Raw genomic sequence first — 113,681 nt, 5'->3', positions numbered from 1 at the left:
CGCCCGCAGCAGCAGCCCGAGGATCAGCAGCACGACGGCGAGGATCATCGGGATCAGCAGCTTGTTGTCGTGCGAGGTCGCGCGGTTGGCGTCCTGGATCACGGCCGTGCCGCCGCCGACCTTGGCGTGGGCGCCCGGCACCGCGTGCAGCGCGGCCCGGGCCCGGTCGACGGTCTGCTTCGCCTGCGGGCTGTCCGCCGCCGAGGCCAGGGTCGCCTCCAGGTAGACCCGGCCGTTCTTCTCGGCGGGCACGCCCAGCGGGGTGGTGACGGAGCCCGGCGCGACGCCCTGGACCGAGCCGAGGGTGCTGCGCACCCGGCCCGCCGCCCCCGCGTCGGCGATGACGACGAGCGGCTGCCCGGCGCCCGCCGGGAAGTAGCGGCCCGCGACCTCCTGGCCGACCACCGAGTCGGGGGTGCCGGTGAAGCTCTGGGCGGTCGTCAGGCCGTCCGCCTTGAGGCCGACCACCCCGAGCGAGAGCGCCCCGAGGACCACCGCGGTGGCCACCCAGACCGAGCGCGGCCGCTGCGCGATCCGCCCGCCCAGCCGGGCCCAGACCCCGCTGCGGGTGGGCTCCTCGGACCCCACGTGCGGCACGGCGGGCCAGAACACCCAGCGGCTGACGATGACGAGCAGCGCGGGGAAGAGCGTGGTCATCGCCAGCAGGGCGATGGCCACCCCGATGGCGGCGACCGGTCCGAGACCGGAGGTCGAGTTCATCTCGGCGGCCATCAGGCACAGCATGCTGACCGCGACCGTCGAGGCGCTGGCGAGCACGGCGGGCCCGGCCCGGTGCAGGGCGAGGGCCATCGCCTCGTGCCGGTCCTCGTGGCGGCGCAGCTCCTCGCGGTAGCGGGCGACCAGCAGCAGCGCGTAGTCGGTGCCGGCGCCGAAGACGAGGACGGTGAGGATGCCCGCGCTCTGCGCGTTGACCACCAGCCCGGCGTGCCGGGAGAGCAGGTAGATCACCGCCTGGGCGGTGAACAGCGCGCCGACGACGGAGATGATCGGCAGGAAGAGCAGGCTCACGCTGCGGTAGGTGAGCAGCAGGATCACCACGACGACCGCGAGCGCGGCGAACAGCAGGGTGCCGTCGAGCCCCTCGAACGCGTCGGCGGAGTCGGCGGCGTAGCCGCCGGGCCCGGTGATGTGCACCTCCAGGCCGCCCGCGTTCGCCTCGGCGGTGGCCCGGATGTCCTGCACGGCGTCGGCCAGGCCGTTCCAGCCGCCCGCGTCCACGCTGACGGGGACGATGATCTGGGCCGCGCGCGGCGTGCCGGACCGCTCCAGCACCGGCCCGACGGTACGGGCGCCGAGGATGCCGTGCCCCGTCATGGCCCTCAGGGACGCCGCGTCCTTGGTGACCTTGGCGCGGTCGGTCTCGGTGAGGCCGTCGGAGCGGGCGTACACGACGACCGCGGGGGCGGTGTCGGGGATGAAGTCCTTCTGCAGGTTGAGGACCTGGGTGGACTCGGCGCTGCCCGGGAGCCACGTCGAGGAATCGTTCTTCTGCTCGCCGGTCAGCTTCTGCGCCAGCGGCGAGACCGCCACCAGCAGCACCAGCCACAGGACCAGCACGACCCACTTGCTGCGACGGCCGCACACCAGGTGCGCCCATCGTCCGGTTCCGCTCACGGTTCCGCTCACGACGAGTCTCCCCGTTCCCCGTTGCGTACAGTGCGGGCGGCCCTTCCCAACCCCGCGGGGAGGGCGGTCCGTGATCCAGCATGGCACCGGTGTTCGAGATCGTTCCGCCATTTTTCGGATCGGGCGCGTTCCCTGCGCGGGCAGTGGTCAGGGAGTTCGCGGGATCTGGTTTGCTGGGCCCATGAGCGTGCAGATCAGCCCCAGTATCCTTTCCGCCGATTTCGCCCGGCTCGCCGACGAGGCGAAGGCCGTGGAAGGCGCCGACTGGCTCCATGTCGACGTCATGGACAACCACTTCGTGCCGAACCTGACGCTCGGTGTGCCGATCGTGGAGTCGCTGAGCCGGGCGACCGACATCCCGCTCGACTGCCACCTGATGATCCAGGACCCGGACCGCTGGGCCCCGGCCTACGTGGAGGCGGGCGCCGGCTCCGTCACCTTCCACGTCGAGGCGGCGGCGGCGCCGGTGCGGCTGGCGCGCGAGATCCGGGCGAAGGGCGCGCGGGCGTCGATGGCGCTGCGGCCCGCGACGCCGATCGAGCCCTACGAGGACCTGCTGCCCGAGCTGGACATGCTGCTGATCATGACGGTCGAGCCCGGCTTCGGCGGCCAGGCGTTCCTCGACATCATGCTGCCCAAGATCCGCCGTACCCGCCGGCTCATCGACAAGCACGGACTGGAGCTGTGGCTGCAGATCGACGGCGGGGTGTCCGCCCAGACCATCGAACGGTGTGCCGAGGCGGGCGCGGACGTCTTCGTCGCCGGTTCCGCGGTCTACGGCGCGGACGACCCGGCGGCGGCCGTGCGGGGGCTGCGTGAGCTGGCCTCGGCCGCCTGTGCCCATTGACGCTCCGGCTACGCGTCCGTAACACCGTTCCATCTGCGAGGATGAGCGCGGAGCCGATCAGATGGGCAACTGGGGAGAGCAACGTGACCACAGGCCGCACACAGGTGCGCATGGGCCCCGGCGAGATGGTCCAGGCCGCAGCGATGGCGCGCCGTTTCTACCTCGAGGGGAAGTCCAAGATCCAGATCGCCGAGGAGTTCGGCGTGAGCCGCTTCAAGGTGGCCCGGGTCCTGGAGACCGCCCTCGAACGTGATCTGGTCCGGATCGAGATCCGGGTCCCGGCCGAGCTGGACGCCGAGCGCTCGGACGCGCTGCGCGCCCGCTACGGCCTGCGGCACGCGGTCGTCGTCGAGACGCCGCCCGAGCAGTCCGACGCGCCCGACCCGGAGAACCTGGGCAAGGTCGCCGCCGACCTGCTCGGCGAGCTGGTCACCGAGGGCGACGTGCTCGGCCTGGCCTGGGGCCGCTCCATCATCACCATGGCCAACGCCCTGGACCGGCTGCCGCCGTGCACCGTCGTCCAGCTCACCGGCGTGTACGACGTGGGCACCGCCGAGCGCGGCTCCGTCGAGGCGGTGCGGACCGCCGCCGCGGTCTCCGGCGGCGAGGCGCACCCGCTGTACGCGCCGATGGTGCTGCCCGACCCGGCGACGGCCGCCACGCTGCGCGCCCAGAGCGGCATCGCCGCCGCCATGGGGTACTTCGACAAGGTCACCGTCGCGGTGGTCTCCATCGGCTCCTGGGCGGCCGGCATCTCCACCGTCCACGACGCGCTGACCGACGCGGAGCGCGAGCACTACGCGGGGCTCGGCGTCGCCGCCGAGATGTCCTCGCACCTGTTCGACGCCGCCGGGCGCCGGGTCGGCCGCGACCTGGGCGAGCGCTGCATCACCATCGAGGCCGACCGGCTCCGCCGGATCCCCGAGGTGCTGGCCATCGCGGGCGGGCTGCGCAAGGCCGCCGCGATCGACGCCGTGCTGCGCTCCGGGCTGGTCACCAGCCTGGTGACGGACACCGCAGCCGCCGACCACCTGCTGTACGCGACCGGCGCCGCCCCCCGCCCCGCCCTGGACCGCGCGGACCCCGACGGACCGTGACGGGCACGGTCCGCCGGGGCCGGTCTCTCAGCGGGTGAACCAGAGATTCCCGCCGAGGGACCAGACCGAGACCTTGGTGACGCCGAGGCCGGTGAGGACCTGGAGCTTGCGGTCCATCGCCGTCCGGTCGACGTAGTCGTAGAGCCTGCCGCCCGAGGTCCAGCGGATCTCGCCGGAACCGCTGTCGCGGCGCTGCTCGACGGTGGCGGCGCTGCCCGACCAGCCGGGCTTGCCGCGCATCACGCTGAACGGGATGTTGCCCTCGATGCCCGCGGTGTCGCAGGCCGCGGGGGCGCTGTAGCCGTACGAGGGCAGCCCGATCACCAGCTTGTCGCGGTTCGGCACCTTGCCCTGGGCGTACCCGACGACCTCCCGGAGCCAGGCGTACGGGGTGATCGCCTTGCACTTCCCGCCCGGCTCGGAGTCGTACTCCGCGTCGTAGGCCATGATCGCCAGCTCGTCGACACCCGTCGCGACCACGGCCGCGTAGTCGTAGTAGGGCGCGTCCTCGGTCATCGCGGGGGCGTCGACCTGCAGCCGCTTGCCGGCGGCGTGCAGCGACGTGGCGAGCTGGGTGAGGAAGGTGCGGTAGTTCGCGAAGTCGCCGGTGGACCAGGACCAGTAGTCCTCCATGTCGACATCGACCCCGGTCAGGCCGGCGCCGACCACCAGCGAGGTGAGCTGCTGGACGGCCTGCCCGCGGCGGGTCGAACTGCCCACCAGGGCGCGGACGGTGGGCGTGTCCATGGCCGACACGGTCGGGTACTGGTAGGCCGAGTGCGCCTTGAGGTCGGCGACGTTCGCCGCGCTGTAGGCGTTGCACAGGCCCTGCGCCGCGGTCTCCAGCAGCAGCGTGCCGTTGGGCTGGACCGCCCAGTACTCCGGCTTGAGCGCCCCGCCCTTCAGCCGGTCGTCGGCGTACTCGGCCTGCCCGGCGCACTGCGGCTCACCGGCGGAGCCGGGGTAGAGCCAGCCCTGCAGCTGCACCCCTGGAGCGGCGGCGGGGGCGGGGGCGGCGTGGGCGGGGGCGGGGGTGGGCGAGCCCAGGGCGGAGCCCGCGGTGAGAGCCGCGACCGTACAGGCGGCGGCCGCCGCGGCGGCGGTGAGGAGTCGGCGATTGCGCATGGTGCTGGCCTCCGGGGAGTTTGCCAGAATCTTGACCAGTGGGGGTGGCGCTGGGGCTGATGGTGGACCAGAAGGCGTCAAGTGGTCAAGAAGTGGTCACTTTTTTAGCGTGAAGCAGCCAGTGGTCCTAAACTGGCGCCACGAAGCCGGCCCCTGCGGGCCACTGCGCGGAGGCGGCGTACCCGATGACTGCCGGACTGAGAAAGCGCGACCTGATCCGCGAGCACCTGATCTCGCTGATCGAGGCCCGCGCGGTGGGACAGGCCATCCCGGCCGAGCGACGGCTCTGCGTCGAGCTGGAGACGTCCCGGCCGACGCTGCGTGCCGTGGTGGACGAGCTGGTCAGGGACGGCTGGCTGGTCCGCCGGCACGGGCAGGGGGTGTTCGTCGGAGCCCCCAAGATCTCCCAGCGGATCGTGACGGCACCGGCCGCCGACCGGTCCGGCTACCCCGCGGCGCCGGGGACGTGGACCAGCCGCGTCCTCGACCACTCGGTGATCCCGGCCGGCATGGGCATCGGGAGCAGGCTGCGGGTCGAGGCCGCCACCCCCGTGCTGCGGGTGGCCCGGCAGCGGCTGGTCGACGACGAGCCGATGGCCCTGGAGACCATCCACGTGCTCGGCGAGCTGGTGCCCGGCGCCACCGCGGACGACGTGGAGGGCGGCTCCTTCTACTCGCTGCTGCGCGACCGCTACGGCATCGAGCCGTCCACCGCGGAGCAGGTCCACGAGGCGCTGTCCGCCGACACCGTGCAGGCGTCGCTGCTCGGCATCAGCCCGGGGGCGGCGGTGCTGTCCAGCGAGCGCGTCACCCGCGACCAGCACGGCCGGCTCTTCGAGTACACCCACGCCGTCTACCGGGGCGACCGCTACCGGCTCGTCTCCCAGCTGGCCCTCGGCGGGCCGCCCGACGCCGCGAGCCCGCGGGTCACCCCGACCGTCTGACCGCGCGCCACCGCGTTCCGGCCACGGGCGTGTGGCAGCATCGGCCGCATGCTGCTGCGGTCCGCCACGCGCGCGGTCCCCGCCGCGCTTCTGATGTGCCTCGTCCTGCTCCTCGCCGGCTGTTCCTCGCACGCCGGCCGGACGCGGGCGGGGGACACGACCGGCTCCCCGGCGTCCTCGGGCACCGCCTCCGCCCCCGCCGCCTCCGGCCCGACCGCCTCCGTGCCGCGCTGGGCCGCGGGGCGGGCGCAGGTCGGCGCGGGACGGCTGCCCGCCGAGGCGCGGGACACCCTGGCGCTGATCGACCGGGGCGGCCCGTACCCCTACGCGAAGGACGGGGCGGTGTTCGGCAACCACGAGAGGGAACTGCCCGCCCACAAGTCCGGTTATTACCACGAGTACACCGTCACGACCCCGGGCTCGCGCGACCGCGGCGCCCGCCGGATCATCACCGGCGACGGCGGGGAGTACTACTACACCGACGACCACTACCAGACCTTCAAGGCGGTGCTGCGGTGACGGCCACCGTGCTCGACCTCGCCGGGGTCACCACCCGGCCCCAGTTCATGGACCGCTGCGCCACGTCGCTCTCCCTCCCGGAGTACTTCGGCCGCAACTGGGACGCCCTCGCGGACTGCCTCACCGACCTGTCCTGGTGCCCGGCCGCGGCCCCGCGCCGGCTGCGGGTCACCGGTTGGCAGGAGTACGCCGCCGCGTCGCCCCGCGAGTGGCGCATCGTCACGCAGATCCTGCGCGACGCCTCCGACTTCTGGCAGCACACCGACACCCCCCTGCACGTGACCGTGGAGGAAGCCACAAACGAGCGGTGAGTGCGCTGGTGGAAGGCACAGAACGAGGGGCTCCGGTTCGCCAGAACTCGGTCGCGTCGGCGATGATGGCGTAGGAGCCGCAGCCTGGACGGTGCTGGTTCGGTGCTGACTCCCCACCCGCCCCAGACGTACAACAGCAGGTGAGAGAGCCAGTATGAGATTCCTCAACGACGTGAAGCCCCCCTACGACCTGACGTACGACGACGTCTTCATGGTGCCCAGCCGCTCCGCGGTCGGCTCCCGGCAGGCGGTGGACCTCGCGTCCCCCGACGGCACCGGCACCACCATCCCGCTGGTCGTCGCGAACATGACCGCCATCGCCGGCCGCCGGATGGCCGAGACGGTCGCCCGCCGCGGCGGCCTCGTCGTCATCCCGCAGGACATCCCGATCGACGTGGTCGCGGACGTCGTCGCGTACGTCAAGAGCTGCCACCTGGTCCTCGACACCCCCATCACGCTGGCCCCCTCGCAGACCGTCGCGGACGCGCTGTCGCTGCTGCCCAAGCGGGCGCACGGCGCCGGCGTCGTCGTCGAGGACGGCCGCCCGGTCGGCGTCGTCACCGACCACGACCTGACCGGCGTGGACCGCTTCACCCAGCTCTCCGAGGTGATGACGCGCGACCTGCTGCTGGTGGACGCGGACATCGACCCGCGCGAGGCCTTCAACCGGCTGGACGCCGCCAACCGCAAGCTGGCCCCGGCCGTGGACGCGGACGGCCGGCTGGTCGGCATCCTGACCCGCAAGGCCGCGCTGCGCGCGACCCTGTACACGCCCGCCACCGACGCGAACGGCAAGCTGCGCATCGCCGCGGCCGTCGGCATCAACGGCGACGTCGCCGTCAAGGCCAAGCAGCTGCTCGACGCGGGGGTCGACACCCTCGTCGTCGACACCGCCCACGGCCACCAGGAGTCGATGCTCGCCGCGGTGAAGGCCGTGCGCGCGCTGGACCCGCGGGTGCCGATCGTGGCGGGCAACATCGTCGCCGCCGAGGGCGTGCGCGACCTCATCGAGGCCGGCGCGGACATCATCAAGGTCGGGGTGGGCCCCGGCGCGATGTGCACCACCCGCATGATGACCGGCGTGGGCCGCCCGCAGTTCTCCGCGGTCCTGGAGTGCGCCGCCGAGGCGAAGAAGTACGGCAAGCACGTCTGGGCCGACGGCGGCGTCCGGCACCCGCGCGACGTCGCGATGGCGCTGGCCGCGGGCGCGTCCAACGTCATGGTCGGCTCCTGGTTCGCCGGTACCTACGAGTCCCCCGGCGACCTCCAGCAGAGCGCCGACGGGCGCTTCTACAAGGAGAGCTTCGGCATGGCCTCGGCCCGCGCGGTGCGCAACCGCACGAGCGAGGAGTCGGCGTACGACCGGGCCCGCAAGGCGCTCTTCGAGGAGGGCATCTCCACCTCGCGGATGTTCCTCGACCCGACCCGCCCGGGCGTCGAGGACCTGATCGACTCGATCATCGCGGGGGTGCGCAGCTCGTGCACCTACGCGGGCGCGGGCTCGCTCGCCGAGTTCGAGGAGAAGGCCATCGTCGGCATCCAGAGCGCCGCCGGCTACGCCGAGGGCAAGGCCCTGCACGCCAGCTGGAGCTGATCGCACCACCCGCTGAGCGCCGGACCGGGGGAGACCGCGGTCCGGCGCTCCCGCGTTCCGGCCCCCCGCAAACCGGACAACGCAACGACCCGCCCCCACGGGGGCAACGATTCGGCGCGGCACGCCGCTTTCGCGCAACGATCATCCGCGGATGCGCAATGGACCCGCATTACGGGCATCCGTCATACCTCGTAGGGTCATGCCCTGTACGTGGAGCGGTGGCGACCCCAGCTCGGCGGTTCCCACCGGTAGTGCGCCGGGACGCGCACTCCCGTACGGTGCCGCCGCGACCTCGCCGCCGCCGTCCGACCGGCACGACCAAGGAGCCCCCGCAGTGGCACGATCCGGCGCAGCGCCGTCCACCCCCGACCCGACCCGGGCGGACCGCCCGGGCGGGCCCCCCGCCGGCGGCTTCGGCGGCAGGCTGATGCGGCGCAAGCCCGTCGACCGGCTGGTCGCCGAGGGCGGCCACGGCGACGGCGGGGAGCTCAAGCGCTCGCTGGGCATGTGGCAGCTGACGATGATCAGCATCGGGGCGACCCTGGGCACCGGCATCTTCGTGGTGCTGGGCGAGGCCGTCCCCGAGGCCGGGCCCGCGGTCGTGATCTCGTTCGTCATCGCCGGGTTCACCGCGCTGTTCTCCGCGCTCTCCTACGCCGAACTGGCCGGCAGCATCCCGGTCTCCGGCTCCTCGTACTCCTACACCTACGCCACGATGGGCGAGTTCGTCGCCTGGCTCTGCGGCTGGTGCCTGATCCTGGAGTACGGGGTGTCGGTGGCCGCCGTCGCGGTCGGCTGGGGCCAGTACCTCAACGAACTGCTGCAGGGCACGATCGGGCACACCATCCCGGACGCGCTGGCCAAGCCGCCGGGCGAGGGCGGCGTCGTCAACGTCTGCGCCCTGGCGGTCGTGCTGCTCGCCATGGCGTTCCTGCTGCGCGGCGCCCGGGAGAGCGCCCGCGTCAACACCGTCATGGTCGTCGTGAAGATCGCCGCGCTGGTGCTGTTCTGCGCGGTCGCCTTCACCGGTATCCGGGCCGGCAACTTCCGTCCGCTGATGCCGCTGGGCATGGCGGGCGTCAGCGCGGCGGGCGCCACGCTGTTCTTCTCGTACATCGGCTTCGACGCCGCCTCCACCGCCGGTGAGGAGGCCAGAAACCCCAAGCGCGACATGCCGCGGGCGATCATCCTGTCACTGCTCATCGTCACGGTGCTGTACTGCCTGGTGGCGCTGGTCGCCGTCGGCGCCATGCCGTGGCAGGAGTTCGGCGACGCCGACGCCGCCCTCGCGCTGATCCTGCGCCAGGTCACCGGGCAGAGCTTCTGGGCGGTGCTGCTCGCCGCCGGCGCCGTCATCGCGATCGCCAGCGTGGTGCTGACGGTGCTGTACGGCCAGACCCGCATCCTGTTCTCGATGTCCCGCGACGGCCTGGTGCCGAAGGTCTTCTCGAAGGTCGACCGGAAGACCGGCACCCCGCGCGCCAACACCGTGATCGTCTCGCTCTTCTGCGGCGTCCTGGCGGCGCTGGTGCCGCTCGGCGAGCTCGCCAACGCCACCAGCATCGGCACGCTCTTCGCCTTCGCCCTGGTCAACGTCGCGGTGATCATCCTGCGCCGCACCCGGCCCGACCTGCCGCGCACCTTCCGCGTCGCGTTCTCCCCGGTCACCCCCGCCATCGGGTTCCTGCTCTGCGGATGGATGATGACCAGCCTCGGGGCCGAGACCTGGAAGTGGTTCGGAATCTGGATGGCCGGCGGACTCGTGCTGTACTTCACGTACGGCATGCGCCGCTCCCAGCTCGCCCGAGAAGAAGTGTGAACCACCCGCTGTGCGCCTGAATGATCTCGACGAACGCATCGTCCATGCCCTTGCCGAGGACGCCCGGCGCTCCTACGCCGACATCGGCACCCAGGTCGGGCTCTCCGCCCCCGCCGTCAAACGGCGGGTGGACCGGCTGCTCGCCTCCGGCGCCATCACCGGCTTCACGGTGCGGGTGGACCCGGCGGCGCTCGGCTGGGAGACCGAGGCGTTCGTCGAGATCTACTGCCGGCGCAACACCGGCCCCGGCGACATCCTGCGGGGCCTGGCCCGCTACTCCGAGGTCGCGACCGTCTCGACCGTCACCGGCGAGGCGGACGCCCTCGTCCAGGTCTTCGCCTCCGACGTGCGGCACTTCGAGCGGGTCCTGGAGCGGATCGCCGGGGAGCCGTTCGTCGAGCGGACCAAGTCCGTCCTGGTGCTCTCACCGCTGCTGCGGCGCTACACCTCGGGCTCGCCCGCCTGATCCGTCCGGCCCGCGCAACAGATCGCCGCCCAGTGGCTCCCGGACGCAACGAATCGCTGGTGGGTGCGCAATGGACAGATCTTGTCGCCCAGGTGGCCGGAAACGTACCGTCTAGGAGACCCCGAACAGACTCCCGAGCGACGAACGAGGATCCATGCCGCCGCTGCGCATCGCGCTGTACCAAGGCCCCGGCGGCGTTCCGGAGTCCACCGGCGCCAGCCTGGCCGCGCTGGACGGCGCCGCCCGCCGCGCGGCGGCCTCCGGCGCCCGGCTGCTCGCCACCCCCGAGATGTACCTGACCGGGTACGCGCTCGGCGACCGCACCCCGGAGCTGGCCGAGGCCGCCGACGGCCCCGGCGCCCGGCGCGTCGCGGAGATCGCCGCCGAGCACGGCATCGCCATCGTGTACGGCTACCCCGAGCGGGCGGGCACCGCGGTCTTCAACTCCGCGCAGCTCATCGGCCCGGACGGCGCCGCGCTGGCGAACTACCGCAAGACCCATCTGTTCGGCGGCTTCGAGCGCGAGCACTTCGCTCCCGGCGACACCGCCGTGGTCCAGGCGGAGCTGGACGGCACCCGGATCGGGCTGCTGGTCTGCTACGACGTCGAATTCCCGGAGAACGTCCGGGCACACGCCCTGGCCGGCACCGAGCTGCTCGTCGTCCCCACGGCGCTGATGCGCCCGTACGAGTTCGTCGCCCGGACCCTCGTCCCGGCCCGCGCGTACGAGAACGGGCTGCACCTGGCCTACGCGAACCGCAGCGGGGCCGAGGGCGAGTTCCACTTCACCGGGCTCAGCTGCCTGGCCGGCCCCGACGGCACCGTCCGCGCCCGCGCCGGAGCCGGCGAGGAGCTGGTGATCGCCGACGCCGACCCCGGGGTGCTGCGGGCCGCGCGCGACGAGACCCCGTATCTGGCCGACCGGCGGCCCGAGCTGTACCGCACGCTCGTCTGACGCGACGTCCGGCCGACCACTTTTCCGTTGTTTCGCGAGGAGACCCCCCGATGACGTCCGTGCCCACCGCTGTCCACGACGAGCAGCACGTCCAGGCGCAGGCCGAGCCCCCGATCACCATGTTCGGGCCGGACTTCCCGTACGCCTACGACGACTTCCTGGCGCACCCGGCCGGGCTCGGCTCCATACCCGCGACCGAGCACGGCACGGAGGTCGCGGTCATCGGCGGCGGCCTGTCCGGCATCATCACGGCCTACGAGCTGATGAAGATGGGCCTCAAGCCGGTCGTCTACGAGGCCGACAAGATCGGCGGCCGGCTGCGCACCGTCGGCTTCGAGGGCTGCGACGCCGGGCTGACGGCGGAGATGGGCGCGATGCGCTTCCCGCCGTCGTCCACCGCCTTCCAGTACTACGTGGACCTGGTGGGGCTGCGGACCCGGCCGTTCCCCAACCCGCTGGCGCCCGGCACCCCCTCCACCGTCGTGGACCTCAAGGGCCAGTCGCACTACGCCACGTCCGTCGAGGACCTGCCCGAGGTCTACCACCAGGTGATGCACGCCTGGAACGCGTGCCTGGAGGACGGCGCGGACTTCTCCTCGATGCAGCGCGCGCTGCGCGAGCGGGACATCCCCACCATCCGCAGGATCTGGTCCGCGCTGGTCGAGAAGCTCGACAACCAGACCTTCTACGGCTTCCTCTGCGACTCCCCGGCCTTCAAGTCCTTCCGGCACCGGGAGATCTTCGGCCAGGTCGGGTTCGGCACCGGCGGCTGGGACACCGACTTCCCCAACTCCATCCTGGAGATCCTGCGGGTCGTCTACACCGGCGCCGACGACGACCACCACGGCATCGTCGGCGGCAGCCAGCAGCTGCCGCTGCGGCTGTGGGACCGCGAGCCGGACAAGCTCGTGCACTGGGAGCGGGGCACCTCGCTGGCCTCGCTGCACGGCGGTGACCCGCGCCCGGCCGTCACCCGGCTGCACCGCACCGCCGGCAACCGCATCACGGTCACCGACGCGGCGGGCGACATCCGGACGTACCCGGCGGCGGTCTTCACCGCGCAGTCCTGGATGCTGCTGTCCAAGATCGCCTGTGACGACTCGCTCTTCCCGATCGACCACTGGACGGCGATCGAGCGCACCCACTACATGGAGTCGTCGAAGCTCTTCGTGCCCGTCGACCGCCCGTTCTGGCTCGACAAGGACGAGGAGACCGGCCGGGACGTGATGAGCATGACGCTCACCGACCGGATGACCCGCGGCACGTACCTGCTGGACGACGGCCCGGACCGGCCCGCGACCATCTGCCTGTCGTACACCTGGTGCGACGACAGCCTCAAGTGGCTTCCGCTGAGCGCCAACGAGCGCATGGAGGTCATGCTGACCTCGCTCGGGGAGATCTACCCCAAGGTCGACATCCGCTCGCACATCATCGGCAACCCGGTGACCGTCTCGTGGGAGAACGAGCCCTACTTCATGGGCGCGTTCAAGGCGAACCTGCCCGGCCACTACCGCTACCAGCGGCGGCTGTTCACTCACTTCATGCAGGACACGCTGCCGCAGGACAAGCGCGGCATCTTCCTCGCGGGCGACGACATCTCCTGGACGGCGGGGTGGGCCGAGGGCGCGGTGCAGACGGCGCTCAACGCGGTGTGGGGCGTCATGCACCACTTCGGCGGCGGGACCGACGCGACCAACCCCGGTCCCGGCGACGTCTACGAGGACATCGCGCCGGTCTTCCTCGACGAGGACTGAGCCGGCGTCAGGGCGTCGTCCTGCGGTGTTCCGCGCTTAAGGAGTCGTATAGCGGGACGCCAGCGCCGTGGAGTGCAATCCTCCGAGTAAGCGGTCCGCCCCACGCGGGCCGCCGCAACCCGGAGGTAGCGCATGAGCCGTCGCCTGCCCGTACTCCTGGCCGTTCCGGCCGCCGCCCTGATCGCCGTCGCCGGAGCCGCCGCTCCGGCGTCCGCGGCACCCGCCGACAAACCCCAGGTCCTCTCCAGCTGGACCCAGACCAGCGCCTCCAGCTACAACGCCTTCATCTCGGCGCGCAACAACCAGGGCGCCTGGTCCGCCTACGGCTTCGACTGGTCCACGGACTACTGCTCGTCGTCGCCCGACAACCCGCTGGGCTTCCCGTTCAACCTGTCCTGTGCCCACCACGACTTCGGCTACCGCAACTACAAGGCGGCCGGGCAGTTCAGCGCCAACAAGCCCCGGCTGGACAGCATGCTCTACGAGGACCTGAAGCGGGTCTGCGGTTCGCACGGCTACAACACCGTGAAGAAGGCCGCCTGCAACAGCCTCGCCTGGACGTACTACCAGGCGGTCAAGCAGTTCGGCTGACCCTCCGGCCCCCGCCCCGCGTCAGCGACCGGCCAGCGGGGTGAGCAGGAACCGGCCGACGAGCCCCACGCCCGCGTCGAGCCGGTCGGCACACTCCCGGTACATCTCTCCGGTGTGCCGCAAGGACCAGAGCAGGCGGGACGCGGCCCAGGCCGCGTCCCGCGCCCGTTCCAGGCTCCAGGCGCCGACCAGGTGGGTCAGCGGGTCGGCGATGTCCAGCAGGTCGGGGCCCGGCATGAGGTCCTCGCGCACCCGCTCCTCGATGGCCACCAGCACGTCCCCGATCCGCTCGAAGTCCCGTTCCATCGTCGCGGGTTCCCGCTCCAGGGCCCGGCAGGTGTCGACCAGTGCGAGCGCCAGGTCGTGGCCGATGTGCGCGTTGATCCCGGCGAGCGCGAACTGCAGCGGGCGCACCCCGCGGTGCCCGCGCAGCTGCAGCAGCGGGCGCCAGCAGGCCGGGGCGCCGCTCCGGGGCGTGTCCGGGCAGACCGCCGCCAGGTAGCGGCCGGCGAAGCGCACGTCCAGCTCGGCGGCGGCGTGCGCGTCGTCGAAGAAGCCGGTGGAGATCAGCCGCCGCACCTCCTCGGTGACGGAGAGGTAGACGCGGTTGAAGACCGCGACGCCGTCGTGCGGTGGGAGCGAGGCGCCCACCGCGCGCATCCGCGCCACCACTTCGTCCACGTCACCGGGGAGCGCCCGCCGCACCGTCGTCATGGACCCAGCGTCCCAGCCGGCCGGCACGGGGCACGGCCGCTCGCCGGTGCTTCCCTGGAACGGGTGACGCCGCGGGACAGGGGTCCGTCGATCAGGGGATCAGCACTGCCTGGATACCGTTCCGCGGCGGCCGCATGCTGGTGGGGTGGACAGCACCGAGCTCGCCGACTTCCTGCGCCGCCGGCGCGCGCGCCTCAGCCCCGCGGACGTGGGCCTGACCGGAGGCGTCCGACGGCGCACCCCGGGGCTGCGCCGCGAGGAGGTCGCGCGGCTGGCGGGGATGTCCGCCGACTACTACGCACGCCTGGAGCAGGCCCGCGGCCCGCGGCCGTCCCGGCAGATGCTGGGCGCGCTGGCCCGCGCGCTGCGGCTGGCCGGGGACGAGCGCGAGGAGCTGTTCCGGCTGGCGGGGGAGGGGCTGTCGCCGCCGCACCGGAGGGGTGCGGCGGCCGACCCTGCCGGATCCGCCCACGTCAGGCCCGCGCTGTTGCTGATCCTCGACCGGCTGGACGACACCCCGGCGCAGGTGGTGAACGGCGCGGGCGACGTCCTGGCGCGGAACCCGCTCGCGGCGGCGCTGCTCGGCGGCGCGTCCGCGGGACCCGGGCCGAGCGAGGCGGCCGGCCGCTCCCGCCCGTGGCACTTCCGGCATCCCGTGGTGGGGCCGCTGGAGCTGGAGTGCGACGTCCTGCTGAGCGACGAGGACGACCAGCGGCTGGTCGTCCACACTGCGCGGCCGGGCAGCGACTCCGCCGAGCGGCTGCGGCTGCTGCGGGTGGTCGGGCTGCAGGACCTCACGCCGAGCGGTCACGGCTGACCGCCGCCGCGTTCCGGTCCCGCGCCCGCCGCGCCCGCGTCAGCGCGCCAGCCGCTTGCGGACCCGGCGCTTGACCATCCCGGCGACGCCGCGCCAGTTGGTGACGATGACCTCCGCCTGGCTCTCCTTGTCGCGGGAGAGCCAGACCAGCATCGGACGCACCCCGGAGAAGAACTTCCTGCGGCCCCTCGCGCCCGCCGGGAGCTTCGTGCCGGGGAAGCGGACCGGGAAGTCCCTGGACTGCTCGCCGTAGGACAGCCGGAGCAGTATCTTCCACGCTCCCGGCCGGCGGACCTCCGCGCCGAGGTGGCGCACGTCGAAGACGGTCTCGAACGTCAGCTCCGTGTCCTCGCCGCCCGGTTCCCCGGCGGGCACCACGATCTCGTGCCCGTCGCCCACCCGCCGCAGCACGAAGTGGCACTCCAGCTTCGCCGGGCGGCCGTCGGCCCGCAGCCGGGTGCGCAGACTGGCGGTGAACCGCCGGTTGTCGGGCAGCCAGGCGACGTCGGTCAGGTCCGCCCAGTCGGAGTGCTCGAAGCGGGCGAGGGCGATCAGTTCATCCATCTGACCGCTGCGGAGCAACTGCCCGCGCGCCTGGTCGAGCGGGGAGAGCGGCGCGAGGACCTCCTCCGGGATGAAGTCGTGGAGGAGTTCCGACGCGAGCCGCACGTACGCCTTCTGCTGCTTCTCGGGCCAGCGCGGGAAATTGCGGCCGAACTTGCCGAGGATCTCGACCTGGCCCCAGCGCAGGAGCAGGCTGTTGCGCTGGGCGCCGGGTTCGGTGTTCTCGACCACCTTCTCCAGGACCTTGCGGATGCCCCCGTAGAACACCTCGGGATCGGGCCCCTGCTGGGTGAGATGGGGGAATCCCTCGCGCATCATGAGGTAGTAGCAGTCGTAGTCCGCGACCACCGAGATCGCCTTGGCGGCGAAATAGGCGGGCACGATGAAGATCTGCTCCTCGGCGAGCCGGACACCCTCCGCGAAGCGCAGTCCGTGCTCGGCCACCAGCGACCGGCGGAACAGCTTGTGGGCGGTCAGGCTCCACACCGCCTTGGTGCTGTAGATGTCGCCCCGCTCGACGTTCCGCTTGAACGGTCCTGCCGCTGCCGTGCGGCCGACTCCGCGGATGCGTCCGAGCACGACGTCGGAGTCGTCGCGGCGGGCCGCTGCGAGCATCCGCTCGAAGGCCTCGGTGCCCAAGTAGTCGTCGGGATCGGCGAAGAAGAGGAATTCCCCGGTGGCCACGTCGATGGCGCGGTTGCGCGGGCCGCCGGGAGCACCGGAGTTCTCCTGGTGCAGGACCAGGATCTGCGGGTGCTTCGCCGCCCAGCGGTCGAGCAGTTCACCGCTGCCGTCGGTCGATCCGTCATCGACGGCCACGACCTCGATGCGGTCGATACCGATGGTCTGCTGGACGACGGATTCCAGGCATTCGTCCAGAAAGTCGACGGCGTTGTAGACCGGAATGATGACGCTTACCCATTTCTCGGGCACGGTCGCGGTCGCCTCCTTGGTATGGGCCGCAGCGAAGAGAGAGAGGGGGAAATCCAGATCCGGTCGACGAGGTGGGGCTCGCGGTGCCGAGGAAGGGCAATCTAGCGCAAGCGCGAGTGGAGGGCCTCGGTCCGCCCGGGGCGTTGTCAGGCGGCAGTGGCTGCCCTACGCTCACACGGTCGTCAATATGAACACCATTCATGTATGTGATTGGAGTGTTTGATGAGCGGAAGACGTAGGGGCCGCCGAGCGCTGCTCGCCACGGTGGCCGGGCTCGCCGCCCTGCTCGTGCCCCTGGCATCGCCGGCGTCCGCGGCCCCCGATCGCGCACCGGTGGCCGCACCGGCCGCCGAAGCCGCATCGGCCGCTGTGGCCGCGGCGAAGGCGCCGCGGACCGTCGTGCTGGACGGCGAGCGGCTGCGGCGGACCAGGGCGCGGCTGGCGAAGGGCGACCCGGCGCTGCGGCGGGCCGTCGCCGCCCTGCGGGCGCAGGCCGACGGCTGGCTCGGCCAGGGGCCGTGGACCGTCACCGACAAGGACCGCACGCCGCCCCGCGGCGACAAGCACGACTACCTCAGCCAGGCCCCGTACTGGTGGGCGAGCCAACCGAAGACGGCGGACAACCCGATGGGCTGCCCGTACGTGCAGAAGGACGGGCAGCGCAACCCCGAGGTCGACGAACTCACCGACCACGACGAGCGCGGCGACGTCTTCGCCTCCGCCTACACCCTCAGCCTCGCCTGGTACTACACCGGCGACGCGGCCTACTCGCGGCACGCCGCCGAGATCCTGCGTACCTGGTTCACCGACCCGGCCACCCGCATGAACCCGAACCTGGACCACGCGCAGATCATCCCCTGCAAGTACGACGGCCGGGCGATCGGCATCATCGACTTCTCCCAGGGCTTCACCAGCGTCCTGGACGCGACCGCCATCCTCGACACCGGGGCCCCCGGCTGGACGAGCGGCGACCGCGGCGGGATGCGCACCTGGTACGAGGGGTTCCGCGACTGGCTGGGCGGTGCCTTCGGCACGCAGGAGGCCGCGGCCGCCAACAACCACGGCACCTTCTTCGACATGCAGCTGGCCGCGCTGCAGCTCGCCACCGGGCAGCGCTCGCTCGCCGCGCGGACGGTGTCGAAGGCGCGCACCGCGCGGATCGACCCGCAGATCGCCGCCGACGGCAGCCAGCCCGGCGAGATCTCCCGCACCCGCAGCTGGCACTACTCCACCTTCAACCTGGTGGCGTTCACCCGGCTCGCGGCGATCGGCGAGCACGTCGGCGTCGACCTGTGGTCCCACCGCGGTCCGGCCGGGCAGCGGCTCTCCGCCGCGGTCGACTACCTGCTGCCCGCCGCGACCGGCGAGGCGCCCTGGCCGCACCCGGAACTGGACTTCCGGGCCTACGCGGCGAGCGACCTCGTGCACGCCGCCGCCGACGCGGGCGACGCGCGCGCCCGCGCGGCGCTGCCCGCGCTCCAGGCCCCGCCGGGCGGCGACCTGTGGGCGCTGCGCCCGGCGGCCGAGCAGCTGGACTCGATCACCGGCTGAGCCCACCGCTCACCCGCCGGACGGGTCGGAGGCGGCCCGTCCGGCGGCCGGGCGCAGCACCCCGGCGCCCACCACGAGCCCCGCCGCGAGCAGCGTCACGAGCCCGAACGACACCGTCAGGGACGTGGCGTTGGCGATGACCCCGATGGCGGCCGGGGCCACCAGGCCCGAGGTGTACGTCACGGTCGCGACACCGGCGATCGCCTGGCTGGGTACCGGGCCGGCGTGCCCGGCGGCGGCGAAGCAGAGCGGCACGACGACCGCGATGCCCACACCGAGCAGCGCGAAGCCGGTGATGGCCAGCGGCTGCGCGTCCGCCGCGACCACCAGCAGCCCGCCCACGACGGCGAGCATGCCGCCGCCCCGCACCGTCCGCACCGGGCCCAGCCGCCGGACCACCGCGTCCCCGGCGAGCCGGGTCAGGGCCATGGTGCAGGCGAAGGCGGTGTAGCTGGCCGCGGCGACGCCCGCCGAGGCGCCGGTGACCTCGCGGAGGTAGACCGCGCACCAGTCCATGCTGGCGCCCTCCGCGAAGACCGCGCAGAAGCCGATGGCCCCGATGACCAGGGCGGCGCGCGGCGGCAGGGCGAACCGGGGCGGTGCCTCCGCGTCCAGTTCCGGGTGCAGGTCGGGGGCGCCCGCGCAGGCGAGGTAGCCGAGCGGGATCAGCAGCGCGGCCACGACCCCCAGGTGCAGCCGGGCGTCGACGTTCCCGTGCGCGGCGGCGACGCCGACCGCGGAGCCCACCAGGGTGCCCGCGCTCCACATGCCGTGCAGCCCCGACATGATCGACTTGCCCTTGCGCTGCTCGACGTCGACGCCGAGCGCGTTCATCACCACGTCGGCCATGCCGGACGTGGCACCGAAGACGAAGAGCAGACCGCAGAGCGCGACCAGGTTCGGTGCCGCGGCGGGCAGTGCCAGCGCCGCGCACCACAGGGCCAGCAGGCCGCGCAGCGCCGCCCGTGAACCGAACCGGTGCATGATCCGGCCGGCCAGCGGCATCGCCAGGGACGCTCCGAGGGCCGGGAAGACCAGCGCCAGGCCGAGCTGCCCCGCGCTGAGGTCCAGGTGGTCCTTGATCCACGGGATCCGGGTGGCGAAGTTGCCCGTCACCGACCCGTGCACGGCGAAGACCGTCGCGATGGCTAGGTGGGCGCGGCGGAGCCCCGGCTCGGCCTTCTGCGTCGCTGCACTTGTCATGTCGCGTAAACTATCAGGGAGCCTGCCTGATAGAAACAGCACTGCGGATGCCCGTCCGGCGTCCGGTCTCTGGAAGGATTCCGGCATGACCGCCACCCGCGCGCACGCAGGTCCCCAGCTCGCCGGCCCCACCGCCTCGCCGCGCACGGCCCGCGTCATCAACGACCGGCTGGCGCTGGGGCTGCTGCAGAGCGAGGGGCCGCTGACCGCGGCCCAGCTGAAGACCCTCACCGGGCTGTCCCGGCCCAGCGTCGCGGACCTTGTCGAGCGGCTCCAGGACGCCGGACTGATCAAGGTCGTCGGCACCGCGGGGGAGGACCGCCGCGGCCCCAACGCCCGGCTGTACGCGATCGTCGCCGACCGCGCCTTCATCGCCGGCGTGGACGTCCGCACCTCCGGCATCGCCATCACCGTCGCCGACCTGCTGGGCCGCACCGTCGGCACCGCGGTCATGCCCGTCGGCGCGTCCGACGCCCCCGACGAGATCACCCGGCGCGGGACCGCACTGCTGGAGAGCACGGCGCGCGAGGCGGGCGCGAAGGCGCTGCACACCGTCGCCTTCGGGGCGCCGGGCCTGGTCGACCCCGCCACCGGCCAGCTGCGCGCCACCGGAGCCCTGCCCGCCTGGCACGGCGACCTGGTGACCGAGGTGCGCGGCCGGCTCGGGATCCCGGTGCTGCTGGAGAACGAGTGCAACCTGGCCGCGGTCGCCGAGCAGCGGGTCGGCGCCGCCCTCGGCCAGCACACCTTCGTCCTGCTGTGGCTCGGCGCCGGCGTCGGGGCGGCCGTCGTGCTCGACGGGCAGCTGCGGCGCGGCGCCTCGGGCGGCGCGGGCGAGATCGGCTTCCTTCCGGTGCCCGGCACCTCGCGGCTGCCGTCCGTCACCGACTGCGAGGGCGGCTTCCACTCGCTGGCCGGCTCCGCCGCGGTCTGTGCGCTCGCCCGCCGGCACGGCTTCACCGAGCCCGGCGACGGCATCGACACCGCGGAGGCCGCCGTCCGCTGGGCCCGCGGCCCCGGCCAGGAGGAGCGCGTCCCGGCGTTCCTGGACGAGCTGGCCGACCGGATCTCCATCGGCACGGCGGCCGTCTGCGCCGTCCTGGACCCCGGCTGCGTGGTGCTGGCGGGCGAGATCGGCCGGGCCGGCGGCGACGCGCTGGCGGGCCGGGTCGCGGCGCGGCTGCCGCTGATGACACCGCTCAGCACCGACGTGCGGGCCGGCACGGTCGCCGGCAGCGCGGTCCTGCGCGGCGCCGTGCTCTCCGCGATGGACGCGGCCCAGGAGGATCTGTTCGTCCCGGCGCCGTGAACCGCCCGTGAACCACGGTGAACCGGCGAGAACACCCTGCGAACGGGCCCGCACCGCCCGGGGGGCCGGTACCCCCCTCAGAACCCCGTGGCGCAGCGTATTCCGGCCACTTCCGTGAGTCAGAGCACAGCCACCTCTCTACCGTTGCTGTGATCCGACGTGGCAGACTGGCGCATGTATCAGTGACGTTTGCGCACTCCGGGGTCGGTGCAATTCCGAACCGGCGGTTACAGTCCGCGACCCGTCCGCAGCCAGCGGCCGGTTGACCAGGTGAAACTCCTGGACCGACGGTTAAAGTCCGGATGGGAGGCAGTGCGCGGCGGGCTATCACCGGTACGCCGCTGCTGTCGGCTCGTCCCCTGGGCGAACCGTTTCCCGGCCTCGGCGTCTCCTGGTGCGTCGTCCGCTTCCTGTCCTTCGTGACAGCCCCGGAGTCCGTGCCCCATGAGGCAGGAGGACCCGGTGGCCACAGCAGTTCCGGCCCACATCGCGGCAATGCGCCGAGCCATCGAGCTCGCCGCCCGCGGGCTCGGCTCCACCAGCCCCAACCCCGTCGTCGGCTGCGTCGTCCTGGACGCCGCGGGCCGCACCGCCGGTGAGGGCTGGCACCAGCGGGCCGGCGGCCCGCACGCCGAGGTCCACGCGCTGCGCGCGGCCGGTGAGGCCGCCCGCGGCGGCACCGCGCTGGTCACCCTGGAGCCCTGCGACCACACCGGCCGGACCGGCCCCTGCTCCCAGGCCCTCATCGAGGCGGGCGTCGCCCGCGTCGTCTACGCGGTCGCCGACCCGAACCCCGACGCCACCGGCGGCGCCGAAACGCTGCGCGCCGCCGGGATCGACGTCGAGGGCGGGCTGCTCGCCGCCGAGGCCGCCCGCGGCAACGAGGTCTGGCTGACCACCCTCGCCCGCCGCCGCCCCTTCGTGGTGTGGAAGTACGCGAGCACCCTGGACGGCCGGATCGCCGCCGCCGACGGCACCAGCCGCTGGATCACCTCCGAACCGGCCCGCGCCGACGTCCACCGGCTGCGCGCCGAGGCGGACGCCGTCGTCGCGGGCTCCGGCACCCTGCGCGCCGACGACCCGCACCTCGCGGTGCGCGGCCTGGACGGCGCCACCCAGCCGCTGCGGGTCGTCGTCGACACCGCCGCGACCGTCAAGCCCGGCGCCCGGGTGCTGGACGGCGCCGCGCCCACGCTGATCGCCGTCGCCCAGGACACCGCGACCGCGCACCTGGACGGCCTCGCCGAGACCGTCCGGCTGCCCCGCGCGGCCGACGGCCCCGGACTGGACATCCCCGCCCTGCTCACCGCCCTGTACGAGCGCGGAGTCCGCTCCGTGCTCCTGGAGGGCGGCCCGACCCTGGCCGGCGCCTTCGTGGCCGCGGGCGCCGTCGACAAGGTCGTCGGCTACCTCGCGCCCGTCCTGCTCGGCGCCGGTCCTGCCGCGATGGCGGACGCCGGAATCACCACCATCACGCAGGCGTTGCGGCTCGATGTGACCGAAGCGGTCCGCATCGGCCCCGACCTCCGCATCACCGCATACCCGCACGCCGAGGAGAACTGAGTGTTCACCGGAATCGTCGAAGAACTGGGCGAGATCACCGCAGTCGAGGAGCTGGCCGATGCCTCCCGCTTCCGGGTGCGCGGCCCCGTCGTCACCGAAGGCGCCAAGCACGGCGACTCGATCGCCGTCAACGGCGTCTGTCTGACCGTCGTGGACTTCGGGGACGGCGAGTTCACCGCCGACGTGATGGCCGAGACCCTCAAGCGCTCCAGCCTCGGCGCGCTGGCCGCCGGATCCCGCGTCAACCTGGAGCGCCCGATGGCGCTCGGCGGCCGCCTCGGCGGCCACCTCGTCCAGGGCCACGTGGACGGCACCGGGACCATCGTCGAGCGCACGCCCGCCGAGCACTGGGAGCTCGTCAAGGTCTCGCTGCCCGCCGAGCTGACCCGCTACGTCGTGGAGAAGGGCTCGATCACCGTCGACGGCATCAGCCTCACCGTCGTCGACGCGGGCCCCGACTACTTCACCATCAGCCTCATCCCGACCACCCTCGCGCTCACCACGCTCGGCTTCAAGCAGCCCGGCGACCCGGTCAACCTCGAGGTGGACGTACTCGCCAAGTACGTCGAGCGGCTGCTCGGCGCGAACCGGACGGAGACCACGCCATGAGTGCGCTCGACTGGCTCAACAGCGAGGCGTTCACCGCTTTCGACCAGCACATCCTCTGGTCGGACATGGCCGGCAACCTGCTCGGCCTCGGCGCCCTCGCGCTCGGCTGGCGCCGCTCCATGCTGACCTGGCCGGTCCAGCTGCTCTCCGGCCTGGTGCTGGTCGCCGCCTACGCCTCCGCGCACCTCAGCGGCGGCATCGGCAAGCAGCTCGTGGTCATCACCGTCGCGGTGTGGGGCTGGGCCCAGTGGCGGCGCGGCGGGGCGACCAAGGGCCGCCTCGCCATCCGCTTCGCCACCTGGACCGAGCGGGCCTGGCTGGTGGCCGGCACCGCCGCGGGCACCGTCGCCCTGGCGCTGCTCTTCACCGCCTTCCCGAAGCTGTCCTGGGACCCGTGGCCCGACGCGTACATCTTCGTCGGCACGCTGACCGCCATGGTCGCCCAGGCCCGCGGCTGGGTGGAGTTCTGGTTCGCCTGGCTCGCCGTCGACGTGGTCGGCGTCCCCCTCGCCTTCAACAACGGGCTGGCCTTCTCGGGCCTGGTCTATGTCATCTACTTCGTCCTGGTCCTCCTCGGTCTGCGCGCCTGGTGGCTGCAGACCCGGACCGACAGGGCGCCGAGCGGGACCGTCCCGGATGGAGTCACGGCATGAGTGCGCTGCAGACCTGGTACACCGACCACGACGGTGACCTCACGCTCGACCCGGTCGAGCGGGCCATCGCCGACATCGCCGCAGGCCGCCCCGTCGTCGTGGTCGACGACGAGGACCGCGAGAACGAGGGCGACCTCATCATCGCCGCCGAGAAGGCCACCCCCGAGCTGGTCGCCTTCATGATGACCGAGTGCCGCGGGCTGATCTGCGTGCCGATGGAGGTCCCTGAGCTCGACCGGCTGGAACTGCCGCAGATGGTCGAGGCGAACACCGAGTCGATGAAGACCGCGTTCACCGTCTCCGTCGACGCGAGCGCCGCGCACGGGGTCTCCACCGGCATCTCCGCCGCCGACCGGGCCACCACCATCCGGATGCTGGCCGACCCCGCCTCCGTCGCGGGCGACTTCGTGCGCCCCGGCCACGTCTTCCCGCTGCGCGCCCGGCCGGGCGGCGTCCTGGTCCGCAACGGCCACACCGAGGCCGGCGTCGACCTGGCGCGGCTGGCGGGGCTGCGGCCGGCCGCGGCGATCGTGGAGATCGCCCGTGAGGACGGCACGATGGCCCGGCTCCCCGAGCTGGTGCCGTTCGCCCGCAAGCACGGCCTGGCGATCATCTCCATCGAGGACCTGATCGCCTACCGCCGCGCGGCCGAGCCCACCGTGCGCCGCGAGGCCGCGACCCGGCTGCCCACCGCCTTCGGCGACTTCCGGGCGTACGGCTACCGCAGCACCACCGACGGCATCGAGCACATCGCGCTCATCGCCGGCGACCTGGACGCGGACGGCGCGCTCGCCGACGGCGACGACGTGCTGGTGCGGGTGCACTCCGAGTGCCTGACCGGCGACGTGTTCGGCTCGCAGCGCTGCGACTGCGGACCGCAGCTGCAGGCGTCGCTCGAAAGGGTGGCTTCCGCGGGCCGGGGCGTCGTCGTCTACCTGCGCGGCCACGAGGGCCGCGGCATCGGCCTGCTGTCGAAGCTGCGCGCGTACGAGCTGCAGGAGCTCGGCCGCGACACCCTGGACGCCAACCTGGAACTGGGCCTGCCCGCCGACGCCCGCGACTACGGGGCCGCGGCCCAGATGCTCGCCGACCTCGGCGTGCGGTCGGTGCGGCTGCTGACGAACAACCCCGAGAAGGTCGACGCGCTCACCCGCCACGGCCTGAAGGTCCTCTCCCGCGAGCCGATGGCCGTCGCGGCGGGGGAGCACAATCTGCGGTACCTGCGGACGAAGCGGGACCGGATGGGCCACGACCTGCCGTGGCTCGACCCGGTCGTGACCAGCCCGTGCGGCAACCAGTAGCCGCCGCACCACCCGGCACGACCCCGCAGCACCCCGCACGAAACCGCACCACCCCGTACGACGAACACCGAACTGAGGAGAGACGTGAGCGGTAAGGGCGCCCCCGAGCTGACCGTGAAGAACTGCGGCGACCTGCGCGTGGCAGTGATCGCGGCCCAGTGGCACACCCAGGTCATGGACGGCCTGGTCGAGGGCGCCCTGCGCGCCCTGGCCGAGCTGGGCATCGACGAGCCGACCGTCCTGCGGGTGCCCGGCAGCTTCGAGCTGCCGGTCGTCGCCAAGGTGCTGGCCGGCCGCGGCTACGACGCGATCGTCGCCCTCGGCGTGATCATCCGCGGCGGCACCCCGCACTTCGAGTACGTCAGCCACGGCGTCACCGCCGGCCTCACCCAGGTCAGCGTGGACACCGGGGTTCCCGTCGGCTTCGGGGTACTGACCTGCGACACCGAGGAGCAGGCGCTCGACCGGGCCGGGCTGCCCGGATCGAACGAGGACAAGGGACACGAAGCGGTCACCGCCGCGGTGGCCACCGCGACCATCCTGCGTTCAGTATCCGAACCCTGGCGCTGAGCGTCCGGCACTTCCGCGTAGGGTGTGAGCCACCATGGCCAAGAAGACATTCGAGGAGCTCTTCACCGAGCTTCAGCACAAGGCCGCCACCGGCGACCCCAGTACCTCCCGCACCGCCGAACTGGTGGGCAGCGGGGTGCACGCGATCGGCAAGAAGGTGGTCGAGGAGGCCGCCGAGGTGTGGATGGCCGCCGAGTACGAGGGCGCCGACCGCACCGCCGAGGAGATCTCGCAGTTGCTCTACCACCTGCAGGTGATGATGGTCGCCCGGGGAATCTCCCTGGACGACGTCTACGCCCACCTCTGAGCGGGCACACGAACCCACGCCCGTCCCCGCTCCCGAACGACCTCCCGCACGCCCCGAACCGCAAAGGAAGCCGTCCTCATGCTGCGCATCGCCGTTCCCAACAAGGGTTCACTCTCCGGGCCTGCGTCGGCGATGCTCCATGAGGCCGGCTACCGGCAGCGCAAGGAGTCCAAGGAGCTCGTGCTCGTCGACGCCGACAACGAGGTGGAGTTCTTCTACCTGCGGCCGCGCGACATCGCGATCTACGTCAGCTCCGGCCGGCTCGACATCGGCGTCACCGGCCGCGACCTGCTGCTGGACTCGGGCGCGGACGCCGAGGAGATCCTGCAGCTCGGCTTCGCCCGCTCCACGTTCCGCTACGCCGCGGAGCCGGGCACGGCGCAGTCGGTCAAGGACCTCGCGGGCATGACGGTCGCCACCTCCTACGAGGGCGTCGTCGAGAAGCACCTCGCCGACCACGGCGTCGACGCCTCCGTCGTGCACCTGGACGGCGCCGTGGAGACCGCGATCCAGTTGGGCGTCGCCCAGGTGATCGCGGACGTCGTGGAGACCGGCACCTCGCTGCGCAACGCGGGGCTGGAGGTCTTCGGCGAGCCGATCATGGAGTCCGAGGCGGTCGTCATCCGGCGTACCGGCGCGGACGCCGAGGACCCCAAGGTCGCGCAGTTCCTGCGCCGGCTGCAGGGCGTCCTGGTCGCCCGCCGCTACGTGATGATGGACTACGACATCCGTGTGGAGCAGGTCGAGCGGGCCGTGGCCCTGACCCCGGGCCTGGAGTCGCCGACCGTCTCGCCGCTGCACCACGAGGGCTGGGTGGCCGTCCGCGCGATGGTCCCGAGCCGCGACGCCCAGCGGATCATGGACGAGCTGTACGACCTCGGCGCCCGGGCGATCCTCACCACCGGCATCCACGCCGCCCGCCTGTGATGCCCGGCAGTCCCGACGCCGCCGCGGCCCCGCCCGAGCTGCCCGTCACCTTCCGTCCGGTCCGCACCCGTGTGGTGCTGCTGGCGGTCGGGGCGGGGCTGCTCACCGTGCTCACCGTCGTCGCGCTGATGATGCCCAGTGACGGGGCGCAGCCCTGGGGCCCGGGGGACCGGGCCACCATGATCATCACGGGCGTGCTGGTCTTCGCCCTGCTGGCGGTGCTCAGCCGTCCCAAGGTGGTCGCGGACGACACCGGGGTCACCGTGGTGAACCTGGTCGTCCGGCGCCATCTGGAATGGGCCGAGATCGTCAGGATCAATCTGCGCACCGGCGACCCGTGGGCCTATCTCGACCTCACCGACGGCACCAGCCTGGCCGCCATGGGCATCCAGCCCGGCGGCGGCCGGGACCAGGCGATCCGCGCCGCCCGCCGGCTGCGGGCGCTGGCCGAAGCGCGCGGCAGCGGGCAGCCCGGCACCGGGTAGGGCTGCCGACCGTGCCCCGCCCCTGACTACTCTGGTAGCCGGGCAGTGCTTGTGGAGACTGCCGTGCGGGGCCCCACCGACCCAAGGAGTGACACCCAAACGACGATGTCCGAATCGTCTGGTAGTACCTGCGCCGCCCCTCCCTCCAGCGGAGTTCGCGTAACTCCCGGAGCGGCGGCATGAGCACCTCGTTGCTGCTGCTGTGCGCGGCATTCGTCCTGATCCTCGCCAACGGCTTCTTCGTCGCCGCCGAGTTCGGTCTCGTGACCGTCGACCGGCCGGCCGCGGAACGCGCCGCCGCCGGGGGCGACCGCCGGGCCCGCAGCGTGGTGGCCGCGCTGCGGAAGCTGTCGTTCCAGCTCTCCGGCACCCAACTGGGCATCACGATCACCTCGCTGGTGGTCGGCATGCTCGCCGAACCGGCCCTGGCCCAGCTGCTCACCGGCCCGCTCGTCGCGGTCGGACTGCCCGAGGGCGCGGCCCCCGGGGTCGGCGTCGTCATCGGCATGATGCTCGCCTCGGCCGTGCAGATGGTCGTCGGCGAGCTCGTCCCCAAGAACTGGGCGGTCTCCCGCCCGCTGCAGGTGGCCCGGTTCGTGGCCGGCCCGCAGCGGGTGTTCTCCACCGCGTTCCGACCGGTCATCGAAGTGCTCAACACGATCGCCAACCGGCTCGTGCGGATGCTCGGTGTGGAGCCGGCCGACGAACTGGCCTCGGCGCGCACCCCCAGCGAACTGGTCTCGCTCGCGCGGCACTCCGCGCAGGCCGGCACCCTGGAGCAGGACACCGCCGACCTGTTCGTCCGCACCCTGTCGCTCGGCGACCTGACGGCCGCCAACGTGATGACGCCGCGGGTGCGGGTCAGCGCGTTGGAGGACACCGCCACCGCCGCCGACGTCCTGAACCTCACCCGGGCCACCGGGCTGTCGCGCTTCCCGGTCTACCGCGAGCGGCTGGACGACATCATCGGCATGGTCCACCTCAAGAACGCCCTGGCCGTCGCGGCCCCGCTGCGCGACCGCACCCCGGTGGGCCGCATCGCGGTCTCGCCGCTGCTGGTCCCCGAGACGCTGGCCGGACGGCAGCTGCTGCAGCTGCTGCGCAGCCAGCAGCCGATCGCCGTCGTCGTCGACGAGTACGGCGGCACGGCCGGGGTCGTGACCCTGGAGGACATCGTCGAGGAACTCGTCGGCGAGGTGCGCGACGAGCACGACGCCGTGGACCTGCCGGAACTGGCGCAGGCCCCGGCCGAGGACGGCCTGCCGGCCTGGGACGCCGACGGAGGCTGCCGCGTCGACACGCTCGCCCGGATCGGACTGCAGGCCCCCGAGGGCCCGTACGAGACGGTCGCCGGGCTCGTCGCGGACCTGCTGGCCCGCATCCCCGAGCCGGGTGACACCGCGGAGCTGCCCGGCTGGGAGCTGCGGGTGCGGGAGGTCGCGCACCACCGGGCGGAACGGGTGCGCATCGTGCGCACCGGAAGCGACACCGACACCGAGGACGAGCAGGGGGACGCCCGATGAGCTTCCTCCAACTGATCTTCGCCGTGCTGCTGGTCCTCGCCAACGGCTTCTTCGTCGGGGCGGAGTTCGCGCTGGTCTCGGTCCGCCGCAGCCAGATCGAACCGCTCGCGGCCGAGCAGCGCCGGGCCCGTACCGTCCTGTACGGGCTGGAGAACCTGCCGCGCATGATGGCGGCGGCCCAGTTCGGCATCACCGTCTGCTCGCTCACCCTGGGCGCGGTCGCCGAGCCGACCATCGCCCACCTGCTGGAGCCGCTCTTCGAGGCCGTGCGGATGCCCGAAGGGCTGGTGCATCCGGTCGGGTACGTGCTGGCGCTCGCCATCGTGGTCTCGCTGCACCTGGTGATCGGCGAGATGGTGCCGAAGAACCTGGCGATGGCCGCCCCGGAGAAGACCGCCCTGTGGCTCAGCCCGGGACTGGTGGCCTTCGCCCGGCTGTTCCGTCCGGTGATCTCGGTGCTGGGCAGCTGCGCGCGGGTCATCCTCAAGCTGTTCCGGGTCGAGCCGAAGGACGAGGTCGACTCCGTCTTCACCAGCGAGGAGCTGACGGTGCTCGTCGAGGACGCCCGGCGTGCCGGGCTGCTCGACCACGACGAGCAGGAGCGCCTGGAGGACGCCCTGGAGCTGGGCAGCCGCCCGGTCACCGAGGTCCTGCTGCGCCCCGCCGAGCTGATCACGGTCGATCCGTCGGTCACCCCGCGCCAGGTCGAGGAGCTGACCGTCCACACCGGGTACTCACGCTTCCCGGTGGCCGGCCCCGACGGCCTCTACCTCGGCTATCTGCACGTCAAGGACGTGCTGGACGTCGAGGACGGCACCTGGCCGGTGCCGCAGCGGCTCTGGCGCCCGATGGCGACGCTCCGTGCCGACCTGCCGCTGGACGACGCGCTGACCGAGATGCGGCGCGCGGCCTCGCACCTCGCGGCGGTCGCGGACGCCGACGGCCGGCCGATCGGGCTGGTCGCGCTGGAGGACGTGCTGGAGATGCTGGTCGGCGAGGTCCGCGACCCGGCGCACCGGGAGCTGCCGACGATCGCCGGACGGGCCTGACGAAGCCCGCCGCCGCCGCGGCGGACCGGCCCTACTCGGCCGGTTCGCCCGGCGGCACCCCCGGGCCGCGGCCGGACAGCACCTCGCCGTACGCCTGCATCAGGTCCGGGAGCCGAAGAGTCGACAAATCGTCACGACTGGGCGAGCCCGGGTAGTCCGACAGCCGCAGATCGCGGTACGCGCAGCTCTTCTCGTACAGGGTGCGCAGCAGCCGGCCGTTGCCCAGCTCGTCTATCCACCCCTGGTCGACGACGTGCGCGCTGATGGCCCGCAGCTCCTCCAGCGCCTCCTCGTCCCAGTGGTCGCCGTTGTCGGCGGCCAGCACCTCGCCGATCCGGGTCAGCTCCAGCGGCCGGTAGCTGGGGAAGTCGACCCGGGTGGTGAAGCGGGAGCTGAGCCCGGGGTTCACCGCCAGCAGCCGGTCCATGCCCTCCGGGTACCCGGCGAGGATCACCACGAGGCGGTCGCGGTTGTCCTCGGCGCGCTTGAGGAGCACCTGCAGCGCCTCGTCGCCGTAGGCGTCGCCCTTGGAGTAGCCGGAGTTGGACAGGGCGTACGCCTCGTCCACGAAGAGCACCCCGCCGAGCGCGGAGTCGATCAGCTCGTTGGCCTTGACCGCGGTCTGCCCCAGGAACTCGCCGACCAGATCGGACCGCTGGGCCTCGACGAGATGGTCGCCGCCGAGCAGCCCGAGCGCGTAGAAGACCCGGCCGAGTATCCGGGCCACGGTGGTCTTGCCGGTGCCGGAGGGGCCGGAGAAGACGAAGTGGCGCTTGGGGGGCTGCACGGGCAGCCCCTGGCCGGCCCGCAGCCGCGCCATCCGCAGCTGCGCGGACAGCGCCCGCACCTGCCGCTTCACCGGCTCCAGGCCGACCATGCGGTCCAGCTCCGCGAGCGCCTGGCCGAGCAGCATCGGGTCGGGCGCCGTCATCGACAGCGGGGGCGGCAGGGCCGGTGACCCGGCCCCGGCCTTCTCCCGCACGTCGTCGTCGGGCGGCCCGAGCGTCAGCGTCGGCTCCTCCAGTTCGGTGCCGGGGCCGCGGCCGTCCAGCGGCTCGCCGGTCAGCAGCGCGGCGTCCGGACCGTCGAGCACGTCGGGGGAGGCCTGGCCGAAGCCGGACAGCGAGACGGCCGCCAGTCCGGCCGCCGCGCCCTCGTCGAGCCCGTCGGACTCGTTGATCGCCGCCAGCCGGGCGGCGGTGTCCATGAAGGCCGGGTCCACCCGGTGCACCGCCCGGTACAGCGGCAGCGCCGCGGCGGTGCGGCCGGTGCCCTCGTAGGCGCGGGCCAGCCAGTAGCGCAGCTCCTTGCGCTGCGGCTGCTCGCTGCGGCAGCGCATCAGCGCGGCGGCGAGCAGCGGTTCGGCCTGCCCGCACAGCTCCAGCCGGACGCGGGCCATGCCGCCGAACAGGCCGGCCTCGATGCCGAGCGCCGGATCGCCCAGCAGGGGTTCGGTGTTGCGGACCAGCTGCTCCCAGTCCTTGACCAGGTAGGCCCGGCAGGCGTGCAGGAAGCGGACCTGCCGGTCGGTGTCGACGGGCGGGCACTCGGCCAGCGCGCGGTCCAGCTCGGCGACATGGCGGCCGTCCAGCCAGTGCGAGGCGTGCGCGAGCAGCAGGTCGCGGTCGGACTCCAGCACCGGCTGCACCCACCAGCCCAGCCAGTACCAGGAGTTGAGCGACCGGCGGTGCAGCCGGCGCTCCTCGCCGAAGCGGTCCCGGTGGCGGTACATCTGCAGCAGCGCGGTCGAGGTGTCCGCCCGCAGCGCGTGCAGGCCCAGCCAGGCGTCCGCCATGCCCGGATCGAGCCGGACGGCCGCGCGGAACTCCTCCTCGGCCTGCGCGTACGCCCCGACGGTGTAGGCGTCCACGGCGCGCAGCCAGGCGAGGCCGGCGGGGGCGCCCGTGCGCTCTGTCCCGAAGTCCATCAGGTCCCCACCAACCGTTCCCCCGCGGCTTGCTGCTGTATCCCGCCCCAACCTCGATGATCGGAACGGGAGTTGGCACAGGGGAGTCATACCCCCCCCTGCCACCGCACCCCGATCGCATCGTACCTGCGATAACCGGCGTTCCGTAGGGCGGCGCAGCCCTCCCCTCGGCGCCACGCCGCTCGACGCACGGACTCCGGATGGTGACGGTGGGTGAGGGTCATGGGGCACCAGGGGGCCGGTGGGCCGGGTGCGGACACGGCGAAGCCCCCGGTCACGGGGGAACAACCGGGGGCTTCGGATCATGGGAGCGGCCCGCAGCGGCCGCGTATTGAGAACGTAATTCCTGTACACCCCCCCGGTCAAGCCGCTCCCGAAGGCTCCGCCGGGGTCGTCCGGAAGTGGCAGCGCACCGACGGTGACCGGTCACGTTCGGTGACGGATCATGCCGTTCGAGAACGCCTCCCGGGCCCCGGAAGCATCTCGTATCCCTCTGGTCGCAGGAGCACCACATGGTCGGCGAAGGGCCGCGAGGGATCGGACAGGAAATGCGCGTCCTGCGCGCGCATCCACGAGGACCAGAACGCGTCCATCCCCGGTCCGTCCCGCAGCTGCCCGCGCTCCCTGGCCGTGTCGCGGGGCACCTCGAGCCACAACAGGTGCGCCAGCGACGGGCGCAGGGCGGCCCGCCCGCTCCCGACGCCCTCCAGCAGGACCACGGGCGCGGCGGGCACCTCGCGCACTCCCGCGAAGCGCCGCAGCGTCCAGTCGTAGACGCCGTGCCGGCCGGGCCGGCCGGCCGCCAGCGGCCGAAGGACCTGCTCGCACAGCCGGCCGGTCCACTCGAACAGCTCGTCATGGGTGGCCAGATCGTCCAGATGGACGACGGGCGCGCCGCCGAGCGCGGCCGCGAGGCGGGCGGCGTACGTGGTCTTGCCGGAGCCGGCGTGCCCGTCCACCGCGACGACCCGGACCGGGCCGCAGGAGGGCGGCAGCTCCCGCAGATGCGCGGCGAACCCCGCGAGGGGGTCGCACGGGGCGGGGGCGGCGTGATCGTTCATCGGGCTCAGCGTAGCGAGCCCGCGGCACGGCGCGACGTCCCGCCGGCGGGCGCCGTTCACCGCGACGCGACCCGCCGGGCGCCCTCCGCCGGGCGCCCCGTACGTCTACCGTGTGACGCGTGACCGACTCCTCCGCTTCCGCCTCCGCCGCCGTCGGGCTCTACCCGGCCGAGCGCCTCGAACTCGCCCGTGAGGCCGCCGCCCGTGCGGGCCTCGACGCCCTGCTCATCTCGCCCGGCGCCGACCTGCGCTACCTCACCGGCTACCAGGCGCTGCCGCTGGAGCGCCTGACGTGCCTGGTGGTACCCGCCGAGGGCGACGCCTTCCTCGTCGTCCCCGCCCTGGAGCGGCCGGCCGCCCTGGCCTCGCCCGTCGGCGCCCTGGGGATCGACATCACCGGCTTCGCCGAGACCGACAACGCCTATGAGCTGATCGCCGGACGGCTGCCGGCCGGCGCCCGCCGGGTCGCCGTCGACAACCACATGTGGGCCGAGAAGCTGCTCGCCTTCACCGCCGCCCTGCCGAAGGCCGAGGCGGTGCTGGCCGGCGGGGTGCTGCAGGAGCTGCGGATGCGCAAGAGCCCGGCCGAGGTGGCCGCGCTGCGCCGGGCGGGGGCCGCGATCGACCGGGTGCACCGCAGGATGGGCGAGTGGCTGCGGCCGGGACGCACCGAGCGCGAGATCGCCCGCGACATCGCGGACGCGATCCTCGCGACGGACCACGCCACCGTCGACTTCGTCATCGTCGCCTCGGGGCCCAACGGCGCCAGCCCGCACCACGAGGTCTCCGACCGCGTGGTCAAGGCCGGCGACCCGGTCGTGGTCGACATCGGCGGCACCACCGAGGACGGCTACTGCTCCGACTCGACGCGCACCTACGCCGTCGGGGAACCGCACGCCGACTTCCGGGAGCTGTACGACGTGCTGCAGCGCGCGCAGCACGCCCAGGTGGAGGCGGTGCGCCCGGGGATCACGGCCGAGGCGCTGGACGCGGTCGGGCGCGACATCATCGCCGCGGCCGGCTACGGCGACCACTTCATCCACCGCACGGGGCACGGCATCGGCCTGGAGACGCACGAGGAGCCGTACATCGTGGCGGGCAGCGACCGCCCGCTGGAGCCGGGCATGGCCTTCTCCATCGAACCGGGCATCTACCTCCCCGGCCGGTTCGGCGCCCGCATCGAGGACATCGCGGTCTGCACCGAGAACGCGGGCGAACGGCTGAACCTGACGGGCCGTGACCTCGTCGTGCTGCCCGGCTAGCCCGACCGGGCGGCGCCGGGCCGGACCTGGGTGTTCGTCCCGGCGGAGCGCCAGTGGTCTGCTCCAATGTTGCTCCGGGGCGCGCGGTGGAAACCCTGGCAGAAGAGCCGGGGGAGCCGCGATAGTAAGGCGCATCCGCCGCGTGCCCGCCGGCGCGGCAGGACCGACTCCGTCGTTCACAGCGAGGGGAACACCGCCATGACCAGACCCGCTCCGCGGCGCACCGTCCTGACCGCCGCGCTCGCCGCCGTGGCCGCCACCGCGGCCGCGCCCGCGACCCTCGCGGCCGCCGCCCCGCGAGCCGCCGGCAGGCCGGGGGAGACGGAGGAGGGGGGAGCCGCGGACCGGAGCGCTCCCGCCCGCGGCGGCCCGGCGGACAGCGCGCCGGTGGACTACACCGGCTGGACCTCGTACACCGACTGGCGGTGCGGCGAGCGCGGCGGCACCCGCCCGGTGGCGGGGGCCCGGCCCGGCCTGGTCATCGACCACCCCAGCGGCTCGCTCGACTACACCGACCCGCACACCGGCACCACGGCCACCTGGGACTCCGCCACCTGGACCTCCCCGGTGCGCACGCTGGAGCACCCCGCGAGCGAGCTGATCGCCTCGTGGAACGCCCGCACCCCGGCCGGCACCTGGCTCCAGGTCGAGCTGCTCGGCACGTACACCGACGGCACGGCCACCCCCGCCTACGTGCTGGGCCGCTGGGCCTCGGGGGACGGCGACATCAAGCGCACCTCGGTCGACGACCAGACCGACGGGAAGAGCAGCGTCTGGACCGACACCTTCTCCGTCGACGACGCGGCGGCCGGCCCGCTGCTCGCGTCGTACCGGCTGCGGGCGACGCTGTACCGCAGGCCCGGCAGCCGGCTCACCCCGACGCTCTGGCGGCTGGGCGCGATGGCCTCCACCATCCCGGACCGCTTCACCGTCCCGGCCTCGGTGCCCGGCGCGGGCGCCGGCATCGAACTGCCGGTACCGCGCTACTCGCAGAACATCCACAAGGGCGAGTACCCGGAGTACGACAACGGCGGCGAGGCCTGGTGCAGCCCGACGTCCTCGCAGATGGTCGTCGAGTACTGGGGCCGGCGGCCCTCCGCGGCCGACCTCGCCTGGGTGGACCCGGCCTTCGCCGATCCGCAGGTCGACCACGCGGCCCGCTTCACGTACGACTACCAGTACCAGGGCTGCGGGAACTGGCCGTTCAACGCCGCCTACGCGGCGACCTACCGCGACCTGCAGGGCGTCGTGACCCGGCTGCGCTCGCTGGACGACGTCGAACGGCTGATCCGCGCCGGCATCCCGGTGATAACGTCCCAGTCCTTCCTCGCCACCGAACTGGACGGCGCCGGCTACGGCACCTCCGGGCACCTGATGTGCGTCGCCGGCTTCACCGCCGACGGCGACGTGGTGGCCAACGACCCCGCCAGCGCGAGCGACGAGGTGGTGCGCCACGTCTACAAGCGGGCCCAGTTCGAGACGATCTGGCTGCGCACCAAGCGCTACAACGCCTCGGGCAAGGTCAGCAGCGGCACCGGCGGCGTCTGCTACCTCTACTGGCCGGCCCACCCCAGCCCGGGCCAGCGCCGCGCCCTGGCCGCCGTCGGCATCAGCTGATCAGCGGCGGGTCCCCCCTCCGGCCGTGGCGGGGGGACCCGCGCCGCCGCGCCCGCTCCGACGCGGCCGGCCACGGCCATCCCTCCCCGCGCAGGTCGTGGAGGCGAATGCGCAGGACGCGCTCGGTGACGCCGAGCGCCGCGGCCGCGGCGCGGACGTCGGGAGCCCACCCCGCCGCCGCGGCGAGGTCGGACAGGGCGACCAGTTTGCGGGCGGCCTCGAGGTCGGCCCGCCTCTCCTGATGGACACCGAGGACTCCGAAGCCGCACGCCGCGTCGTCGCAGAGGACGTGTTCGAGCTCGTGTGCGAGAACGCACCGTTCCTGGACGGGGCTGAGACCCGTCGCGATGACGATCTTGCGATGGACCGGCGACCAGGCGCCCCAGGTGTCGCGGAGCCACACCCGCAGTACGGGGATGCGCATCTCATCCAGCAGTACGGCCGGCGAATAGGGCATATGTCCCCTCCGTCTATCAGACGAGTGGGAGGCACCCCGGTAGATCATCAGATGTACCCCAAGTGCGCCGCCGAGGGAAGTAGGCCTTCGGGCTACTCCTCGGGGCGCTCCATCGCCCGCAGAATGCGCTCCTCGTCGTCGCGTGCGGGTCCCTCACCCGCCGCGTGCGGGCGGTACGCCGCCAGGCGGTGGTCGTTCCGCGTCGCCGCGGCCTGACGGGGGATCGACTCCACGAGCCGCTGGAGCGCGGTCTCGAAGGCGTCGCGCAGCGCCGGGTCCCCGCCCAGTGCCGAGCACAGGCGGCCGAACTCGTAGACCCTGGGCATCAGTTCGATCAGGTCGAGGCTTCCGGGGGCCGGCGGGGGGCCGCCCGCTGGTGGCACGGAGGGCCGCTCCAGCCGCGCCTGCGGACGGGAGGCCGGCACCGGATCGCCTCCGTCGAGGACGAGGTGCACGCTCTCCGGAGTCCAGCCGTGCGCGGCCGCGATCTTGACGACGGTGCGCGGCAGTTGCTTCAGGGGCGTGGCGCCGGCCTCGGCGCTGTACACGGCCTTGGTGGAGACCCCGGCCTCCTCGGCGAGCTTCGCCTGGGTGAGCCCGCGCCGGTCCCGGGCGTCGCGGAGCAGCCTGCCGAGCCTCTTCCATGCTTCGGGGTCCCGGTTCACGCCGTCCGCTCTCCTCCAGAAACGCCGTTCGGCCTGCCAGGGAACAAGCTAGCAAGATCCGGCAGCGTGGCCCTAGCAACTCACGGTCTGACGCCGTTACTTACTGAATTCTACTGAATATTGCGGTCGACTCTCTTGCTCAGATTTCTGTTTCCTACGTAATCTTACGAGTGCGCATGTCGCGCGGATTGACTCTCCGATCGGAATCAGGAGGCGTCGTGTCCCGTACCCGGGCCTTACTCGCCGCTCTTGTTCTTGCCGCTTCGGTCCTCCTGGGTGCCGCCGCACCCGCCTCGCAGGCCGAGGCGCCTCCGCCGTCCTTCGCGCTGCCGCTCTCGCTCGACCTGCACGACGGGGTCGTCCAGAAGTTCGGCGGCACCTACTACGCCTACGGAACCCAGTACCGCTGTGGTTTCCAGTGGCAGGTTCCCAGCACCTGGTGCGGGTTCGGGGCCTCCAGCGCGCCGTCCCTGAGCGGGCCGTGGTCCACTCCGGTCCGGCTCTTCTCGCCCGCCGACACCGACCCGTGGACGGGCACGACGTGGCAGACCGAGTGCGGCGGCGGATCGGCCTACGGGTGCTTCAACCCGAGGATGCTCCAGCGCACCGGCTGGGGCAGCGACGACGGCGTCTTCATCCTGTGGTTCAACTCACCGGCGGACTACGCCCGCAACCACGCCAACGCGTACAACGCGATGGGCTGCAACGGCCCCCTCGGTCCCTGCGGTCCCTCGGCCGGGCCGCCGTACGGCTCCTACGCCAAACCGTCGCTGACCATCTGCGCGGGCAACGGCGACTTCGGCTTCATCGCCGGCGCGACCCCCGGCGCCCGTCCGGCCCTGGTGTGCACGATGCCGGGCAGCGCCGCACTGAACATCGAGGAGCTCAACACCTGGGGCGTGGGCGGTGACGGCACGGGCGTCCGGGGTGCCGCCGGCCTCTCCCACATCGAGAGTCCGGGCGGCTGGTACGACGCGGACTCGGGCCGGTACGTGCTGACCTACTCCGACGTCAACTGCGGCTACTGCACGGGCACCGGAACCGGCTACGCCACCGCCACGAGCCTGTACGGCACGTGGACCGCGCCGGTGAACCTGGGCTTCGGCCAGCCGGCCAACGGCCGCCGGGTCTTCTCCGCCAACTCCTGCGGAGGCCAGCCCCGCACCGTCAGCGTCGTGGACGGCCGGCCGTTCCAGGGCATCGACCTGTGGACGGGCAGCAGGAACGAGACCGCCGCCGGATCCCTCTTCCTGCCGCTCGACTACGGCACCGCGACCGGGACCCCCGGGGACGGCGGCGTGTGGCGCCCGCCGCTCTCCCTGGCCTGCTGACGCGGCTCCCGACAGCCCTGCGCGGAGGGGGTATCCCTCCGCATGAGCGCCCGCGGAAGCGCACCGGTCGTCGGGAGGCACCGTGCGCCACGTGGGTCCTGCCGCCCCGGCCCCTCGACGAGGGGCCGGGGCGGCTCGTCCCCGGCTACCTCTCGTGTTCCGCTCCGAAGGGGACCGGGCCGTTGCCGGTGACCTCCGCGCGTCCCGTCTCCGGGAACACCTTGGTGATGACGCACTCTCCTTGCCGTCCGTTGGGCAGCCGCAGGTCAAGGGTCTTGCCGCGCACCGCCCAGCGGCTGCCGCCCACGGTCGCGTGGAGGCTGCCGTGCCAGGCCGACAGGCGGCCCTTCTCCTGGATCGCGTAGAGGTCGGCCTCGACCGGTGTCCCGGCCCCGTCCGCGATCACTGTTGCCCAGCCCCGATAGGTGTTTCCCATGGGGCCAGGATCCGCCGCCGGACCGACAATTGCGACCTGACCCGGTCCGGCGGTCGGAAAGCACCGGCCGGACGGTGCGCCGCCACCGGCCGGGCACCCTCTGCGATCATGTCGCGGACGGGCCGGACGGACCGGGTCCGTACCGATCGGGGCCGTACGGATCGGGCCGTACAGGACGGGCGGGGATCGCATGGCGGGGACGGGCGCGGACGACGCACGGGTGACGGCGTTCTGGCGCGGGCTGGGGCTGCCGGGGCTGATCGACGTGCACACGCACTTCATGCCGGAGCGCGTGCTGGACAAGGTGTGGGCGTACTTCGACGCCGCCGGGCCGCTCGTGGGCCGGCACTGGCCCATCGCCTACCGCCACCAGGAGGACGAACGGCTCGCGGTGCTGCGCGGGTTCGGCGTCCGGGCGTTCACCTCGATGGTCTACCCGCACAAGCCGGGAATGGCGCGCTGGCTCAACGGCTGGGCGGCGGACTTCGCCGCTCGGACCCCGGACTGCCTGAGCACCGCCACCTTCTTCCCGGAGGAGGGTGCCGCGGACTACGTCCGGGCGGCCGTCGAGGGCGGCGCCCGGGTCTTCAAGTCGCACCTCCAGGTGGGCGCCTACGACCCCGGCGACGTCCTGCTGCGGCCGGTCTGGGGGCTGCTGGCCGAGGCAGGCGTCCCGGTGGTGACGCACTGCGGGTCCGGGCCGGTGCCCGGCGCGTTCACCGGGCCCGGCCCGATCGCCCGGGTGCTGGAGCGGCACCCCGGGCTGCGGCTGGTCGTCGCGCACATGGGGATGCCCGACTACACCGCCTTCCTCGACCTGGCCGAGCGCCACCCCGGCGTCCTGCTGGACACGACGATGGCGTTCACCGACTTCTCCGAGGAGTCCGCGCCGCTGCCGAAGGGGGAGCGCGCGCGGCTCGCGGACCTCGGCGACCGGATCCTGTGGGGCAGCGACTTCCCGAACATCCCGTACTCCTACCTCCACGGTCTGGAGTCGCTGAGCCGGCTCGGCCTCGGGGACGACTGGCTGCGCGCCGTGTGCCACGACAACGCGTCAACTCTGTTCAAGATCTGACGCCACGCCAGGTCGCAGGCTTTTAGTGGTTTAGTCCTAGGTCTAGTCCAAAGCCTTGACGGGGTCGCGTCACGGCTGGATTCTGGCTGCGTTTCCCCCCACAGGAGGTACGACGTGAAGCGCCTCAAAGCACTCTGTTCCGGGGTGGCGGCAGCCACCCTCGCGGCAGCCGGACTCGCCGCCGCGGCCACCCTCGGCACGGGTCAGGCGTCCGGCGCCGAGACCTCGGCGGCCGCTCTGGGCAACAACTGGTACGCGGCGGCGCCCTACCTGATGCCCCGGGACAACAACCCGCCCGACGCGGGGGCGATCATGGACGCCACCGGGCTCAAGGCGTTCCAGCTCGCGTTCATCCTCGCCCCCAACGGCGGCGGCTGCACCCCGACCTGGGACGGCACCGCGGCGGTCTCCTCCGACACCGCGGTGGCCGCGGTGATCAGCGGGATCCGCGCCAAGGGCGGCGACGTGTCCGTCTCGATCGGCGGCTACGGCGGCACCAAGCTCGGCCAGGCATGCTCCACCTCGGAGGCGACCGCCGCCGCGTACCAGCAGGTGCTCACCAAGTACCAGCTGAAGGCGATCGACTTCGACCTCGAGGAGCCGGAGTACGAGAACGCCACCGCGATAGCCCACGAGATCGGCGCGGCGAAGATCCTCCAGCAGAACAACCCGGGCCTCTACGTCTCGGTGACCACGGCCGGCACGGCCGACGGCACCGGCTGGTTCGGCAAGCAGATGCTGAACGAGGCCAAGGCCCAGGGCTTCACGCCCAACAACTTCTCGATCATGCCGTTCGACGGCGGCTTCAACGGGGCGGCGGCGCAGACCAGCGCGCTCACCAACTTCAACACGATCCTGCAGACGACGTTCGGCTGGAACGCGGCGACCGCCTACGCCCACGAGGGCTTCTCCGGAATGAACGGCCGCAGCGACACCGGCGAGTACTTCCGCCAGGCCGATTTCCAGACCGTGCTGGACTACGCCACCAGTCACGGAATGGGACGGTTCACCTTCTGGTCGCTCAACCGTGACCGCCAGTGCACCCCGCCCGACAACGGCACCACGTCGGGCGTCTGCAGCAGCGTTCCGCAGACCCCCTGGGAATTCGCGAAGTTCTCGGTGAAGTTCGCCGGGGCCACCCCGCCCACGAACCCGCCGACGACGCCTCCCACCACCCCGCCGACCAACCCGCCCGGCCAGTGCACGGTGGCGGCGTGGAGCGGCGCCGCGGTGTACACCGGCGGCACCGAGGTCTCCCACAAGGGCCACAAGTGGAAGGCCAAGTGGTGGACCCAGAACGAGGAGCCCGGCACCACGGGCGAATGGGGCGTCTGGCTGGACGAAGGCACCTGCTGACGTCCTCCTGAAGCCCACCGAGGCCCCGGCGCCCACCGCCGGGGCCTCGGCACATGTACGGGGCACCTGTACGGGCCCACCGGCAGGCGGCCGGTGGGCCCGTACAGGTGCGCGAATCCGCAGCGGCGCGTTTTGGCAGGTGCATATGCCGGGAGTTCTCGCCGAAAACGGACGGACCATTTCCGGATGATATTCCGCTTAGCTCCGGTGATCGATAGCCTTTGGTGGAGAGTAGGCCGGTATCTTGGGCATACCAAGATCATCTGATGAGCTGGAGACCGTGATGGAGCGTCCCGCCTGGGCACCCCAGGGTATTGACCTCTCGGTACCGAGTGTGTCGCGCATCTACGACTACTACCTCGGTGGTTCGCACAACTTCGAGGTGGACCGCGAGGCAGCCCGCCGGGCCATGGAGATCTTTCCGGGACTCCCCAAGATCATGCAGGCGAACCGGGCGTTCATGCGCCGGGCCGTCCGCTACGCCGTCGACCAGGGCATCACCCAGTTCCTGGACATCGGCTCCGGCATACCGACCTTCGGCAACGTGCACGAGGTCGCCCAGGCCGCCAGCCCCGGCGCCCGGGTGCTCTACGTCGACAGCGACCCGGTCGCCGTCGCGCACAGCCGCGCGGTGCTCGACGGCAATCCGACGGCCCGGATCGCCGCCGCCGACCTCCGCAAGCCCAAGGACATCCTGACCAGTCCCGAGGCCACCGAACTGCTCGACTTCGACAAGCCGGTGGCGCTGCTGCTGGTCGCCGTCCTCCACTTCGTGCCCGACGAGGACGGCCCGGCCGCCGCGGTGGCCGAACTGCGGGACGCGCTCGCCCCCGGCAGCCTGCTGGTGCTGACCCACGCCTCGACCGAGGGCGGCCCCATCTCGGCCGAGCAGGGCGGCGGCGTCCAGGGCGTCTACCGCAAGGCCAGCTCCCCGCTGATCATGCGCACCCGCGCCGAGCTGGAGCCGTTCTTCGAGGGCTTCGACATCGTGGAACCCGGTCTGGTGTCGATGCCCGACTGGCATCCGGACACCCCCGAGGGCCACGAAGAGGACCCCGCGGCCTTCGTCGGCTTCGCCGGCGTGGGGCACAAGGCGTGACCTCACAGCCGGCGGGAACCGAGGGCTCCGGGCTGCACCTGGCCGGAGGCACCGGGCAGGACGCCACCGGGGACACCGAGCTGGACGCACGGGCCGACGGCCTGCGGCGCTTCGCCACCATATGGAGCCGAGCGATCTACCCGGCCACCGCGACGTCCATGACGCGCTCGGAGTTCGAGGAGTACCTGCTCCCGCTGGCCCGCGGGCTCGACGAGGCGCTGCGGGCCACGCCCTTCGACCCGCGCCCGGCCTTCGAGGTCGGCGCCGCGCTGGTGGCGGCGCACTGCACCGACCCCGAGGTGCTGCCCAGCATCCTGCGGGTGGTCGACGCGTACCTGGTGCTCTACTGCCCGCCGGAGGACCTGCCGGCCGACGAGAGCCGGTCGCGCTGCGCCCGGCTGCAGCACGCCGTCGCGGCCGGGTTCGCCCGCGCGCTGGTCGAGCGCACCCGCTCCGAGCAGGAGGCCATCTCCCGGGCGGCGATCGCCGCCCGTGCGGAGGCCGAGACGGCGCTGCAGGCCAGCGAGGCCCGTTTTCGCGCCGTTTTCGAGGGCGCGGCGATCGGCATCGGAATCGCCGACCTCGACGGACGGGTCATCGAGCTGAACGGCGCGCTGACGCAGATGTTCGGCGGCGAGCACCACGTCCGCAACCGCAACGTCAGCGACTTCGTGCACCCGGAGGACGGCTCCGACGTCTGGGGGCTCTACGGCGAGCTGGTCCGCGGCGAGCGCGAGGAGTACCGGATCACCAAGCCGTACTACCGCCCCGACGGCACCGCGCTGTGGACCAACCTCTCCGTGTCGCTGCTCAGGGACTCCTCGGGGGTCCCGCAGTACCAGCTGGCGCTCATGGAGGACATCACCGAGGCCCGGCTGCTGACCGACCGGCTGCGGCACGAGGCGACCCACGACACCCTCACCGGACTCCCGAACCGGGCCCTGTTCTTCGAACGGCTGGAACAGGCCCTGTCGCCCGGGACCGGGACCGAGCGCCTCGGCCTGTGCTACCTGGACCTCGACGGCTTCAAGGCCGTCAACGACAGCCTCGGCCACGCGGTGGGCGACCGGCTGCTGGTCGCCGTCGCCGAGCGGCTGCAGGCGTGCGTGACCGGCCCCGGCCAGCTGGTGGCCCGGATCGGCGGCGACGAGTTCGCGGCCCTGATCGTGGACCCCGCGACGCAGGGCGAGGTCACCGACCTCGCCGACCGGATCCTGGCGGCGCTCTCCACCACCGTGCGCCTCGACGGCCGCGAACTGCCCGTGCACGGCAGCATCGGCATCGTCGAGGGGCCCACCGGCACCCGCGGCGCGGCCGACGTGCTGCGCAGCGCCGACATCACGATGTACCGGGCCAAGGCCGCGGGCGGCAACCGCTACGAGGTCGCGGACCCGGACTCCGACGCCCGCGCGATCACCCGGCACGGCCTGACGAACCGGCTGCCGACCGCCCTGGAGCGCGGCGAGTTCTTCATCGAGTACCAGCCCCTCATCCGGCTCTCCGACGGCAGCGTGCAGGGCGCGGAGGCCCTGGTCCGGTGGTGCCACCCGCTGCACGGCGTGCTCGGGCCCGACCAGTTCATACCGCTGGCCGAGAGCACCGGGCAGATCGTCCCGCTGGGCCGCTGGGTGCTGCAGGAGTCCGCCCGGCAGGCGCGCGCCTGGCAGCTGCGGAGCACCGACGGCCTGCCGGTCCGGGTCAACGTCAACCTGTCGCCGTGCCAGCTCTACCACCCGGGGCTGGTCGACGAGGTCGCCGCCGTCCTCGACGAGACCGGGCTCGACCCCACCGCGCTGTGCCTGGAGGTCACCGAGAGCGCCCTGATCGGCGCCGACGAGGACGCCCTCAAGCCGCTGCGCCGGCTGGTCGACCTGGGGGTGGACATCGCCCTGGACGACTTCGGCACCGGCTACTCCAACCTGTCGTCGCTGCGCTGGCTGCCGATCAGCAACCTCAAGCTCGACCGCGCCTTCACCCGGGGCATCCGCCAGCACCCGGCCGACCCCGTCGACCTCAAGATCGTCGAGGGCATCGTCTCCCTCGCCCACACGCTCGGCCTCACCGTGACCGTCGAGGGCGTGGAGACCCGCACCCAGGCCGAGCACCTGGGGCTGCTCGGCTGCGACACCGCCCAGGGCTGGTACTACGCCCGGCCGGGCCCGCCGGACCATCTGCACACCTTGACGCTGGCCGACGCGATGAGCGCCTGACGCGCTCCCGCCCGCATCCCACCGGGAGACTCACCGCCTCCGCCGCCCGGCCGGCCGGCGGCGTGGTGCATGCTGGCTCCTGACCTGGTCATGCCCGCGCCCCCGTCCCACGGGACCGGCCGACCGCCCCGCACGGCCCGTGGAGAGCGACCCTGAGCAGCACCGCCGCCGAGATCCTGTCCGTCGTCCTGCTCCTGCTGGTGCTCGGGTTCGCGGTCGCCCGCCCGCGCGGCTGGCCCGAGGCGGTCGCCGCGGTGCCGGCGGCCGTCCTGCTGACGGCGACCGGCGCGGTGCCCTGGCACGACGCCTGGGCGCAGACGAGGGAACTGCTGCCGGTCGTCGGCTTCCTCGCCGCCGTGCTGGTGCTGGCGGAGCTGTGCGCCGACGCGGGCCTGTTCACCGCCGCCGGGGACGCGATGGCCCGCGCCTGCCGGGGCGAGCCCCGCCGGCTGCTGGCCGGGGTCTTCGCGGTGGCCTCGCTGATCACCGCCGTGCTCAGCCTGGACGCGACGGTGGTGCTGCTGACCCCGGTGGTCATCGTGACCGCCGCCCGCGCCGGGACCCGGTCCCGGCCGCACGTGTACGCGTGCGCCCACCTGGCGAACTCGGCGTCGCTGCTGCTGCCGGTCTCCAACCTGACCAACCTGCTGGCCTTCGCCGCGGCAGGGCTCTCCTTCACCCGCTTCGCGGCGGTGATGGCGCTGCCCTGGCTGGTGGCGATCGGGCTGGAGTACCTGATCTTCCGCCGGTTCTTCGCCGCCGACCTGGCCGCCCCCTCGCGCGGCACGGAAACCGTCGCCCGGCCCGCGCTGCCGGTGTTCACCCTCGTCGTGGTGGCCCTGACCCTCGTGGGCTTCGTCGTGACGTCGCTGGCCGGGGCCGACCCGGCCTGGGCGGCGCTGGCCGGGGCGCTGGTGCTGGGGGCGCGGGCGCTGCGCCGCGGCCGGACGACCGTCCGCGGCCTGGTCGGCGCCGCGAACCCGCTGTTCTGCCTGTTCGTGCTGGCGCTGGGCGTCGTCGTCAAGGCCGTGGTCGACAACGGCCTGGCCGGCGCGGCCGACCGGGTGCTGCCGTCCGGGGCCGGGCTGCCCGAGCTGCTGGCGGTGGCGGCGCTCGCCGCCGTGCTCGCCAACCTGATCAACAACCTGCCCGCGGTGCTGGCCCTGCTGCCGCTCGTCGCCTCGGCCGGGCCGGGTCCGGTGCTCGCCGTCCTGATCGGCGTCAACCTCGGCCCGAACCTCACCTACGCCGGCTCGCTGGCCACCCTGCTGTGGCGCCGCATCCTCAGCGACCACGGCAAGGACCCGCAGCTGGGCGTCTTCACCCGCCTGGGGCTGCTGACGGTGCCTGTGACGCTGGTGGGGGCCACGACGGCGCTGTGGGCCATGTTGCGGCTCACGGGCACCTGAGGGGCTCCTGGGCGGCCTCCTGGGGGCCGTCCAGGGCAGGTCTCCACCAGGCCCGCTGGGTCCGCCCGGGTCTCAGGCCCTGCCGCCGATGCCGCGCATCCGCCCGGCGGCGTACACGCAGCCCGCCAGCGCCAGGTCGGACAGCAGCATGAAGCCGATCGAGTACGAGCCCTTGCCGCTGTAGATGGCGCCCATCACCAGCGGCGGCACGAAGCCGCCGAGGCCGCCCACCGCGCCGACGATGCCCGTCACGCTGCCCACCTGCGGCTGCGGGGTGACCCGCGAGACCAGCGCGAACACCGACCCGCTCGCCGCGCCCAGCCCCGCCGCCATGACGAGGAAGCAGATCGTCCCGAGCGGGTCCAGCGTCGGGTCGAAGGCCTGCACGATCGCCAGCAGCGCGACCGCGGCGAGCGCCCAGGCGGTGACGACCGCCGGGTGCACCCGGTCCGACAGCCAGCCGCCGACCGGCCGGAAGATGACGGTGACCAGCGCGAACCCGGCCGCCTTGGTGCCCGCGTCGGTGGGGCTGAGCTCGTACCAGGTCTTGAGGTACGTGGGCAGGTAGACGCCGAACGCGACGATGCCGCCGAACCCGATCGCGTACAGCGCCGACAGCTCCCAGGTGACCCGCAGCCGGCCCGCCTGCCCCAGCCGCGTCGCGAGCGGCGCCGCCGGCACCGGCCGGTCGGGCCGGTCCCTGATCAGCAGCCAGGCCAGGACGGCGTACACCGCCAGCGCGGCCGCCACGATGAGGAACGGCAGGTTCTCGTCGTGCTTGTACAGCCGCGGGGTGAAGTACCCGGACAGGGCCACGCCGCCCATGCCCATCCCGAACACGCCCAGCGCCAGCCCCCGGCGGGCGGGCGGGAACCAGGAGTTGACCAGCGGGATGCCGATGGCGAACGTCGTACCGCCCAGGCCGAGCAGGAAGCCCACCGCCAGCAGCGCGCCGAACGAGCCCTTGGCCGGGATCAGCAGCAGCACCGGCACGATGGTCAGCGCCGAGACCAGCGGGAACATCAGCCGGGCGCCGAACCGGTCGGTCAGCGCGCCGACCGGGATGCGGCCGAGCGACCCCACGATGACGGGCACGGCCACCAGCACCGACTGGGAGAACGAGTCCAGCCCCAGGCTGTCCTTGAGGCTGCTGCCCAGCGGCGCGACGAGCGCCCACGCCCAGAACGTCAGCGTGAACCCGACCGTGGCGACGACCAGGTTGCGGTACGCGGTGCCGGACGGCGCGTCCGCGGGCGCCGGGGCAGGACCGGTGGGAGCGGACCGCGCTGTCGATGTCATGGGCCGCTCCTCGCGTACGTCCGGGTCTGCACTGCGTCCATCGTGTGCGGGCGGATCCGCCCGCCGCCGCCGGGGAGAGGCCGTACGGATGACGGCCGGGTACGCCGCCGGGCCCGCCGTCCGCCGCGCCGCGGCGTACGGCCGGGTGCGCACGGTGCCGGGCCGCCGACCCCCGGAAGACCCCTGATCCGTACCGGAAGCGGCCCTCGCCCCGTGACGCCGGGCGCCCGATCGGGCATACTCCATCGCGCCACAGCCGCTGATCAAGCCCCGCCGCGACCCGGGGGGAGACGATCGGCTCCTGGGCACCGCAAGACGTACGGCACCGCCACACCCTGGGCGGTCGCCGCCGCGCCTGACAGGGAGGAGCGTGCCGCCATGCCCCGCAACGGCCCGCAACCGGTAGACCGCCACTTGCCCACCGAGGAGGCCCGAGACCTGCTCGCCCTCACCCGCGAGCTGGCCCAGCGGGAGATCGCTCCCCGGGCCGCCGAGGAGGAGGACACCGGGAGCTTCCCGCGGGACACGTTCTCGCTGATCGGCGAGGCGGGGCTGCTGGGCCTGCCCTACGCGGAGGAGTACGGCGGCGGGGGACAGCCCTACGAGGTCTACCTGCAGGTGCTGGAGGAACTGGCGGCCGCCCGGCTCACCGTCGGCCTCGGGGTGAGCGTCCACACCCTCGCCTGCCACGCGCTGGCGCACTTCGGCACCAAGGAGCAGCGGGCCGAGCACCTGCCCGCCATGCTCGGCGGCTCCCTGCTGGGCGCGTACTGCCTCTCCGAGCCCGCCGCCGGCTCCGACGCCGCGTCGCTGAACACCCGGGCGGTGCTGCGCGACGGGAACTGGACCATCGACGGCACGAAGGCGTGGATCACCCACGGCGGCGTCGCCGACTTCTACACCGTGCTCGCCCGCAGCGGCGCCGAGGGCCCGCGCGGCATCACCGCGTACCTGGTCCCCGCCGACTCGGCGGGGCTGACCGCGGCCCAGCCCGAGCGGAAGATGGGCATGAAGGGATCGCCCACCGCCCAGGTGCACTTCGACGGCGTGAGCGTCCCGGACAGCCGCCGCGTCGGCGAGGAGGGGCAGGGCTTCACCATCGCCCTGTCCGCACTCGACTCGGGCCGGCTCGGCATCGCGGCCTGTGCCGTCGGGGTCGCCCAGGGCGCCCTCGACGAGGCGCTGAGCTACACGCTGGCCCGCAAGCAGTTCGGCCGCCCGCTGGTGGACTTCCAGGGGCTGCGCTTCATGCTCGCCGACATGGCCACCAAGATCGAGGCGGGCCGGGCGCTGTACCTGGCCGCGGCCCGGCTGCGGGACGCGGGCCGGGACTTCTCGCGGCAGGCGGCCATGGCCAAGCTCTTCTGCACGGACGCCGCGATGCAGGTGACCACCGACGCCGTCCAACTCCTGGGCGGCTACGGCTACACGGTCGACTTCCCCGTCGAGCGCTACATGCGCGAGGCCAAGGTGCTGCAGATCGTCGAGGGCACCAACCAGATCCAGCGGATGGTCATCGCCCGGCACCTGGCCGGGCCGGAGAGCAAGCCGTAGCGCCGCGCCGGTGCCGCGTCCCCCGGGGACGCGGCACCGCGACGCGGACGGTCGCGCGGGCGGTCAGGTGGCCGGTCGGACGGCCGGCGGGTCAGGCCGCGCGCTGGCGCGGCACCCGTACCGGGCGCGACTCGGGGCCGTACGCGTGCGAGAACGGCTGGGTGCGCCAGTCGAGTCCGGCCGGCAGCGCCAGCAGCGTGGCCAGCTCCTCGCCGGTGTACTCCATGCCGTCCACCGGCTGCGCGTCCCGCATCGCCCGCCCGGAACCGGCGCAGACGGTGATGCCGAACGGGTTCCACGGCGTCGGGCACAGCGCGTGCTGCGGCAGCACGTCCTCGCCCTCGAAGAGCGCGATCGGCCGGGCGCAGTCCGGGCAGTGCACCCGCAGGACGGCGTAGACCTCCTCGTCGAACGCCTCCTCGGCGTCCAGGGCGGCGGCTTCGAGCGCCAGGGCCCGTTCGTCGTCCTCCGCCGGTGCGGGTTGCGTACGGTCGCTGCGGCCGGGCCGCACATGGGTGCGCATAGGTGGATCCCCCTTGGATGAACGCCCGTTCGACGGGCCCGCCGGGCACGACGGCCACGGCCATAGCGAGAGCTTCCCGTCCAGCGCCGCCGATAACCTCTGCGGATGCCATCGCGGGGTGCGCACGGTGTGGCCTTCGTCACATCCAGTGCCCTTCGGGGCGTGTGCGCCCCCGGAGAACGCCCTCCCGCCCCGGCGCGCCACCCGCCCGCTGTGCCGAAGAGCCTCCGGGGCAGTAGGTTGACCGCCGTGGAGGAGCTGGACCAGCAGATCGTGGAACTTCTCGTCGCCGATGGGCGGATGAGCTACACCGACCTGGGCAAGGCCACGGGCCTGTCCACCTCGGCGGTGCACCAGCGGGTGCGCCGTCTGGAGCAGCGCGGGGTGATCCGCGGCTACGCCGCGATCGTCGACGCGGAAGCGGTCGGCCTGTCCCTGACGGCGTTCATCTCGATCAAGCCGTTCGACCCGAGCGCGCCCGACGACATCGCGGAGCGCCTCGCCGAGGTGCCCGAGATCGAGGCCTGCCACAGCGTCGCGGGGGAGGAGAACTACATCCTCAAGGTCCGCGTCGCGACCCCCGGCGAGCTGGAGCACCTGCTCACCCGGATCCGCACCCTGGCCGGGGTCTCCACCCGCACCACCGTCGTGCTGTCCACTCCGTACGAGGCCAGGCCCCCGCGCATCTGAGCGCTCCGGGCAGGGGAGAGACTGTTCCCCATGAACGAGCGCACCCCCTCCACGACCGTGCTGCTGCGCGGCGGAACCGTCTACAGCCCCGCCGACCCCTTCGCCACGGCCATGGTCGTGGAGGGCGGCACCGTCGCCTGGGTGGGCTCCGAGGGCGCCGCCGACTCCTTCGTGGACGGCGTCGACGAGGTGGTCCACCTCGACGGCGCGCTCGTCACCCCGGCCTTCACCGACGCGCACGTGCACACCACCGCCACCGGCCTCGCGCTCACCGGCCTGGACCTCACCGCCGCCACCTCGCTCGCCGACGCGCTCGCGCGCACCGCCGCGTTCTCCCGCGACCGGGCCGGCGACCGGGTGCTGCTCGGCCACGGCTGGGACGAGTCGCGCTGGCCCGAGCGGCGGGCCCCCTCGCGCCAGGAGCTGGACGAGGCCGTCGGTGGCCGTCCGCTCTACCTGACCCGGGTGGACGTGCACTCCGCCGTCGTCACCACCGCGCTGCTCGACCTCGTGCCCGGCGTGCGCGACCTGCCGGGCCACCACCCGCAGGGCCCGCTCACCGCCGACGCGCACCACGCGGTGCGCCGCGCCGCGCACGCCGCCGTCACCTCCGCCCAGCGGCTCGTGGCGCCGCGCGCGGCGCTGCGCCACGCGGCCTCGCTGGGGATCAGCGCGGTGCACGAGTGCGCCGGCCCCGACATCTCCTCCGAGGACGACCTCACCGGCCTGCTGGCGCTCGCCGCGCAGGAGGCCGGCCCCCGGGTCTTCGGGTACTGGGCCGAGGCCGTCGAGGACGCCACGGGGCTCGACCGCATCCGCGACCTGGGCGCCGTCGGCGCGGGCGGCGACCTGTTCGTCGACGGGTCCCTGGGCTCGCACACCGCCTGCCTGCACGCGCCCTACGCCGACGCCGCGCACCACGGCACCGCCTTCCTCGACACCGACACCATCGCCGCCCACGTCGCCGCCTGCACCGAGGCCGGCGTCCAGGCGGGCTTCCACGCCATCGGGGACGCGGCCGTCTCCTCCGTCGTGGCGGGGGTGCGGGCCGCCGCGGAGCGGGTCGGCACCGACCGGATCCGGGCGCTGCGCCACCGGGTCGAGCACGCCGAGATGATGACGCCCGACACGATCGCCGGCTTCGCCGAGCTGGGCCTGATCGCCTCGGTGCAGCCGGCCTTCGACGCGGCGTGGGGCGGCGGGGACGGGATGTACGCCGAGCGGCTCGGCGCGGAGCGGGCCGGGACGCTCAACTCCTACGCCGCCATGGTGCGCGCCGGAGTGCCGCTCGTCCTCGGCTCCGACAGCCCCGTCACCCCCCTCGACCCGTGGGGCGCGGTGCGCGCCGCCGCCTTCCACCGCACCCCGGAGCACCGGATCTCGGCCCGCGCCGCCTTCAACGCCCACACCCGGGGCGGCTGGCGCGCGGTCGGCCGGGACGACACCGGGGTCCTGATGCCGGGCGCGCCCGCGGACTACGTGCTGTGGCGCGGCGGCGAGCTGGTGGTGCAGGCTCCGGACGAACGGGTCGCCAACTGGTCCACCGACCCGCGCTCGGGCACGCCGGGGCTGCCGGACGTCGCACCGGACCGTGCCCTTCCGGTCGCTCTGCGTACCGTCGTCTCCGGCCGGACCGTCTACGCACGGCCGAATGAGTGACCGAGGGCGGCCACATGCGGCCGAACGGTGTTCCCTCGGCCTGTCGCGCCGACTCGACCGGCCCCGCACTGACCTGCTGATTTGACGGATAAGCGCAGGTCAGGTCGCTATTGACAGCCAGCGGTCGAGGGCGAGTAGGTTCGGCCGAGTCCACCACAGGACGTCGGACCGGGGACCCTCCGCGAATCCGTCGACCGCCGCTGGGCCATGGGGTGTCGCGCCGCACGTGCACGCCGCCACCGGCAGCCAGGTCCAGCGCCAGCGGCACGGCAAGCGGCTCGCTCCACGGCGAGTGCCGCCGGACGGCAGGTGTGACCCGGGAAGGGCCCGGACGCCCAGTAGACAACGGCCTTGGCGCCGACTCGCAGCCAGCGGGTCCCAGGTCGGCCCGAAGGGCGTTCCGGGCTCGTTCCGCAGCGGGCGCGTGCCGCCCCGCCTCCCGCGCGTCGTCGCGGCAGAGCCTTTCACGGCCTTTACGCACCCGCGACCCGCGGCGGCGCGAACACGTTGTACCGTCACTGCACCAGCTCACCACCTGCAGGAAGGCCGCGACGTGCGCCCGCGACCCGACACCGCCCCGGCCGTGGACCCAGCCGCGGAGCCGTCCGAGGAGGCCGTCGTGGACCAGGCCGCCGGATCCGGCACCCCGCGGGAGCCCGACGGGCCCGCGCCCGGGCGGCCCGGCCGCCGCCGGCGCGCCGCGCTGGCCGCCCGCCGCGCTGCCCCGCGCAGCGCCGCCGCCGCGCTCTGCGGACTGGCCCTCGCCGCCGCCTTCCCGCCCTACGACCTGTGGCCGCTGTCGATCGCCGCGGTCGCCGGACTGTCCGTCCTCACCCGGGGCAGGACCGCCCGCCAGGGCGCCTGGCTCGGCTTCGCCTTCGCGCTGCCCTTCTTCCTGTGGCTGCTGCTGTGGCTGCGGGTCGTCGGCTACGACGCGGTCTTCGGGCTGTCCGTGCTGGAAGCGCTCTTCGTCGCCGCCCTCGGGGCAGCCCTGGCGGTCACCTCGCGGCTGCCCTGGTGGCCGCTGTGGGGCGGCTGCCTGTGGGTGGCCGAGGAACTGGCCAGGGACCGGTTGCCGTTCGGCGGCTTCCCCTGGGGCCGGCTGGCCTTCGCCAACACCGGCTCGCCCTTCACCCCGCTGGCGGCCCTCGGCGGGGCCCCGCTGGTGACCTTCGCCGTCGCGCTGAGCGGCACGCTGCTGGCCGCGGCCGTGCTCGCGGCCCTGCGGTGGCGCGCCGAAGGGTCCGCCCGCACCCCCCGGGCGCTGCTGCCCGCCGCCGGGTCGGCCGCGCTCGCGGCCGCCCTGCTCGGCGCCGGCTACTTGGTGCCGGTGCCCACCGACGCGACCGACTTCGTCAAGGTCGCCATCGTGCAGGGCGACGTCCAGCAGCCCGGGATGCACTTCCTCGGCCGCCCGCTGCAGATCCTGGACAACCACGTCGCGGCCACCCTGGAGCTGGCCGAGGACATCAAGGCGAAGCGCGTGCCCGAGCCGGACCTGGTGATCTGGCCGGAGAACTCCTCGGACCTCGATCCGTTCAGCAACCCGCAGGCGTACGACAGGATCACCCGGGCGGTCCGCGCCGTGGGCGTCCCGATCCTCGTCGGCGCGCTGGTCGACGGCCCGGACGCCCGGCACGTGCAGAACGAGGGCATCGTCTGGGACCCGGTCTCCGGGCCCGGCGCCTCGTACACCAAGCAGCACCCGGTGCCGTTCGGCGAGTACGTGCCCTTCCGCGCGCAGCTCAGCAAGGTCGTCAAGCGGCTCGACCAGATCCCGCGGGACTTCTACCCGGGCAAGAACACCGGCGTGCTCAAGATCGGACCGGCCACGCTCGGGGATGTCATCTGCTTCGAGGTCGCCTACGACGAGATCGTGCACGACACGGTGAAGGCCGGCGCCCGCGCGATCATCGTGCAGACCAACAACGCGACGTACGGCCGCACCGGCCAGCCCGAGCAGCAGCTCGCCATGTCGCGGCTGCGCGCCGTCGAGCACGGCCGGGCCATCGTCACCGCCGCGACCAGCGGCATCAGCGCGGTGGTGGCCCCCGACGGCACCATCGAGCAGCGCACGGCGGAATTCACCCAGGATGTCCTGAGTGCCCGCATCCCGCTCCGCGACGAGCTCACGGTGGCCGACCGCGTCGGTACGGCTCCCGAGTGGACTCTCGCTATGGTGGGGATTCTGTCCTGCGCTGTCGCCATCGCGCTCGGCAGGCGCGAAGTCACCAGAGCGAAGGGGCAGCAGTGAACGAGGGCGGTGGGGTTCCGCGCGGCGGGACCCAGGGGCGTGACTTCGGTCCGCTCGGCACGGTGCTGGTCATCATCCCGACCTACAACGAGGCCGAGAACATCAAACCGATCGTGGCCCGGGTCCGGTCCTCGGTGCCCGAGGCGCACATCCTGGTCGCCGACGACAACAGCCCCGACGGCACCGGCAAGCTCGCCGACGAACTGGCCTCCGCGGACGACCACGTCCACGTGCTGCACCGGCAGGGCAAGGAGGGCCTGGGCGCCGCCTACCTGGCGGGCTTCCGCTGGGGCATCGACCAGGGCTACGGCGTCCTGGTCGAGATGGACGCCGACGGCTCGCACCAGCCCGAGGAGCTGCCCCGGCTGCTGACCGCCCTCAAGGGTGCGGACCTGGTCCTCGGCTCCCGCTGGATCCCCGGCGGCCGCGTCGTGAACTGGCCCAAGTCGCGCGAGTTCCTCTCCCGCGGCGGCAGCACGTACTCGCGGATCCTGCTGGACGTGCCGATCCGTGACGTCACCGGCGGCTACCGGGCCTTCCGCAAGGAGACCCTGACCGGCCTCGGCATGGACGAGGTGGCCTCGGCCGGCTACTGCTTCCAGGTCGACCTGGCCTGGCGCACGGTCAAGGCCGGCTACCACGTCGTCGAGGTCCCCATCACCTTCGTCGAGCGCGTGCGCGGCGACAGCAAGATGAGCCGCAACATCGTGGTCGAGGCGCTGTGGCGGGTCACCGCCTGGGGCGTGGGCTCCCGGGTGAACCGGACCCTGGGCCGCAAGTCCGGCTGAACGTGACCGGCGATGTCCGCTGGTGATCGTGCCTTTATCCGGGCCCAGGCACAATTGACCGTATGACAACCAGCACCCCGCCCCCGGTCCGCCCCCGGCGCTCGCGCGTCCGCACCTTCGCGCCCCTCGTGGTCGCGGCCTGGCTGGTCCTGGAGATCTGGCTGCTGACCGTGGTGGCCTCGGCCACCAGCGTCGGCGGCGTCCTGCTGCTGCTCGCGGCCGGCATCGTGCTGGGCGCGCTCGTGGTGAAGCGGGCCGGGCGCAGCGCCTGGCGCAGCCTGACGGTCTCCATGCAGCCCGGCGCCCCGGGGACCCCCGGCAAGCCGGGGATCGCCCCGCCGGGGAGCGAGGCGACTGGGGCGGCGCTGGGCATGCTCGGCGGCCTGCTGCTGATGATCCCGGGCTTCGCGTCGGACGTGCTGGGGCTGCTGTGCCTGTTCCCGCCGACCCGCGTCCTGCTGCGCAAGGCCGCGGACCGCTCCCTGGGGCGGCGCCGGAGCTACGACTCCGGCTCGATCGGCGACCTGTTCCAGCAGGCGCGGGTGGCCAACGAGCAGATCCGCATCCACCGTCCCGACGGCAAGGTCATCCCCGGCGAGGTCATCCAGGGCGAGGTCGTGGACCCGGAACGCAAGAACCCCGGGACAGAGCGCTGATCAGCGCTCCGCCACGGGGCGGAAGTGTTGGGCGGGCCCGTGTGTCACCACGGGCCCGATGCCTGGTGTTCAGGCGCTCTTGCGGTTGTCGCGCGGATGCACCGCGATGTTCATCGCTCCGGACCTCAGGACGGCCAGCCTCTCGGCCAGCACCTCCTCGAGCTCCTCGAGCGTGCGCCGCTCCATGAGCATGTCCCAGTGCGTGCGCGCGGGCTTGGTTTCCTTCTTCTCCGGGCCCTCTCCGTCCACCAGAAGTGCGATGGTGCCGCAGGCGCGGCACTCCCACTCCGACGGAATCTCGGCCTCAACCGAGAACGGCATCTCAAAGCGATGTCCGTTCCGGCATGCGTACTCAACGGTCTGGCGAGGTGCCAGATCGATACCACGGTCGGTCTCGTAGCTAGTGGCCCCGAGTCGCGTACCGCGGAGAGCTCGCTCACTCATGAATCGTGCCTCCCGGGCTTTGTCGCCCACAGGACAGGTGTCGCTGTCGTCGTCATCCGGTCAACGTCCGGTCGGCGGTGAAGATTCCCGTGTGGGACAAGTGTCGTCCGTCGTGCCGCCCCTGTTTGTACCCACCGTTGACCGTTTTGTCACATCTGTTACCAGATGTCACCCGGCGTTTTCATATCTTTGGCGCGCAGTAACGGTCAACCTGGCGGGACAACCGCGTACACTACCGGCCCGCGACCCCCAATACCTAAATTCTGGCAGGGACGCGATTTCCCGCGGCCTCCAGGGCCGGATGCGCCGGCCCGCGGCCGGCGGCACGAAGCACCTCGTACCCCGGTCGCCGGCCTCGTACACCGCGGGCGGGCCCTACGGCAGGACGGCCGGGTCCGCGGGCACCGCGACCACGGGCACCGGCTCCCGCGCCGGCTGCGGGATCTCGAAGACCCGCAGGAAGTACTGGGCGAGCGGCCCGATCGCCACCGCGTACAGCACGGTCCCCACCCCCACGCCGCCGCCCAGCAGGAAGCCGACCACCAGCACCGTCAGCTCGATGCCGGTGCGGACCAGCCGGATGGACCGTCCCGTCCTGCGGTGCAGCCCCGTCATCAGGCCGTCGCGCGGGCCGGGCCCGAAGCGTGCGGTGATGTAGAGGCCGGTCGCCGCGCCGTTGAGCACGACCGCCGCCACCAGCAGCGGTATCCGGATGCCCAGGGAGTGCACGTCCGGCAGCAGCCGCAGCGTGCCGTCCATCGCCAGCCCGACGATGAAGACGTTGGAGACGGTGCCCAGGCCGGGCCGCTGCCGCAGCGGCCACCACAGCAGCAGCACCGCAGCGCCCACGATGATCGACACCAGGCCGATGCTCAGCCCGGACCGTTCGGAGATCCCCTGGTGGAACACGTCCCAGGGGTCCAGGCCGAGCCCGGCGCCGACCAGGAGGCCGTCGCTGGCGCCGTACAGCACCAGGCCGACATAGAGATGGACGACGCGACGGCCGGTGTACATGGGTCCCCCCTGGTGGATGCGGCAAGCTACGTGGCACTCTGTGGCATGGATGTGGGTGACCGCCACAGCCAATCCGCGAAAGGTGGACTGAATTTCATGTCGCAGTGGACTGCATCGGTCGGCGCGGCGCCGCTCGCCCGGCTCCTCGAACCCCGTCCGGCCTCCGGCAGCGGCGGCCGGCGCGTACCGGCCTACCGCGGACTGGCCGACGGCGTACGGCTGTTGGTCCTCGAGGGCCGGGTGCCGGTCGCCGCCCGGCTGCCCGCCGAACGGGAGCTCGCCCTCGCGCTGGGCGTCAGCCGCACCACCGTCGCCGCCGCGTACGAGGCGCTGCGCGCCGAGGGCTTCGCGCGCTCCCGCCGGGGCGCCGGCAGCTGGACGGCCGTACCGGAGGGCCACGCGCTGCCGAGCCGGATCCTGGACCCGCTCCCGCCGGACTCCGCGGGCACCGTCATCGACCTCGGCTGCGCGGCCCTGCCGGCCCCCGAGCCGTGGCTGACGCGGGCGATGGAGGGCGCGCTGGGCGAACTGCCGGCCTACGCGGCCACCCACGGCGACTTCCCGGCCGGGCTCCCGGTGCTGCGCGAGGCGATCGCCGACCGCTACACCGCCCGCGGGGTGCCGACGATGCCGGAACAGATCATGGTCACCACCGGGGCGATGGGCGCCATCGCCGCGTCGGCCCGCCGGCTCGTCGGGCTCGGCGAGCGCGTCGCGGTCGAGTCACCGAGCTACGCCAACGTGCTGGAGCTGTTCCGCGAGACCGGCGCGCGGCTGGTGCCGGTGGCCATGCGCGACAACCTCGGCGGCTGGGACATCGACGCCTGGCAGCGGGTGCTGCGCGACGCGGCGCCGCGGATGGCCTACGTGATGCCCGACTTCCACAACCCGACCGGCACCCTGGTCGGCGACGAGCAGCGCCGCGCCCTGGTCGAGACCGCCCGCGCCTCCGGGACCGTGGTCGTCGCCGACGAGACGATGGCCGAGCTGGTGCTCGACGCGGACACGGCCATGCCCCGCCCGATGGCCGCCTTCGACCGCGGCGGCACGGTGATCACGGTCGGCTCCGCGAGCAAGGCGATCTGGGCGGGGCTGCGGATCGGCTGGGTCCGGGCGGCCCCCGACGTGGTGCGCCGGCTGGTCTCGGCCCGCGCCTACCTGGACCTCGGTTCCCCCGTCGTGGACCAGCTCGCCGTGGCCTGGCTGCTGCGCGGCGGCGGCTGGGACCAGGCCGTCGCCACCCGCCGGGACCGTGCCGCCGGACACCGGGACGACCTGGTGGCGGCGCTGCGCGCGCAGACCCCGGACTGGGAGTTCACCGTGCCGGCCGGCGGCATGACGATGTGGGTGCGGACCGGCGACGTGTCCGGCTCGCGGCTCGCGGTCGCCGGCGAGCGGCTCGGCGTCCGCGTCCCGTCCGGCCCGCGGTTCGGCGTCGACGGGGCCTTCGAGTCCTATGTGCGGCTGCCGTTCACGGTCGGCGGCGCCACCGCCGAGGAGGCCGTGTCCCGGCTGGCCGCCGCCGCCCGGATCGTGCGCTCCGGCGGCGGCTCCGACGCCGAGGGCGCCGGCCTCTTCGTGGCCTGACGCCCCCGGACCCGCCCTGCGGGCGGGCGGTGTCAGCGCTCCAGGTCCGCCGTCGGCCGCACCGGCGGCTCCTGCAGCGGCACCAGGTCGGGCTCCGGGTCCGCCTCGGGCTCCGGCCGGTGCTCCAGGGCGTCGGCGGGGGAGTCGGCCGCGGGGAGCAGGCCCAGCACCGCCTCGCGCTCGGCCGCGCCCGTCTCCTCGTCGTACGGGTCGGGGGTGGCGGGGACCTGCAGGCGCAGCACCGGACCGGTGCCGAGCCGGGCGTAGCCGCGGCCGGGCGGCATCTCGGCCGCCGAGGTGGTGCCCTGCGGTGCGCCGAGGACGGCCCGCGCGTGCTCGGCGTCGAGCGCGCCCAGCAGCACCCGGGCGCGGGTGTGCGCGATGACGGCCGGGGCCAGCACCTCGGCGGCGTCGAGCTGGTCGGCGACGGCGACCGCCACGCCGGCGGTGCGCCCGTGCCGCAGCGGCACGTCCAGCAGCAGCTGGGGGTCCGGGCGGCCCTCGGCGTGGGCGAGCTGGGTGAGCGCGGTGGGCCGGTCGACCAGGATCCACAGCGGGCGGCGGGTGTCCTCCGGCGCCGCCCGCCCGGCCTGGCGCGCCCGGTTGACGGCGATCAGCCGCCGCTCCGTCTCGTGCGCGGCCCACTCCAGGGTGGCGCAGGTCCCGGCCAGGCCGCTCTCGACGGCCAGCACACCGGGGCGCCCGACCAGGCAGGCGTACTCGCCGCCGCCGCTGCCGTCGATGACGACGACATCGCCGTGGCACAGCGCCTGCAGGGCGATCGACCGCAGCAGGCCGGTCGTGCCGGAGCCCGGCCGGCCCAGCGCCAGCAGGTGCGGCTCGGTGGCACGCGGCCCGGTCCGCCAGACGACGGGCGGGGCGTCGCGGACCTCGTCGCCGTCGACGACCGGGACGGTGCGCTGGACGGCTTCGGCGTCGGTGAAGCCCAGCACGGTCTCGCCGGGCGCGGTGACGAAGCGCTGGGCGGTGATGCCGCGGGACAGCGGCGCCAGCGCGAGGAGGGTGAGGTGGTTCTCCTCCTCGTTCCAGTCGAACCGGTACTCGCGGCCACGGCCCGCCTTGGCGTGCAGCAGCTGCTCGACGCGGGCGCGCGCCGCGGGCTCGCCGTCGGTGAAGTACGCCGGGTAGCGCAGGTGGAGGCGGGCCAGCCGGCCCCCCTCGAAGGCGTACTCGCTGAAGGCGCTGTCCCAGCTGCCGTCGCGGGCGTAGAGCGGGGCCGGGTCGTCCGGGTCGGACAGGTACGGCACCAGCGCCTCGTACAGCGTCTGGAGCCTGCCGGCCTCGGCCTCGCTGGGCCCGGTCGGCGCCGGGGCGGTGCGGTCGCGGCCCATCCAGCCGGCGCAGGCCAGCAGCGCGCCCAGCGCCAGCAGCGGGCCGTACGGCATCAGCGTGACGACGACGACCCCGGCGCCGCAGAGCAGCAGCGCGGGACCGCGCCGGTCCTTGGGGGTGCGGGCCCACCAGCTCCGGGCCCAGCCGGCCTGCAGGCGCATGCCCCGGGTGATGGTGATCAGCGGATGGAGCACGTCGGTGGCGCTGTCGGCGGCGGTCCGCGCCAGTTCGCGGCCGCGCGTGAGCGACGGCCTGACGCTCGCGATGGCCGCGAAGGACGGCCTGCTGCTCAGGATGCTGGGGAGGGGGCGCCTGGCCACGGACGGCTCCTGTGGGTGGGTTCGCGGGAGGGTGGCGGGTCGGGGGGACGAGGGTGGGGCCCGGAAGCGCCGGCATGCGCCCCGGGCCCCGTGGGGCTGCCGTCGCGGACGGCCTAGATCTTGATTCCGCCCAGCAGGCTCGCGAGGCTGGCTCCGCCGGCCTTGATGCTCGGGGCGATGCCGGTACCCGCGAGGTAGAAGCCGAACAGGGAGCAGACGAGAAGGTGGGAGACCTTCAGGCCGTCCTTGCGGAAGAACAGGAAGGCGATGATGCCGAGAAGGACGACACCGGAGATGGACAGGATCATTGGACTTTCTCCTGGGTGATGGGGACGGTCACCATGAGTTCTTCCAGGCTCACAAAAAGTAATAGGTAGTGGTAAGTGGTAAACGGGTGATTTGTAGGAAATTCCCCCCGAATGGTCGCTTCGGAAGCCCGCCGGAGCGACTTCGGCGCGAGCCTTGCCGCATCCGTCGCGCGTCATGTCGGCCGCCACACCGATGGCGCAGCCACGTCGCCCGGACGGCCGAGTGACCTCGGCGAACCCTGGCCAGGACGTGGCGCGCCGTGTGCGACGATGCCGCTCATGCGGCTGACTCCGATCACCTGGACCCGGCTGGCCGAGACCCTCGCCGACCGGGCGGCCGGCCTCACCCCCACCGCCGGCGCCCCGTGGCTGCGGGTGGCCGTCGACGGTGCTCCGGCCGCGGAGCCGGCCGCCCTGGCGGACGCGCTCGCCGCCGAACTGCCCGCCCGCGGCCACCGCGTGCTGCGGGTGCGCGCCGCGGACTTCTGGCGCCCGGCCTCGCTGCGCTTCGAGTACGGCCGCGAGGACGCCGACGCGTACTACGACCTGTGGCTGGACACCGGCGCGCTGCGCCGCGAGGTCCTCGACCCGCTGGCGCCCGGCGGCAGCGGCCGGGTACTGCCCTCGCTGTGGGACGCGGCCACCGACCGCTCCACCCGGGCCGGATACGTCGAACTGCCGCCCGGCGGCGTCCTGCTGCTGGACGGTCAACTGCTGCTCGGCCAGGGGCTCGACCTGGACCTGACGGTCCATCTGCGGCTCTCCGCCGCGGCCCTGGCCCGCCGCACCCCGGACGAGGAGCGCTGGATGCTCCCCGCCTTCGACCGGTACGCCGACGAGGTCCGTCCGGCGGAGGCCGCGGACGTCCTCGTGCACGCCGACGACCCCCGGCACCCGGCGTGGAGCGGACATCCCTTGCCGCCGGACCGCGCGGACGGCTAGCGTCGCCACCCACCATGACGTTCGCGATCGCGCCGATGAGCGCCGAGCACATACCCGAGGCCGCCGCCCTGTACGACCGCTGGTCCGGACACGCCCGCAAGGGCCGGCCGGCGGGCGCCCCCACCGGCGAGGAGCTGCTCGGCAAACTGCTCGCGGAGCAGGACACCGAGGCGTACTTCGCCCGCGACAGCGGCGGCAGACCCGTCGGCTACCTCGCGGCCTCGCCGCTCGACCTCGACGAGGGCACCCCCGCCGCGCTCCGCAGCCACCCGCGCTCCGCGGTGGTCCGGCACGGCGGGTACGCCCTGGCGCCGGGGCAGCGCGACAACGCGGCCCTGCTCGCCCTCTACGCCGAGGCCGCCGCCCGGCTCGTCGCCCAGCGGCGGCCGGTGCACTACGTGGAGCTGCCGGCGTCCGAGACCGCCGCGCTGGACTGGTGCCGGCTGGGCTTCGGGTTCGAGGAGATGTACGGGCTGATGGCCGTCAAGCCCCGCGGCCGCCAGCCGCGCGGTGTGGACGGGCTGAGCATCCGCCGGGCCGGCCCCGGCGACCTGCCGCAGATCGGCCGGATGGCCGCGGAGTCCGCGCGCCACCAGCGGCAGTCGGCGATGTTCCTGCCGCAGTCAGACGCCGCCCTGGCCGCGCTGCGCACCCGCTACACCGGCACCCTCTCCGACCCCCGCAGCGCGGCCTGGATCGCCGGCCGCGGCGGCGAGGAGATCGGCATGGTCCTGCTCGCCCCGGCCGCGGCGGGCCCGGTCACCCCCGACGCCTGCGTGGAGCTGGCCGAGGCGTACGTCGAGCCGTCCGCGCGGGGCGAGGGCGTCAGCCGGATCCTGCTGGCCACCGCGGTGGCCTGGGCGTACGACCACGACTACCGGCACATCGGCGCGCGCTGGCACTCCGCCTCGCCGCTGGCGTCGGGGCACTGGCCCGCGGTGGGCTTCCGGGTCGCGGCCCACCGCCTCAGCCGCGTCCTGGACCCCCGCAACGCCCCCGCGCAGGCGCCGCTCGGCACGTGACGGCGCTCACGGCGGGACCGCCGGGTGACCGGGCTCACACAAGGGCCACGCACAGCTGCGGACTTCTCCACGGTGCGTTTCCGATACGGGCGCCTGATAACGCCTCCGGCCTTTCCGTTCACGGATAGTCAAGAAATCGCACACGCTCGGATCGGGTCGGCCGACTCACGGTCACAAAGACGAGCGGGCGCTTATGCACGTGATATGCGGCTCACCCGGCGAATGTTGCCGGAAGCTCGGTCGCTCGTTTAGCTTCGGCTCTCCCACGGGTCGAATGCCCGCGGGGTCCCACCGGGTGGAACGCCTAGTCCTGCCGCTGCCCGGTGATCCACACACCAAACTTCTACGGCAGGAGCGGGGGACCCAGGTAAGTGCCGTTCCCGGAAATCGCGGAACGGCTTGGGGTGAAGTCGCAGTACGCCGCGCCTTTGGCGGTGCGTGCCGCGGCCGGGCATCTCCAGCCCGAACCCGACAGCTCACCTCGCCGGCGTAGGAGAGGAACTCCCCCATGCCCGCAAAGGGAAAGCACCGCAGCTCCCGCATGACCCGGCTCACCCGCATCTGCGTCGCGGCCGGCACCGGCGGCGCCGCTCTCGCGCTGCCGCTGGCCATGTCCTCGAACGCCTTCGCCGCCGACACCAGCGCGGGCACCCACGCCGCCGCGCACGTCGCCGCCGCTGCCGCGCAGCCGGTGGCCAAGGCCGCTCCGGTGGCCAAGACCGCCCCCGCGAAGAGCACCGGCACGTCCTACCAGGTGGTCGGCGGCGACAGCCTGTCGAAGATCGCCGACGTGCACCACGTCGACGGCGGCTGGCAGAAGCTGTACTCCGACAACAAGGAGACGGTCGGCGGCAACCCGGACCTGATTCACCCCGGCCAGACGCTGGCCCTGGGCGCCAAGGCCGCCGCGCCGAAGCACTCCGCCCCGTCCGCGGACGCGGCGCCGAAGTCCTCCTCGAAGTCCTCCTCCTCGTCCTCCACGGAGACGAAGAAGGCGGCTCCGGTCCAGAAGGCCGAGAAGGCCGAGAAGACCGAGACCAAGAGCGACGCGTCCACGAAGTCCTCTTCGCAGTCGTCGGAGCAGTCGTCCTCCTCCTCGTCCGGCTACACCGCGCCGGTCTCGGGCGCCGGCATCGGCACCCCGTACCACCAGTCGGGTTCCAGCTGGTCCAGCGGCTACCACACCGGTGTGGACTTCGTCGTGTCGACCGGCACCACCGTGAAGGCCATCGCGGCCGGCACCGTGGTCTCCGCCGGCGACGGCGGCGCCTACGGCAACCAGGTCGTCATCCAGCACAGCGACGGCAAGTACTCGCAGTACGCGCACCTGTCCTCGCTGTCCGTCTCGGCCGGCGAGACCGTCAGCGCGGGCCAGCAGATCGGCCTGTCCGGCGCGACCGGCAACGTGACCGGGCCGCACCTGCACTTCGAGATCCGCACCGGCCCCGAGTACGGCTCGGACATCGACCCGGTCGCGTACCTCAGCGAGCACGGCGTGAGCGTCTGACCCGTACGCCCGACCCGTACGACCTGTCCCGCGACGCCTCGCGCGACGCCGCAGTGCCCGCCCGGACCTGATCCCGGGCGGGCACTGCGGCGTTCCCGGGGTGCGGGGCTGCTGCCGCACGAACGCCCGGACGGCACGAGCGGCCCGCGCGGTCAGCCGGCGGCCGGGTGGTTGTAGCCGAACACCCGCGCCCCGGTCTCGGAGCGCGGCTGGTGGCTGGAGCCCTGTCCGAGCAGGACGTACGTGCCGGGGCCGTGCCGCCGGTCGCCCTCGATGACCTCGCCCTCGGCCACGTAGTAGCCCTCGCCGACGGTCTCGTGCACGTCGACGCCGGGCCACCGCGAGCCCGGTGCGAAGTCCACCACCCAGAAGCTGAACGGGGCGGGACCCGGCAGTTCGCGCAGCAGGATGCCGGGCCCGATCTCGGTGGCGGGGACGCCGTCGACGTGGAGGGCGAGCACCCTGCCCGGTGCCCGGAGAGCCTGATCAGGTGCGTTCATCCGACCAGCATCTCCCGGCGGCCCCCCGGGTCGTGGGCGATCACTCGAACAGGGCGGCGAGTTCGCCGCGCGAGGCGATGCCGAGCTTCGGGTACGCCTTGTACAGGTGGTAGCCGACGGTGCGCGGGCTGAGGAACAGCCCGGCCGCGATGTCCTTGTTCGACAGGCCCTGCCCGGCGAGCCGGGCGATCTGCAGCTCCTGCGGCGTGAGCCCGGCGAGCACCCCGGGCTCGCGGCTCTGCGGGGCCACCGTGCCGGTCGCCCCGAGTTCGCCGCCCGCCCGTTCCGCCCAGGGACGGCTGCCCAGCCGCTCGAACACGTCCAGCGCCGCCCGCAGGTGGCCGCTCGCCTCGCTCTTGCGGCGGGCGCGGCGCAGCCACTCGCCGTACAGCAGCGCGGTACGGGCGTGCTCCAGCGGGCGGCGGTGCTCGTCGTGGAGCCGCAGCGCGGCCGTGTAGTGCGCCTCGGCCTCGGCGTCCGAGCCGGCGTCGGCGGCGAGCAGCGCCCGGCAGCGCAGCACCAGCGCGTCGCACCAGGGCTGCCGCGTACGGGCCGCCCACCGCTCGAAGCGGGCGAACGGCTCGGCGGCGCGCGGGCCGAGCCCCAGCCGGACGGCCGCCTCGACGAGGTCGGGGATGCTGCGGGTGGCGCAGAAGTGGTGCCGCAGCGGTTCGCGCGTGAGCCGCTCCAGCCCGTCGAGGGCCGCCTGCGCCCGGCCCAGGCCCAGATCGAGCGTGCCCTGCGCCCAGTACGACCAGGGCGCGCCGGGCGGCATCGCGGTACCGGCGACGACGGCGAGCGCGTCGTCGCAGTACCGCCGGCAGCGCTCCTCGTCGCCCTCGACGGCCGCCAGGTAGGCCAGCACGCTGCTGAACTGGCTGGTCCACTGCTGCTGCCCGGTGTCCCCGGCGATCCGCAGCGCCTCCTGCGCGGTGGCCAGCGCGTCCCGGTGCCGGCCCGCGAACACCTCGGCCTCGGCCTGGAAGAACAGCACGGTCGGCAGCCGGCCGATGCCGCCCAGTGCGCGGCTCTCGGCGGCGAGCGCCGCCGCCAGTTCGTGTGCCTCGTCGTCCTGCCCGACGGCCAGCCCGGCGCCGCACAGCAGCATCAGGTCGCGCGGGTCGCGGGATCCGGCGGCGCGGGCGGCGGTCACGGCGGCGGTCAGGTCCGGCGGTCCGCCGCCGGTGGGCGGGCCGAGGGCGGCGCTGATGAAGCGGGCCACCGGCGCCACCGGACTCGCCGCGGGCAGCTCCAGGGCGTCCAGCCGGGCCACCGTGTCCGCGACCTCCTGCTCGCCGAGGTACCAGGCCGTGTGGGCGGCCTGCATGAGCATCCGGGCGGCCCGCTCGGGGTCGGCCGCGGCCGCGTGGCCGGCGCCCTCGGTCAGCAGTCGGTGCGCGGTGGGGAAGGAGCCGCCGAGGAAGTCGGCCAGTGCCCGGACGTGGTGGAGCCGGGCGGTCAGCGCGGGATCGCCGGTCCGGCGGGCGGCCTGCTCCGCGCAGTCGCGGGCCCGGTCGAGCTCCCCGGCCTCGGAGGCCGCCTCGGCCGCCAGCACCAGGCGCCGGGTGCCGGCCGCCGGGTCGGTGCTCAGGCGGGCCGCCCGCTCGAAGGCGGCGGCGGCCGCCGCGTACCCGCTGCGGTCCCTGGCCCGCCCGGCGGTGTCCTCCAGCGCGGTGGCCGTCGCCTCGTCGGGTCCCGGCGCGGCCGCCGCCAGGTGCCAGGCCCTGCGGTCCGCGTCCTGCGGCGCGTCCAGGATCCCGGCCAGCGCCTGATGGGCGGTGAGCCGGTCGGCCAGCGGCGCGCGCTGGTAGACCGCCGCACGGACCAGGGGGTGCCGGAACCGCAGCCGGTCCTCGTCCAGTCGGATCAGGCCGCCCTCCTGGGCGGGCGGCAGGTCCGCGGCGCCGGCGCCCAGCGCCCGCGCCGCCCGCAGCACGGCCCGCAGATCGCCGGTGTGGTCGGCGGCGGCGACGAGCAGCAGCCGCTGGGTGGCGGCCGGCAGGTGGCTGACCCGGCCGTGGAACGCCATCCGCAGCCGGCTGGTGAGCGGCAGCGCGCCCGGCCGGAAGCGGCCGTCGGGGCGCTCCGCCTGGAACGCGACCGGCAGTTCCAGCAGCGCCAGCGGGTTGCCCTGGGCCTCGGACAGGACGCGGTGGCGGACGGTGGGGGAGAGTTCGGCGCCGTGCAGCGCCAGCAGGGCGGCGGCCGACACCTGGGTCAGTCCGCGCAGCCGCAGTTCGGGAAGGCCGGGCGCGGGGAACGCGCCCTCGCCGTCGCGCGCGGCGAGCAGCAGGGCGATGCCCTCGGCGTCGAGCCGCCGGGCGGCGAACATCAGCGCGTCGGTCGACACCCGGTCCAGCCACTGCGCGTCGTCCACGACGCACAGCAGCGGCCCGTCGCCGGAGTGGGCGGAGAGCAGCGACAGCACCGCGAGCCCGACGAACATCGGGTCGGGGGCCGCCCCGACGGCCATCCCGAACGCGGCCTCCAGCGCCAGCCGTTGGGGCTCGGGCAGCTCGCCCAGCGACCCCATCGCGGGGCGCAGCAGCAACTGCAGTCCCGCGAAAGGAAGTTCGGCCTCGAACTCGGTGCCCGAGCCGCGCACGACGGCCATCGCGCCGGCCGACTCGACCGCGTCGTCGAGCAGTGCCGTCTTCCCGATGCCCGCCTCGCCGCGCAGCACCAGCACTCCGCTGCGGCCCGCCCTGGCGCCGGACAGCAGCTCCGCGATCGCCGCCTGTTCCTCGGTGCGTCCCTGCAACATGGGCCGCACGCTACCCAACGGCCCGGCCGCCGCCGCGGGCGGCTGCCGGCTCCCGGCGGATCGCGGTCTCCCGCTCGATCGTCGTCGGGTCCATCCGGCGTCCTCACCGCTACCGGGCGGCGGGAGCCACCGGGTTTCCGGTCGGGGTGATGAGCTCCTGCAGCGCGGGCGCGCACCGCTCGACGAGGGCGGGGACCGTCATGGCGCGGACCGCCTCGCCGCGCGCGATCCCGTAGACGGCGCCGAGGCCCAGCAGCATGCCCACGGCGAGCTCGGCCCGCAGCGCGGCCTCGGGGCCGGTCAGCCGCCGGGCGAGCCCGGCGATGACCTGCTCGCGGAAGTTGGCGCGCAGGACGTCGCCCTGCCCCTCGGCGGAGTGCAGCGGTGCGAAGACGATCCGCAGGATGGGGTCGATGCCGCGCTCGTTCTGGCTGGTGAGGATCTGGGTGACCATGTGCCGGCCGAGTTCGCCCAGCGGGGCGTCGAGCAGGGCCGCCGCGTCGGTCTCGAAGGAGATGACGCGGGCGAAGAGCTTCTCCTTGTTGCCGAAGTACTTGACGATCAGCGGCGCGCTCACCCCGGCCCGCTCCGCGATGGCCTTGAGGGTGATGTCGCCGTAGGACCGCCGGCCCAGCATGGTGCGGGCGGCGCGCAGGATCGCGGCCTTGGTGGCGTCCGCGTCACGGCGCCGGGTGTCGGGGGCAGCTGTCGTCATGGCACTCATGCTCCCTCCAGGGCGGGGTCGGCGGCCGCTCCCGCGCGCGGCGCGGCCGTGTCGGGCGGGCCGGGCGTGCCGCGCCGGCCGCCGGGTATCGACACCGCCGCGAGGAAGGCGAGGATCGCGACGCCGCCCGCCAGGGTGAAGGCGATCAGGTAGCCGTGCAGCGTCGGGACGTCCGCGCCGCCCACCGGCGCGGTGTGGTGGATCAGGATCGCCGCGACCGCCGCGCTGCAGGTGGCCTGGCCGACGGTGCGCATGAGGACGTTCACCCCGTTCGCGGACGCGGTCTGCCCGGCCGGGACGGCCCGCAGGATCAGCGTCGGCAGCGCGGAGTAGGCCAGCGTGGTGCCCGACGCGACGACGGAGGCGCCGACGATGATCGCCCACAACTGGCGGCTGTCCGCGATGCGCAGCACGTAGCCGAGGGCCAGCAGGACGGCTCCCGCGGCGAGGGTGAACCTGGGGCCGCGGGCCGCCGAGATCCGGGCCGAGACGGGGGACAGCAGCAGCATGGTGATGCCGCCGGGCAGCAGGCACAGCCCGCTCGCCACGATGGACAGCCCCAGCCCGTAGCCGGTCGCCTTGGGGGCCTGCACCAGCTGCGCGGTCACCAGGGAGTTGGCGTAGAAGGCGAAGCCGGCGAGGAGCGCGGCGACGTGCGGCAGGGCGACGCGCGGGCTGGCGGCCAGCCGCAGGTCCACCAGCGGGCTCGTGGCGCGCAGCTGCTGGCGGCGCCACCCGGCGAGGATCACGACGGAGCCCGCGGCCAGGCTCAGCACGGCCGGGCTGGTCCAGCCCCACTGGCCGCCCTGGGAGACCGCCAGCAGCAGGCAGACCAGGCCGGCCGCCAGTCCTGCGGCGCCGGTGAAGTCGAAACGGCCGGGGGAGCGGACGGGCGACTCGCGCACGACCCACCAGGCCAGCCCGAGGCCGAGCGCGCCCAGCGCGGTGGTGGCCCAGAACATGACGTGCCAGTCGGCGTACTGCACGATCAGGGCGGCGAGCGGCAGCCCGAAGGCGGCGCCGATGCCGACGGTCGAGCTCATCATCGCCACGGCGGAACCGGTCCTGGACGGCGGCAGCTCGTCCCGCAGGATGCTGATGGACAGCGGTACGACGGCCGCGGCGGCGCCCTGCAGGGCGCGGGCGGCGATCAGCAGCCGGATGTCGGAGGTCAGGGAGCACAGCAGCGACCCGAAGGTCATCAGTCCGAGCGCGATCAGCAGCACGCGGCGCTTGCCGTACATGTCGCCGGCCCGGCCCAGTACGGGGGTGAGGACGGCACCGGCCAGCAGGGTCGCGGTGACCATCCAGGAGACGCCGGCGGGGGAGGCGCCGGTCAGGCGCGGCAGGTCCGGCAGGAGCGGGACGACGACGGTCTGCATGATCGCCATCAGGATTCCGCCGAATGCCAGGACGGGGACCATGAGCCGTTTCCGGACGTCCACGGGGTGCGCTCCATAAGCCGGGAAGGGAGGTGAATAGACGTTCACCAGATTAGGTGAATGCTTATTCACTGCCAACCGGATTCCGGTCGGGAACGGCTGGAGTCCCAGGCTCCGCGTATGCGGGGTCTAGGCGCCGGGGACCCGGGGGCCGGGGACCGTGCCGTGGATCTGCTGGAGGAACGCGGCGTTGTCGGGCGTCTTCCGCATCCGGTCGAGCAGCACCTCCAGCGTCTGCTGGGTGTCGCGGGACTGCAGGGCGCGGCGCAGGCCGCGCACGGCCGCCAGCTCGTCGGCGGGCAGCAGCAGCTCCTCGCGCCGGGTGCCGGAGGGGGTCACGTCGACGGCCGGGAAGATGCGCTTCTCGGCGAGCGAGCGGTCCAGCCGCAGCTCCATGTTGCCGGTGCCCTTCAACTCCTCGTAGAAGTAGTCGTCGGCCCGGGAGCCGGTGTCGACGAGGGCGGTGGCGAGGATCGTCAGCGAGCCGCCCTCCTCGGCGCAGCGCGCGGCGCCGAAGAGCCGCTTGGGCGCCTGCACCGCGGCGGAGTCGACGCCGCCGCTGAGGGTGCGGCCGTTGCCGGGCGCCGCGTTGTTGTGGGCGCGGCAGAGCCGGGTGATGGAGTCGAGGAGGATCACCACGTCCTGGCCGAGTTCGACGAGGCGCTTGGCGCGCTCGACGGCCAGTTCGGCCAGCGCGATGTGCTCCTTGGCGGGACGGTCGAACGTCGAGGCCAGCACCTCGCCGCGCACCGAACGGCGCATGTCGGTGACCTCCTCGGGACGTTCGTCCAGGAGGACGACCATCAGGTGGGCGTCGGGGTGGTTGACGGCGATCGCGTTGGCGAGGCTCTGCAGCAGCAGGGTCTTGCCGGTCTTGGGCGGCGCCACGATGAGTCCGCGCTGGCCCTTGCCGACCGGCGCGACGAGGTCGACGAGCCGGGTGGTGAGGGCGCCGGGCGACGTCTCCAGCCGCAGCCGCTCCCGCGGGTGGACGGGGGTGAGGTCGCCGAAGTGCCGGCGGCCGCCCGGAGCGCCGGCCTGCCGGCCGTTGATCCGGTCGACGCTGCCGAGGGTGCGGGGCCGCTCGGTGGTGCCTTCGACGAGGTCGCCCTTGCGCAGGCCGTACCGGCGGATCTGAGCCGCCGTCACCTGCGGGTCGTCGGGCCTGGGGTGGTAGCCGCCGGTGCGCAGGAATCCCTGGCCGCCGACGAGGTCGAGGACGCCGGTGACCGGCGTGGGGACGGTGGTGCGGGCGGTTCTGGCAGGGGGGTGTTCGAGTGTGGTGGTCATGGTGGGGTCCTTTCACGGACATACCGAAGAAAGTCCCGGCGGGGGCTCGGAGCGAGGGGCGGACGTATCACGCACCACTGGCTTGCCGACCCGCGAGGGAGAGGAAGGAGATGCACTGCCGGGCACGGTCCTGAAGGACGGGAATTCGCCACGGCGAGAGATGGAACAAGCACCGGCGCCGATAAGCGGCGTACTCAAGTGCTGTTCGCACTGTAGCACGCCGCTTCGGGTGGTCAAGGAAATCTTTCGGAATGGCTTCGGGAATACGCCGCGGAGCTGGGCTTTCGTCTTTTCACGCCCGCGCCGAGCCCGCGCCCGGTGCGGTCAGCGCGCGCGGGAGTTCCGGCGGCGGGCGACAGCGGTGCCCGCGCCCAGCGCCAGGACGCCCGCGCCGAGCGACCAGACCCAGCCGCCCCCCGAGGCGGACGAGGCGGTGTCGGCCGCCGCCCCCAGCGGCACCGGCGCGGCGTCCGCCGGGCGGTGCGGCGCGGAGGCGGGCGTCGCCCGGGTGCCGGTGTTCAGCGTGCCGACGGACCCGTTCACCCCGGCGGCCTCGAAGCCCCAGTTCAGCAGGGCACCGGCCTCCTTGTAGACGGCCATCGAGGCGCCGGACTGCGGGTTCATCACCGTGACGATCAGGGTGCGGTCGCCGCGCTGCGCGGCGGCGATCAGCGTGTTGCCCGCGTTCGTGGTGTAGCCGTTCTTCACCCCGATGATCCCGGGGTAGGTCCCGACGCCGTCGGCCCCGGTCAGCAGGCGGTTGGTGTTCTGGATCTGGTAGGGCGGCAGCGGCCGGCCCTGCGCGTTCCTGCCGCCGGGGAACATCGCCGTCGCCGTGGAGGTGTAGCCGGTGAAGTACGGGGTGGCGAGTCCGGCGCGGGCGAAGAGCGCCAGGTCGTAGGCGGACGAGACCTGGCCCGGCGCGTCGTACCCGTCGGGCGAGACCACCTCGGTGTCCTCGGCGCCCAGCATCTCCGCCTTGGCCTGCATCTGGGAGACCGTCGTCGGCACCGAACCGTTCATCGCGGCGAGCACGTGGACGGCGTCGTTGCCCGAGCTGAGGAACACCCCGCGCCACAGGTCCGCCACTGTGTACGGCTCGCCCGCCTGCACCCCGACCTTGCTGCTGCCCGCCCCGACCCCGGACAGCTCCTCCTCGGTCACGGTGTGGACGGTCTCCTGCGCGAAGCGCGGCAGGACCGTGACGGCGAAGAGCGTCTTGAGGGTGCTGGCCGGCGGCAGCGGGCGGTGCGCGTTCTTGGCCGCGAGCACCTGCCCGGTCCGCGCGTCGGCCACCAGCCAGGACAGCGCCGACAGGCCCGCCGGCAGCTCGGGCGAGTCGGACCTCGGCAGGACCTGCACCCCCGGCCGCTGCAGCGCCGCGCCGCCGACGGCGGTGCGGCCGGGTGCGTGGCTGTCGTGCCCGTCGGCGAACGCCGGCCCGCCGCCCGCGCAGCTGACGGTCAGGCAGACGGCGGTGAGGACCGCCGCACGGGACCAGGTGGACGGGTTGCGGGCGGGGCCGGAAACAGTCATGGGCTCACGGTAGGAACGCTTGCGCACGTTCTGCGCGGTGACGTGCTCCATACGGTGGAGCAGGCGACCGGACGGGGGACCCCGCGCGGGTCAGGCGACCTCGGAGTCCGACGCGAGCGGCGGCTCCGGCCGGCCGGCGGCGGCCTCACGGGCGCAGCGCCCCTTGGCCAGTTCGGCGTTGAAGTGCGCGCCGACGAGCAGCGCGATGTGGGACACCCACAGCCAGACCAGGAAGACGACGGTCCCGGCCAGCGAGCCGTACAGCCGGTTGTACGTCCCGAAGACGGAGACGTAGAGCGCGAACCCCACCGAGGAGAGCAGCCACAGCACGACGGCCACCGCTCCGCCCCCCGCCATCGCGCGCACCGGCCGGAATTTGGCGGGTCCCGAGCGGAACAGGATCAGCACCAGCACCGTCGCCAGGCACAGCAGCAGCGGCCACTTCAGCGCGTTCCAGCTGGTCACCGCCGCCTCGTCCATCCCCAGCACCTGGCCGGCGCGCCGGGCCAGCTGGCCCGTCGCCATCAGGGTGGCCGCGCTGCAGACGAGCAGGGCGAGCAGCACCAGCGCGGTGCTGACGATGCGGGGCATCGTCCGCCAGGCGGGCCGGTGGTCGCTCACGCCGTACATCGAGTGCAGCGCCCGCCGGAAGACGGCGAGGTAGCTGGAGGCCGACCACGTCGCCCCCACCGTGCCGCTCACGGCCAGGAACCAGGCCGCCGAGTGCTCCTGCGACATGTCCTTCATGGTGCTCGCGACGAGCTGCCGCGACTCGGCCGGCACCACCGCCGTGACCTGCGCGATCAGATCGGTGGTCGACGCCGTTCCGGCCAGCCCGATCACCGAGACCGTCACCAGCAGGGTCGGGAAGAGGGCGAGCATGGCGTAGTAGGTGAGCGCCGCGGCCCGCTCGGAGGCGTCCTGGTCCCAGGCGGCGACGAGCGCGTCGCGCAGCGCCGTCAGGATCCGCCGCCGGCGTCCCGCCGCGGGGGCGTGCGCCGCGGGCTCGCGGCCGGTGGGCCCCAGGGCCAGCACAGCCTGCTCGTCGATCATTCCGGCTCCTCGGTGGACATGCGCGGTGGAACGGTGCCCGCCGGGACAGGGCCCGGTGGACGGTACGGAGTCGGCGAGGCGCCGATCTGTCCGTCTGATACCCGGTAACGGCGGGTCCAGCCGGACTTCGGATCCGGGCCCGCGCCCGGCAGGCCTCGAACTTGGTGCGGTTGAAGTGCAAAAGGCGGGCAAGACGCAGGGTTGACCGAACAGTTGTTGCCATTTCATCGACCTCCCGACGCGTTCGGGGGGCTCGAAAAAGCTTGGGAAGGAAGTCCGGATGCTCGCCATCGCCGCGGCTGTCGTTTTTGCGATCGCCTTCATCATCAACGCGACCGAAACCTCGACCGACATCGTATTCGCACCCGGCAGCCTGCAGCTCGTGGGGCTGGTGCTGGTCGCCCTGCACCTGGCGGGACTGGGCTCCGGCTGGTCCGTCCCCGCCCGTCGCCGGGGCCGCCGCTGACCGCGAGGGCGCGTTCCACGAACCGCTGAGGCGGTCCCGGCGAGTGGCGCGACCGCAATGGGTACACCCTTGTGGACCGCGCACCCGCCGGGACGGCGCGCCGACTGGAGGACCGGATGAGCAATACCACCCTGCTGTGGATCCTGGCGGCACTCGCCGTCGTGATCATGCTCGTCATCGCCGTACGGCTGGCCGTGCGCCTGGTCCGGGTGCGCCGGCTGCTGGTTGCCGCCCACGTGCCGCTCACCGGCAAGGCGATGTTCTGGGGAGCCATCGCCTACCTCGTCTGCCCGGTGGACCTGCTGCCCGACCCGATCCTGATCGACGACATCGGGGTGCTGTGGCTGGCCGTACGGGCCCTGGAGAGCGCGGCCCGCAGGGCGGGCCTGGGCATCGGCGGCCCGGACGGCGACGGCCCGGCGGCATCCGCCCCGCGGGAAACCACGCATGGATCAGCGCCGGTGGGGCAGAGGGCGAAGAGAACAAGCACGTGACCGCCGAGGCAGAAGGGGAATACCCGACATGCTGGACGTCCTCACCACAGTGATGGAGCCTCTGCGGCGATCGGTCAGATACTCGGGCGAAGGCGGTTCCATCGCCGCCGCGCGGGACTCTGCCGCCCTGTTCCTCGACCAGCTCACCGCGGACCGTGCCGCCCCCGTACCGCGGGAGCGCGTGCAGGAGGTCCTGCTGGTGGTGAGTGAACTGGTGACCAACGCGGGACGCTACGCGCCGGGCCCCTACGAGCTGGAGCTGAGCTACAGCGGCGGCGCCGTCGAGGTGACCGTCCGGGACTCCAGCCCCGAGCTGCCCCGCCGGTTCGAGCCCGACCCGGCGCGGATCGGCGGCCACGGCATGGAGATCGTCGACCGGCTCTGCCGGGAGGTCACCGCCGAGCGCGTCGAGGGCGGCAAGCGCGTCACCGCCCGCCTGGACGTGGATGTGGACGGAGCACGGGACACGAAGTGACAACGACACGACGCGAGGGGGCCCGGTCGGCGTGATGCCGGCCGGGCCCCCTCGCGTGCGGTGGATCGGAACGCGGTCAGGCGGCGGTCAGGAGGCGTACACCTCGAACTCGGAGAGCTGGCCCGCGGGCCACCCCGTGTTCGCGGTGAACGTCAGCCGCAGGTAGCGGGTGGTGGTCCCGGCGGGCAGCGTGATGCTCGCGCTGTTGCCGCTCGCCGGGTTGAAGGTGTACCCCGCGGAACCCTTCAGGGTGCTCCACGAGGAGTTGTCCGCGCTGCCCAGCACGCTCAGGGTCTGCGTGCGGGTCGCCCAGGCCGCCGCCGGCGGCAGCTTGAGGACGATCCGGCCGGTCGTGGTCGAAGCGCCCAGGTCGACGGTGAGCGACTGCGGGAAGGCGTTGCCCGCGCTCTCCCAGTAGCTGCCGGCGTTGCCGTCGTTGGCGTTGCGGGCCGCGTAGACGTCACTGGTGCTGGTCGCGCTGATGTTCTTGCCCGCGGCCAGGTTGGTGGTGGCCGGCGGGGTGGTCGGGGGAGTGGTGGGCGGGGTCGTCGGAGGCGTCGTCCCGGTGCTGCGGACCTCCAGCTCGGAGAGCTGGGCGGCCGGCCAGCCGGTGTTGGCCGAGACGGTCACCCGGACGTAGCGCACGTTCGCGGCGGTGAAGCCGGCCGTGACGGTGTTCGCCGCGCCGGGGTCGAAGGCGTACGCCTTCGGCGCGGCCAGCTGGCTGAAGTCCGTGCCGTTGGCGGAGCCGAGGACCGTGATGCTCTGCGAGCGCGACTCCCAGCCCGGCGGCAGCTTGAACGTCACGCTGTCGACGCTCGTGGCCGCGCAGAGGTCCACGGTCAGCGACTGCGGGAAGGCGCTGTTGTTGCTCTCCCAGTAGCTGCCCGCGTTGCCGTCGACGGCGTTGGCCGCGCTGTAGCCGGCGTTGGCGCTGGTGGCGGTGACCGGCTTGCCCTGGGCGAGGTTGCCGGTGCCCGGGACACAGGTCGGCGGAGTGGTCGGGGGAGTGGTGGGCGGCGTTGTGGGCGGAGTGGTCGGCGGGGTGGTCGGCGGGTTCGAGGGGTCCGACGGGATGCCGCCGTTGGTCCAGATCGGGGCGGGCCAGTTGCCGGTGCAGGTGGAGCCGGTGTTCCAGCCGGAGTTCCCGCCGCCGTCGACGATCACGAAGCTCGCGCCGACGCAGTTGTGGATCGGGGTGGCGGACTGGGCGATGTGCTTGGCCGTGACGTTGGTGAACTTCATGTTGGCCTGCACCTGGGCCTGGATGGCGTAGGTGCCGGCGCCGTCGATGTTGACGTTGGTGAAGTTGACCCCGGTGACGCCGCCCTCGATCGTCTGGATGGCCTCGTAGGAGCTGTCCAGGATGTCGGTGTCGGTGATGTTGATGACCGCGCCGGTGATGGCCTCGTTCAGACCGTCGAACCAGATCGCGCCGACCCCGAAGTTCCAGTTGAAGTCGCTGTTGCCCGTTCTGATCAGCGTGTTGCGGGCCGCGGTGATGGTGCCCGCGACGGCGGTGCCGTTCCCCGAGGTCACCCCGGGGTAGCGGTTGGCGATGTGCAGGCCGCCGCCGTTGGAGATGGTGTCCGCCATGACGTTGTCGGAGATCGTGAAGTTCTTGCCGCCGTAGGTGACGATGTTGTTCGCCAGGATCGGCAGGATCACCGTGTTGTGGGTGAAGGAGTCGCCGACGTTCGCGACCCGCTCCGGCCAGGACGCCAGCCCGTCGTCACCGAGGTTGCGCAGGAAGGTGTTGGTGACGGTGGAGTTGGTGACCCCGGTGTGGAAGTTCACGCCGTCCGCGGTCTGGTCCAGGATGCGGCTGTTCTTGATGGTGAAGTTGTCCATCGGGCCGTCCATCCAGGCACCGACCTTGGTGTGCTGGATCCACAGGTTGTCGACCACGGAGTTGGACATCGCGCCGCCGAGCGCGTTGACCTGGTCGTCGTCCGAGCGTTCGCGGATGTCGCCGATGATGGCGAAGTCCTTGAGGGTGACGTTCCTGCTCGGCCCGTTGGCCTCGTGCGGCCGCACCCCGCCGGTGTAGCCGCCGCCGGGCACGTACTTGCCGTAGATGCCGGCGGCACGGTTGCGGTTCACCGGGTCACGCCCGCCGAGCACGCTGTACCACGGTCCCGCGCCCGCCAGGGTGACCCCGTCGACCACGACATGGTCGTAGAGGGTGAAGTTGCCCTGCGGGATGTATACGGTCTTGCCCTGCGCCTGGCCGGCGTTGACCGCGGCCTGGAACTTGGCCGTCGAGTCGACCGCGCCGGTCGGGTCCGCGCCGAAGTCGGCGACCACGTCGAGCGCGCCGGCCGGCTTGGCCGTCGGGGCCGCGACCTGCTCGAAGTCGGCCAGGTCGATGGTGAACGTGGGGGAGGCGGCGGTCGACGCGACCTGCAGCCGGATCTTCGTCCCGGCCGGCAGCGTCGAGCCCAGCATGGTCCGGGTCTCGTCGTAGAAGTGGTGCGGGTTGGTGTCACCCGGGTTGTTGTTGAACGGGTAGCCGCCGTAGTACCAGCTGTACTTGGACGTCACCGGCACGCTCTTCAGCGTGGAGCCGTTGACCTGCAGGTCGATGGCCGCGTCGCGGCCGGTGCCGTTCGACGTGTCCGGCAGGCTGTAGCGGAACGACATGGCGTTCGCCGGCGCCGTCAGCGTGAACTCGACGTACTGCCCGACCGCGTTCAGCGTGACGGCCTGCCGGCCCTGCGCCTCGGACGGCAGCTTGCCGTAGAGCCGGTCCGGCCCGATCACCGTGCCGTTGGTGGCGGCGTACTCCGCCTCCTGCTCCTTGAACGGCACCACGGCGCCGCGGTTCGGAACGTTCAGGGGGGACAGCGCGGGGACGCCGGCCGCGTGGGCGGCGGGCGCGGTGGCGAGGCCCACCCCGGTCAGCGCGGCGGCCGCGCTGACGACGAGGGAGACGATCGCGGTGGTACTGCGCCGGAGGCGGGGGCTGGGGGGTGCATGCATCACAGAGGCACGTCCTTGCAGGTCGAAGGTGGGGGGCGAACGGCGCACATTGCGGTCGCGCTGCGGGCGTGTGTCGCGGGGGTTTCGGCCGGGCGTGGGAGAGACTACGAGCCCTCCTGCAGCAAGTCCATAAGTCTGCGCAATATTGCGACGATCAAATGCAAGGAAGAGCTTGAGCGGTGGCACAAAGGGGTGTTGAGGGGTGTCACCGGGGAGACGGGGTGGTGATCGGCGCCATGGCGCGGCCGCCGGCGAGGGCGGCGGGCGAGGGTCGCGGCGGCGGGTGGGGAGCGGCGGTGGGTCGGCGCGCTACCGGGAGACGAAGACCTCGATGCCGTCGAGCAGGCGGCCCAGCCCGAACTCGAAGATCGTGTCGAGGTCGATCTCCAGGTCGTGCCGTCCGGCGACGGTGGAGTACATCGGGAACCGGCCCGACGACACGATGGCCTGCATCGCCGTCTCGTTGGCGTTCAGGTACTGCGCGCTGGTGATCCCGGTGGAGTGCTCGGCCTCCGCCTCGGCCTCCAGGTTCACCGCGGTGCCCCGGGCGTAGTTCACCATCGTGACCGCCACGTGGAGCATGTCGGCGGGATCGAGGTGGTCGAGGGCGCGCACGGACCACTCGACGATCGCCATCGCGTTGGGCACCAGCGGCGGCCTGGTCATCGACATCACCGGCGCCAGCCACGGGTGGCGGCGGTACATCCGCCACTGCAGGCGGGTGCCCTGCTCCAGCCGCTCCCGCCAGTCCGACGGCCCCGGCTCGGGCAACTCGCCCCGGCCGGCCGCCTCGTCGGCCATCAGCACGACGAGTTCGTCCTTGCCCGGCACATGGCGGTAGAGCGCCATCGCCGCCACGCCGAGTTCGGCGGCGATCCGGCGCATGGACACCGCCGCCAGCCCCTCGCGGTCGGCGATCCCGATCGCCGTGAGGACGATCCGCTCGCGCGTCAGCTCGCGGGCCGGCTCACGGGTCTGTTCGCCGGTCTGTGCGCGAGTCCGTACGCGGATCTGTTCGCGCGCCGGCTCACGGGTCCGTGCCGGGCGGGGGCCGGGCTCCGCGACCACCGTGCCGATGCCGGGCAGGACCTGGACCAGGCCCTCCTGGCGCAGGGCCGTCAGGACCTTGGTGGCGGTCGCCATCGCGACGCCGAACTCCCGGGTGATCCCCCGGGTCGAGGGCACCCGCTCGCCCGCGGCCAGTTCGCCCGCCGCGATCCGGCGCCGGATCTCGTCGACGATCCGGACGTAGGGCGGTCCCGCGGCGGCGGACGGGGTCACGGGCGTCTCCCTCGTCGTCGTGTACTAGTGCACCGGCGGAACCGAGGCTAGCAGGGCGGTTGGCCGGGAGGTCCCGCCGATCGACCGCACTAGGCATGTGAACTAGTGCGCATAGCCGCCGTTTCCCTTCTTTACAAGGGTTGTTGCGCTGCCATGATGGGCGTGTACGGTGTTTTCAATACAGCGTACGCAACATGACGGGGAGGCACAGCCGATGACAGCATCACCACCGGGGACGACCGCTCCCGAGCCCGGCGGACCCCGGGCCGGACGCCGCGAATGGGTCGGCTTCGGCGTTCTGATCCTGCCCCTTCTCCTGGTCTCGATGGACGTCTCGGTGCTGTACTTCGCCGTCCCGTTCATCAGCCGCGAGCTGGAGCCGTCCGGCACCCAACAGCTGTGGATCTTCGACATCTACGGCTTCGTGCTGGCCGGGCTGCTCATCACGATGGGCTCGCTCGGCGACCGGATCGGCCGCCGCAAACTGCTGCTGATGGGCGCCACCGCGTTCGGTGCGGCGTCCCTGCTCGCCGCGTACTCGCCCAGCGCGGAGGCGCTCATCGCGGCCCGCGCGCTGCTCGGCATCGGCGGCGCGACCCTGATGCCCTCGACCCTCGCGCTCATCCGCAACCTGTTCCAGGACGCGCGGCAGCGCGCGACGGCCGTCGGCATCTGGTCGGGGGCCATGGCGGGCGGCATCGCCGTCGGGCCGGTGCTCAGCGGCCTGCTGCTGGAGCACTTCTGGTGGGGCTCGGTCTTCCTGATCAACATCCCGGCGATGGTCCTGCTGCTGGTCCTGGCGCCGCTGCTGCTGCCGGAGTTCAAGCACCCGCGCCCCGGCCGCTTCGACCTGCCGAGCGCGGTGCTGTCGATGGGCACCCTGCTGCCGGTCATCTACGGCATCAAGGAACTGGCCCGGGACGGCTACGCGCTCGTGCCGGTGCTGGCCGTCGTCGCGGGCCTGCTGCTCGGCTGGGTCTTCGTCCGCAGGCAGCGCCGCCGGCCCGATCCGCTGATCGACCTCACGCTGTTCCGCAGCCGCGCCTTCAGCGGCTCCCTCGCGGTGAACGTCCTGGCCATGTTCGCCACCGTGGGCTTCGCCATCTTCCTCACCAGCCACCTGCAGTCGGTGCTCGGCATGAGCCCGCTGCGGGCCGCCCTGTGGGCACTGGTGCCGTCCTTCGTGGTCGGCGCGACCGCCCCGCTGGCGCCGGGGCTCGCCGGGCGCGGCGTCAACCGGGCCTCCATCATGTGCGGCGGGTTCCTGCTGGCCGCCGCCGGGTTCTGCGCCCTGACCCTGGTGGGGACGGACTCGCCGCTGTGGTGGGTGCTGGTCGCGTCGAGCGGCTACGCCTGCGGGCTGGTCCTGGTGATGGCGCTGGTCACCGAGATGGTGATCGGGGTGGCGCCGCCCGAGCGGGCGGGCGCCGCCTCGGCGCTGCTGGAGTCGGCCACCGAACTCGGCGGCGCGCTCGGCATGGCCGTGCTGGGCAGCATCGGCAACGCCGTCTACCGCCGGGACGTCACGGACACCCTGCCGCCGGGGCTGTCGCCCGACGACCTGCACGCCGTGCGCGAGACGCTGGGCAGCGCCCAGGCGGTGGCCGCGCGGCTGCCCGGCCGGACCGGCGACGCGGTACTCCACGCGGCGCGCGAGGCGTTCGTTGACGGGTTGCACGCCGCCGCCGTCGGCGCCGCGGTGGTGTGCGCGGCGGCGGCCGCCCTCGCGCTGTACGCGCTGCGGGACGTGCCGGCGGCGGCGCCCACCGGCGCGACGGATCCGGCGGACCCGGCGGCGCCGGTGGGCGGGCTGCGTCAGCCGCGCGGGTACACCGAGGAGAGCACGGACGGCAGCGCGTACCAGTCGGCGGTCACCAGACTGCCGTGACGCGCCGCCACCTGCGCGGCCTTGGCCGACGCCTCGGCCGCGGTCGGGTGCGTGCCGTCGATGGCGGGCGCCACCTTGTTCACGTCGGTCATCACCACGATGTAGTGCCGGGTGTCGTACCAGGCGGTGTCGATGCCGCCGTCGACGTAGGCCGCGGCGTCACCGTCGAAGAACACGAACCAGGGCCGGAGCGTGGCGTCCGGGTACCGCGAGGTGCGGGGGTCGGGCGCCGCCGCGCCGTGCACGGCGGGGAAGGCGGTGGCCTGGGGCAGCGTTCCGGCGGCGGCGAGGTTCCGCAGCCGGGTCGCGTACTCCTTGTCGGTCCACAGGCTGTCGAAGGGGTTGCTCTCCTCGACGGTGCCGGGGATCAGCTCGACGAGGAACTTGCCCGCCAGCGCCGCCCGCGTCGGCCAGGCGTTGGCGAGCGCCGCCGCGTCGAGGGTGCCGCGTCCGCCCACCAGGTCCGCCGGGCGGTACAGGGCGCTGCCGAGCTTGTTGCCCACCAGGGTGTCGAACTCGTCGGGGCCCAGGCCGCCCTTGTCGTTGAAGCCGTCCTTCATCTCCACCTTGAGCAGCACCGGGGCGTGCCCGGGGTGCGCGTCGCTCCAGGCCCTGATGTCGGCCAGGCACCCCTCGAAGCTCTGGTTGACGGGCTTGACGCGCAACTGGGAGGCGTCGGCGGCGTTCTCGCAGTTGTTGTTGTTGCCGAAGGGGTTGTCGTGCGCGACGCGGAACTTCGAGCCGCCCAGCCCGTTGGTCCAGACGTCCAGTTCCAGCAGCGCCGCGCCGGAGTCCAGCGCGTCGGCGAAGTAGGGGTACTTGGCCTTGTCGTACGCGTTGTGCACCCCCACGCCCGTGCTGCCGGAGTAGGGGAGGGCGTCGGTGCCCGCCGCCTGCGATCCGGTCGGGACGAGAAGGGTCAGTGCCGCCGCCGCGGCGAGTGCCGCCGCTGCCGAGGTGCGTCCGAACATGCGCATGAGCCGGCCTCCCGTTGAGAGCAAGTGGGAAGCAGGTTAAGGCGGCTGCACCACCACGGGGTGATCGCGGGACGACGGTGGGTGAACTGTTCGGTGCCGTTGGACAACGCGGGCGTCGCTAACCCGTGATGTCCACGATGAAGTTGTCAAAGATGTGCGCACCCGGGCGCCCGCCGGTCTCCGTGAGCGCCTTGCGCAGCGCCGCCAGCCGGTCGACGCCCAACTGCAGCGGCGGCTCGTCCGGCTGGTAGGTCGTGCCGCGCGGATACGCCTCGCCGGGCGTGGTGGTCATCTCGATGTGGCACCCGAGGATGTGGGTCACCGGGCGGCCGGCGCAGAAGTCGAGCAGCCGGTCGACGGTCGCGGTGAACGCGGCGGTGTCCTGGACGTAGAGCATGCCCGGGTAGAAGGTGTCGCCGGTCAGCAGCAGACCGGTGGCCCGGTCGTACAGGACGACGGCCGCCGCGTGGTGGCCGGGGCCCGGGATCACGTCCAGGATCCGGCCGCCGCCCAGATCCAGCTCCGCGGTGCCCTCCGGCCACCGCTCCAGGCCGAAGAACGCGGTGACCTCCGCCAGCCCCGGACCCACCACGGTGGTGTCCGGGCGGCCGGCGAACTGGCCGTCGGCCGCGATGTGGTCGCTGTGCCCGTGGGTGTGGGCGACCAGCAGCTCGTAGCCGGGGCGGGGACGGCGGGCGAGCCGCTCCTCGATCGCCGCGTCGACCGTCGCGCGCAGCGGGAAGTGCCGCTCGTCCGCGGTGGCCCCGGTGTCCAGCAGCAGGGCGCGGTCCGCGCCGAGGAACAGGAACACGAACGGCGCCTCGAAGTGCACCGACATGTTCTGCCGCAGGATCAGCGTGTCCGCGTCGTACGCGTGCACCTGGATCTCCGGCGCGGGGTCGTGCTTCGCCGACGGCCAGCCGGCGTGCCACCGCACGTCGAGGTCTCCCGGCCCGGCCGGCCCGTTGAACTCCGTCATGGGGGCGACGCTACAGGGCGTCCGCCGGAGCGCCGATACCCGCCGCCGCGGCCAGCCGGCTGAAGGAGCCGAGGAGTTCGGCCCGGTCGAAGGTGCTCGTGGTCAGCATGACCTCGTCGGCGCCGGTCCGGCCCACGAGGGCGCCGAGCTCCGCCGCGACCTCGTCCCCCGTGCCGTGGATCTGGCCCTCCAGCGCCGCGTCGAAGTAGCCGCGCTCCCGCTCGGTCATCTCCAGGGCCTCCACCTCCGCCGTCGGCAGGAGCGGCGGGAAGGCACCGTGGGTGCGGGAGTACGCGCTCGACCAGGCCTCGGACAGCAGCAGCCGGCGGGCGTCCCGCGGCGTCGCGGCGGCCGCGGCGCCGGCGGAGACCACGATGTAGGGCTCCGTCGACCAGGCGGAGGCGCGGAAGCCCGCCCGGTACCGCTCGACGGCCCGCAGCATCGGGTCCTCGCCGCGGACGGCCCCGATCACCAGCGGCAGCCCCAGCGCCGCCGCGTGCTCGGCCCCGGAACCCGTGGCCAGCACGAACGCGGGCGGCCGCAGGCCCTCGGCGGGCCAGGCGTGCACCTCGGGGTGCACCCGCTGGTCGCCGGTGAACCAGCCCAGCAGCTCCGCCAGCTGCGCCCCGAAGTCCTCGGCCGCCTCCTTGTCCCGCCCGAGCGCCCGCCGGATGCCGTCGGTGAACCCGACCGACCGGCCCAGGCCCATGTCGATCCGGCCGGGGAAGAGCGCCTCCAGGACCCCGAACTGCTCCGCCACCACCAGTGGCCGGTGGTTGGGCAGCATCACCCCGCCGGTGCCGACCCGGATCCGGGAGGTGGCGGCCGCGACGGCGGCCGCCAGCACCGTGGGCGCGGAACCGGCCACCCCGGGCACGCTGTGGTGCTCCGAGACCCAGAAGCGGCGGTAGCCGAGCGCCTCGGCCTGCCGGGCGAAGCGGACGGTCTCCCGCAGCGCCTGGGCATGGCTCTGGCCCTGGCGGGTGCGCGACCGGTCCAGGACGGACAGCGGGATCCCTCGCAGTGCTGGTGTCACCTTCGGTTCAACGCTGTGGATCACGGGTGATTCCCGGCGGGATTGCGCCGTCCGGCCCCGGATGGCGTGCTATCGGTGTCCGAATGCGGGTTCCGCCGCGAGAATTACGGGTTCCTGCGCGAAAATAGGGCAAACGATCAGGACAGCCGAGCCCCCAGGAGGCATTGCCGTGCCGATCGCGACCGTGAACCCGGCGACGGGCGAGACGCTCAGGACGTTCGAGGCGCTCGACGCCGCCGGGATCGAGGAGAAGCTCGCCCGCGCCCACGCGACCTTCCGCGAGTACCGCACCACCCCCTTCAGCGAGCGCGCGGAGCTGATGCGCCGGGCGGCCGCGCTGCTGGAGGAGGAGGGCGAGGACATCGCCCGCACCATGACCACCGAGATGGGCAAGACGCTCGCCGCCGCCCGCGCCGAGGCCGCCAAGTGCGCCAAGGCCATGCGCTGGTACGCGGACCGCGCCGAGGGCCTGCTCGCCGACGAGCACCCGCAGCAGGCCGACGTCGAGGACTCGGGCGGCGCCCGCGCCTTCGTGCGCTTCCGGCCGCTGGGCGTGGTGCTGGCCGTCATGCCGTGGAACTTCCCGCTCTGGCAGGTGGTCCGGTTCGCCGCACCCGCCCTGATGGCGGGCAACACCGGGCTCCTCAAGCACGCCTCGAACGTCCCGCAGACCGCCCTGTACCTGGGCGACCTGTTCCGCCGGGCGGGGTTCCCCGAGGGGTGCTTCCAGACGCTGCTGGTCGGCTCCGGCGCCATCGAGGAGATCCTGCGCGACGACCGGGTGGTCGCGGCGACGCTGACCGGCAGCGAGCCGGCCGGCCGCTCGGTGGCCGCGATCGCGGGCGACGTCGTCAAGCACACCGTCCTGGAGCTCGGCGGCAGCGACCCGTACGTGGTCATGCCGTCCGCCGACATCGCGCGGGCCGCGAAGACCGCCGTCACCGCCCGGGTGCAGAACAACGGGCAGTCCTGCATCGCGGCCAAGCGCTTCATCGTGCACGCGGACGTGTACGACGAGTTCGCCGCGCTCTTCACCGAGGCGATGGCGGCGCTGCGGGTCGGCGATCCGCTGGAGGAGTCCACCGACGTCGGGCCGCTCGCCACCGAGCAGGGCCGGGCCGACCTGGAGGAACTCGTCACCGACGCCGAGAAGCTCGGCGCCACGGCGCTCTGCGGCGGGCAGCGGCCCTCCGCGCAGCGGGCGGGCTGGTTCTACGAGCCGACGGTGCTGGCGGGTGTCACCGAGCGGATGCGGATCCACCACGAGGAGGCGTTCGGGCCGGTGGCCACCCTCTACAAGGTGGCGGACCTCGACGAGGCCGTGCGGCTGGCCAACGACACGCCCTTCGGCCTCAGCTCCAACGTCTGGACCCGCGACGAGGCCGAGCAGGAGCGCTTCGTGCGGGACATGGAGGCGGGCGGCGTCTTCTTCAACGGCATGACCGCCTCCCATCCGGCGATGCCCTTCGGCGGGGTGAAGCGCTCCGGCTACGGGCGCGAGTTGTCCGGGCACGGCATCCGCGAGTTCTGCAACACCACCACGGTCTGGCACAGCGCCGCTTCCTGACGATTCGCCGGTCCCGTCCGTGACCCCCGGTGCCCCTGAGGCGCCGGGGGTCACTGCTGAGCGGGTGCGGCCGGGACGCCAGGGGCGGTGTAGGGGCACGGGAGGGGCGGGTGTAGGGTCCGCGTCTCGTACATGCGCGGCTGAACGGGGCTGCCGCACAGCGTTGTTCATGGAGGATTCATGCAGATGAAGCACCGCGGCCGGGTTCGTACCGGTGCGATAGCCGTTGCCGCTTTCGCGGCAGTCGCCGGCACGGGCGTTCTCGCCACTCCGGCATCGGCGCACACGCCGGTCTGGTCGGTCACCTGCGACAAGGTCACCGTCGACCTGACGCAGTACAACAGCCGGGTCGAGAACACCGTCACCATCACCGTGGACGGCAAGGACCTGCTGGCCACCACGACCTTCAAGGCCAAGTACCACACGGTGCTGGACCTGCCGAAGCACGGCAAGGACGTCGCCGTGCACCTCGTCGTCAAGGCGGGCGACACCAGCGCCAAGCACAACTTCGACAAGGACGAGACCAAGACGGTCGCGCCCTGCAAGGGCGACGAGGAGAAGCCGCCCGTCACCACCAAGCCCACCACCCCGGCGCCCTCGAAGTCGACCACGCCGGCCACCACGCCGACCACCCCGGCCACCACGGTGACGCCCAGCGCCCCCGTCGTCGCGCCGAGCCAGTCGACCCCGCCGGCCAACCTGGCCGAGACCGGTGGCTCCAGCTCCACGCCGATCATCGGCGGCATCGCCGCGGCCGTCGTGGCCGCCGGTGCGGGTCTGCTCTTCATGAACCGCAAGCGCCGCTCGTCGCACAGCTGATCCACCGGATCCCCTCGCGGACGGTATCCCCGTAGCGCGTCGAAGGGCCCGTACTCCTGGCTGGGCCAGGGGTGCGGGCCCTTCCCGTTGCCCCGGGTCCAGGGTTCAGCCCTTCGGCCGGCCGCCGGCGCCCGGTGTGCGGGAAGCGCCCGGTGCGCTCGGTGCGCTCGGGGCACTCGGGGCGAAGTGCATGTACGACTTCTCCTGCAGCCGCTCGGCGATCCGCCAGATCCCGGCGACCCGGACGAACGTGTCGATGTACCACATGCCGCAGTGCAGCACCCCGCCGTCCGCCGCGCCCTCCCCGCCGGGCAGGACCAGCGGGTTCTGGCACATCGTGCGGCCGGTCGCGGTGTCGCCGTCGAGACGGATCGAGGCGTTGCCCAGGAGGTGCTGGTAGGCGGGGAACCGCCCCATCACGGAGCCGAGGAACTCCTTGATCTCCGGGAGGGTGCCGCGCGGCCCGCCGGTCGCGGCGTAGTCGATGACGGCGCCCGCGGCGAACACCTCGTCGAGCAGGTCCCATTGCCGGGTGTCGACGGCGTGGCAGTAGTCGACCATCAGGTCCTGTATCTCCAGCCGGTCGGAGATTTCGGTGAGCGTCAGCATGCGGCTCCCGGTACTTCGCGGCCCCCGCGGGGCCGTTGGGCGGTCGGAACCGCCATGGATCGCACGGGCCGTGAGAGAAGTCAAGGGCGGTGGCCGGCAGGTGCCGGTGTCTGTGAATACGCGGGGAATCGCTCGGTCCGTTCGAGGTCGGCCACCGGGGCGACCGTAGGATCGGACCATGGATCTTCGACTGCCGCGGCGCAAGCGGTTGCTCACCGGCGCGGTGGTGCTCGCCCTGCTCGCAGGCGGCGGAACGTGGGCGGTGGCGTCGTCGGGCGCTTCGTCCGGCAGTGTCGTGCACCAGGACGACGCGATGCTCCCCGGCCAGGGGGAGCGGCTCGACACCTCGTTCTTCACCGCCGGCGGGACGCAGCGCCGGCCCGCCGTGCTGCTCGGACACGGCTTCGGCGGCAGCAAGGACGACGTGCGCGCCCAGGCGCAGGACCTGGCGCGGCAGGGCTACGCCGTGCTCACCTGGTCGGCCCGCGGCTTCGGGAAGTCGACCGGCACCATCGGCCTGAACGCGCCGGACGGCGAGGTCGCCGACGTCAGCCGGCTCGTCGACTGGCTCGCCGAGCGGCCCGAGGTGCGGCTCGACGCGGCGGGCGACCCGCGCGTCGGCGTCACCGGGGCGTCGTACGGGGGCGCGGTCTCGCTGCTCGCCGCCGGGTACGACCGGCGCATCGACGCCATCGCCCCGCAGATCACGTACTGGAACCTCGCCGACTCGCTCTTCCCCGGCGGCGTCTACAAGAAGCTGTGGGCCGGGATCTTCTTCTCCAGCGGCGCGCGGACCGGCGACCCGTCCTGCGGCCGCTTCGCCCCCGACGTGTGCGCGATGTACCAGCGGGTCGCCGTCGCCGGGAAGCCCGACGCTGCGGCCCGCGCCCAGTTGGACAAGCTCAGCCCGTCCGCCGTCGCCCGCCGCATCAAGGTACCGACCCTGATCGTGCAGGGGCAGAGCGACTCGCTCTTCCCGCTCGGCCAGGCCGACGCCATGGCGAAGGCGATCACCGGGAACGGCGCGCCCGTCGCCGTCGACTGGATCGCCGGCGGCCACGACGGCGGCGACCTGGAGACCGGCAGGGTCCAGGGCCGCGTCACCGCCTGGTTCGACCACTACCTCAAGGGCGACACCTCGGCCGGCACCGGACCGGCCTTCCGGGTGACCCGCACCGGCGGGGTGAACTCCACCGACGGCCGCGCCGTGTTGCGCGGCGCGAGCACGGACCGCTACCCGGGCCTGGACGGCACCTCGTCCCGCCGGGTCACGCTCGCCGGCGGCGAGCAGAGCATCAGCAACCCCGCGGGCGGCAGCCCGCCGGCCATCTCCTCGCTCCCGGGCATCGGCGGCCTCTCCCAGCTGTCCAGCCTCGGCGCCGGCATCTCGCTGGACTTCCCCGGCCAGTCCGCGCGCTTCGACTCGGGTCCGCTCCCCGCCGGGATCCGCGTCACCGGCTCGCCGACCGTCACCGTGCGCGTGAAGGCCTCCACCGACGACGCGGTGCTCTTCGCCAAGCTCTACGACGTCTCCGCGGACGGCCGCCAGTCGCTGCCCGCGCAACTCGTCACCCCGGTACGCGTCGAGGGCGCGGCCGGCGGGAAGAGCGTGGAGCTGCGGCTGCCCGCCGTCGACCACCAGTTCGCGGCCGGCCACCGGCTGCGGCTGGTGCTGGCCACCACCGATCTCGCCTACGCCTCACCGGCCCCGGCGGCGACGTACACCGTCTCGCTCGGCGCTCCGGTGCTGCGGCTGCCCTCCGACCCCGGGGTGGCCACCGCGGGCACCGGGCTGCCGTGGTGGACCTGGGGCATGCCGCTCGGCGCGGCCGTCGTCGCCGCGCTGCTGCTGCTCGTCGGCCGCCGCCGGGTGCGGACGCCGGCCCCCGACCCGGCGCTGTCCGGGGTGCCGCTGCAGATCACGGACCTGAGCAAGAAGTACGCCAAGTCCGCCGACCGCTACGCCGTCCGCGACCTGACGTTCCGGGTCGAACGCGGCCAGGTGCTCGGCCTGCTCGGCCCCAACGGCGCCGGCAAGACCACCACCCTGCGGATGCTGATGGGGCTGATCCGGCCCGACGGCGGCGAGGTCCGGGTCTTCGGCGAGGCCATCAGGCCCGGCGCGCCCGTGCTGTCGCGCGTCGGCTCGTTCGTCGAGGGCGCGGGCTTCCTGCCGCACCTGTCGGGCCGCGCCAACCTCGACCTGTACTGGCAGGCGACCGGACGGCCCGCCGAGGACGCGCACTTCGACGAGGCGCTGGAGATCGCCGGCCTCGGCGACGCGCTGCGCCGGGCGGTCCGCACCTACTCGCAGGGCATGCGCCAGCGGCTCGCCATCGCGCAGGCGATGCTCGGCATGCCGGACCTGCTGATCCTGGACGAACCGACCAACGGCCTGGACCCGCCGCAGATCCGCGAGATGCGCGAGGTCCTCATCCGGTACGCGGCCGAGGGCCGGACCGTGATCGTCTCCAGCCACCTGCTCGCCGAGGTCGAGCAGAGCTGCACCCACCTCGTCGTGATGGACCGCGGACGGCTGATCACCGCGGGCCCGGTCGGCGAGATCACCGGCTCGGCCGACACCCTGCTCGTCGGGGTGGACGGCGAACTGCCGGAAGGGGTGCTGGAGAAGATCGCCGACCTGCCGGGCCTGTCGGGCGCGGTCCGCGGCGACGACGGCCTGCTCATCGCGCTGGACGGCATGACCGTGCCGCAGCTCCTCGTCGAACTCGTCCGGCTGGACGTCCCGGTCACGCGGGTCGGACCGCAGCGCCGCCTGGAGGACGCCTTCCTCACCCTCATCGGAGGCAACGCATGAGCGCCACCGCCCCGGCACCTTCCCCGGCCCCCGCCCCCACCACCTCCACGGCCCCCGGCTACCGTCCGCGCCGCACGCTGCCGCTGCGGGTGGAGGCCATGCGGCAGTTGCGGCGCCGCCGCACCCTCGTGGTGGGCGCCGTGCTCGCCGCCCTGCCCTTCATCCTCATCGCGGCCTTCGCCATCGGCGGCCAGCCCGACGGCAGCGACAACCGCAACGGGCCCTCGCTCATCGACACCGCGACCGCCTCCGGCGCCAACTTCGCCGCCACCTGCCTGTTCGTCTCGGCGGGCTTCCTGCTGGTGGTGCCGGTGGCGCTGTTCTGCGGCGACACCATCGCCTCGGAGGCCAGCTGGTCCTCACTGCGCTACCTGCTGGCGGCGCCGGTTCCCCGCACGCGGCTGCTCACCAGCAAGTTCCTGGTGGCGCTCGGCTTCAGCGCCGCGGCGATGCTGCTGCTGCCCGTCGTCGCCCTCGCGGCCGGCTCCGTCGCCTACGGCTGGGGCGACCTGCAGATCCCCACCGGCGGGTCGCTGCCCTCCGCCACCGCGCTGCCGCGGCTGGGCATCGTCGTGGCGTTCATCTTCGTCAGCCAGCTGGTCACCGCGGCGCTCGCCTTCTGGCTCTCGACGATCACCGACGCGCCGCTGGGAGCGGTCGGCGGAGCCGTCGGGCTGACCATCGTCGGCAACGTCCTGGACGCCGTCACCGCCCTCGGCTCCTGGCGCGACCTGCTCCCCGCGCACTGGCAGTACGCCTGGGCCGACGCCCTACAGCCGCACCTGGAGTGGTCCGGCATGATCCAGGGCGCGGCCGTCTCCGTCTCCTACGCGGTGGTGCTGACCGCCCTCGCCTTCCGCGGGTTCCGCACGAAGGACATCGTGTCCTGAGCCGGGGCGGCCAGTGCGGCGGGGGCGGGCGTTCGCCCAACGCTGGGTCGGAGTTCACCGGGACGTGGCACGTCGTTGGGCCGGACCGCAGAGCCTTGGGGCGCTCGCAGTACCAGTGTTCCGGGAGGGTCCGACCATGCAGCGTTTCCAGGGTGTCCGGCGTGTGGCGCGTCGTCCGATCGCGGTGGTGGTCCCGCTGGCCGCGCTCGCCGCGCTGGGCCTGCCCGGCCAGGCCGAGGGCGCGCCCGCCGCGCACCGGCCGGCCGGCGCGCGGGTCATCGGCACCGCCACCCTGCCGGCCGTCCCGCTGGGCACGTTCAGCAACGGGCTGCTGCCCGGCACGGTCGGCGACGACCGCGGGGTGAACCTCGGCGGCATCGGCAGCGACATCTTCCCGGCCGGGCGCCCCGGCGAGTACTGGACCGTCACCGACCGGGGCCCCAACGGCCAGATCCAGGTCGGCAAGGACAAGCGGCGCACCTTCCCGGTGCCCGGGTTCGACCCGGCGATCGTCAAGGTGAAGGCCGTCGGCGGCACCCTGCGGGTGCTCACGGCGATCCCGATCACCACCGCGCACGGCGCGCCCGTCACCGGGCTGTCCAACCAGGCGTCGCGGGACGAGGCGCCGTTCACCTATGACGCGTCGACACCCCTGGCGTTCAACCCGAACGGCCTGGACACCGAGGGCCTCGTCCGCGCGGCCGACGGCACCTTCTGGCTCGTGGACGAGTACGGCCCCTCGCTGGTCCACGTCTCGGCCACGGGCCGGGTGCTGGCCCGCCACGTGCCCAAGGGGCTCGGCCTGACCGGTGCCGACTACCCGGTCGTGGAGTCGCTGCCGGCGATCCTGCTCCAGCGCAAGGCCAACCGCGGCTTCGAGGGGCTCGCCCTGCTGCCCGGCGGGGACCTGGCCATGGCGATGCAGAGCCCGCTGTCCAACCCGGACAAGGCCGCCGGCGAGTCCTCGCTCACCACCCGCCTGCTGCGCTTCTCGCCCCGCCACCGCGCGGTGACGGCCGAGTACGTCTACCGCTTCGACCCGGTGAACGTCGTCGACCCGAGCCAGACCGACAACTCCGAGCTCAAGATCTCCTCGATCGTCGCCGTCGGCCGCGACCGGCTGCTCGTGGAGGAGCGCACCGACAAGGCCGCCCGGCTGCAGCTGGTCACCCTGCGCGGCCGGGACAACGTGCTCGGCCGGTCCTGGGACGACCCCGCGACCGCGCCCTCGCTGGAGCAGCTCGCCGACCCGGCCGCGGCCGGGGTGCCGGTGCTGGCCAAGAGGCTGGCGCTGGACCTGAACACGGTCCCGGGCGTGCCGCTGAAGATCGAGGGCGTCGCCGTGGCCGACCGCTCCACGCTCGTTCTGATCAACGACAACGACTTCGGCATGACGGACGGCCCGGGGGCGTTCGACGCCGCCGGGCGGCTGGTCGACAGCGGTGTGCACACCACCCTGGTCCGGGTGCGACTGGACCGGCCGCTGCCCCGGTGAGCCGGGACCGGGAACCGGAACGGGCCGCAGGGCGTTCTTCCTGACAAGCGCGGCAGGCGCCGCGGACGGAGGCCGGAAGATGTCCAATCGTGCGAAGCTCGCCCTCGGCGGCGTGGGCATAGGGATCGTCCTGATGGTTCTGGGCGTCCCCTGGTGGCTGGCGCTGCTCATCATCGTCGGTGTCCCGGCGGCCGCGTACCTGACCCTCGACCCGTCCCAGCGGCGTCGGCTCAAGCGGATCTCCCGCCGGGAAATAGGCCGCTGACCTGCCCCTCGCCGAGAGTAGGGTGATCGTGGAATCATCCACCGGCCGAGGGGGCAACAGGACATGGGCGGGACGGTCACGGCGGTCAGCCGCAGCTCGGAGCACCACTTCACCAAGTCGACCGAGGACAGCGTCCGGCTGCTCGCCGGTCTGGGGGTCGAGGGCGACGCCCACCTGGGCGTGACGGTCCAGCACCGTTCCCGCGTCGCCCAGGACCCGACGCAGCCCAACCTGCGCCAGGTCCACCTCATCCACGCCGAACTCTTCGACGAGCTGCGGGCGGCCGGCTACGACATCGCCCCCGGCGACCTGGGCGAGAACGTCACCACCCGCCAGGTGGACCTGCTCGGGCTGCCGGTCGGCGCGCGGCTGCGGCTCGGTGCGGAGGCGGTCGTCGAGATCACCGGCCTGCGCAACCCCTGCCTGCAGATCGACCGCTTCCGTTCCGGCCTGCTCAAGGAGGTCGTCTTCCGCGACCCGGCGGGCGAACTGGTCCGCAAGGCCGGGATCATGGGCATCGTGCTCGCCGAGGGCGAGGTGCGCCCCGGCGACCCGATCGAGGTCGAGCTGCCCGAGGGCCCGCACCGGCCACTGGAGCGTGTGTGACATGGCGGACGCGGAGAAGGCCCTGACGGCCGCGGACGCCCGGTCCGTCGAGGAGCTGGTCGAGCACGTCGTGCGCGGCGGGCGGGTGAAGTACCTGCCCTTCTGGGGCCACCGGCCGCAGCGCGACGGCAGCCCCGGCGCCGGCTGCCTCAGCCAGTGGTGGCCCGCGCCCTTCACCGTGGGCGGCGTCGAGTACGCCACCGCGGAGCACTGGATGATGGCCGGCAAGGCCCGCGTCTTCGGCGACGCGGAGGCGGAGCGCGCCGCCGTGGCGGCGGTCCACCCCAAGGCCGCGAAGTCGGTGGGGCGGACGGTGCGCGGCTTCGACGAGGAGACGTGGCGGCGCGAGCGCTTCGCGCTCGTCGTCGAGGGCAGCGTGGCCAAGTTCGGGCAGCACCCGGAGCTGTGCGGCTACCTGCTCGGCACGAACGGGCGCGTGCTCGTCGAGGCGAGCCCGCTCGACCGCGTCTGGGGCATCGGCCTGGCCGCGGACGACGAGCGGGCCGGGGACCCGGCCCGCTGGCGCGGGCTCAACCTGCTCGGCTTCGCCCTGATGGAGGCCCGCGCCCGGCTCCTGGCGGGAGCGGCGGGCGCGGGCGACGACGCGGGCGCGGGCGCCTGACGGTCAGGGGCCGGTGAGGGCGCCGCTGTCGGCCGCGGGGGCCGGGCCGTCGGCGCCGGGAGCAGGGTCGGTGCCCGGGGCGGGATCGGCGCCGGAATCCGCCGCCGACCGTTCGGCCGCGGCGCGCACGTAGTCCTCGATGGCGGCGTCCAGGCCCACGTCGTGCTGCGCCCGCTCGGACAGGAACCAGCGGTGCTCCAGCAGCTCGTGGAAGACCTGGGCGGTGTCCAGGGAGGCCCGCAGCTCCTGCGGGACGGCCCGGACCGTCGGCCGGAACACGTCGCGCACCCAGCGGTGCGCGAGCACCTCGGGACGGGCGCCGAGCGGGTCGCCCGGCGCGTAGTCGTCCTGCGAGGCCATCCACGTCTCCAGGTCGTTCAGGAGACTGCGCGCCTGGTTCTCCTCGGCGTCCATGCCCGTCAGCCGCAGCAGCTGCCGCTGGTGGTGGCCCGCGTCGACGACCTTGGGGAGGAACGTGACCGCGTCGCCGTCGGGCGACTTCTGGATCTGCATCTCCGCCACGTCGAAGCCGAGGTCGTTCAGCCGCCGGATCCGCCGGTCGATGTAGTGCCGCTTGCCGACCGGGTAGACCGACTCCCGGGTCAGCTCGTGCCACAGCTCCTCGTACCGGTCCGCGATCGCCTGTCCGAACAGGACCGGGTCGACCGAGGGGTGCAGCGAGCCGCCCGCCTCCAGGTCCATCAGCTCGCCCGAGATGTTCACGCGCGCGACCTCGATGTCGTACTCGCGCTGCCCGCGCGTCAGCTTCGGCTGGATCTGCCCGGTCTCGGCGTCCACCAGGTAGGCGGCGTACGCTCCCGCGTCCCGCCGGAAGAGCGTGTTGGACAGGCTGCAGTCGCCCCAGGCGAACCCGGTCAGATGCAGCCGGACCAGCAGCACGGCGAGGGCGTCGAGGAGCCGGCTGACGGTGCCGGGCCGCATCGTCGTCTCGAACATCGACCGGTAGGGGAGCGAACCGTTGAGGTGCCGGGTGATCAGCACCGGCTCCAGCGGCTCACCGTCCGCCCCGGTGCGGCCGGTCACCACCGCGACCGGGTCGACGGCGGGTATCGCCATCCGGTCGAGATCGCGCAGCAGCCCGTACTCGCGCACGGCGGCCCACTCGCCGACCTCCTTCACCGCGACGACCTCGTCCCCGGCCCGCGCGAACCGCACCACATGGCGCGAGATGCCGCGCGGCAGGGCCACCAGGAACTCGTCCGGCCACTCCTCCAGCGGTACGCCCCAGGGCAGGTCGAGCAGGGCCGCCGGGTGTTCGGGCGCGGTCGCGGTGATCTGGAGCTCCATGACGGACAAGTGTGCGGCAGCCACGGCGCGCCGCGACAGGCGGGTCGGGAAACTCTCAAGGGCTGGACGCCGTTGAGTGATCATGCAGGGTGCGGGCCGTGGTGGTCGCGGCGGCGGAGAAGGAGCGTGAAGGACATGGCGGAACGGCTCGTCGTCATCGGCGGGGACGCGACGGGGATGTCGGCCGCCTCCCAGGCACGCCGGCGCCGGGGCCCCGACGACCTGGAGATCATCGCCTTCGAGCGCGGCCGGCACACGTCCTACTCGGCCTGCGGCATCCCGTACTGGGTCGGCGGCGAGGTCGACGGCGCGGACGCGCTGGTCGCGCGGACCGCGGCCGAGCACCGCGAGCGCGGGATCGACCTGCGGCTCGGCACCGAGGCCGTCGCGATCGACCTCGACCGGCGGCGGGTGCGCACCCGGGAGGCGGCGGGCGGCGCCGAGTCCTGGACGGGTTTCGACCAGCTCGTGATCGCCACCGGCGCCGTCCCCACCCGGCCGAAGATCCCCGGCATCGACGCGGACGGGGTGCACGGCGTGCAGACCCTGGACGACGGGGAGACGCTGCTGGGCACCCTGGAACGCGGGGGCGCGCGGCGGGCGGTGGTCGTCGGCGGCGGCTACATCGGCGTCGAGATGGCCGAGGCCATGATCCGCAGGGGCCTGGAGGTCACCCTCCTCGACCGCGGCGAGCAGCCGATGTCCACCCTCGACCCCGACATGGGCCGGCTGGTCCGTGACGCGATGGTGGGCATGGGCATCGTGGTGGTGACCGGCGCGGAGGTGCGCGAGGTGCTCACCGGCGACGACGGACGGGTGCGGGCCGTCGCGACCGCGGACGAGGAGTACCCGGCCGACGTGGTCGTGCTCGGGCTGGGCGTCCAGCCCAACACCGCGCTGGCGCGGGAGGCCGGACTGCCCCTCGGCGAGCACGGCGGGCTGCTCACCGACCTGGCGATGCGGGTGCGCGGAGCGGAGGGCGTCTGGGCCGGCGGCGACTGCGTCGAGGTGCTCAACCTCGTCTCGGGCACCCACCAGCACATCGCGCTGGGCACGCACGCCAACAAGCACGGACGGGTCATCGGCATCAACATCGGCGGCGGCTACGCCACCTTCCCCGGCGTCGTCGGCACCGCCGTCAGCAAGGTCTGCGACGTCGAGATCGCCCGGACGGGCCTGAAGGAGTCGCAGGCGCGGGCCGTGGGGCTGCGGTACGTCACCGCCGTCATCGAGTCCAGCAGCCGGGCCGGCTACTACCCGGGGGCCGCGACCATGACGGTCAAGATGCTCGCCGAACTCCGGACCGGACGCCTGCTCGGCCTGCAGATCGTCGGGCGCGAAGGCGCGGCCAAGCGCGTGGACATCGGCGCCGTCGCCCTGACGGCGGGCATGACCGTCGACGCGATGACGGCGCTCGACCTCGGCTACGCGCCGCCGTTCTCCCCGGTGTGGGACCCGGTGCTGGTCGCCGCGCGCAAGGCCGCCGACAAGGTGGAGGCCGAGCTGCGGGGCCGCTGAGGCCCTGGCGCGCCGGCGGGGCCGGGCCGCTCAGCCGGTCCGGGCGGCCAGCTCGCCGAGCGCCTCCAGCAGGGCCGGCAGCGCCGGGCCGCGCCGGACCGGGTGGACCTCGCCCGGCTCGTCGTCGAGCAGCACGAACGCCATGTCGTCGGTCCGCGCCACCAGGCTCCAGCCGGGCCCGTCCGCGCGCACCGCGCCATGGGCGGAGCGCACACGTCCGGGCGGCGGCGGGGAGCTGAGGTACGCCTCCGCGCCTTCCAGCGCCCGGCGCACTCCCGCGTGCCCCACGGGGACGGGGGAGGGGGCCGCGGGTGCCTCGTTCGTCTCAGCCGTCTCGCCGCCTGCTTCGTCCGCTTCGTCCGAGGCGGTCTCGACGGCGGCCGGGCCGGTCGTAGAGGTCGTAGCGGCCGGGTCGGTCGTGTCGGTCGGGTCGGGTGCTTCGCCGTCGGGCGCCGCGTCGTCATCCGGAGCCGGGGTGTCGGCAGGGTCGCCGGTTCCGCCGGTTCCGTCGGCCCCATCGGTACCGTCGGTGAGCTGTTCACGCCAGGCCCACCACCGCAGGGCGATCTCGTCCGCGCCCAGCCGTCGCTGCGCCCCGCCCCACGTCTCCAGGTCCGGCGGCGCCAACGGCGGCCGGCCGGCCTCCTCCTCCGACGGATCGTGCGGCTCCGGCACGCCCGGCGCGGCGACCGCCACCGGCAGCGGCCAGCCCGGCAGGGCCGCGGCCACATAGCGCTCGTCCGGCGAGAGGTCGTACTCCAGCCCGCAGTCCCAGGCCGCCAGCGCGCACGCGACCAGGGCCGTGTCGGTGATCGCGACGGTCCACCGGGCGCCGCCGCCGTCCTGTCCGAAGAGCAGGCCGTAACCGTCCCTGGCCGGCTCCAGGCCGAGCACCTCGCAGGCCTGCGGGTAGTCGTCGGCGAGCACGCTCGGGAACTGCGCCGGCGTCAGCATCGCCGCCGTGAGCACGAACAACGCGTCGTCGTCAGCCTGCGTGTAGTCGTCCGTCCCGGTCACGGGGGCACCTCCCTCTCTTCGGTCCGCGCACCTTAACCAGCGGGTAACCTCCGCGTCGATAGCGGGGCCCGCCCCGAGGAAAAACCGCTCGGAACGGGGGCAGTCCGGCCCGTACGCTGCGGGCATGGGTGTCCACCGCACGCACTACGTCTGCCTCCCGTGCCGCGCCTCCTACAAGCAGGAGTACGGGCCGCGGCGCGCCCGGCGCTGCCCGCGCTGCGCGGCGGAGCTGATCCACGCGGGCTCCGCCCTCGCGGCGCCCCGCCGGAGCGACCTCCCGGCATGGCGGGCGCTCGGCGTGCTGCTCACGGCCGGCGTCGGTTTCCACAAGTCCTGCTGCGGCGGTCCCGGCTTCCGTCCGCGCACTCCCCGCGAGGTGCGCGAGCGACTGGCCCACGCCGCCGCCACGGGCGAGCCCGTTGTGCGCGCCCTGACCCGTTATGACCTCTCTTTCACCGACCGCCGTCCCGGCAAGCCGGGTTCCCGTCCGCCGGAGCGGCAATAACCCAGGGGAGAGCGTGAACCCGGCGACGCTGAGAGGTGATCGACATGCCCGGCCTGCTGCACAGGATCGGGAACGTGTTCCGACTGCCGGTGCGGACACCCGACCCGGCGGGACCCGGGGACCGGGCCTCGCGGGAGCACAACCTGTTCGACGCGGCCGCGACCTACGTGGTGGCGTGCATAGCCGACGACCAGGACCGGATCGACGACGCGGTGGGCCGGGTGGCCCCCGACGCCCTGATGTTCGGCGTCAACGAACTCGCGCAGCGCGCGGTCCTGACGCTGGCCCGTGAACACGGGACCGAACCGGAGGCGATGGCCCGCACGTTGCTGGGTCTGCCGGCGGCGTAGCGCCGTTCCGGCACCGGGCCGCGGCCGGCCCCCCCGCCGAGGTCCCGCAACGTGGAGCGCAGCCGGTCGAGTTCGGCCGGGGTCAGCCCACCCGGGTGGCGACGGCGAGGTACCGGTGCTCGGCGTCGTCGTACAGCGTCAGCTCCCAGCCCGCAGCGGTGAGCAGCCGGGGGAGGTTGGGCTTGGCGCGGACGTCGTCCTCGCGCAGCGTGTGCCCGCGCCGGGCGGCGAGCGCGGCGCGGCCGATCGGGTGGAAGAGGGCGAGCCGGCCGCCGGGCCGGGTGACGCGGGCGAACTCGCGCAGTCCGGCCGCCGCGTCCGACAGGTGGTGCAGGAGCCCGGCGGCGAAGACCGCGTCCAGGCAGCCGTCGCGCAGCGGCAGGCGGGCGCTGTCCGCCTCGATGAGCGCGCCCGCGCGGTGGCGGCCGAGCACCGTCGCCTCGTCGAGCATCTCCGGCGTCAGATCGGCGCCGATGACGACGCCCGCCGGGCCGACGGCGGCGCGCAGCTGGGGCAGCGCCCTGCCCGTTCCGCACCCCGCGTCCAGTGCCGACTGGCCGGGGCGCAGGGCCAGTTCCGCGACGGCGGCCGCGTAGGCGGGCTCGTCGTCGGGGAAGCGCTTCTCCCAGCCCACGGCCTTGGCGGCGAAGAACTCGCGGACCCGCTCACGTTCGGTCTCCATGCGTCATGTTCGCATGATCGCGCCATGCTCCGCCGCGTTCCGCCGTGCAGCTCGCGTGGGCGGGATCGCGCACGATCGTTCAGGTCCCAGCCGGTGCCACTACGTCCCGCGCAGGACCACCTTGGTGGGACCGTCAGCGAGATCCGGCCACCGCGGACCGAGGAATCGCTCAGCGAGGCGGGCAGGGACGTCGACGGCGCCGGGGGGTGGAACGCAGGACCGCCACCACGGTTGCCATGGACTTCGGGCGGATCACGATCAGGGCGGGGAATCCGGCACACACCGGTCGGCGTCAACTGCTTCTCCGGTGCGCGCTCCTACCGGCCCGAGGACGTCGCACGGACCCTGGACCTGACGGAGGGGACCCCGGTGCTGCTGTGTGACGCCCGGGACCGCGAGTCCGGCAAGGACGTGCTCAGCGCCCTGGTCGAGCACGCGGAGCGGACGCACGCCGAGCGGCAGTCGCGAAGGGCCGGGTGACGCCGACCGGTTTGTGCCGGATTCCCCGCCCGTCGTGACCCGATGGGGGCTTGCCGTAGCGCGCTGTTCAAGACAGTCTCGTACCCGCAGTCGATACGGGGAGGCCGGGAATGACCGTGGGCAATGGACTCGCATGGCTGTTGGACGACCTGACAGAGCGGGTCCCGCACGTGCAGCACGCGCTCGTGCTGTCCAACGACGGCCTGGTGACAGGGGCCAGCGGCAGCCTGGACCGCCCGACGGCCGAGCACCTCGCGGCCGTCTCGTCCGGGTTCCACAGCCTCGCGAAGGGCGCGGGCCGGCAGTTCCGGGTCGGCGCGGTACGGCAGACGATGGTGGAGTTCGACGAGGGCTACCTCTTCGTGACGGCGGCGGGCGACGGCAGCTGCCTGTCGGTGCTGAGCGGCATGGAGGCGGACGTCGGGCAGGTCGCCTACGAGATGACGCTGCTGGTGCACCGGGTCGGTGAGCACCTGGGCGTCGCGCCCCGGCAGCCGGGGGCCACCTCTTCCTGAGGTGCGGGTCGCTGCGGTGGCGACCGCCGCGGTGGAGGCCGCCGCTGCGGTGGCGGCCGGTGAGTTATCCACAGGTCTGGTGGGCGGGGTATCCGGCTGCGCTAGATTCGTCACTGTCAGTAATCGAGGCAGTGGGGGAAGTCATGGTGGTGCGGGAGTCGTTCGCGGTCGGTGTGAGGTGTGGGGAGAAGACATCGGGCGGGGAGCCGGGTGGGCAGCTGGGCGGGGAGCCGGGCGGGGAGCCGGGCGAGACGCTCGGGATGAACCGGGCCAGGGAAGAGCTGGAACTGGAGACCGGGGAGTTCGAGCTGGCGGTCCAGCTCGGGGAGGTCCGTGCCGTTCCTGCCGGGCCCGGCCGCAGGTGCGTCCCGCGCGCGGAGGTCGAGCGGCTGCGAGGAGCCGCTGACTTCCCGCAGGCGCTGCGCGACCGGCTGTGGGTGGTCGGCAGCGTCGATGGGGCGGAGCTGATCGGTATCAGCCGCGACCGCTTCGTCAAGCTGGCGAAAGCCGGCTTCCTCCGGCCGGTCCGCTGGTACGTCAACCGCTACCGGGCCGTCGTATGGATGTATCTGGCCGACGAGGTCGGGCAGTACGGCCGGGCCCACCCCGAGGTGCTGCATACCAGGCTGCCGGTCACGCTGCGTGGCGTGCTGGACGACGGGGCGGACCACCGGGCGCGCGGCTGGCGGGCCCGCCGTGCGGCACACCTGGTGCGGGACGCCGCCGACGCCTGGGAGGAGGCTGCGGTCTGGGCGGCGCTGCTCGGCCCGGACGGCGCGGCCGAGGTGGTCCCGGACCTGTACGAACGGGCATACCTGCGCAGGTCGCGGTGCGGTCTGCCGCCGGGCAGGCCCGGGGAGTTCGCCTCCCGCGAACTGATCGACCGCTTGGTCACGGCGGACCATCCGGACGAGATCGCCCTGGCCCGGCTCTCGCTGGCCGAAGCCCTCGACCGCGCCCGGCGGACCCGCCCGGCCCCGCGCCCGGCCGTCGTGGGGGAGCCGGAGGACGGCGCGGAGCCGGATGCGGCCCCGGCGGGGGAGCCGCGCCCGTTGGCGGAGCCACGTCCGCGACGGGGGTGGCGGTTGCGGCCGCCGGGGGAGAGCGCGGGCACCCGGCGGCGCAAGAAGCTCTTCCGGCCCGCGTGACCGCCGGCCGCCGGTCATCAGCTGTCAGCCGCCGGCCGTCAGCCGCCGATCTTGCGGAAGAGCCCTTCCTGCATCACGGACACGAGCAGTCGGCCCGAGCGGTCGTAGATCTGCCCGCGGGCCAGCCCGCGAGCGCCGGTCGCGATCGGTGACTCCTGCTCGTAGAGGAACCACTCGTCGGTGCGGAACGGGCGGTGGAACCACATCGCGTGGTCGAGGGAGGCCATGTCGAAGCCGCGCGGACCCCACAGCGGCTCGATCGGCACCCGGACCGCGTCCAGCAGCATCATGTCGCTCGCGTAGGTGAGTGCGCAGGTGTGCACCAGCGGATCGTCGCCCAGCGGTCCCACCGCGCGCATCCACACCGCGCTGCGCGGCTCGGCGCCCTCGATCTCCTCGGGCGTCCAGCGCAGCCGCTCGACGTAGCGGATGTCGAACGGCTGGCGGCGGGCCATCCGCTCCAGCGACTCCGGCAGTACCCCCAAGTGCTCGCGCAGCTCGTCGCCCAGCTTCGGCAGGCTCTCGGGCTCGGGCACCCCCGGCATCGGGATCTGGTGCTCGAAGCCGGGTTCCGGCTGATGGAAGGAGGCGGTCAGATTGAAGATCGTGCGACCCTGCTGGATCGCCACCACCCGCCGGGTGGTGAACGACCGGCCGTCACGGACCCGTTCGACCTGGTACACGATGGGCACGCCCGGCCGGCCCGGCCGCAGGAAGTACGCGTGCAGCGAGTGCACCGGCCGCTCGCCGTCCGTGGTGCGGCCGGCCGCGACCAGCGCCTGGCCCGCGACCTGCCCGCCGAAGACGCGCTGCAGCCGCTCCTCGGGGCTGCGCCCGCGGAAGATGTTCTCCTCGATCCGTTCCAGGTCGAGCAGATCCACCAGCCGCTCGGCGGGGTTGGTCATCGGAACTCCCTCGTCTCGTGCCCGGTCACATCTCGCCGACGGCGGTCACGCGGATGATCGCCCGGCCCTCTTCGTCGGATGCCGCCAGATCGACCTCGGCGGAGATCCCCCAGCCATGGTCGCCGTTGGGGTCCGCGAACGTCTGGCGGACCCGCCAGAGCGAGTGCTCCGGCTGCTCCTCGATCTGCAGCAGCTTCGGGCCGCGGGCGTCCGGGCCGGTGCCCAGGTCGTCGTACTCGTCCCAGTACGCGTCCATCGCGTCCGCCCACGCGTCGGCGTCCCAGCCGGACTCGGCGTCCAGCTCGGCCAGCACGTTGTACTTCTCCAGCGCGACCAGCTCCACCCGGCGGAACATGGCGTTGCGCACCAGCACCCGGAAGGCGCGGCCGTTGGCCGTGACCGGTTTGACCTGGTCGGCCCGCTCAGCGGCCTGCTCGGCCGTCTCGACCTCGGGGTTGGCGAGCTGCTCCCACTCGTCCAGCAGGCTGGAGTCGACCTGGCGCACCAGCTCGCCGAGCCAGGCGGTCAGGTCCTGGAGGTCCTCGGACTTCAGGTCGTCCGGGACGGTGTGCTCCAGGGCCTTGTACGCGCCGGCCAGGTAGCGGAGCACGATCCCCTCGGTGCGGGCCAGTTCGTAGTGCGAGGTGAACTCGGAGAACGTCATGGCGCGCTCGTACATGTCGCGCACGATCGACTTGGGGGACAGCGGGTGGTCGCCGACCCACGGGTGGCTCTGCCGGTAGACGCCGTAGGCGTGCGAGAGCAGTTCCTCCAGCGGCTTGGGGTAGCTGATGTCCTGCAGCCGCTCCATCCGCTCCTCGTACTCGACCCCGTCTGCCTTCATCAGCCCGATCGCCTCACCGCGCGCCTTGTTCTGCTGCGCGGCCAGGATCTGCCGGGGGTCGTCGAGCGTGGACTCGACGACGGAGACCATGTCCAGCGCGTACGACGGCGACTCCTTGTCGAGCAGCTCGAAGGAGGCCAGCGCGAACGTGGACAGCGGCTGGTTCAGCGCGAAGTCCGACTGGAGGTCGACGGTGAGCCGGACGATGCGGCCCTCCGCGTCCGGCTCGGCCAGCCGCTCCACGACGCCGCCCGCCTCCAGGGAGCGGTAGATGGCGATGGCCCGCCGGATGTGCCGCAGCTGGTTGCGGCGCGACTCGTGGTTGTCCTCCAGCAGGTGCCGCATCGCCTCGAAGGCGTTGCCCGGCCGGGCGATCACCGACAGCAGCATGGTGTGCGTGACCCGGAAGCGCGAGGTGAGCGGCTCGGGGTCGGAGGCGATCAGCTTCTCGAAGGTGGCGTCGGACCAGTTGACGAACCCCTCGGGGGCCTTCTTCCTGACCACCTTGCGGAGCTTCTTCGGGTCGTCCCCGGCCTTGGCGACGGCCTTCTTGTTCTCGATGACGTGCTCGGGCGCCTGCGCGACGACGAAGCCCGCGGTGTCGAACCCGGCGCGGCCGGCCCGCCCGGCGATCTGGTGGAACTCCCGGGCCCGCAAGGTGCGCACCCGCGTGCCGTCGTACTTCGTCAGCGCGGTGAACAGCACGGTCCTGATCGGCACGTTGACGCCGACCCCGAGGGTGTCGGTGCCGCAGATGACCTTCAGCAGGCCCGCCTGGGCGAGCTTCTCCACCAGCCGCCGGTACTTCGGCAGCATGCCGGCGTGGTGCACGCCGATGCCGTGCCGGACGAACCGCGAGAGGTTGCGGCCGAACGCGGTGGTGAAGCGGAAACTGCCGATCAGCTCGGCGATGGCGTCCTTCTCGGCGCGCGTGCACATGTTGATGCTCATCAGCGCCTGGGCCCGCTCGACGGCCGCGGCCTGGGTGAAGTGCACGATGTACACCGGCGACTGCCGCGTCTCCAGCAGCTCCGTCAGCGTCTCCGTCAGTGGTGTCACCACGTACTCGTAGGAGAGCGGCACCGGCCGCGTCGCGGAGCGCACGACGGTGGTCGGGCGTCCCGTGCGCCGGGTGAGGTCCTCCTCGAAGCGGGACATGTCGCCGAGGGTCGCGGACATCAGCACGAACTGGGCCTGGGGAAGCTCCAGCAGCGGGATCTGCCAGGCCCAGCCGCGGTCCGGCTCCGCGTAGAAGTGGAACTCGTCCATGACGACCTGGCCGACGTCGGCGTTCCGGCCGTCGCGCAGCGCTATCGAGGCGAGCACCTCCGCCGTGCAGCAGATGACCGGCGCGTCCGGGTTCACCGAGGCGTCGCCGGTCAGCATGCCGACGTTCTCGGTGCCGAAGAGCTTGCAGAGGTCGAAGAACTTCTCCGACACCAGCGCCTTGATCGGAGCGGTGTAGAAGGTGACCTGGTCCTTGGCCAGCGCGGCGAAGTGCGCCCCCGCCGCGACCAGGCTCTTCCCGGAGCCGGTCGGGGTCGACAGGATCACGTTCGCCCCGGAGACCACCTCGATCAGCGCCTCCTCCTGAGCGGGGTAGAGCGTGATGCCCTGGCTCTCCGTCCAGGCCGAGAAGGCCTCGTACAGGGCATCGGGGTCGGGCTCGGAAGGCAGCTGATCAATGAGGGTCACCCCACCATCTTGCCTGGCTTCGGGCCCGGCGGCGGAACCGGCGGCTCTGCTGAAGATCACCAAAGGTATGGTGTGCCGTCGACTGGGCGTCAACTCCGCCCGCGGGCGGGCCGAAAGGGGCGGGGCACCACACATGATGGGACCGGCACATTCACTTTCCGGAGCGGCGGCATGGCTGGGGGTGGGAGCCGGCGCGGCCGCGCTCGACCACCCCATGCCCTGGCCGACGCTGGTGGTCGGCGCGCTGATCTGCGCCGGCGCCGCGCTCGCTCCGGACCTGGACCACAAGGCGGCGACCATATCGCGCGCCTTCGGGCCCATCTCCAAGGCTCTGTGCGAGATCATCGACAAGCTGTCGTACGCCACCTACAAGGCCACCCGGATGAAGGGCGACCCGCGGCGTACCGGCGGCCACCGCACCTTGACGCACACGTGGCTGTGGGCGGTCCTGATCGGCGGCGGGTGCTCGGCGGCCGCGCTGTACGGCGGGCGCTGGGCGGTGCTGGGCATCCTCTTCGTCCACATGGTGCTGGCCGTCGAGGGCCTGCTGTGGCGCCAGGCCCGGGCCTCCAGCGACGTGCTGGTCTGGCTGCTCGGGGCGACCGCGGCCTGGATGCTGGCCGACGTGCTGGACGACCCGGGCAACGGCAAGGACTGGCTCTTCACCGAGCCCGGCCAGCACTACCTGTGGATCGGCATCCCGATCGTGCTGGGCTCGCTCGTGCACTGCATCGGCGACGCCCTGACCGTGTCCGGCTGCCCGATACTGTGGCCCATCCCGATCGGCCGCAAGCGCTGGTACCCGATGGGGCCGCCGAAGTTCATGCGCTTCCGGGCCGGCAGCTGGGTCGAGATCAAGGTGCTGACCCCCGCGTTCTTCATCCTCGGCGGGGTCGGGGCGCTGGGCGCCCTGGGGATCCTCGGCTGACGCCCCGGGTCCTGTGGCCGCCGCCGGAGGGGCGGCGGGCACAGGACCGGGGACCGGCGAGCGACCGGCGCGACCTAGCCGTGCCAGGAGCGCCACAGGGCCGCGTACGCCCCGTCCGCCTCGACCAGCTGGTCGTGGCTGCCCAGCTCGCTGATCCGGCCCTCCTCGACGACCGCGATGACGTCCGCGTCGTGCGCGGTGTGCAGCCGGTGCGCGATGGCGATCACGGTACGGCCCTCCAGCACCCGCGCCAGCGAGCGCTCCAGGTGCCGGGCGGCCCGCGGGTCGAGCAGCGAGGTCGCCTCGTCCAGCACGAGGGTGTGCGGGTCGGCGAGCACCAGCCGGGCCAGGGCCACCTGCTGGGCCTGGGCCGGGGTGAGGGTGGAGCCGCCGGAGCCGACCTCGGTCCCCAGTCCGTCGTCCAGCGCCCGCGCCCAGCCGTCGGCGTCCACCGAGACCAGCGCGTCCCACAGCTCGGGGTCGTCGGCCCCGGGCCGGGCCAGCCGCAGGTTGTCCCGCAGCGAGCCGACGAAGACGTGGTGCTCCTGGTTGACCAGGGCCACGTGCCGCCGGACCCGCTCGGCCGGCATCCGGGCCAGCTCCGCCCCGCCGAGCGTCACCTCGCCGGTGCGCGGCGCGTAGATGCCGGCGAGCAGCCGCCCGAGGGTGGACTTGCCCGCTCCGGAGGGTCCGACCAGGGCGAGCCGGGTGCCCGGCCGCAGCCGCAGCGAGACCCCGTGCAGCACGTCGCTGCCCGCCCGGTAGCCGAAGCGCACCTCGTCGGCGTGCATGTCGCGGCCGTCCGGGACGGCCAGCTCGTCCGACTCCTGCTCCTCGACCTCGCGGACCCCGACCAGCCGGGCCAGCGAGACCTGGGCCACCTGCAGCTCGTCGTACCAGCGCAGGATCAGGTTGACGGGGTCGACGAGCATCTGGGCGTAGAGCGCCCCGGTGGTCAGCTCCCCGACCGACACCCAGCCGTGCAGCGCGAACGTACCGCCGATCATCAGCACCGACGCCAGGATCAGCGTGTGCGTCAGGTTGATCACCGGGAAGAGCACGCTGCGCAGCCACATCGTGTAGCGCTCCCAGCCGACCCAGGTCCTGATCCGCTCGTCGGAGTCGGCGATCCGGCGGGCGCCCAGCCCGTGCGCCTCGATCGTCCGGCCGGCGTCGACCGACTCGGCGAGCGAGGCGGCGACGGCCGCGTAGCCGGCGGCCTCGGAGCGGTAGCCGGCGGGTGCCCGCCGGAAGTACCAGCGGCAGCCGACCAGCAGCAGCGGCAGCGCGACCAGCACCGACAGGGCCAGCGGGGGAGAGGTGACGGCGAGCGCGCCGAGCAGCAGCGCGGCCCACACCACGGCGATGGCCAGCTGCGGCACGGCCTCGCGCATGGCGTTCGAGAGCCGGTCGATGTCGGTGGTGATCCGGGACAGCAGATCGCCGGTACCGGCCCGCTCCAGTACGCCGGGCGGCAGGCCGACGGACCGGACGAGGAAGTCCTCGCGCAGGTCGGCGAGCATCCGCTCGCCGAGGATCGCGCCGCGCAGCCGCACCAGCCGGACGAATCCGGCCTGCACGGCGAGCGCGCCGAGGAAGAGGCCGACGGTGAGCCCCAGGTGCAGCTCCCGGCGTCCGGCCGACAGGTCCTCGACCAGCCTGCCCAGCAGGTACGGCCCGACCATGGAGGCGACCACGGCGACCGTGTTGACGGTGACGAGCAGGATGAGGGCGCCGCGGTGGCGCCGGGCCAGCTCGGTCACGTAGGTGCGTACGGTGGCCGGCGAACCGACCGGCAGCGTCGTCGTCTGCTGCGGCGCGTCCGGATCGTGCTCCGGAGGCTTCACGCCGATCATGCGGATTCCTCGATCCTGGTGTTCTCCGCGGCCCCGGAGGGGACCACGGACGTTGCGTCGGCGGGGGCGCCGGCGGCGACGCCGGCCGGCTCCTCGGTCTCGCGGGTGACCACCGCGCGGTACTCCTGGTCCGCGCGCAGCAGCTCGTGGTGCGTGCCGGTGGCCACGACCGAACCGTCGGCGATGAAGACCACCAGGTCGCAGCGGTCGAGCAGCAGCGGGCTCGAGGTGAACACCACCGTGGTGCGGTCCGACCTGATCCCCTTGAGGCCGTCGGCGATGCGGGCCTCGGTGTGCGCGTCGACGGCCGACGTCGGCTCGTCCAGCACCAGCGCCTCCGGGTCCGCGACCAGGGACCTGGCCAGGGCCAGCCGCTGGCGCTGGCCGCCCGACAGGGAGCGTCCGCGCTCGGTGATCCGGGTCCGCATCGGGTCCCCGGAGTCGTCCACCGAGGCCTGGGCGAGCGCCTGCAGCACGTCCGCGCACTGGGCGGCCGCCAGCGCGTCCGTGGCGGAAACGTTGCCGGAGGACGGTACGTCGAGCAGTTCGTGCAGCGTGCCGGAGAGCAGCACCGGGTCCTTGTCCTGTACGAGTACGGCGGCGCGCGCCGCCGGCAGCGGCAGCTCGTCGAGTGCCGTGCCACCCAGCAGGACGGAGGACTGGCCGGCCACCCGGTCGGGGCTGTGCCCGCCGAGCCGGTCGGCGAGCAGCCCGGCCGCGTCCGGGTCCCCGCACACCACCGCGGTCAGCAGCCCGGCCGGAGCGAGCAGCCCGCTCTCCGGGTCGTACAGGTCACCGGAGGGAGCCGCGGCGGACGCGGCGGCCGGTGAGGAGGACGCGTCCGGCTCCGCGCTGCGGACCAGGGCCAGCACCCGCGCCGCGCGCTTCGCCGAGGGGCGCGAGAAGGACCAGGCCATCGCGATCTCCTCGAAGTGCCGGAGAGGGAACATCAGGAAGGCGACGGTCCCGTACACGGTGACCAGCTCGCCGACCGCTATCCGGCCGTCCAGGGCGAGCACGGCCCCGTACCAGGCCACGCCCACCAGCAGCAGCCCGGGCAGGACCACCTGGAGGGCGCTGATCAGCGCCCACATCCGGGCACTGTGCACCGCGGCCGTACGGACCTCCTGCGAGGCCTTGCGGTACCGGTCGAGGAAGAGCTCCTCGCCCCCGATACCGCGCAGCACCCGAAGACCCGCGACGGTGTCGGAGGCCAGCTCCGTGGCCTTGCCGGCCTTCTCCCGCTGCACGTCGGCGCGCTTGGTCGCCGCGGGGAGCAGCGGCAGCACGGCGAGGGCGAGGACGGGGATGGCGGCGGCCACCATGAGGCCGAGCTGCGGCTGGTAGAAGGCGAGCGCCACCGCGATGCCGATGGTGGCGACGAAGGCCGAGGTGAAGCGGGCGAACGCCTCGACGAACCAGCCGATCTTCTCGACGTCGCCCGCGCCGACGGTGACGATCTCGCCGGCCGCGACCTGCCGGGTGAGCACGGAGCCCAGCTCGACGGTCTTGCGGCTCAGCAACTGCTGGACGCGGGCGGCGGCGGTGATCCAGTTGGTGACGGCGGTGCGGTGCAGCATGGTGTCGCCGAGCGCGCTGAGCCCGCCGAGCAGCAGCATCAGCCCGCCGGCCAGTGCCAGCCGGCGGCCCGAGTCGTCGACGACCGCCTGTACGGCCAGGCCGACGGCGGCCGGGAACAGCGCGACCGAGGCCATCAGCAAAGTGCCCCACGCGGCGGCGGTGAGCTGCCCGCGCAGCTGGCGTTTCTCCAGCCAGAGCAGGAAGCGGAATCCCGATCTGACATCGGGGACACCGGGGTCCTGGAAAGGGAGTAGGCGAAGCGACATGACGTCCCGAGATGCTCTGGAAAGGGGTGAGAAGACGTGCAAGGTTCGCGGCACAGGGTGTGCCGGGTCAACTGGTTTACTGCCACCCCGTCCGGAATGAGCCGGTTTTGGGGCAAGATCGCCCGCGGGGTCGTCCTCGGTACCGGCGCGGTGCGAGGCGGTCTGTCGCGCGGCGCGCGACCGGGCCAAGCTGTCCGCTGTCACGCAAGGCCATCGCACGACAGGAGGCACCACCGCGTGGGACGACGGATACTCGCGGCGCTCGCCGCGGCAGTGGGGCTCGCGCTTCTCGCGGGCCCGGCCGCCGCGGCCACCACCGCGCCCCCGGCCGAGTTCGGCACCGACTGGCACGACCCCCTGACGGCCGCCCCGCCCGTCACGACCCCCGGCGGACCTTCCTGCACCACGCGGATCGTGGAGGCGCAGTTCAGGGACTTCACGCCGTACACGGGCACGTACACCCCGCCGCGCGCCTGCGGCGACCGCTGGAGCAAGGTCGTCCTGCGGCTGGACGGCAAGGTCGCCGGGCGGCAGTACGACCGGCTGGGATACCTGCGGATCGGCGGGGTGGAGGTGCTGGCGACCTCGACGCCCGAGCCGTCGCCGGAGGGGATCGCGTGGAGCGTCGAGAAGGACGTCACCCGGTACGCGGCCGTGCTGCGCGGGCCGCAGCCGGTCGAGATGCTCATCGGCAACGTCGTCAACGACACGTACACCGGGGTGATCGACGTCAGGGTCTCGCTGACGTTCTACCCGCGGCGCGGCGCGGGCGGCGGCGGTCCGGCGGGTGCCGTGCCTGATCAGGTGCTGACCCTGGCCGGGGCGCACGGCGAGGGCACGGCGCTCGTCGGCGACCTCACCACGCCGCGCAACAGCGAGCGGATCGTCGCCGAGGTGTACGCCACCGGGTCGGGCGGCGGCTGCGAGGAGTTCTGGTACCTGGCGGTCCCCGCCGACGTGCCGTACTCCTGCCAGGCCGGCGGCCCCTACCGGGAGGTGCAGCTGCGGGTGGACGGCCGGCTGGCCGGCATCGCCGCGCCGTTCCCGACCGTGTGGACCGGCGGCTGGTCCAACCCCTTCCTCTGGTACGTCATCCCGGGCCCGCGCGCCTTCGACGTCAGACCCGTCGAGTACGACCTGACGCCGTTCGCCGGGCTGCTCAACGACGGGAAGGCGCACCGCGTCGAGGTCTCGGTGCTGGGCGTGCCCGAGGGGCAGAGCGGGTGGAGCGTGCCGACGAACGTACTGGTCTGGCGGGACGCGCACCGCGCGCACGTCCCCGGCGCGCTGACCGCGCTCCGGGAGGGCACCCCGGCCGTCTCGACCTCCTACCGGCCGGGCGACGAACGCGCCCTGGACGCGACCGGCAGCCATGACCTGACGGTCGCCGGCTATGTCGACACGTCGCACGGGCGGGTCGCCACCACCGTGCGCCGCACGCTGTCCGCCACGTCCACCCACCGGTGGAACGCCGACGAGAGCACGGACGCGCTGACCGCCCGGTGGACCGACGACGAGGCGGTGACCACGGCCGGCCGCGGCCCGGCGACCGGCACGGCGGTGCGCCGCGCCTACACGATGGACGGCCGCACCTCGGTCGGCGCGGCCGACCGGCTGCGCACGGTGATGCGGCTCGGCGACCGGGCCGATACCGTCGTCGCGCGGGGTGGCCGGACGGTGAGCCGGTCGCTGCTGGACGACGTCTACCAGGGCGACGCGTCCTTCACCCTCAATGTGCCGCGCGAGCAGCGGCACGCCACCGGGACGTCGTCCGAGCGCTACCGGATATCCGGTCCCGGCGTCCACTACGACCGTCGGATCGCGACCGCGCAGGGCGCCCTGACGGAGGACCGCACGTTTGAAAGAGTTTTCAGCAAGTAGCTGAAATTAGTTGTACTGATCTCTTGACGTGCTCACGGTCGCGGCGGGAAGCTCCTCGGCGGAACCCCGTGGGACGCGGGGTTCCGCACCCCCCCACCCGGCGGCTTGGCGCGGGCTGCCTTCGAGGGCACAGCTGTGCCCGCACTCCGGAGGAGCCGCTCATGCCATCCCGCACATCCCCAGTACCCCGAGCCCTTCGCCTCCGCAGGTCCCGGGTCCTGCACGGCGCGCTCGCCGCGCTGCTCGCCGCGACCGGCCTGACCCTCGCCGCCCAGCAGCCCGCGCAGGCGGCGCCGCCCGGCGCCAAGGACGTCACTGCCACCCTCTTCGAGTGGCGTTTCGACTCCGTCGCCAAGGCGTGCACCGACACGCTCGGCCCGGCAGGCTACGGCTTCGTGGAGGTCTCCCCGGCCCAGGAGCAGATCCAGGGCGGCCAGTGGTGGACCTCGTACCAGCCGGTCAGCTACAAGATCGCCGGACGGCTCGGTGACAGCGCCGCGTTCCGGCGCATGACGGACACCTGTCACAGCGCCGGCGTCAAGGTCATCGCCGACGCGGTGATCAACCACATGGCGGCCGGCTCCGGCACCGGGACCGGTGGCACGACCTACTCGAAGTACAACTACCCCGGCTACTACCAGGACCGGGACTTCCACTCCTGCCGCAGCAACATCACCAACTACGCCGACCGGAGCAACGTCCAGAACTGCGAGCTCGTCGGGCTCTCGGACCTGGACACCGGCAGCGACTACGTCCGCTCCACCATCGCCGGCTACCTCAACAACCTGATCTCGCTGGGCGCCGACGGCTTCCGGATCGACGCGGCCAAGCACATGGCGGCCGGTGACCTCGCCGCCATCAAGTCCAAGCTCAGCAACCCGGGGATCTACTGGGCGCAGGAGGCCATCTACGGGGCGGGCGAGGCGGTGCAGCCCGGCGAGTACACCGGCACCGGGGACGTGGACGAGTTCCGCGCCGCCACCGACCTCAAGCGGATCTTCACCAGCGAGAAGCTGTCGTACCTGAGCAACTGGGGCGCCTCCTGGGGCTACCTGCCCAGCGGCAGCGCGCGGACCTTCACCGACAACTGGGACACCGAGCGCAACGGCTCGACCCTCAACTACAAGGCCGGCGCCACCTACACCCTCGCCAACGTCTACCTGCTGGCCTGGCCCTACGGATCGCCGAACGTCTACTCGGGCTACGAGTTCTCCGACAACGACTCCGGCCCGCCCAACGGCGGCACCGTCAACTCCTGCTACGCCGACGGATGGAAGTGCCAGCACGCCTGGCCGCAGATCACCGGCATGGTCGGCTTCCGCAACGCCGTCTCCGGCACGGCGGTGACCAACTGGTGGTCCAACGGCGGCAACGCCATCGCGTTCGGCCGCGGCAGCAAGGGCTTCGTCGCGATCAACCACGAGAGCGGCGCGCTCACCCAGACGTACACCACCTCGCTCCCGGCGGGCAGCTACTGCGACGTCCAGCACTCCGGCAGCAGCTACACCGTCGGCTCCGACGGCCGGTTCACCGCCACCATCGGCGCCAACGACGCGGTGGCGCTCTACGTCGGCGCGAGCTGCGCCGGTGGCGGCGGCGGGGGGACCACCCCGGCCTCCGGCGCCTCCTTCGCGGTGAACGCCACGACCACCCCCGGCCAGAACATCTACGTCACGGGGAACAACGCAACCCTCGGCAACTGGGACACCGGCAAGGCGCTGCTGCTGTCGTCGGCGGCCTATCCGGTGTGGAAGCTCGACGTCGCGCTGGGCGCGGGAACGTCGTTCGAGTACAAGTACATACGCAAGGACGCCGCAGGGAACGCGACCTGGGAGACCGGGGCCAACCGCACCGCCACGGTGCCCGCGAGCGGAAAGGTGTCACTCGGCGACAGCTGGCGCGGGTGATGGTGAACGGATGGCCGGATCAGGGGAGACTGGCACATTCCAGTTCGTGATCACAGAGGGGATTTCCTGAGCTATGAAGGGCTTTCGTACGTTCCTGCTGCGCGGCAACGTCGTCGAACTCGCGGTCGGCATCGTGGTCGGTGCGGCCTTCACCGCACTCGTCAGCGGATTCGTCAAGGCGTTCCTGACCCCGATCGTCGGGCTCATGTCAGGGGCTTCCGGGGACTACTCCCGCAAGGCGTTCACCGTCTCGGGCGTGACCTTCCCCTACGGCGCGTTCATCGACGCGGCGATCAGCTTCGTGATCGTCGCCTCGGTGATCTACTTCCTGGTCATCCTGCCGATGAACCGGATGCAGGAGCGGTTCTTCCCGAAGGCCGCGGCGGCTCCGATGCGGGAGTGCCCGGAGTGCCTGACCCCGATACCCCAGGCCGCCCGCCGGTGCAGCGCCTGCACCGCCCAGGTGCAGCAGGCCCCCTCCGAGAACGGTGCCGCCCAGCGCGTCTCCTCCCCGCAGTAACGGGCACCGCCCCGGCGCCCCCTCGGCACGCTTCAGCAGCGCTGCCGAGGGGGCGCCGCCGCGTCCAGGGCCGCGAGCAGCGCGGTCAGCGACTCCCGCTGCCCGGTGTCCAGCGGGGCCAGCAGGTCCTCGGCGGCCGCCCGGCGGGCCAGCCGCAGCCGGTGCAGCATCGCGCCGCCGGTCCCCGTCAGCTCGATGCGGATCACCCGGCGGCTGGCCGGATCGGGGATCCGGCGCACCAGGTCGTGTGCCTCCAGCGCGTCGACCAGCGTGGTCACCGCGCGCGGCACGACATCCAGCCGCTGGGCCAGATCCGCCATCCGCGGCGGTTCCTCGCTGTGCGCGACGGTCCGCAGCAGCCGGGACTGGGCCGGGGTGATGCCCAGCGGCTCCAGGTGCCGCCGCTGGGCGCGGTGCAGCCGCTTGGTCAGCTGCAACAACTGGTCGGCGAGGTGCCCGGTGGTCTCGGCGGCGGAGTCCGCCGCGGAGTCGGCGGCCGACTCGGCAGCGGTCTCGGCGGTGAGGCGTTCGGTCGCGGTGGTGGTGCGAGGATCCATGGCCCGAGGATATCAGGATGTAAGTCATTGTGAACATAGGTAACAATGACCTACACTCCTAAAGTCGG

At 73.3% G+C, this 113,681-nt stretch carries 100 protein-coding genes, 1 pseudogene and 2 riboswitches (1 of these 103 cut by a window edge); of the genes and pseudogenes, 64 read left to right on the top strand and 37 right to left on the bottom strand.

The features are described from left to right. Positions 1–1,647, bottom strand: partial view of an MMPL family transporter gene (locus ABZ721_RS03775; protein ID WP_358786925.1) — the 5' portion only. 507 nt of this gene lie to the left of the window's left edge; only the first 1,647 of its 2,154 coding nucleotides appear in the window; it begins with the start codon at positions 1,645–1,647; the stop codon falls past the left edge of the window. A 181-nt stretch (positions 1,648–1,828) separates the two neighbouring features. On the opposite strand from ABZ721_RS03775, the gene rpe reads away from it, so the two are divergent. Both rpe and ABZ721_RS03765 read left to right on the top strand, forming a co-directional pair. Next, positions 1,829–2,494, top strand: coding sequence for a ribulose-phosphate 3-epimerase (rpe, locus tag ABZ721_RS03770; protein WP_358786924.1), 666 nt, complete (start codon positions 1,829–1,831; stop codon positions 2,492–2,494). A gap of 110 nt (positions 2,495–2,604) precedes the next feature. Further along, positions 2,605–3,591, top strand: coding sequence for a sugar-binding domain-containing protein (locus ABZ721_RS03765; protein WP_358786995.1), 987 nt, complete (start codon positions 2,605–2,607; stop codon positions 3,589–3,591). 27 nt (positions 3,592–3,618) lie between these two features. On the opposite strand, the gene ABZ721_RS03760 is transcribed toward ABZ721_RS03765, so the two are convergent. Beyond that, positions 3,619–4,716 carry a glycosyl hydrolase family 18 protein gene (locus tag ABZ721_RS03760; RefSeq protein WP_358786923.1) on the bottom strand — a complete coding sequence of 366 codons (1,098 nt, stop codon included), beginning with the start codon at positions 4,714–4,716 and terminating at the stop codon, positions 3,619–3,621. A gap of 185 nt (positions 4,717–4,901) precedes the next feature. On the opposite strand from ABZ721_RS03760, the gene ABZ721_RS03755 reads away from it, so the two are divergent. The 9 genes from ABZ721_RS03755 (at position 4,902) to ABZ721_RS03715 (ending at position 13,669) form a co-directional block, all read left to right on the top strand. Continuing rightward, positions 4,902–5,660, top strand: a complete 759-nt coding sequence (locus ABZ721_RS03755) for a GntR family transcriptional regulator (protein WP_358786922.1) — start codon at positions 4,902–4,904, stop codon at positions 5,658–5,660. Positions 5,661–5,708: 48 nt separating this feature from the next. Then, positions 5,709–6,179 (top strand): ribonuclease domain-containing protein, encoded by a 471-nt coding sequence (locus ABZ721_RS03750; RefSeq protein WP_358786921.1) that lies wholly within the window; start codon positions 5,709–5,711, stop codon positions 6,177–6,179. Then, the gene (locus tag ABZ721_RS03745; RefSeq protein ID WP_358786920.1) at positions 6,176–6,490 is read left to right on the top strand and encodes a barstar family protein; all 315 of its coding nucleotides are present in this window, start codon (positions 6,176–6,178) and stop codon (positions 6,488–6,490) included. The genes ABZ721_RS03750 and ABZ721_RS03745 overlap by 4 nt, the downstream gene beginning before the upstream one ends. Before the next feature lie 154 nt (positions 6,491–6,644). Further along, positions 6,645–8,084: a GuaB1 family IMP dehydrogenase-related protein gene (locus ABZ721_RS03740; RefSeq protein WP_358786919.1), complete on the top strand. Its 1,440-nt coding sequence runs from the start codon at positions 6,645–6,647 to the stop codon at positions 8,082–8,084. 334 nt (positions 8,085–8,418) lie between these two features. Further along, positions 8,419–9,903 (top strand): amino acid permease, encoded by a 1,485-nt coding sequence (locus ABZ721_RS03735; RefSeq protein WP_358786918.1) that lies wholly within the window; start codon positions 8,419–8,421, stop codon positions 9,901–9,903. 10 nt (positions 9,904–9,913) lie between these two features. Beyond that, positions 9,914–10,369, top strand: coding sequence for an Lrp/AsnC family transcriptional regulator (locus ABZ721_RS03730; protein WP_138353010.1), 456 nt, complete (start codon positions 9,914–9,916; stop codon positions 10,367–10,369). A 154-nt stretch (positions 10,370–10,523) separates the two neighbouring features. Continuing rightward, entirely contained in the window at positions 10,524–11,324 is an 801-nt protein-coding gene (locus ABZ721_RS03725; RefSeq protein WP_358786917.1) for a carbon-nitrogen hydrolase family protein, read from the top strand. A gap of 50 nt (positions 11,325–11,374) precedes the next feature. After that, positions 11,375–13,078, top strand: a complete 1,704-nt coding sequence (locus ABZ721_RS03720) for an NAD(P)/FAD-dependent oxidoreductase (RefSeq protein WP_358786916.1) — start codon at positions 11,375–11,377, stop codon at positions 13,076–13,078. A 132-nt stretch (positions 13,079–13,210) separates the two neighbouring features. After that, positions 13,211–13,669, top strand: coding sequence for a phospholipase (locus tag ABZ721_RS03715; protein ID WP_358786915.1), 459 nt, complete (start codon positions 13,211–13,213; stop codon positions 13,667–13,669). Between the two features lie 21 nt (positions 13,670–13,690). Here ABZ721_RS03715 and ABZ721_RS03710 read toward each other — a convergent pair whose 3' ends face one another. After that, complete coding sequence (locus ABZ721_RS03710) at positions 13,691–14,383, bottom strand: DUF5995 family protein (protein ID WP_358786914.1); 693 nt, start codon at positions 14,381–14,383, stop codon at positions 13,691–13,693. 145 nt (positions 14,384–14,528) lie between these two features. Between ABZ721_RS03710 and ABZ721_RS03705 the strand changes: the two genes are divergently transcribed. Next, entirely contained in the window at positions 14,529–15,200 is a 672-nt protein-coding gene (locus ABZ721_RS03705) for a helix-turn-helix domain-containing protein (protein WP_358786913.1), read from the top strand. 39 nt (positions 15,201–15,239) lie between these two features. On the opposite strand, the gene ABZ721_RS03700 is transcribed toward ABZ721_RS03705, so the two are convergent. Continuing rightward, complete coding sequence (locus tag ABZ721_RS03700; protein WP_358786912.1) at positions 15,240–16,697, bottom strand: glycosyltransferase; 1,458 nt, start codon at positions 16,695–16,697, stop codon at positions 15,240–15,242. A gap of 222 nt (positions 16,698–16,919) precedes the next feature. Between ABZ721_RS03700 and ABZ721_RS03695 the strand changes: the two genes are divergently transcribed. Further along, positions 16,920–18,248, top strand: a complete 1,329-nt coding sequence (locus tag ABZ721_RS03695) for an alginate lyase family protein (protein WP_358786911.1) — start codon at positions 16,920–16,922, stop codon at positions 18,246–18,248. Between the two features lie 9 nt (positions 18,249–18,257). Here ABZ721_RS03695 and ABZ721_RS03690 read toward each other — a convergent pair whose 3' ends face one another. Continuing rightward, positions 18,258–19,451, bottom strand: a complete 1,194-nt coding sequence (locus ABZ721_RS03690) for an MFS transporter (protein WP_358786910.1) — start codon at positions 19,449–19,451, stop codon at positions 18,258–18,260. Positions 19,452–19,536: 85 nt separating this feature from the next. Between ABZ721_RS03690 and ABZ721_RS03685 the strand changes: the two genes are divergently transcribed. The 11 genes from ABZ721_RS03685 to ABZ721_RS03635 all read left to right on the top strand — a co-directional run bounded on the left by ABZ721_RS03685 (position 19,537) and on the right by ABZ721_RS03635 (position 29,747). After that, positions 19,537–20,760 carry an ROK family transcriptional regulator gene (locus ABZ721_RS03685; RefSeq protein ID WP_358786909.1) on the top strand — a complete coding sequence of 408 codons (1,224 nt, stop codon included), beginning with the start codon at positions 19,537–19,539 and terminating at the stop codon, positions 20,758–20,760. 189 nt (positions 20,761–20,949) lie between these two features. Next, a riboswitch (FMN riboswitch) is annotated at positions 20,950–21,080 on the top strand. Between the two features lie 124 nt (positions 21,081–21,204). Then, the gene (gene ribD, locus ABZ721_RS03680) at positions 21,205–22,323 is read left to right on the top strand and encodes a bifunctional diaminohydroxyphosphoribosylaminopyrimidine deaminase/5-amino-6-(5-phosphoribosylamino)uracil reductase RibD (RefSeq protein WP_358786908.1); all 1,119 of its coding nucleotides are present in this window, start codon (positions 21,205–21,207) and stop codon (positions 22,321–22,323) included. Next, a complete protein-coding gene (locus tag ABZ721_RS03675; protein WP_358786907.1) occupies positions 22,324–22,932 on the top strand; it encodes a riboflavin synthase in 609 nt (202 codons plus the stop codon). Beyond that, positions 22,929–23,585, top strand: a complete 657-nt coding sequence (locus ABZ721_RS03670) for a nicotinamide mononucleotide transporter family protein (RefSeq protein WP_358786906.1) — start codon at positions 22,929–22,931, stop codon at positions 23,583–23,585. Before ABZ721_RS03675 ends, ABZ721_RS03670 begins: the two co-directional genes overlap by 4 nt. Then, complete coding sequence (locus ABZ721_RS03665; RefSeq protein ID WP_358786905.1) at positions 23,582–24,886, top strand: bifunctional 3,4-dihydroxy-2-butanone-4-phosphate synthase/GTP cyclohydrolase II; 1,305 nt, start codon at positions 23,582–23,584, stop codon at positions 24,884–24,886. The genes ABZ721_RS03670 and ABZ721_RS03665 overlap by 4 nt, the downstream gene beginning before the upstream one ends. 84 nt (positions 24,887–24,970) lie before the next feature. Then, positions 24,971–25,456, top strand: coding sequence for a 6,7-dimethyl-8-ribityllumazine synthase (ribH, locus tag ABZ721_RS03660; RefSeq protein WP_358786904.1), 486 nt, complete (start codon positions 24,971–24,973; stop codon positions 25,454–25,456). Between the two features lie 34 nt (positions 25,457–25,490). Beyond that, positions 25,491–25,763 (top strand): phosphoribosyl-ATP diphosphatase, encoded by a 273-nt coding sequence (locus ABZ721_RS03655; RefSeq protein ID WP_138353026.1) that lies wholly within the window; start codon positions 25,491–25,493, stop codon positions 25,761–25,763. Positions 25,764–25,841: 78 nt separating this feature from the next. Continuing rightward, positions 25,842–26,690 carry an ATP phosphoribosyltransferase gene (hisG, locus tag ABZ721_RS03650; protein ID WP_358786903.1) on the top strand — a complete coding sequence of 283 codons (849 nt, stop codon included), beginning with the start codon at positions 25,842–25,844 and terminating at the stop codon, positions 26,688–26,690. Further along, complete coding sequence (locus ABZ721_RS03645; RefSeq protein WP_358786902.1) at positions 26,690–27,175, top strand: PH domain-containing protein; 486 nt, start codon at positions 26,690–26,692, stop codon at positions 27,173–27,175. The genes hisG and ABZ721_RS03645 overlap by 1 nt, the downstream gene beginning before the upstream one ends. 179 nt (positions 27,176–27,354) lie before the next feature. Next, complete coding sequence (locus ABZ721_RS03640; RefSeq protein WP_358786901.1) at positions 27,355–28,698, top strand: hemolysin family protein; 1,344 nt, start codon at positions 27,355–27,357, stop codon at positions 28,696–28,698. Beyond that, complete coding sequence (locus ABZ721_RS03635) at positions 28,695–29,747, top strand: hemolysin family protein (protein WP_358786900.1); 1,053 nt, start codon at positions 28,695–28,697, stop codon at positions 29,745–29,747. Before ABZ721_RS03640 ends, ABZ721_RS03635 begins: the two co-directional genes overlap by 4 nt. 31 nt (positions 29,748–29,778) lie before the next feature. On the opposite strand, the gene ABZ721_RS03630 is transcribed toward ABZ721_RS03635, so the two are convergent. After that, positions 29,779–31,674, bottom strand: coding sequence for an AAA family ATPase (locus ABZ721_RS03630; RefSeq protein WP_358786899.1), 1,896 nt, complete (start codon positions 31,672–31,674; stop codon positions 29,779–29,781). Between the two features lie 443 nt (positions 31,675–32,117). After that, positions 32,118–32,735 (bottom strand): hypothetical protein, encoded by a 618-nt coding sequence (locus ABZ721_RS03625; RefSeq protein WP_358786898.1) that lies wholly within the window; start codon positions 32,733–32,735, stop codon positions 32,118–32,120. 119 nt (positions 32,736–32,854) lie between these two features. Between ABZ721_RS03625 and ABZ721_RS03620 the strand changes: the two genes are divergently transcribed. Together ABZ721_RS03620 and ABZ721_RS03615 are read left to right on the top strand one after the other, a co-directional pair. Next, a complete protein-coding gene (locus ABZ721_RS03620) occupies positions 32,855–33,997 on the top strand; it encodes a Xaa-Pro peptidase family protein (RefSeq protein ID WP_358786897.1) in 1,143 nt (380 codons plus the stop codon). Between the two features lie 198 nt (positions 33,998–34,195). Further along, a complete protein-coding gene (locus ABZ721_RS03615; RefSeq protein ID WP_358786896.1) occupies positions 34,196–35,614 on the top strand; it encodes a peptidase C39 family protein in 1,419 nt (472 codons plus the stop codon). On the opposite strand, the gene ABZ721_RS03610 is transcribed toward ABZ721_RS03615, so the two are convergent. Together ABZ721_RS03610 and ABZ721_RS03605 are read right to left on the bottom strand one after the other, a co-directional pair. Next, a complete protein-coding gene (locus tag ABZ721_RS03610) occupies positions 35,607–36,071 on the bottom strand; it encodes an ImmA/IrrE family metallo-endopeptidase (protein WP_358786895.1) in 465 nt (154 codons plus the stop codon). The two genes, ABZ721_RS03615 and ABZ721_RS03610, sit on opposite strands and share 8 nt — an antisense overlap. Before the next feature lie 92 nt (positions 36,072–36,163). Further along, on the bottom strand, positions 36,164–36,736 hold the full coding sequence (locus ABZ721_RS03605; protein ID WP_358786894.1) for a helix-turn-helix transcriptional regulator: 573 nt from the start codon (positions 36,734–36,736) through the stop codon (positions 36,164–36,166). A 218-nt stretch (positions 36,737–36,954) separates the two neighbouring features. Here ABZ721_RS03605 and ABZ721_RS03600 point away from each other — a divergent pair, with 218 nt between their 5' ends. Next, positions 36,955–38,067, top strand: a complete 1,113-nt coding sequence (locus ABZ721_RS03600) for a hypothetical protein (RefSeq protein ID WP_358786893.1) — start codon at positions 36,955–36,957, stop codon at positions 38,065–38,067. Positions 38,068–38,212: 145 nt separating this feature from the next. Here ABZ721_RS03600 and ABZ721_RS03595 read toward each other — a convergent pair whose 3' ends face one another. After that, entirely contained in the window at positions 38,213–38,503 is a 291-nt protein-coding gene (locus ABZ721_RS03595; protein ID WP_358786892.1) for a hypothetical protein, read from the bottom strand. A gap of 190 nt (positions 38,504–38,693) precedes the next feature. Here ABZ721_RS03595 and ABZ721_RS03590 point away from each other — a divergent pair, with 190 nt between their 5' ends. The 5 genes from ABZ721_RS03590 (at position 38,694) to ABZ721_RS03570 (ending at position 45,652) form a co-directional block, all read left to right on the top strand. Continuing rightward, the gene (locus ABZ721_RS03590) at positions 38,694–39,578 is read left to right on the top strand and encodes an amidohydrolase family protein (protein WP_358786891.1); all 885 of its coding nucleotides are present in this window, start codon (positions 38,694–38,696) and stop codon (positions 39,576–39,578) included. Between the two features lie 114 nt (positions 39,579–39,692). Next, entirely contained in the window at positions 39,693–40,934 is a 1,242-nt protein-coding gene (locus ABZ721_RS03585; protein WP_358786890.1) for a carbohydrate-binding protein, read from the top strand. 283 nt (positions 40,935–41,217) lie between these two features. Then, positions 41,218–42,033, top strand: coding sequence for an SAM-dependent methyltransferase (locus tag ABZ721_RS03580; protein WP_358786889.1), 816 nt, complete (start codon positions 41,218–41,220; stop codon positions 42,031–42,033). A 38-nt stretch (positions 42,034–42,071) separates the two neighbouring features. Continuing rightward, complete coding sequence (locus ABZ721_RS03575) at positions 42,072–44,243, top strand: EAL domain-containing protein (protein ID WP_358786994.1); 2,172 nt, start codon at positions 42,072–42,074, stop codon at positions 44,241–44,243. Between the two features lie 152 nt (positions 44,244–44,395). Further along, positions 44,396–45,652, top strand: coding sequence for an SLC13 family permease (locus ABZ721_RS03570; RefSeq protein ID WP_358786993.1), 1,257 nt, complete (start codon positions 44,396–44,398; stop codon positions 45,650–45,652). A gap of 72 nt (positions 45,653–45,724) precedes the next feature. Here ABZ721_RS03570 and ABZ721_RS03565 read toward each other — a convergent pair whose 3' ends face one another. Beyond that, positions 45,725–46,951, bottom strand: coding sequence for an MFS transporter (locus ABZ721_RS03565; protein WP_358786888.1), 1,227 nt, complete (start codon positions 46,949–46,951; stop codon positions 45,725–45,727). A gap of 378 nt (positions 46,952–47,329) precedes the next feature. On the opposite strand from ABZ721_RS03565, the gene ABZ721_RS03560 reads away from it, so the two are divergent. Then, positions 47,330–48,505: an acyl-CoA dehydrogenase family protein gene (locus tag ABZ721_RS03560; RefSeq protein ID WP_358786887.1), complete on the top strand. Its 1,176-nt coding sequence runs from the start codon at positions 47,330–47,332 to the stop codon at positions 48,503–48,505. A 91-nt stretch (positions 48,506–48,596) separates the two neighbouring features. On the opposite strand, the gene ABZ721_RS03555 is transcribed toward ABZ721_RS03560, so the two are convergent. Beyond that, the gene (locus ABZ721_RS03555) at positions 48,597–49,028 is read right to left on the bottom strand and encodes a hypothetical protein (protein WP_358786886.1); all 432 of its coding nucleotides are present in this window, start codon (positions 49,026–49,028) and stop codon (positions 48,597–48,599) included. Positions 49,029–49,277: 249 nt separating this feature from the next. Between ABZ721_RS03555 and ABZ721_RS03550 the strand changes: the two genes are divergently transcribed. The 5 genes from ABZ721_RS03550 to fxsA all read left to right on the top strand — a co-directional run bounded on the left by ABZ721_RS03550 (position 49,278) and on the right by fxsA (position 55,075). After that, positions 49,278–49,718 (top strand): Lrp/AsnC family transcriptional regulator, encoded by a 441-nt coding sequence (locus tag ABZ721_RS03550; protein ID WP_358786885.1) that lies wholly within the window; start codon positions 49,278–49,280, stop codon positions 49,716–49,718. Between the two features lie 30 nt (positions 49,719–49,748). Continuing rightward, positions 49,749–51,377, top strand: coding sequence for an amidohydrolase (locus ABZ721_RS03545; protein ID WP_358786884.1), 1,629 nt, complete (start codon positions 49,749–49,751; stop codon positions 51,375–51,377). A 619-nt stretch (positions 51,378–51,996) separates the two neighbouring features. Then, positions 51,997–53,631, top strand: coding sequence for an apolipoprotein N-acyltransferase (gene lnt / locus ABZ721_RS03540; RefSeq protein WP_358786992.1), 1,635 nt, complete (start codon positions 51,997–51,999; stop codon positions 53,629–53,631). Beyond that, positions 53,628–54,419: a polyprenol monophosphomannose synthase gene (locus ABZ721_RS03535; RefSeq protein WP_358786883.1), complete on the top strand. Its 792-nt coding sequence runs from the start codon at positions 53,628–53,630 to the stop codon at positions 54,417–54,419. The genes lnt and ABZ721_RS03535 overlap by 4 nt, the downstream gene beginning before the upstream one ends. A gap of 62 nt (positions 54,420–54,481) precedes the next feature. Beyond that, positions 54,482–55,075, top strand: a complete 594-nt coding sequence (fxsA, locus tag ABZ721_RS03530) for an FxsA family membrane protein (protein WP_358786882.1) — start codon at positions 54,482–54,484, stop codon at positions 55,073–55,075. A gap of 69 nt (positions 55,076–55,144) precedes the next feature. On the opposite strand, the gene ABZ721_RS03525 is transcribed toward fxsA, so the two are convergent. Continuing rightward, positions 55,145–55,519, bottom strand: coding sequence for an RNA polymerase-binding protein RbpA (locus ABZ721_RS03525; protein WP_138353051.1), 375 nt, complete (start codon positions 55,517–55,519; stop codon positions 55,145–55,147). A gap of 375 nt (positions 55,520–55,894) precedes the next feature. Continuing rightward, complete coding sequence (locus ABZ721_RS03520; RefSeq protein ID WP_358786881.1) at positions 55,895–56,533, bottom strand: hypothetical protein; 639 nt, start codon at positions 56,531–56,533, stop codon at positions 55,895–55,897. A 96-nt stretch (positions 56,534–56,629) separates the two neighbouring features. Here ABZ721_RS03520 and ABZ721_RS03515 point away from each other — a divergent pair, with 96 nt between their 5' ends. After that, positions 56,630–58,120 carry a PLP-dependent aminotransferase family protein gene (locus ABZ721_RS03515; protein WP_358786880.1) on the top strand — a complete coding sequence of 497 codons (1,491 nt, stop codon included), beginning with the start codon at positions 56,630–56,632 and terminating at the stop codon, positions 58,118–58,120. Between the two features lie 32 nt (positions 58,121–58,152). Here the strand turns inward: ABZ721_RS03515 and ABZ721_RS03510 are convergent, their stop codons facing one another. Together ABZ721_RS03510 and ABZ721_RS03505 are read right to left on the bottom strand one after the other, a co-directional pair. Then, positions 58,153–59,766: a hypothetical protein gene (locus tag ABZ721_RS03510; protein WP_358786991.1), complete on the bottom strand. Its 1,614-nt coding sequence runs from the start codon at positions 59,764–59,766 to the stop codon at positions 58,153–58,155. Between the two features lie 140 nt (positions 59,767–59,906). After that, positions 59,907–60,101, bottom strand: coding sequence for a hypothetical protein (locus ABZ721_RS03505; protein WP_358786879.1), 195 nt, complete (start codon positions 60,099–60,101; stop codon positions 59,907–59,909). Between the two features lie 279 nt (positions 60,102–60,380). Between ABZ721_RS03505 and ABZ721_RS03500 the strand changes: the two genes are divergently transcribed. From ABZ721_RS03500 to ABZ721_RS03490, 3 genes are all read left to right on the top strand, one after another. Further along, positions 60,381–61,043, top strand: a complete 663-nt coding sequence (locus tag ABZ721_RS03500; RefSeq protein WP_358786878.1) for a uridine kinase — start codon at positions 60,381–60,383, stop codon at positions 61,041–61,043. 14 nt (positions 61,044–61,057) lie between these two features. Continuing rightward, on the top strand, positions 61,058–62,065 hold the full coding sequence (locus tag ABZ721_RS03495; protein WP_358786877.1) for a GNAT family N-acetyltransferase: 1,008 nt from the start codon (positions 61,058–61,060) through the stop codon (positions 62,063–62,065). 323 nt (positions 62,066–62,388) lie between these two features. Continuing rightward, positions 62,389–62,568: riboswitch (cyclic di-AMP (ydaO/yuaA leader) on the top strand. Between the two features lie 5 nt (positions 62,569–62,573). After that, on the top strand, positions 62,574–63,572 hold the full coding sequence (locus ABZ721_RS03490) for a LysM peptidoglycan-binding domain-containing M23 family metallopeptidase (RefSeq protein WP_358786876.1): 999 nt from the start codon (positions 62,574–62,576) through the stop codon (positions 63,570–63,572). Between the two features lie 152 nt (positions 63,573–63,724). Here ABZ721_RS03490 and ABZ721_RS03485 read toward each other — a convergent pair whose 3' ends face one another. From ABZ721_RS03485 to ABZ721_RS03455, 7 genes are all read right to left on the bottom strand, one after another. Then, positions 63,725–64,072, bottom strand: coding sequence for a cupin domain-containing protein (locus ABZ721_RS03485; RefSeq protein ID WP_358786875.1), 348 nt, complete (start codon positions 64,070–64,072; stop codon positions 63,725–63,727). A gap of 40 nt (positions 64,073–64,112) precedes the next feature. Continuing rightward, positions 64,113–66,836 (bottom strand): AAA family ATPase, encoded by a 2,724-nt coding sequence (locus tag ABZ721_RS03480; RefSeq protein ID WP_358786874.1) that lies wholly within the window; start codon positions 66,834–66,836, stop codon positions 64,113–64,115. A gap of 109 nt (positions 66,837–66,945) precedes the next feature. Next, a complete protein-coding gene (locus ABZ721_RS03475) occupies positions 66,946–67,551 on the bottom strand; it encodes a TetR family transcriptional regulator (protein ID WP_358786873.1) in 606 nt (201 codons plus the stop codon). Between the two features lie 5 nt (positions 67,552–67,556). Further along, positions 67,557–68,984, bottom strand: a complete 1,428-nt coding sequence (locus tag ABZ721_RS03470) for an MFS transporter (RefSeq protein WP_358786990.1) — start codon at positions 68,982–68,984, stop codon at positions 67,557–67,559. Between the two features lie 147 nt (positions 68,985–69,131). Beyond that, positions 69,132–70,292 carry a transcription termination factor Rho gene (gene rho / locus ABZ721_RS03465; protein ID WP_358786872.1) on the bottom strand — a complete coding sequence of 387 codons (1,161 nt, stop codon included), beginning with the start codon at positions 70,290–70,292 and terminating at the stop codon, positions 69,132–69,134. A gap of 324 nt (positions 70,293–70,616) precedes the next feature. Beyond that, a complete protein-coding gene (locus ABZ721_RS03460; protein ID WP_358786871.1) occupies positions 70,617–71,828 on the bottom strand; it encodes a serine hydrolase in 1,212 nt (403 codons plus the stop codon). Between the two features lie 90 nt (positions 71,829–71,918). Then, entirely contained in the window at positions 71,919–72,881 is a 963-nt protein-coding gene (locus ABZ721_RS03455; protein ID WP_358786870.1) for a YihY/virulence factor BrkB family protein, read from the bottom strand. 280 nt (positions 72,882–73,161) lie between these two features. Between ABZ721_RS03455 and ABZ721_RS03450 the strand changes: the two genes are divergently transcribed. The 3 genes from ABZ721_RS03450 to ABZ721_RS03440 all read left to right on the top strand — a co-directional run bounded on the left by ABZ721_RS03450 (position 73,162) and on the right by ABZ721_RS03440 (position 74,316). Continuing rightward, positions 73,162–73,347, top strand: a complete 186-nt coding sequence (locus ABZ721_RS03450; RefSeq protein ID WP_277437228.1) for a hypothetical protein — start codon at positions 73,162–73,164, stop codon at positions 73,345–73,347. A 116-nt stretch (positions 73,348–73,463) separates the two neighbouring features. After that, positions 73,464–73,841 carry a YkvA family protein gene (locus ABZ721_RS03445; RefSeq protein WP_358786869.1) on the top strand — a complete coding sequence of 126 codons (378 nt, stop codon included), beginning with the start codon at positions 73,464–73,466 and terminating at the stop codon, positions 73,839–73,841. A gap of 28 nt (positions 73,842–73,869) precedes the next feature. Continuing rightward, the gene (locus tag ABZ721_RS03440) at positions 73,870–74,316 is read left to right on the top strand and encodes an ATP-binding protein (protein ID WP_358786868.1); all 447 of its coding nucleotides are present in this window, start codon (positions 73,870–73,872) and stop codon (positions 74,314–74,316) included. An 87-nt stretch (positions 74,317–74,403) separates the two neighbouring features. Here ABZ721_RS03440 and ABZ721_RS03435 read toward each other — a convergent pair whose 3' ends face one another. Together ABZ721_RS03435 and ABZ721_RS03430 are read right to left on the bottom strand one after the other, a co-directional pair. After that, complete coding sequence (locus ABZ721_RS03435; protein ID WP_358786867.1) at positions 74,404–77,298, bottom strand: discoidin domain-containing protein; 2,895 nt, start codon at positions 77,296–77,298, stop codon at positions 74,404–74,406. A gap of 309 nt (positions 77,299–77,607) precedes the next feature. After that, positions 77,608–78,579, bottom strand: a complete 972-nt coding sequence (locus tag ABZ721_RS03430) for a TetR/AcrR family transcriptional regulator C-terminal domain-containing protein (RefSeq protein WP_358786866.1) — start codon at positions 78,577–78,579, stop codon at positions 77,608–77,610. 214 nt (positions 78,580–78,793) lie between these two features. Here ABZ721_RS03430 and ABZ721_RS03425 point away from each other — a divergent pair, with 214 nt between their 5' ends. Then, the gene (locus ABZ721_RS03425) at positions 78,794–80,467 is read left to right on the top strand and encodes an MFS transporter (protein ID WP_358786865.1); all 1,674 of its coding nucleotides are present in this window, start codon (positions 78,794–78,796) and stop codon (positions 80,465–80,467) included. On the opposite strand, the gene ABZ721_RS03420 is transcribed toward ABZ721_RS03425, so the two are convergent. From ABZ721_RS03420 to ABZ721_RS03410, 3 genes are all read right to left on the bottom strand, one after another. Further along, a complete protein-coding gene (locus tag ABZ721_RS03420; protein ID WP_358786864.1) occupies positions 80,395–81,444 on the bottom strand; it encodes a phosphatidylinositol-specific phospholipase C domain-containing protein in 1,050 nt (349 codons plus the stop codon). The genes ABZ721_RS03425 and ABZ721_RS03420 overlap by 73 nt on opposite strands. A gap of 118 nt (positions 81,445–81,562) precedes the next feature. Further along, positions 81,563–82,423, bottom strand: a complete 861-nt coding sequence (locus tag ABZ721_RS03415; protein ID WP_358786863.1) for an MBL fold metallo-hydrolase — start codon at positions 82,421–82,423, stop codon at positions 81,563–81,565. A gap of 10 nt (positions 82,424–82,433) precedes the next feature. Further along, the gene (locus ABZ721_RS03410) at positions 82,434–83,483 is read right to left on the bottom strand and encodes an MsnO8 family LLM class oxidoreductase (RefSeq protein WP_358786862.1); all 1,050 of its coding nucleotides are present in this window, start codon (positions 83,481–83,483) and stop codon (positions 82,434–82,436) included. A 145-nt stretch (positions 83,484–83,628) separates the two neighbouring features. Between ABZ721_RS03410 and ABZ721_RS03405 the strand changes: the two genes are divergently transcribed. Both ABZ721_RS03405 and ABZ721_RS03400 read left to right on the top strand, forming a co-directional pair. Further along, positions 83,629–85,026 (top strand): NADP-dependent succinic semialdehyde dehydrogenase, encoded by a 1,398-nt coding sequence (locus ABZ721_RS03405; protein ID WP_358786861.1) that lies wholly within the window; start codon positions 83,629–83,631, stop codon positions 85,024–85,026. A gap of 186 nt (positions 85,027–85,212) precedes the next feature. Further along, positions 85,213–85,845: an LAETG motif-containing sortase-dependent surface protein gene (locus ABZ721_RS03400; protein ID WP_358786989.1), complete on the top strand. Its 633-nt coding sequence runs from the start codon at positions 85,213–85,215 to the stop codon at positions 85,843–85,845. Between the two features lie 105 nt (positions 85,846–85,950). Here the strand turns inward: ABZ721_RS03400 and ABZ721_RS03395 are convergent, their stop codons facing one another. Then, entirely contained in the window at positions 85,951–86,454 is a 504-nt protein-coding gene (locus ABZ721_RS03395; RefSeq protein WP_358786860.1) for a nuclear transport factor 2 family protein, read from the bottom strand. A 178-nt stretch (positions 86,455–86,632) separates the two neighbouring features. On the opposite strand from ABZ721_RS03395, the gene ABZ721_RS03390 reads away from it, so the two are divergent. The 6 genes from ABZ721_RS03390 to ABZ721_RS03365 all read left to right on the top strand — a co-directional run bounded on the left by ABZ721_RS03390 (position 86,633) and on the right by ABZ721_RS03365 (position 93,150). Further along, positions 86,633–89,272, top strand: coding sequence for an alpha/beta fold hydrolase (locus ABZ721_RS03390; RefSeq protein ID WP_358786859.1), 2,640 nt, complete (start codon positions 86,633–86,635; stop codon positions 89,270–89,272). Further along, a complete protein-coding gene (locus ABZ721_RS03385) occupies positions 89,269–90,162 on the top strand; it encodes an ABC transporter permease (RefSeq protein WP_358786858.1) in 894 nt (297 codons plus the stop codon). The genes ABZ721_RS03390 and ABZ721_RS03385 overlap by 4 nt, the downstream gene beginning before the upstream one ends. Before the next feature lie 136 nt (positions 90,163–90,298). Continuing rightward, entirely contained in the window at positions 90,299–91,657 is a 1,359-nt protein-coding gene (locus tag ABZ721_RS03380; RefSeq protein WP_358786857.1) for an esterase-like activity of phytase family protein, read from the top strand. 79 nt (positions 91,658–91,736) lie between these two features. Continuing rightward, a complete protein-coding gene (locus tag ABZ721_RS03375) occupies positions 91,737–91,922 on the top strand; it encodes a hypothetical protein (RefSeq protein ID WP_358786856.1) in 186 nt (61 codons plus the stop codon). Between the two features lie 63 nt (positions 91,923–91,985). Next, entirely contained in the window at positions 91,986–92,528 is a 543-nt protein-coding gene (locus tag ABZ721_RS03370) for an MOSC domain-containing protein (protein ID WP_358786855.1), read from the top strand. A gap of 1 nt (position 92,529) precedes the next feature. After that, positions 92,530–93,150: an NADAR family protein gene (locus tag ABZ721_RS03365; RefSeq protein WP_358786854.1), complete on the top strand. Its 621-nt coding sequence runs from the start codon at positions 92,530–92,532 to the stop codon at positions 93,148–93,150. 3 nt (positions 93,151–93,153) lie between these two features. Here the strand turns inward: ABZ721_RS03365 and ABZ721_RS03360 are convergent, their stop codons facing one another. Next, positions 93,154–94,458, bottom strand: a complete 1,305-nt coding sequence (locus ABZ721_RS03360; protein ID WP_358786853.1) for a DUF4032 domain-containing protein — start codon at positions 94,456–94,458, stop codon at positions 93,154–93,156. 135 nt (positions 94,459–94,593) lie between these two features. Here ABZ721_RS03360 and ABZ721_RS03355 point away from each other — a divergent pair, with 135 nt between their 5' ends. Next, positions 94,594–95,976, top strand: coding sequence for an FAD-dependent oxidoreductase (locus ABZ721_RS03355; protein WP_358786852.1), 1,383 nt, complete (start codon positions 94,594–94,596; stop codon positions 95,974–95,976). A 30-nt stretch (positions 95,977–96,006) separates the two neighbouring features. Here the strand turns inward: ABZ721_RS03355 and ABZ721_RS03350 are convergent, their stop codons facing one another. Then, positions 96,007–96,993 carry a hypothetical protein gene (locus tag ABZ721_RS03350; RefSeq protein WP_358786851.1) on the bottom strand — a complete coding sequence of 329 codons (987 nt, stop codon included), beginning with the start codon at positions 96,991–96,993 and terminating at the stop codon, positions 96,007–96,009. Positions 96,994–97,117: 124 nt separating this feature from the next. Here ABZ721_RS03350 and ABZ721_RS03345 point away from each other — a divergent pair, with 124 nt between their 5' ends. Together ABZ721_RS03345 and ABZ721_RS03340 are read left to right on the top strand one after the other, a co-directional pair. Continuing rightward, positions 97,118–97,498, top strand: coding sequence for a deoxyxylulose-5-phosphate synthase (locus ABZ721_RS03345; RefSeq protein ID WP_358786850.1), 381 nt, complete (start codon positions 97,118–97,120; stop codon positions 97,496–97,498). 44 nt (positions 97,499–97,542) lie between these two features. Continuing rightward, the gene (locus ABZ721_RS03340; RefSeq protein ID WP_358786849.1) at positions 97,543–97,848 is read left to right on the top strand and encodes a hypothetical protein; all 306 of its coding nucleotides are present in this window, start codon (positions 97,543–97,545) and stop codon (positions 97,846–97,848) included. Between the two features lie 82 nt (positions 97,849–97,930). Here the strand turns inward: ABZ721_RS03340 and ABZ721_RS03335 are convergent, their stop codons facing one another. Then, positions 97,931–98,530 (bottom strand): class I SAM-dependent methyltransferase, encoded by a 600-nt coding sequence (locus tag ABZ721_RS03335; RefSeq protein ID WP_358786848.1) that lies wholly within the window; start codon positions 98,528–98,530, stop codon positions 97,931–97,933. 120 nt (positions 98,531–98,650) lie between these two features. Here ABZ721_RS03335 and ABZ721_RS03330 point away from each other — a divergent pair. The 3 genes and pseudogenes from ABZ721_RS03330 to ABZ721_RS03320 form a co-directional block, all read left to right on the top strand. Next, a pseudogene (locus ABZ721_RS03330) lies at positions 98,651–99,010 on the top strand (ATP-binding protein); the annotation flags it as partial. 110 nt (positions 99,011–99,120) lie between these two features. Then, positions 99,121–99,525: a roadblock/LC7 domain-containing protein gene (locus tag ABZ721_RS03325; RefSeq protein ID WP_277437202.1), complete on the top strand. Its 405-nt coding sequence runs from the start codon at positions 99,121–99,123 to the stop codon at positions 99,523–99,525. A gap of 131 nt (positions 99,526–99,656) precedes the next feature. Then, the gene (locus ABZ721_RS03320) at positions 99,657–100,673 is read left to right on the top strand and encodes a DUF6397 family protein (protein WP_358786847.1); all 1,017 of its coding nucleotides are present in this window, start codon (positions 99,657–99,659) and stop codon (positions 100,671–100,673) included. Between the two features lie 38 nt (positions 100,674–100,711). Here the strand turns inward: ABZ721_RS03320 and ABZ721_RS03315 are convergent, their stop codons facing one another. Further along, the gene (locus ABZ721_RS03315) at positions 100,712–101,578 is read right to left on the bottom strand and encodes an acyl-CoA thioesterase II (protein WP_358786846.1); all 867 of its coding nucleotides are present in this window, start codon (positions 101,576–101,578) and stop codon (positions 100,712–100,714) included. Between the two features lie 25 nt (positions 101,579–101,603). Further along, positions 101,604–104,117, bottom strand: a complete 2,514-nt coding sequence (locus ABZ721_RS03310; RefSeq protein ID WP_358786845.1) for a DUF3516 domain-containing protein — start codon at positions 104,115–104,117, stop codon at positions 101,604–101,606. Positions 104,118–104,250: 133 nt separating this feature from the next. On the opposite strand from ABZ721_RS03310, the gene ABZ721_RS03305 reads away from it, so the two are divergent. Continuing rightward, positions 104,251–105,045, top strand: coding sequence for a metal-dependent hydrolase (locus ABZ721_RS03305; RefSeq protein WP_358786844.1), 795 nt, complete (start codon positions 104,251–104,253; stop codon positions 105,043–105,045). A gap of 74 nt (positions 105,046–105,119) precedes the next feature. Here the strand turns inward: ABZ721_RS03305 and ABZ721_RS03300 are convergent, their stop codons facing one another. Together ABZ721_RS03300 and ABZ721_RS03295 are read right to left on the bottom strand one after the other, a co-directional pair. Continuing rightward, a complete protein-coding gene (locus ABZ721_RS03300; RefSeq protein ID WP_358786843.1) occupies positions 105,120–106,901 on the bottom strand; it encodes an ABC transporter ATP-binding protein in 1,782 nt (593 codons plus the stop codon). After that, positions 106,898–108,748, bottom strand: coding sequence for an ABC transporter ATP-binding protein (locus tag ABZ721_RS03295; protein WP_358786842.1), 1,851 nt, complete (start codon positions 108,746–108,748; stop codon positions 106,898–106,900). Before ABZ721_RS03295 ends, ABZ721_RS03300 begins: the two co-directional genes overlap by 4 nt. Positions 108,749–108,985: 237 nt before the next feature. Between ABZ721_RS03295 and ABZ721_RS03290 the strand changes: the two genes are divergently transcribed. The 3 genes from ABZ721_RS03290 (at position 108,986) to mscL (ending at position 113,056) form a co-directional block, all read left to right on the top strand. Next, a complete protein-coding gene (locus tag ABZ721_RS03290) occupies positions 108,986–110,629 on the top strand; it encodes a peptide-N4-asparagine amidase (RefSeq protein ID WP_358786841.1) in 1,644 nt (547 codons plus the stop codon). 161 nt (positions 110,630–110,790) lie between these two features. Further along, positions 110,791–112,536 (top strand): carbohydrate-binding module family 20 domain-containing protein, encoded by a 1,746-nt coding sequence (locus ABZ721_RS03285; protein ID WP_358786840.1) that lies wholly within the window; start codon positions 110,791–110,793, stop codon positions 112,534–112,536. A 73-nt stretch (positions 112,537–112,609) separates the two neighbouring features. Continuing rightward, a complete protein-coding gene (mscL, locus tag ABZ721_RS03280) occupies positions 112,610–113,056 on the top strand; it encodes a large conductance mechanosensitive channel protein MscL (RefSeq protein ID WP_358786839.1) in 447 nt (148 codons plus the stop codon). Positions 113,057–113,088: 32 nt separating this feature from the next. Here mscL and ABZ721_RS03275 read toward each other — a convergent pair whose 3' ends face one another. Next, positions 113,089–113,613 (bottom strand): MarR family transcriptional regulator, encoded by a 525-nt coding sequence (locus ABZ721_RS03275; protein ID WP_358786838.1) that lies wholly within the window; start codon positions 113,611–113,613, stop codon positions 113,089–113,091. Positions 113,614–113,681 lie beyond the last annotated feature (68 nt).

This window comes from Streptomyces sp. NPDC006733 (assembly GCF_040636125.1).
GTDB lineage: Bacteria > Actinomycetota > Actinomycetes > Streptomycetales > Streptomycetaceae > Actinacidiphila.
Note: the sequence above shows the minus strand (reverse complement) of the source record. Positions and strands in the feature narration are given on the sequence as shown.

Coding starts and splice junctions, on each gene's coding strand:
- rpe (WP_358786924.1), top strand. CDS start 1,829: ATGAGCGTGCAGATCAGCCCCAGTATCCTTTCCGCCGATTTCGCCCGG.
- ABZ721_RS03765 (WP_358786995.1), top strand. CDS start 2,605: ATGGGCCCCGGCGAGATGGTCCAGGCCGCAGCGATGGCGCGCCGTTTC.
- ABZ721_RS03760 (WP_358786923.1), bottom strand. CDS start 4,716: ATGCGCAATCGCCGACTCCTCACCGCCGCCGCGGCGGCCGCCGCCTGT.
- ABZ721_RS03755 (WP_358786922.1), top strand. CDS start 4,902: ATGACTGCCGGACTGAGAAAGCGCGACCTGATCCGCGAGCACCTGATC.
- ABZ721_RS03750 (WP_358786921.1), top strand. CDS start 5,709: ATGCTGCTGCGGTCCGCCACGCGCGCGGTCCCCGCCGCGCTTCTGATG.
- ABZ721_RS03740 (WP_358786919.1), top strand. CDS start 6,645: ATGAGATTCCTCAACGACGTGAAGCCCCCCTACGACCTGACGTACGAC.
- ABZ721_RS03725 (WP_358786917.1), top strand. CDS start 10,524: ATGCCGCCGCTGCGCATCGCGCTGTACCAAGGCCCCGGCGGCGTTCCG.
- ABZ721_RS03720 (WP_358786916.1), top strand. CDS start 11,375: ATGACGTCCGTGCCCACCGCTGTCCACGACGAGCAGCACGTCCAGGCG.
- ABZ721_RS03715 (WP_358786915.1), top strand. CDS start 13,211: ATGAGCCGTCGCCTGCCCGTACTCCTGGCCGTTCCGGCCGCCGCCCTG.
- ABZ721_RS03710 (WP_358786914.1), bottom strand. CDS start 14,383: ATGACGACGGTGCGGCGGGCGCTCCCCGGTGACGTGGACGAAGTGGTG.
- ABZ721_RS03695 (WP_358786911.1), top strand. CDS start 16,920: ATGAGCGGAAGACGTAGGGGCCGCCGAGCGCTGCTCGCCACGGTGGCC.
- ABZ721_RS03690 (WP_358786910.1), bottom strand. CDS start 19,451: ATGACAAGTGCAGCGACGCAGAAGGCCGAGCCGGGGCTCCGCCGCGCC.
- ABZ721_RS03685 (WP_358786909.1), top strand. CDS start 19,537: ATGACCGCCACCCGCGCGCACGCAGGTCCCCAGCTCGCCGGCCCCACC.
- ribD (WP_358786908.1), top strand. CDS start 21,205: ATGAGGCAGGAGGACCCGGTGGCCACAGCAGTTCCGGCCCACATCGCG.
- ABZ721_RS03670 (WP_358786906.1), top strand. CDS start 22,929: ATGAGTGCGCTCGACTGGCTCAACAGCGAGGCGTTCACCGCTTTCGAC.
- ABZ721_RS03665 (WP_358786905.1), top strand. CDS start 23,582: ATGAGTGCGCTGCAGACCTGGTACACCGACCACGACGGTGACCTCACG.
- ABZ721_RS03655 (WP_138353026.1), top strand. CDS start 25,491: ATGGCCAAGAAGACATTCGAGGAGCTCTTCACCGAGCTTCAGCACAAG.
- hisG (WP_358786903.1), top strand. CDS start 25,842: ATGCTGCGCATCGCCGTTCCCAACAAGGGTTCACTCTCCGGGCCTGCG.
- ABZ721_RS03645 (WP_358786902.1), top strand. CDS start 26,690: ATGCCCGGCAGTCCCGACGCCGCCGCGGCCCCGCCCGAGCTGCCCGTC.
- ABZ721_RS03640 (WP_358786901.1), top strand. CDS start 27,355: ATGAGCACCTCGTTGCTGCTGCTGTGCGCGGCATTCGTCCTGATCCTC.
- ABZ721_RS03635 (WP_358786900.1), top strand. CDS start 28,695: ATGAGCTTCCTCCAACTGATCTTCGCCGTGCTGCTGGTCCTCGCCAAC.
- ABZ721_RS03630 (WP_358786899.1), bottom strand. CDS start 31,674: ATGGACTTCGGGACAGAGCGCACGGGCGCCCCCGCCGGCCTCGCCTGG.
- ABZ721_RS03625 (WP_358786898.1), bottom strand. CDS start 32,735: ATGAACGATCACGCCGCCCCCGCCCCGTGCGACCCCCTCGCGGGGTTC.
- ABZ721_RS03615 (WP_358786896.1), top strand. CDS start 34,196: ATGACCAGACCCGCTCCGCGGCGCACCGTCCTGACCGCCGCGCTCGCC.
- ABZ721_RS03610 (WP_358786895.1), bottom strand. CDS start 36,071: ATGCCCTATTCGCCGGCCGTACTGCTGGATGAGATGCGCATCCCCGTA.
- ABZ721_RS03595 (WP_358786892.1), bottom strand. CDS start 38,503: ATGGGAAACACCTATCGGGGCTGGGCAACAGTGATCGCGGACGGGGCC.
- ABZ721_RS03590 (WP_358786891.1), top strand. CDS start 38,694: ATGGCGGGGACGGGCGCGGACGACGCACGGGTGACGGCGTTCTGGCGC.
- ABZ721_RS03580 (WP_358786889.1), top strand. CDS start 41,218: ATGGAGCGTCCCGCCTGGGCACCCCAGGGTATTGACCTCTCGGTACCG.
- ABZ721_RS03565 (WP_358786888.1), bottom strand. CDS start 46,951: ATGACATCGACAGCGCGGTCCGCTCCCACCGGTCCTGCCCCGGCGCCC.
- ABZ721_RS03560 (WP_358786887.1), top strand. CDS start 47,330: ATGCCCCGCAACGGCCCGCAACCGGTAGACCGCCACTTGCCCACCGAG.
- ABZ721_RS03555 (WP_358786886.1), bottom strand. CDS start 49,028: ATGCGCACCCATGTGCGGCCCGGCCGCAGCGACCGTACGCAACCCGCA.
- ABZ721_RS03545 (WP_358786884.1), top strand. CDS start 49,749: ATGAACGAGCGCACCCCCTCCACGACCGTGCTGCTGCGCGGCGGAACC.
- fxsA (WP_358786882.1), top strand. CDS start 54,482: ATGACAACCAGCACCCCGCCCCCGGTCCGCCCCCGGCGCTCGCGCGTC.
- ABZ721_RS03525 (WP_138353051.1), bottom strand. CDS start 55,519: ATGAGTGAGCGAGCTCTCCGCGGTACGCGACTCGGGGCCACTAGCTAC.
- ABZ721_RS03520 (WP_358786881.1), bottom strand. CDS start 56,533: ATGTACACCGGCCGTCGCGTCGTCCATCTCTATGTCGGCCTGGTGCTG.
- ABZ721_RS03515 (WP_358786880.1), top strand. CDS start 56,630: ATGTCGCAGTGGACTGCATCGGTCGGCGCGGCGCCGCTCGCCCGGCTC.
- ABZ721_RS03505 (WP_358786879.1), bottom strand. CDS start 60,101: ATGATCCTGTCCATCTCCGGTGTCGTCCTTCTCGGCATCATCGCCTTC.
- ABZ721_RS03500 (WP_358786878.1), top strand. CDS start 60,381: ATGCGGCTGACTCCGATCACCTGGACCCGGCTGGCCGAGACCCTCGCC.
- ABZ721_RS03495 (WP_358786877.1), top strand. CDS start 61,058: ATGACGTTCGCGATCGCGCCGATGAGCGCCGAGCACATACCCGAGGCC.
- ABZ721_RS03490 (WP_358786876.1), top strand. CDS start 62,574: ATGCCCGCAAAGGGAAAGCACCGCAGCTCCCGCATGACCCGGCTCACC.
- ABZ721_RS03485 (WP_358786875.1), bottom strand. CDS start 64,072: ATGAACGCACCTGATCAGGCTCTCCGGGCACCGGGCAGGGTGCTCGCC.
- ABZ721_RS03480 (WP_358786874.1), bottom strand. CDS start 66,836: ATGTTGCAGGGACGCACCGAGGAACAGGCGGCGATCGCGGAGCTGCTG.
- ABZ721_RS03475 (WP_358786873.1), bottom strand. CDS start 67,551: ATGACGACAGCTGCCCCCGACACCCGGCGCCGTGACGCGGACGCCACC.
- ABZ721_RS03470 (WP_358786990.1), bottom strand. CDS start 68,984: ATGGTCCCCGTCCTGGCATTCGGCGGAATCCTGATGGCGATCATGCAG.
- rho (WP_358786872.1), bottom strand. CDS start 70,292: ATGACCACCACACTCGAACACCCCCCTGCCAGAACCGCCCGCACCACC.
- ABZ721_RS03460 (WP_358786871.1), bottom strand. CDS start 71,828: ATGACTGTTTCCGGCCCCGCCCGCAACCCGTCCACCTGGTCCCGTGCG.
- ABZ721_RS03455 (WP_358786870.1), bottom strand. CDS start 72,881: ATGATCGACGAGCAGGCTGTGCTGGCCCTGGGGCCCACCGGCCGCGAG.
- ABZ721_RS03450 (WP_277437228.1), top strand. CDS start 73,162: ATGCTCGCCATCGCCGCGGCTGTCGTTTTTGCGATCGCCTTCATCATC.
- ABZ721_RS03445 (WP_358786869.1), top strand. CDS start 73,464: ATGAGCAATACCACCCTGCTGTGGATCCTGGCGGCACTCGCCGTCGTG.
- ABZ721_RS03440 (WP_358786868.1), top strand. CDS start 73,870: ATGCTGGACGTCCTCACCACAGTGATGGAGCCTCTGCGGCGATCGGTC.
- ABZ721_RS03435 (WP_358786867.1), bottom strand. CDS start 77,298: ATGCATGCACCCCCCAGCCCCCGCCTCCGGCGCAGTACCACCGCGATC.
- ABZ721_RS03425 (WP_358786865.1), top strand. CDS start 78,794: ATGACAGCATCACCACCGGGGACGACCGCTCCCGAGCCCGGCGGACCC.
- ABZ721_RS03420 (WP_358786864.1), bottom strand. CDS start 81,444: ATGCGCATGTTCGGACGCACCTCGGCAGCGGCGGCACTCGCCGCGGCG.
- ABZ721_RS03415 (WP_358786863.1), bottom strand. CDS start 82,423: ATGACGGAGTTCAACGGGCCGGCCGGGCCGGGAGACCTCGACGTGCGG.
- ABZ721_RS03400 (WP_358786989.1), top strand. CDS start 85,213: ATGAAGCACCGCGGCCGGGTTCGTACCGGTGCGATAGCCGTTGCCGCT.
- ABZ721_RS03395 (WP_358786860.1), bottom strand. CDS start 86,454: ATGCTGACGCTCACCGAAATCTCCGACCGGCTGGAGATACAGGACCTG.
- ABZ721_RS03390 (WP_358786859.1), top strand. CDS start 86,633: ATGGATCTTCGACTGCCGCGGCGCAAGCGGTTGCTCACCGGCGCGGTG.
- ABZ721_RS03385 (WP_358786858.1), top strand. CDS start 89,269: ATGAGCGCCACCGCCCCGGCACCTTCCCCGGCCCCCGCCCCCACCACC.
- ABZ721_RS03380 (WP_358786857.1), top strand. CDS start 90,299: ATGCAGCGTTTCCAGGGTGTCCGGCGTGTGGCGCGTCGTCCGATCGCG.
- ABZ721_RS03375 (WP_358786856.1), top strand. CDS start 91,737: ATGTCCAATCGTGCGAAGCTCGCCCTCGGCGGCGTGGGCATAGGGATC.
- ABZ721_RS03370 (WP_358786855.1), top strand. CDS start 91,986: ATGGGCGGGACGGTCACGGCGGTCAGCCGCAGCTCGGAGCACCACTTC.
- ABZ721_RS03365 (WP_358786854.1), top strand. CDS start 92,530: ATGGCGGACGCGGAGAAGGCCCTGACGGCCGCGGACGCCCGGTCCGTC.
- ABZ721_RS03360 (WP_358786853.1), bottom strand. CDS start 94,458: ATGGAGCTCCAGATCACCGCGACCGCGCCCGAACACCCGGCGGCCCTG.
- ABZ721_RS03355 (WP_358786852.1), top strand. CDS start 94,594: ATGGCGGAACGGCTCGTCGTCATCGGCGGGGACGCGACGGGGATGTCG.
- ABZ721_RS03345 (WP_358786850.1), top strand. CDS start 97,118: ATGGGTGTCCACCGCACGCACTACGTCTGCCTCCCGTGCCGCGCCTCC.
- ABZ721_RS03340 (WP_358786849.1), top strand. CDS start 97,543: ATGCCCGGCCTGCTGCACAGGATCGGGAACGTGTTCCGACTGCCGGTG.
- ABZ721_RS03335 (WP_358786848.1), bottom strand. CDS start 98,530: ATGGAGACCGAACGTGAGCGGGTCCGCGAGTTCTTCGCCGCCAAGGCC.
- ABZ721_RS03325 (WP_277437202.1), top strand. CDS start 99,121: ATGACCGTGGGCAATGGACTCGCATGGCTGTTGGACGACCTGACAGAG.
- ABZ721_RS03315 (WP_358786846.1), bottom strand. CDS start 101,578: ATGACCAACCCCGCCGAGCGGCTGGTGGATCTGCTCGACCTGGAACGG.
- ABZ721_RS03305 (WP_358786844.1), top strand. CDS start 104,251: ATGATGGGACCGGCACATTCACTTTCCGGAGCGGCGGCATGGCTGGGG.
- ABZ721_RS03300 (WP_358786843.1), bottom strand. CDS start 106,901: ATGATCGGCGTGAAGCCTCCGGAGCACGATCCGGACGCGCCGCAGCAG.
- ABZ721_RS03295 (WP_358786842.1), bottom strand. CDS start 108,748: ATGTCGCTTCGCCTACTCCCTTTCCAGGACCCCGGTGTCCCCGATGTC.
- ABZ721_RS03285 (WP_358786840.1), top strand. CDS start 110,791: ATGCCATCCCGCACATCCCCAGTACCCCGAGCCCTTCGCCTCCGCAGG.
- mscL (WP_358786839.1), top strand. CDS start 112,610: ATGAAGGGCTTTCGTACGTTCCTGCTGCGCGGCAACGTCGTCGAACTC.
- ABZ721_RS03275 (WP_358786838.1), bottom strand. CDS start 113,613: ATGGATCCTCGCACCACCACCGCGACCGAACGCCTCACCGCCGAGACC.